We start from the raw sequence: 105,747 nt of genomic DNA, 5'->3' as shown, positions 1-105,747 counted from the left end.
CCATCGGCTACCACCTCCACGCCTGCGCCGTCGACCTCGACGACCAGCACGACGCCTCCGGCAAGTACCCAGAGCACAACTCCTCCGCTTCCGCCGGCTCCCTCTGAGAGCATCCCGCCCGTGAAGCCCTCGGCAAAAGAACCGAACCGTTCCCTTGCCTCTACGGGAGCAACGACGCAGATTGTCCTCGGTGCAGCACTGAGCGCGGCCACAGCTGGCGGTGTCCTGGTAGCTCGCAAGCGTCGCGAGCAAGCCTGAAAGACAGGCGCTTAACTCCTGAAAAGGGTGGGGCCTCCACGCGAAATCGCGTGGAGGCCCCACCCTTATGTTCTTTTATCCCTACCGGACTACATCTACCAGCACAGGAAAAGACGAAAAATCAGTCTTCGCGGGTTGTCACTTCGATGATCTGAACTTCCGCAGAATCGGGAATATCAGCGGCACGCGGAGTTGAGGAAGCTCCAGTGCTCGCTCCGGCCTCGTCAACAACCGTACTGTCAACGACACGAACCCCGGGACGAGGAGCACCATATCCTGCGCGCCCACTCCCCTGAGCACCTCCACGGGTGAGGGCCCGGCGCAGCAAGAAAAGGAAAACGCCGACGATCACCAAGACGGCAACGACGACGAAGATAATGAGGTTGCCCAAGGCAGTAAGTAGTGTGCCAATCATGTCTTCACCCTACACCGCACCCCTGTTGCGTGAGACAATGGAGACCTCAGCTCATAACGAACAAAGCGCAGGCCGCGCCGCCTACTGAAGGCTGACGTTCGCACCGGTTTCAGGCACATAAGGGGTCGATATTTTATGGGGAATAGAGTCGAAACCCAGGACCGCCTCTTGGCCGCAACCCGTCAGATCATCATCAACGAAGGCATCGAAGCGACCTCTCTTGAACACATCTGCTCGGTAGCCGGTTTTACCCGCGGTGCGTTCTACTCGAATTTCTCTTCAAAGGATTCACTGCTGGGAATTCTTGCCGAAGCCGAATACTCCGACCTCATCCAGCGTCTTCGCGAGCGCGTACTCCTGTGGGAAAACGCCCAAACCCCAGCATCTCGAAATGATGATGGAGACCGCCATCTCCTCATGGAGAATCTTCTTTTCGAAGCACTGGACGCGATCCACATCGATCAGGGCCTCTACATCCTCCACTCCGAAATGCTCATGCGCTCCATCCGAGATGCGGAATGGGGAATGCGCCTCCTCGACCTCAACCGCGAGTTCGCTGATCAGCTCGGCTCGGTCCTCCACACGATTCTCACCGCCGCAGGTCGAGAACTCACCGTCCCCATCGGCGCTCTCACCCAAAGCGTGATCGGCGTCGTCATGCGTGCCGCCGGTCTTGCGGGATGGCGTGAAGCAATCCGCGCCTACCGCAGCGAGCACAGCACGCCTACCGATTCGGGGTATCCAGCGCCCGCGCCTCGGGAAAATCATCCACCGGTGCCCGCGGCACACACCGCTTCCCAAGCCAGCCCCGCAACCCGATCGATTCTTGAGGTTGTTTTGGTTCTCCTCTATGCCTGCTCGCGTGAAGCCGAGTAGCCCGGCTCATACTTTTCACCCCGGACAAGCCGCGGCGATACACATCGGTATCACCCACTAAGGCTTTTTATAGAAAACTCTAAGAGTGGCGATATTCCGCCACAAACTCACCCTCTTCCCGTAGCACTGTTCGTACGACCGGCAGAATATGCACCCCTGTATTTGTTCAGCTATGTAGCGGCTTGAACGATGGGCATGATGCATATCGACACCACTGCACCCATCCTTCACTGCGATGAGGTTGACTCAACGAACACTCTTCTCGCCCGTGCTGCACGCGGCGAGCTACCCACTGACGAGGCCTTCGCCCCCCTTTCGGGTCGCGCGGCGGCCTCGGGATGCGCGCTTTGGGCTGACCGACAAATTCACGGGCGCGGACGTGACGGCCGGGTATGGCTTTCCTCCGATGAGGCACTGACTTTTTCTCTTCTCATCGAAGTCAGCGAAGCAGAGATGGAATGGCTCACGGCTCTTGCCGGGGTAGCGCTCCTGCGCACGATCAAGGCCACCCCCGCCCTCCGCCTCGATTCTGAACTTTCATTGAAGTGGCCCAACGACCTTCTTCTTGGAGGACGCAAACTCGCCGGTATCTTGTGCGAGCACGTCGATCTGGCTGCATCTGGCCACCTCGTCATTGTGGGTGTCGGTCTGAATATCGGCGCCCTCCCAGAGGCGGTCAAGGACTTTGCCGCAACTATTGAATGCTCTCTTGATTCTTCCTCTCGCGAAGATTTCATCGATGCTTTCCGAGGCAATCTTGCGGATTGCATCTCGGCTGGTGACCTTGCCGCTTGGCGTGAGTCTTACTCCTCCCTCGTCGCAGTGTTTGGCCGCGAGTGTCCTGTGCACCTGCCCGGCGGAACAGTGCTTTCAGCGACTCCCCTCAGCATCGATGATCATGCCCACCTCGTGTGCCAATCACGAGAAGGCGAAATTTTCACTGTCACAACTGGGGAACTTTCCCCCACCCCACTCGTGGAAGGACACCTATCATGACGAATGCCCTTTCTCCCGTTCTCGTTGCGAACCGAGGTGAAATTGCTGTTCGCGTGATCCGCACGCTGCGCGAACTCGGTCTTGAATCGATTGCCGTTTACGCGGAAGCAGACCGTGACACCCTCGCCTGCGAACTCGCGACATCCGCATATTCCCTGGGCGGACGCAGCGCTGCAGAAACCTATCTCAACCCCGAAGCAATCCTCGAGGTCGCAAAGAAGTCCGGTGCCCGCGCCATTCACCCGGGATATGGATTCCTTTCTGAGAACGCAGACTTCGCTGCCCGCGTGCAAGAAGCGGGACTGATCTGGGTTGGTCCTTCTCCCGAGGCCATCGATGCCTTGGGGGACAAGATCCGCGCGCGAGCCCTTGCGGATTCTTGCAATGTCCCAACCATCGCCGGAAAGTCTCTTGAGGGAACGGAGGCCGAGGACGCCATTGCGCTGGCCAACGAAATTGGCTACCCGGTTCTCATCAAGCGCGCCGATGGCGGCGGCGGACGCGGAATCACGCGTTTTAATTCCGACTCGGAACTGCGCGAGTTCTACACGAATCTTGCAGATCCCCAGACGCTGTCCCTGTGCTTCATGGAGAAGTTCATCGCATGCGGTCGCCACGTCGAAACACAGTGCGCACGCGATTCCTTCGGCACTTTCGCCGTCGTCTCGACCCGTGATTGCTCGGTCCAGCGCCGCAACCAGAAGGTCGTCGAGGAAGCACCGGCTCCCTTCATTTCAGAGGAGCTCCACTCTCGCCTCGAGCGCTTCTCACATGCACTCTTTGACGCCGTGAACTACGTGGGAGTCGGAACCTGTGAGTTCCTCGTCGAAGACGGTCACGCCTACTTCCTGGAAGTTAATCCCCGTCTCCAAGTCGAGCACACCGTCTCTGAAGAAGTCACCGGATTAGACCTTGTCGCCGAACAGCTTCGCATCGCCCACGGCCTTCCCCTCAGCATTATTCCCCCTGTACGAGGCCACGCTATCGAAGTGCGCGTCACCAGCGAAGACCCCGCTAATGAACTTATGCCGGCAACCGGACGTCTCGGGGCAATTCAGTGGCCAGGAGGCCCGGGGGTGCGCATCGATTCTTTCATCCGTCCGGGTGAAGAAATCGGTACCGATTTTGACTCCCTCATTGCCAAGATCACTGTCCATGCACCGACCCGCATCCAGGCGATCATCCGTCTCCAGCGGGCGCTCGATGAGCTGAGCGTCGAGGGACTTCCCACCTCCGCTCCCCTGCTCTCGCACATCCTCGCAACCCCGCAGTTTAGAAGCGAAGAAGGAGATGCCCTGGGTGTCTACACTCAGTGGCTCGAGCGCGAGGGAATCCTCACCGAGGTCGCCGAGAGCGTGCGCGCGCAGGGGACAAACCCCGCCGAGGCCTCGGAAGAAGGACGCGAAGAATGCGCCGTGATGCGTTCCTTCGTCATCGAAGTCGACGGTAAGCGCGTCGCCCTCAAGCTCCCCAGCGATCTCCTGAGCGCAACAAGTGCGGAGGGCGCGGGGCGTCCACGGCCTCGTCAGCCACTGCGACGCGCACTGCGCCAGCGCGCAAACTCAGTCGACGAAGGCCCCAATGTCACCTCGCCCATCCAGGCAACCGTCATTCGTGTTGCCGTTGAAGAAGGCCAAGAGGTTGAAGAAGGCGAACTCGTCGCCGTTATCGAGTCCATGAAGATGGAAAAGACCCTCACCGCAGGCTGCAACGGAACAATCGCAAAGATTCACGTGGCTGCCGGCGACACCGTCAAAGCCGGAGACGTCCTGGTGAGCATTAAGGAGGAAGCATGACTCCGTCAAGCACTCATCGCCTCAAGGAAACCGAAGAACACGAGGCCATCGGTCGTCGTAACTTCTACGATCGCACGCACTCCATCCTGGAAGCAGCAGAAGAACGAGCACGCGAATCACAGCACGCGCGAGGCCGCAAGACCGCACGCGAGCGCCTGGATTTCCTCCTCGACGAGGGTTCTTTCAACGAACTCAACCGCTACGCAGGCGGGGATATCGAGGCCGGAGAACTTGGCTCGGCCGTGATCACCGGTATCGGCACTCTCGATGGGCGTCCGGTCGCCGTCTACGCTCAGGACTTTTCAATCCGCGGTGGCACGCTGGGCAAGGTCGAGGGAGATAAGATCCTCCTCCTCATGGACCGCGCAATTTCGATGCGCATTCCGATCATCGCCCTGCTGGACTCGGGTGGCGCGCGCATTCAAGAAGGCGTGACCGCACTTGCGCAATACGGTCGAATCTTCCGCAAGACCACCGAGGCCTCGGGAGTGGTCCCGCAGATTTCGGTAATCCTCGGTCCCTGTGCGGGAGGCGCGGTCTACGGACCCGCACTGACGGACTTCATCATCATGACGAAGAACTCCTCATACATGTTCGTCACCGGCCCCTCTGTTGTAAAGGCGGCGACCGGCGAGGAAATTTCCTCTGAGGACCTGGGCGGCGGCGACCTGCACAATTCCGTTTCGGGTGTTGCCCACTTCCTGGCTGAGGACGAGGAAGAAGCCCTCGAATACGCGCGCACTCTTTTGTCCTACCTGCCTCAAAACTGCGATAAGAAGCCCCCGCGCTATCTCTTCGAAGACGACGGGACCGAGACTCGCGCCCGCGAGGTCGCCTCTTTGGTTCCTGAATCCCCCAAGCAGGACTACGACATGGTCGAGGTCATCGAGGCCCTGGTGGACCACGGCGAATTCCTTGAGGTTCAGCCGCTCTTCTCTCCGTCGATCGTCGTCGGTTTTGCGTGCTTCGAGGGCCGTCCCGTGGGAATCGTTGCGAACCAGCCCAGCGTGGACGCAGGAACCCTGGACGTGAACGCTTCGGAGAAGGCGGCGCGTTTCGTCCAGTTCCTTGATGCCTTCGGAATCCCGATCATCACCTTGGTCGACGTCCCCGGATATCGCCCCGGTTCCGAACAGGAACGCGCGGGAATCATTCGTCGTGGCGCCAAGCTCATTACCGCCTACGCGACGGCCACGGTTCCCATGATCACCGTCATCATCCGAAAGGCTTTTGGCGGCGCTTACATCGTCATGGGATCGAAGTCACTGGGCGCAGATATGAACTTCTCGTGGCCCGCATCCCAAATTGCCGTGATGGGCTCTGAAGGCGCGGTGGACATTGTCTTCCGCCGTCAGCTGGCCGCGGCAGGCAAGGAAGGACGCAACGTTGCTGAGCAGCGCGCGCACTACCAGGAAATGTACGAACGCCAATCGATGAACCCGAATCTCTCACTGAAAAATGGCGAGCTCGATGCCCTCATCGAGCCATCCATGACCCGCGAATATATCTGCCGTTCACTGGCAGTTCTCCACTTGAAAGACCGTACGGTCACCACCCCTCGTGTCCACGACAACGCCCCTATGTGATGAGGAAAGTAGATCAATCATGACTGCATTTTTTACCGAAATCCCCACTCCCTACGCATTGACTTTTGCGGGACAGGGGTCCGCGTGGCGCCCTGCTCTGACCTCTTCTTTGTCCTTCCCGCCTCACGCGCAAATGCTGCGCACCTACTACGCGCAGGTGCGTGAACTTCTCGCTCCTGTCGCTGCGGATCTGCTCACCAGCGCCCCCGGTTCTTTGGAGCGCCTCAACGGCTTGATGAACGGCGATACCTCCGATCTTCCCTCCGATGCCTCGCCTTCGGTGTCAGTTCCCGGAATTACCTTCGCGCAGCTCGGCGCTCTTGCTGACCTGGACGCAACCCAGCTCGACATTCACACAAGCTCTCCCGTGCTTTTGGGCCACTCCCAGGGCATCTTGGGCGCCGAGGTTGCACGCGCGTGGATTGCCCGCGATAACCTGCGCGTCACCCACGTGCTTGCCCTCGCCGTCCTCATCGGTACTGCTGCGCAGTCGCTGAGCGTTCGCCTCGGCGCCACGAAGCTTGGGGATGCCACCCCGATGCTGTCTGTGCGCGGGCTTCCCTGCTCGATGGTTTCCGAGGCCCTGGGCGCCCAGGCGCTCTCCCTAGCCGTCGTCAATGGCCCGCGCTCCGTCGTCCTTTCGGGTCGCCCCGATGAGCTTCAGGCTTTCCGTCACACACTCGAGTCTCGCGTTGCCGCAGAAAACCGCGCTTTGGAAGAACACCTCAAGGGCGGCACTCCCCTCGAGGCCATTTTCGAATTCCTCCCCGTTGCAGCTCCCTTCCACTCTGAAATGCTCGAAGAGGCCGTCGCACAGGTTGCTGCGTGGACACGGACCTTGGCCGAGGCTGGCCACAGCATCGACGATGCCGAGGCTGAGCGCGTCGCGCGCGCAATCCTTGTTGAGCGCGATGACTGGTCGGCAGCCGTTGCCTCTGCCGTCTGCGAAGGCGTCAAGGTCTTCATCGATCTTGGCCCCTCGAATATGCTCACGCGCCTGACCCAGGATCTCCTGGATGGAACTGGCGCTCAGATCGTCGACGCATCGACGAACGCTCGTCGCACCGAGCTCGATGAGACCGGTTCGCACTATGAGCCGGAAGCCGACTGGTCGCGTTTCGCTCCCAAGGTTGTCGCTCTTCCCGATGGCCGCCACGTCGTCTCAACCGCCTTCACGCGCCTGACGGGTCGCTCTCCCATTGTTCTTCCCGGTATGACCCCGACGACCGTTGGTCCTCGGATCGTCGCAGCGGCAGCTAACGCTGGGCACTGGGCGGAAATGGCCGGTGGCGGACAGTACTCCGAAGAAGTCTTCACCGAGCACCGCTTGGAGCTTCAGAAGCTTCTCGAACCCGGTCGCAGCGCTGGTTTCAACACGATGTTCTTTGACCGCTTCATGTGGAACCTCCAATTCGGCGTCAACCGGATTGTCCCCAAGGCTCGCCGCGCGGGTGCCCCCATCGACGCCGTGACCATCGCTGCGGGCATTCCCGAATTGGACGAGGCCCGCGAGTTGATCGCCCAGCTGCGCGCCGATGGTTTTGAGTACCTGTGCTTGAAGCCCGGAACCGTGGAGCAAATCGAGCAGGTGCTGCGCATTGCCCGCGCGAACCCCGAGCACACGCTGATTATTCAGGTTGAAGACGGCCACTCTGGTGGCCACCACTCGTGGGAAAACCTGGACGATCTGCTCTTGGCGACCTACGGACATATTCGTCGCACTCCCAATGTCGTCCTGGCTGTTGGCGGCGGTATCGGTTCGGCTGCCGATGCGGCCCGTTACATCACCGGCCAGTGGTCCGTGGACCTGGGATCCCCGGCGATGCCCGTCGATGCGGTGCTCGTGGGCACGGCCTCGATGGCGACTTTGGAAGCTGAGACTTCCCCGCAGGTCAAGCAGCTCCTCAAGGACACCCCTGGTGTCGGCGAAGATGGTTGGGTCGGTAGCGGAAAGGTTCGCGGTGGAATGACTTCGGGCCTGTCGCACCTGGGCGCCGACATGCACGAGATCGAGAACTCCTCCGCACGTGCATCGCGACTCATTCACGAGGTTGGCTCCGATCTTGAGGCGATCAGTGCACGCCGCGATGAGCTCATTGAGGCCATGAACAAGACGGCCAAGCCCTACTTCGGCGAATTGTCCGAAATGACCTACGCCGAGTGGGCACGCCGCGTCATCGACCTGTCCTACCCCTGGGCGGATTGGACGTGGACGGATCGCGCTCTGGATCTCTTCCACCGCATCGAGTCTCGTCTCAACCCCGCCGATCACGGCGATATTCCGACTCTCTTTGAGAGCCGCGAGGATCTTGAGGACGGACAGGCTGCTCTGTCTCGCCTTCTTGAGGCCTACCCCCAGGCTGAGACGACTCGCGTTGTCCCCGCCGATGTCGCATGGTTCCCGGTCCTGTGCCGCAAGCACCACAAGCCGATGCCTTTCGTTCCGGTTCTTGATGGCGATCTGGCTCGCTGGTGGGGAACGGATACGCTCTGGCAGTCTCAGGATGCCCGTTTTGATGCCGATGCTGTCCGCATCATTCCCGGCCCGCGTTCGGTCGCTGGTATTGATCGCGTGAACGAGCCCATCGGCGAGATGTTTGCACGTTTCGAGCAGGCAGTTGTCGATGCTCTTGCCCCCTCTCCTGCACAGGTCCCCCACGTGTGGTCGCGTTTCCACGACCTGGAGGACGCGGCCTCGTTCCTGCGGGAAATCTCCCACATCCAGTGGGCGGGCAACCTGGTCGACAACCCCGCATACACCTCGGTGGACGCGACTGAAATTCTCCACGACGAGGCCGGCTACTCGATCCGCATCCACTGCGATTCGATGTGGGACCAGACCCCCAATAGCTCCCACCACTCGGTGGAATACATCGATATCCCGGTTCTTCTGTCCAGCGCGTGCATGACCGGCGCCTACCCGGTTGTTGACATGTCGCGCCTGTCCGTGACCGCTTATGACCTGCTTGCGGGTGCTGCGGGCGTTGGCACAACGACCGTCAATGGCGACCACATCGAGAAGATGCCCGCGGTCATCCCGGGCGAGGGATTTGGTACGGTTCGCGATTCCTTCACCTTCACCGAAAACCTGGGCTTTGCTCACGGAGCGGTAACCGGTGGCGCGCTGTCGACCCAGCTGGCCTCGGGAGTTCCCGATGCACTGGTCGGCCCCTGCTGGCCTGCAATTTACGCAGCGCTGGGTTCGGCAATGTACCAGGGCGTTCCCGTCATCGAGGGCCTGGTCAACGCCGTGCACTTGGATCACTCGATCTTCTTGGACCGCGAACTGCCTCCCTTCGGTTCTCGCGTCGAGGTCGAGGGACGCTGCGCCCAGCTCGCCGAGTCTTCCGCGGGTCGAGTCGTGCGCGTCGAACTGGAGCTCTCCTATGAGGGCGAAGTCTTTGCACGCATGGTTGAGCGCTTCGCGATCCGAGGCCGCATCGCCTCGACCCAGCCGCCGGCCCCCGCTCCCGAGGTCGCTGATTCCTTCGTTGATACTCCGCGTTCTTTCCTGCGTCACGTGCGTGTCCAGGCACCGGAGAATATGACGGCTTTCGCCATTGTTTCTGGCGATTTCAACCCGATCCACACCTCCTATGCGGCCGCGCGTCTGTCTGGTCTGAGTGCACCGCTGGTCCACGGAATGTGGCTCTCCGCAACCGTTCAGCACACGCTGTGTGCGCACTCCACTCAGCCGGTCGATAGCCCCGACACCCTGGGTGTCATTCGTTCGGTTGAGATGCCCGAGGCAGAGATCTCGGCGTGGTCGTACCGCATGTTCGGCATGGTCCAGCTCAACGACATCGTGGATATCACGATTGAGCGCGTCGGCCGCATCGGCGGCGAGCTCGTCCTTGAAGCAACCTGCCGCATTGGCGATGAGGTCGTCTCGATTGCCCGCGCACGTACTCGCGCACCGCGCACCGCCTACGTCTACCCCGGCCAGGGCATTCAGCGCCAGATGATGGGCTTGGAGCACATGTCTGCGACTGCTCGCAGCGTCTGGGCACAAGCGGATGCACACACTCGCAAGGCCCTGGGCTTCTCGATTGAATCGATTGTCCGCACGAACCCGACCGAACTTCGCGTTGGTTCCGAGACCTTCCGCCACCCCAAGGGCGTCCTCAACCTCACGCAATTCACTCAGGTTGCTCTGGCGACTCTCGCCTACGCGCAAACCGAAGAACTGCGCGCCGATGGGGCCTTTGAAGAACACGCCTTCTACGCTGGCCACTCGCTGGGTGAATACACCGCCCTGTCGGCCTACGCGCAGATCTTCCCCCTCGAGCAAGTCCTTGAGATCGTCTTCCAGCGCGGATCGGCCATGCACCACCTGGTCGAACGCGATGCGCAGGGACGCTCGAACTACGCAATGGGAGCTCTGCGTCCCAACCAGTTCGGAATGGGTGACGCCGAGGTCCGCGACTACGTGGCCTCGATCGCCGAAAAGTCCGGCGAGTTCTTGGAGATCGTCAACTACAACCTGGCCGGATCCCAGTACTCCGTTGCCGGAAGCATTGCCGGATTGAAGGCTCTGGAAGCAGATACCGCTGAGCGCGCTCGCGCACACGGCGGCCGCCGAGCCCTCATCATGATTCCGGGAATTGACGTTCCCTTCCACTCTTCGCGACTGCGCGCAGGCGTACCGGCCTTCCGCGACAAGCTCGATTCTTTGCTTCCCGAGAGCATCAACCTTGATGTCCTCCAGGGACGCTACATCCCCAACCTGGTTGCACGTCCCTTCGAGCTGAGCCGGGACTTCGCACAGTCGATCCTCGAGGTTGTTCCTTCCGAGGCGACCCAGAAGCTCGTCGATAATTGGGACGAGGCCGAGGCCAATCCTCAATCGACCGCCCGTACCCTGCTCATCGAGCTTCTCTCCTGGCAATTCGCTTCCCCGGTTCGCTGGATCGAAACTCAGGACCTGCTCTTCAGCGCTCGCCCCAAGGGATTGGGTGTTGAACGCCTCGTTGAAATCGGTCTTGCGTCGTCTCCGACCCTGGCGAATATGGCATCGAAGACCCTGTCCCTGCCCGCTTTCGCACAGGTTCAAGTCGATGTCTTGAACGTTGAACGCGATAGCGCCCGCGCTCGTAACGAGGATGCGGTTGCCGCCCCCGAGCGCGCGCAGGCAGACTCCCCCGCTTCCGCCGACGAGGCCGCACCCGCCGAAAGTGCAGCCCCGGCCTCGGCAGTGGAGACGCCCGCCGTTGAGGTGGCGACCGAGGCCCCCGCAGCGCCCACACCGGCTGCCGCAGCAAGCGGAACCATGCCGGAGCTGCCGCTTTCCGCTTCGGACGCGATCCGTATCCTCTTGGCCTTCTCGAACAAGCTCCTCCCCGAGCAGATCGAAGCCACGGACACGGTTGAAACGCTGACCAATGGCGTCTCCTCGAAGCGTAACCAGCTCCTCATGGACATGGCCGCCGAGCTTTCAGTGTCCACGATTGACGGTGCCGCAGAGGCGTCAATGGGCGATCTCTTCTCGACGATCGATTCGCTGGTGCCCTCATACGCAGCTTTCGGACCGGTCCTGTCTGAAGCGATCAACTCCAAGCTGAGGAAGATCTTCGGATCCGCAGGCCTGCCCGCGACCTTCACCACCGGTTACGTCAAGGACAACTGGGGCCTGTCCGAGCAGTGGGCTGCACGCGTGAACGCAGAAATCCTTCTCGGTACACGCGATGGCGACTCGATTCGTGGTGGTAGCCTCTCGACTCTGCCGGGTTCGGTTTCCTCCGCAAAGGACGCTTCGGCACTCATTGACCAGGCTCTGGCACTGATTGCAGCCCGCGAGGGGCTAACCCTCAGCCGCCCGAATGCGGGTGGCTCGGCCGGTGGCGAGGTCGTTGATTCGGCGGCCCTACGCGATCTGGAATCGCGAATCCTCGGTGATCAGGGAATCCTGGCAACCCAGGCACGCGATATCCTCAAGGCCCTTGGCCTGGCCGATGCTCCCGTCGCCACCGAGATCGAAGATTCTTCCTCCTTGATCGCCGCTGTCGAGGCCGAGCTGGGAGCAAATTGGGAAGCCTCCGTTCGCCCCGCTTTCGACGAGCGTCGCGCGGTTCTCTTGGATGACCGCTGGGCAACCGCACGCGAAGATCTTGCACGCATATTCGCTGGTTCTCTTGAGCCCACCGAGGTCCCCGCCGAACGCTTGCGCGGAGGCGGCCAGTCCTTGAGCGCATTGGCGTCCTGGTATGCCGCTCACACGGCGGATGCGGACTTGAAGGCCTACTTCACGAAGGTTTCCGAGGCCGCCCTTGAGGCAGCCGAAGGCCGTTTCGCTGGAGATGTCGCCGTTGTCACCGGCGCGGCTCCCCACTCGATCGCTGCCGCGGTCGTGGGCGAGCTGCTCGCCGGAGGCGCGACCGTCATCATGACCTCTTCTCGCGTCAACGATGCTCGCCTGGCCTTCGCCAAGGAGCTGTACCGCACCCACGCCAATATGGATGCGGCCCTGTGGGTTGTTCCCGCGAATATGGCCTCCTTCCGCGATGTCGACGCACTGATCTCGTGGGTGGGTAGCGAACAGACCGAAACGCACGGTGCAACGACCGAGGTCGTTAAGCCCGCGCTTCTGCCCGATCTTTTCGTTCCCTTCGCAGCGCCTCGCGTTTCCGGAACCCTTGGTTCGGATCCTCAGGGGGCACTCGCTCAAGAACGACTGCTTTTGTGGAGCGTCGAGCACGCAATCCACCTCCTCGCCGGCCTCGGCGCGGACACTGCTCCCGATCACCGCACGCACATCCTGCTCCCGGGTTCCCCGAACCGCGGAATCTTCGGCGGTGACGGTGCCTACGGCGAAGCGAAGGCCGCTTTCGATGCGATCGCAACCAAGTGGGAGCACGAGTCCGGTTGGCCGACGCGCACAACCATCGCTCACCCGCTCATCGGTTGGGTCCAGGGCACCTCGCTCATGGGTGGCAACGATGTCCTCGTTCCCGCCGCTCAGGCAGCCGGTGTTCACGTCTACACGACCGAAGAAATCGCCGGAGAACTCGCTCAGCTCCTGACTCGCGAGGTCCGCGCCCAGGCACTTTCCGCCCCGGTCCACGCAGATCTCACGGGTGGCCTCGCCGATGCTGGACTCGACCTGCCGGCACTGGCACGCCAAGCACGCGAGCAGGCCGCGGCCTCGGCACAGGAAGCCGCAGAACAGGCCCCGGCAAGCGTTCGCGCACTGCCCAACCCGCATGCTCCGGCTCTGGCTGCTCCGCTCGCGTGGGATACTCCGCGAGCGAGCCTGCGCGATCAGATTGTCATCGTCGGCACCGGCGAGATCGGTACCTGGGGTTCGGGTCGTACCCGCCAAGAAGCTGAGTTCGGTGAGGACTTCGATCTGACCGCAGCCGGTGTGCTGGAAATGGCCTGGATGATGAAGCTCATCACCTGGTCCGAAAGCCCGCAGCCCGGTTGGTATGACGCCTCGGGTACGCAGGTTGACGAGGCCGAGATCTACGATCGTTTCCGCGATGAGGTCGTGGCCCGATCGGGTATCCGCCGCTTCAACGACGATTCGAACATGGTTGATTGCGGTTCGAATGATGTGAGGACGGTCTTCTTGACCTCCGAGCAGACCTTCACCGTGGATACGAAGGCTGAAGCCGAAGACTACGTCTTGGCCGATCCCTCGCACACGACGATCTGGGAAGAAAACGGCACCTGGCACGTCACCAAGTCCGCTGGTTCCCCCGTCCAGGTCCCCGCGCGAGCAACCCTGACCCGCACGGTTGGTGGCCAGATCCCGCAAGACTTCGATCCGGCTCAGTGGGGTATCCCCGCTTCCATGGTCGAGGCCTTGGACCGCATCGCCGTATGGAACCTCGTCACCGCAGTGGATGCCTTCATCTCCTCGGGCTTCTCCCCCGCTGAGCTCCTGCAGGCCGTCCACCCCGCGGATGTGTCCTCGACTCAGGGCACGGGTATTGGTGGCATGGAGTCCTTGCGCCACGTCTTCCTCTCGCGCTTCCTGGGTGAGGATCGCCCGCAGGACATCCTTCAAGAGGCCCTGCCCAATGTTGTCGCCGCACACACCATGCAGTCCTTCATTGGTGGCTACGGCCAGATGATCCACTCGGTGGGCGCTTGCGCGACCGCAGCGGTTTCCATCGAGGAGGCTGTCGACAAGATTCGCCTGGGCAAGTCCGACTTCGTGGTTGCAGGCGGTATCGACGATATTTCCGTCGAATCGTTGACCGGTTTCGGCAACATGAACGCGACCGCTGAGTCCGCCGCTCTTGAGGCCCGTGGAATTACCCCGCGTCACTTCTCTCGCGCTGGAGATCGTCGTCGTGCGGGCTTCCTCGAGGCCGCTGGCGGTGGCACCCTGCTGGTGACCCGCGGTGATATCGCCGCGGATCTGGGCCTGCCGGTCCAGGCGGTTGTCGCCTACGCGCGTTCCTTCGCGGACGGCGCGCACACCTCGATCCCCGCTCCCGGCCTCGGCGCTCTGGCTGCTGCTCGCGGTGGACGCGATTCTGCTCTCGCTCACGCGCTTGCCGACCTCGGACTGAGCGCGGACGATATCGCGGTTGTTTCCAAGCACGACACCTCGACTCGCGCGAATGACCCGAACGAGGCCGAGCTCCACTCGCGCCTGTCGGCGGCCCTGGGACGAAGCGAGGGCAACCCGCTCTACGTTGTCTCCCAGAAGACCCTGACCGGTCACGCGAAGGGTGGCGCTGCGCTCTTCCAGGCAGCGGGCCTCATCGATATCTTCCGCCGCCAGGAAATCCCCGCAAACCGCTCTTTGGATTGCTTGGATCCTGACATGGCGCAGTGGATGCCGCTCCTGTGGCTGCGTAAGCCCCTGGATGTCTCCGCATCCCCGGTTCGCGCGGGCGTGCTGACCTCCCTGGGATTCGGCCACATCGCGGCGATGGTTGTCCTGGCGCACCCGGGTGCCTTCGAGGCCGCTCTGCTGGCCGAACGCGGCGAGGCTGCGCTGGCCCAGTGGCGCGAGCGCGCGCAGGCACGCCTCGAAGAGGGACGTCGTCACCTGGATGAGGCCATGATTGGTCGCGCGGAGCTCTTTGTTCCCATCGAGGGACGCCGCCTGCCCGCCGATCGCACGCACGAGGCCGAGGTTGCGCTGCTCTTGGATCCTTCCGCTCGCTTGGGTGCAGATGGCACCTACGCGGGGGCAGAGAACTGAGCCTGGCGTGACACCCGCGGCAATCGGAGTTGACCTGGTTGATGTTGCATCCTTTGGGGAGCAGCTCCGCCAGGAGGGCTCGGTGTTTCATCGAGTGTTCACTGCTCGGGAGTGGAACGCGGCACTGCGTTTTGCTCCCGAGCAGGGGGCCTCGTCTGCCGGGCAGTCGCCTTCGGGGCCGCTTCAGGAGTCTGCATCGCATCTTCTGCCTGAGTCTTCAGTGCCTGAACTGCCCACACGCGCACTGCACTCCCTCGCTGCACGTTGGGCAGCAAAGGAAGCCTTCATCAAGGCCTGGTCCTCGCTCTACTACGGCAGAGAGGACCCACTGAAGTCCAGCGACATCGATTGGGCCCAAATCGAGGTGGTATGCGACCGCTGGGGACGCCCCGCCTTCCGCTTCCACGGCCGCATTGCCTCCGAACTAGATAAGACGCAAGAAGATCTCAAGGCATCACTTTCTTGGCTTCTTTCTCTCTCACACGACGGTAGCTACGCGATTGCGTGGGTCAGCGTGAACCAGACTGATCTGCGCGAAGCAAAGGAATTCTCATGACTACACAACTGACTTCGCCCGCATCTGTGGGACGTTCCTCTGTTTTGGCCGATCACCTCGGTGCCGATTCTTTGGTGAAAGATGCACTGATGGTTCTTGCGGGAGCCTCCCTCGTGGGCGTGCTCGCGCAGGTTTCGGTTCCGATGTGGCCCGTTCCGATCACCGGCCAAACCCTGGGGGTCCTTCTTGTCGGAGCAATTTTGGGTGCGCGCAGGGGGGCTTTATCCCTGCTGTCCTACATGCTTCTTGGCTTGGCTGGAATGCCCTGGTTTTCCGCTGCGAGCGGCGGTCTTGCTGCCCTCGCAAAGCCTTCTTTCGGCTACATTCTGGGCTTCATTCCCGCAGCGTGGCTGATCGGTAAGCTCTCTGAGCGTGCATGGGATCGCCACTTCTGGCTTTCTCTTGCTGCCTTCGGCGGGGCAACCTTGATTCCCTTCATTGTTGGAATCCCGTACATGTGGGCGGTTCTGCGAATCGGCGGAGTGAGCATGTCTTTGACTGAGGCTCTGAACGCGGGATTTACCCCCTTCATCATCGGCGGTATCGTCAAGGCCGCTGCCGGAGCGGCCGTTGTTGGTGGCCTGTGGAAGGCAATGGGATCAGGCGACGTCTCCCGCTCATAAGCCCAGTTTGCGCACTCGTTTGTGACGAAGGGTGTGGCCCGCGCGTTTCACGCGCGGGCCACACCCTTATCGTTTGTTTGATCCGGATCGTTTTCTCGGATCTCTCGCAGAGCTTGATTACTCCTGAGGTAGCTTCCCGTGCCTCGACGCACGAGTACGCACCACTACCCCAGCGGTTCCCGGAACGAAAGCCGCGGGTTTGCGGGGAAGAACGGGGGCGGGTGCAGGAGCTTCCTGCACTTCCGGCCTCGTCAGGCGTGCGCGGATGGCGGCAATGGCCTCGTCAGGAGAATCGGAGACGCGAGGCTCCTGACGAGTCGCTGCGGCAGGTTCCGGGGCAAGGACGGGCGGTTGCGAGGCGACTACGGCGGACTCCAGCGCGGCGGCGGGTTCTTGTGCAGACACTGTGGCTGACGGGGTCGCCGTTGCCGGGGCCCAACCGCTCAGAGTTTCGATCTCCTCGGCGCGGTGAGCGCGCGGGGGAACTCCAACGAAGGGGTTATCGGGACGGTCGCGGCGGGTTTCGAAGAAGGCACGCAGCTGAACGGTCGCTTCCTTGGCGAGAACGCCGGGAACGACCTCGACCTGATGATTGAGGCGAGAGTCGCGCAAAACGTCGCGCAGTGAGCCTGCAGCGCCGGCTTTTGGGTCCCATGCACCGAAAACAACGCGATCGACTCGTGAAGAGACGGCGGCTCCTGCACACATCGTGCACGGCTCAAGGGTGACGACCAAGGTGCACCCAATGAGGTTCCAACGATTCAATCGCTCTCCGGCTTCGCGGAGGGCCATTATTTCGGCGTGGCCACAGGGATCATGCAAGGCTTCGCGGCAATTCCAACCCCGGCCGATAATGCGTCCCAGAGAGTCAATAACGACTGCGCCCACGGGAACATCCCCCATTTCTCGGGCTTTATTCGCCAAGAAGAGCGCGCGGGCCATCGCTTCTTTGTACTGATCCATTGTTGTCACCCTCAAAGCCTATCGCGTAAAGGGCCCTTCGCGGGTTACTCTTGAACTATGCGCCTTCATATTGCAGATCACCCGCTCATTGCCCACAAGCTCACCGTCCTGCGTGACCGCGACACTCACTCGGCGACTTTCCGCCAGTTGGTTGACGAATTGGTTACGCTTCTTGCCTACGAGGCCACGCGTCACGTGTCAACCACTGAGATCGCAATCAATACTCCCGTTGCGCCCACCGTTGGCAAGCGCATCAGCGAGCCTCGCCCCATCGTTGTCCCCGTTCTTCGCGCCGGACTGGGCATGCTCGAAGGCATGACTCGTCTCCTTCCCACCGCCGAGGTTGGCTTCTTGGGAATGAAGCGCGATGAAAAGACTCTCGAGGTCGAGACCTACGCGAACCGTCTTCCCGAAGATCTCTCGGGTCGCCAGTGCTTCGTTCTTGACCCGATGCTGGCCACCGGCCACACGATGGTCGCAGCAACCAAGTACCTCTTCGACCGTGGAGCCAAGGACGTCACCTGCGTCTGCCTGCTGGCCGCTCCCGAAGGCCTGAAGGTCCTCGAAGAGTTCGTCGGAGACCGCGCCGATGTCACCGTTGTCGTCGCATCCGTTGACGAGCGCCTCAACGAAAAGTCCTACATCGTCCCGGGTCTGGGCGACGCCGGCGACCGCCTCTACGGCATTGTCGACTGAGTCTAACGACTGGTTTTAAACGCTCAAGGTGCCGCGTCCTTTTGGACGCGGCACCTTTATGCGTGTGGAACATGTGTGGGGGCGCGGCTTGGCCGCACCCCCACACATCAAAGTAACGATCAGTTAATCGCGAGACCCCTGATCAGAAGGCCGGAATCACCGAGCCATCCTTCCAAGTGTCTTCGATGTACTTCTTCACCTGGTCGGAGTGCAGGAGCTCATCGAGCTTCTTCACGGCCTCGGCCTTATCGCCCGAAACACTGGTCTTCCACACGAGAACGTTCACCGAGGGGTTGTTCTCGGGGGACTCAACGGCCAGACCATCACGAGAAGGCGCAAGGCCGCCTTCCTGTGCGAAGTTACCGTTGATCACCGAGTAGTCGGTCTCGCCCAGGTTAGAGACCAGAACAGGACCGTCAATTTCCTTGAAGTCGAAGTTCTTCAGCTTCTTGACTGTGTACACGTTGACATCACCGCTGGCGGGGATCTCAACAAAGCCGTTCGCAGCCAAGAGGCGCAGGGCGCGTTCCTGGTTGGTGACATCGGAGATCACGCCAATGATTCCGCCCTTTTCGGGAAGCTCATCCAGCGACTTGTGCTTGGAGGAGTAAATGGCCAGGGGCTCGAGGTGAATGCCCTTACCAGGAGTGAAATCGTAGTTGAACTGCTGCTCAGCCTTCTCCAAGTAGGGAACAGTCTGGTGGTAGGTTGCATCAACTTCACCCTGATCCAGCGCACGGTTGGGCAGATCGTAGTCGGTGAATTCCTTGATGTTGATGTTGATTCCCGCGTCCTTTGCCAGGTTGTCCTGGATGTACTTGAGGATCTTTGCGTGAGGCGAGGGGCTGGCTGCAACGGTGATGGTGGTTGCACCGTTCGAAGATGATGAAGAGCCCGCGGAGCCGCTGGAGCAAGCGGAAAGAACCAGTGCTGCTGCAACGCCAAGACCGGCAAGAGTACGAAGTGAACGAGAGTGACGCATGAGAGTAATTCCTTAGATTGTCTGTTTCCTACAAGCGGGGGGACCTGAGTGGCCCGGGATAATCCCGCGAATGATGACTTAATTACCAAGCAGAGTTCGCGACCCGGCTGGTGGATGCTCAGCGGTGATCCACCAGCCGGCTGAGCATGTCGCCAATCATTTGAATTAACTGAACGATGATGATGATCGCAACGACCGAGCAGATCATTGTGTCTGTCTGGAAGCGGTGGTACCCGTAGTCGATCGCCATCTTTCCGAGGCCACCGGCACCAACGACGCCCGCCATTGCCGAGTAGCCCACCAAGGTGATCGCCAAAACCGTCACGGACTGGATAATGCCAGGCAAGGCCTCGCGAACCAGAATGCTCCACCGGATCCGACGGTTGGAAGCCCCCGCCATGAGCGCGGCCTCGACCTTGCCGTTTTCGACGGAAAGCAGGTTGGTTTCCACCAGGCGGGCAAAGAAAGGAATCGCACCAATAACCAAGGGGAAGGTTGCCCCCTGCCAGGTAATCGCACTGCGCATGACAAGTCTGGTCACCGGAAGCAGCACGATGATGAGGATCAGGAAGGGGAAAGAACGGCCAACATTGACGATCAAACCAACAATTTGATTGATCATCTTGTTAGGAGTCAGGCCCGTCTTCGATGTCTGAACAAGAAGCAGACCGAGAGGTAGACCAACGAGGACGGTAAAGAGCGTGCCGAAGACGACCATGAGCAGGGTCTCCCCGATTGCCGGGAGGAACTGCTGGGTGAGCGCGGGGTTATCGCCCCACGTCGGGTCGCCTTTGCCCAGTGGAAGTAGCGTAAGGACTGTTGACAGAGCCGAAAGCTTCACAGCGAACGCACCTCCACATGTGCGCCCTGGGCGCGAAGTTGGTCAATGATCGAGGACCGCTGGGCGGCGGGAACCGCCAGAGCCAAGCGTCCAACCTGGACAGACCCCATTGATTCAAAAGTTCCTGCGGTCACGTCCGCTCCGACCTTCGCGGCAAGATTGAGCATATTCGAACCGGTTGGGACACCGGGATGCGAGGTGAAGATGACGTCCAGAAGAATATTTCCGTCTTCCGAGGCCTGGGCTGGGGTATCGTCTTCCGCCGAGTCGCTCTGTGCAGCGATTTCACGCTCAGTCAGCTCGCGGTTGAAGTCAGTGACATCGAGTTCGTCGACGCTGGGCGCGGGAACCAATTCCTTTGCCAGAGGTGAACCCGGGTCGGCTAGGACTTCTTCGATTGTTCCACTCTGGACAATTCCGCCATTTTTCAGGAGCGTCACGGAGTCACAGATTTCACGAACAACTGACATCTCGTGGGTGATGATGACGATGGTGACTCCGGTTTCGTCACGAACCTGGCGCAGCAATGACAGGATCGCACGGGTTGATTCGGGGTCAAGGGCTGAGGTCGGCTCGTCACAGAGCAAAACTTGGGGGGTGTCTGAGAGCGCGCGTGCAATACCCACGCGCTGGCGCTGGCCGCCAGAAAGCTCGGAGGGGTAGGCTCCGCCTCGATGTTCAAGGCCGACTAGGGCGAGAAGCTCGCGAACGCGTTCTTTGCGTTCCTCACGGGTGAATTCTTTCTTCGCGGCGACCTTCAGCGGGAATTCAATGTTTTCTCCCGCAGTCTTGGCATCGAAAAGGTTCGCTGCTTGGAAGACCATACCAATCTTGCGTCGTGCTTGGCGCAATTCGCGTCCGCGAAGCTGCGACAGATCAATGTCGTCAACGATGATCGACCCAGAGGTCGGTTTTTCCAGAGCGGTCAGACAGCGAATGAGTGTTGACTTACCAGCACCTGACTGGCCGACGATTCCGTGAATACTGCCTGCTTTAACGTGCAGATTCACGTGATCAAGGGCAACGACATCATCACTTCCCTTCACGGGATAGATCTTCGAGACGTCGATCAGATCAATCACTGGGTCCTCCTTCCATGCAGTCTTAGACTATGAGTCCCCGCCGGAGTGTCCAAATTTTTTGTTACACAACCTCACATAGCGAAACTGACAGCAATGAGGAAACCGGTAACGGCCAACACGCTTGCGCCCAGCCAGACCCCTAGAACAAGGCCTGCAGCACTGCGGTATCGCCGCTCACGAATGAGGGTTACCGCATCAAGCACGGCGGTCGAAAAGGTTGTAAATCCGCCTAAAAACCCCGTTGATACCAGGAAGTACAGTGGCGAAACCGGAGCAAGCGAACCAGCAACCAGCCCCGCGCATAAACAGCCCAGCAGATTGACAAGGCCGATCCCCCACTGGGGTGTTCGCCTTGCACGACACTTTTTGAGATAAAGATCCAGCTGCCAGCGAGAGAGCGCACCCAGGGAGCCGAAAACACACACGAGAAGAAAGAGCAGTGGGGTCATTTCTTTGCCCCCCGAGGGCAAGAGTCCTCATTTGACGTGGGCGAAGAGGCACTTGCAGTGCGTAGAACCTCAGGCATTTCAGATGCTTTCTGATTGTCACCTAATTGAGATGATCCGCCCGCACGTATTCCCAGCGAGTACCCCAAAGCAGCAATCCCAATACCGACTACAAGCAATACAAGGCTTGCAAGCATTCCCTCGATCAGCAGAGGCAAGGAGTACAGCGCCACAGCACTAAACGGAGAAGAGACAGCTCCGGAAAGGTCACTCCCAGCAGCGGGGACCGCTGTCATTGCCTGGACTGCATTATGGATACTTGCCATGACCATGGTGGCGTATGTGGTCAAAGCGCCGGCGAAGCCGCTCCCTGCGACAAGCATGACTTTTCTGCGCACAGCATCCTCGCGGAAGTATCCCTGTGCCCATGCGGTGACAAAACCAAGAAAGAAGGCTCCACAAAGATTTACGGCCACCGTGGACCAAGAAAAAACCACAACTTTCCCGCTGCCCGTAGCAGCGAGATCCAATCCCGCACGAATTGCTGTGCCAAGGAAGGCTCCGAAAGCAACACACAACCACGAAGGAAGACTCGACACCCACGCCATATGCGTATGGGTCACGGCACTGCCCTGGGCGCTTGTTCCCGTGCGCTGTGACGCATCTGTCCCCACGCAGCCTGACGCGTTCGTCCCGCACGCTGAAGAGCTTTCCCCTGCCGCGCCGCGTCCGCGATCTCTTCGTTCTTCCACGTCTTCAAGGTTAGTCTTGGGGTATGGCAACTGCGGCACCTTTTTCTTCCCATCCCAGCAATGGTGCGGAAAACTCCGCCTTTCCCACCCTCGCGAGCACGGCCTCGGCAATGGGAGAAACTGCGTTGCACGCAACTGGCGTGGGACGCTTCGCCCCCTCGCCCAGCGGCGACCTGCACCTGGGAAACCTCCGCACGGCGCTGCTGGCGTGGATGTGGGCGCGCACGACCGGAAGGAAGTTCGTCCTGCGAATCGAGGACATCGATCGCGTGCGCTCGGGCTCCACGCAACGCCAAATCGACGAGCTAACCGCACTGGGAATCGATTGGGATGGCGAGGTTCTGATCCAGTCCTCGCGCGCGCAGGTCCACGACGAGGCCGTCGCGCGCCTCTTCCACGAGGGTTACGCTTTCGAGTGCTTCTGCTCGCGTAAGGACATTCGCGAGGCCTCTTCCGCGCCTCACGTTCCACCGGGACACTACCCCGGCACCTGCCTGCACCTGAGCGAGGCCGAAATCAGCCGAAAGCGTGAAGAATTTGCCGCCGAGGGGCGCCGTCCCGCGTTGCGCTTGAAAGCGCCCGTCGCCGAGTGGACTGTCCATGATGAGTATTTCGGCGATTACACGGGGCCCGTTGACCACTTTGTCATCCAGCGTTCCGATGGAGCACCTGCCTATAACTTGGCAGTCGTTGTCGATGACGCTTTCCAAGGCGTCGATCAGGTCGTTCGCGGAGATGATCTCTTATCTCAGTCCCCCGGCCAAGCTGTGCTTGCACGATTGCTCGGCTATCCGGAGGTCACCTACGTTCACGTTCCGCTGGTGTTGTCTGCCTCGGGGGCACGCCTGGCCAAGCGTGACGGGGCAGTGACCATCGAAGAACTGGCAGAGCAAGGAGTGAGCATCGCCCAGATCGTTGAGGTTCTAGCTCGTTCGATGGGTGTTGAAGGGGTTCACTCGGCCTCGCAGCTTCTTGAATCGATGGACGTCGAGAGACTGCGAGCACTTCCACAAGAGCCGTGGACACCCGACTTGGAGAGGCTCTTTCCCCGCAAATGACACACGAAGTCGGCAAAAGACACAGGCCATAAGCTGTGTCATTTCGCGACTTCGTGTGGAGGGGGCGACAGCGGGCAGACACGGCAGCAGACAAACGTGTGCCAGGAGCAAAGCGGAGGGCACAACCGGAACCGGGGCAGACAAACGGGGGCAGGCAACCGGAGCAGGCGAACGGGAACGGACAAACGGGCAGACACGGCAGCAGACAAACGTGCGCCGGGGGCAAAGGCTCGCGCCTTCACCCCCGGCTACTCTGCGCTACTACGAGCAGCAGCTACCTCTCGCTACTTCAGAGACGAGCTTGCCGCTTCCTGCAAGGAGTTCAAGGTTTCTTCCACACCTGCGCCGTTGAGCCAGGTGGCCTCGATCTGTTCCTGAATCTGATCGGCGATCTTCGGCCAGGCCTCGACGCGCGGAGCCATACGAGCGTAGGTCGTCGCGGTCTTCAGGTACTGCGAGCGGTGCGGAGCATTGAGGTACTCGCTGGAGTCCAGAGCCTTCTGGGTTGCAGGCATGTGACCCGTCGCGATTGCCCAGTCGCCGGTGTGCTCATTGAGGAACTTGGTGAACTCGAAGGCTGCACGGTACTTCTTCGCATCGGGCTTGGCCGAGACGGGAACGGTCCACACGTGGGAGTTCGCCCAGGTTGCCTTGTCCTTGAAGAGCATGAGCGCATCGCTGGTCTCGTACTTGAAGGGAGCTTCAGCGGTGAACTGGTTGACCGACCACACGCCGTTGTACATCACTGCAGACTCGCCACGCAGGAAGGCCTGCACGGAAGCATCGTAATCGTGGTTGACGGTCGTGTAGCCGTCCTTGACCAGGGTGTTGATGAACTCCAGGGAGGTCTTCGCCTCGGGCGAGTTCATGTTTGCCTTGGTACCGTCCGCGGAAATGATGTCCGAGCCCTGCTGCTGGACCAGGGTCATCCACAAGCGCTCACCCATCGGGTCCTTTGACAGGGCGATATCGATGTAGTTCTTTCCGGTCTTTTCCTTCACGGCCTTGGCGTGAGCAAGGAGCTCATCAGGCGAAGTCGGAAGCTTGTAGGTGCCGTCCTCACCGACCAATCCGGCCTGGGACAGGATGTCCATGTTCAGGTGGCTGATGATGGCGTGGGTGTCGAAGGGGACGCCCCACTTCTTGTCCTTGTAGGTCACAGCGTCCAAAGCGGGCTTCGTCGAGCCGGACAGGTCGATACCCACTCCATCGGGCACCTCCATGAGCAGGCCCTTGGCCGCGTAGTCGGGCAGGTTGGAGCCGTGCATGATCGCCACGTCGGGGCGATCCGACGAGGCCAGAGCAGCGTTGAGCGAGTCGTAGTAGCTGTGCCACGAGGCGCCGCCCATACGCTCGACCTTGATGCCCCACTTGTTCTCAGCGTTGAACTTGTTCGTGAGGATCGAGATGGCGGTGCATTCGCTGTTGGCCTTGGACAGGTCGGTGACTCCCTCGGTCTTTTCCTGGCAGTCGCCGAAGAATCGAGCCATGGTGATGGTGGTCCCCTTCAGGTCCTCATCGCTCACGCCGGCAATTGCTGCACCGTCGACGGTCTTGGAGGAGGATGTGGAGGACACTCCGCATCCGGTGAGCACGAAGAGAGCGGTCGTTGCCAGCGCGCATGCGCTGAATCCCGCGTGACGTGCCAGTGCGCGTCCTTGTCGCATTGTCATGCCTTTCAATCTGTGTGGTGAATGGTGTGGTGAGTTTTCCTGTGTATGTAAGATCGCCATTTCCGAGGCCATCGTTGAGAACCCCGGGAAAGCCGATCAGGCGTGTGGCGCAGGTGGCGATAGCCTACTTATCGCCACTGGACAGTGAGATTCCTCTGATCAGATACTTCTGAAGCAGGAGGAAGACAATGAGCAGGGGCGCAGCACCGACGATTCCTCGAGCCATCAGCGAGCCCAATTCTGTCGATTGCGCGAAGGTTCCCTGCAAGGATGCGAGGCCCGTGGTCACCGTGAACATTTCGGGCTTTGTTGCCGAAACCAAGGGCCACAGGTAGTCGTTCCAGGTCTGAACGAAAGAGAAGGTTGCCAGGGCGATCAAAGCCGGTCGCGCCAGCGGAACCATGATGGAGAAGAAGACTCGAATCGGAGAAGCCCCATCAACTTGCGCAGCCTCTTCCATTTCGCTGGGTACCTGAGAGAAGAACTGCGTCATGATGAAAACGCCCAGGGGGAAGGCCACGCGGGGGAAAATCAGCGCAATGTAGGAATTCGCCAGCCCGGCCTCGGAAAACATCATGAACAAGGGGACGAACATTGCCTCCTTTGGAACCATCATTCCCGCCAGGGTCAGCCCGTAGACCACGGTGCGCCCGGGGAAAGGCAGCTTCGCGAAGGCGTATCCGGCGGCCGCGCAGATGAGGACGGTGATGATCGTGGCGGTGATCGAAACAATCATCGAGTTGAGGAACCAGCGCCCCGCGAGTCCAGTTCTAAAAACGTCCACATAGTTCGACAGGGTCGGCTCGGTGGGGACAAGAATCTGCGAGTTCGTCTTCAGTGAGGAGTTCGAGCTCAGGGAAATAACCACCGTCCACAGCAGCGGAATCAGCCACAGCAAGGCAAGTACGAGCATCACTGCGTGGTAGCCGCAGGACTTGAATTTCTCTCGCATCTCAGCGGCTCCTTTGGCGTGAAATGAGGAATTGAATGAGCGAGATGAAGACCATCAGCACGAAGAGCACCAAGGACATTGCCGAGGCGTAGCCAAGCTGGGTATCCCTAAAGCCCGTCTGGTAGATGTAGCGCACGAGGACGTCCGTTGTTCCACCGGGGCCGCCCGCGGTCATGATGTTGACCTGACCGAAGATTTGGAACGAGGCAATGATCTGCGTGACCAGAACCAAGACCGTCGCGTGACGAAGGCCCGGAAGGGTGATGTTGACGAATTTTTGGAAGGAATTCGCGCCGTCCAAGCTTGCGGCCTCGTACAGCGTCGGATCGATGTCTTGAAGGCCCGCACCAAAGAGGATGAGGTTGAAGCCGACCGTCCACCATACGGTTGTTACAACGATTGCGGTCATCGCCCACTGCGGATCCGAAAGCCACGAGATGGTCCCCCACCCCATGTATTCGGTGAAGCGCGCGACGATACCGCGCGAGGGGTTAAGCATGTATCCCCAAATCAGGGTGGCAACCGAGACCGGAAGAACGTAGGGGACGAAGAGCGCCGCGCGATAGAAGGAGCTTGCGCGTCCGCCTCGTTGAAGGAGGAGCGCGTAGATCAGGCCGAGGCCCGCGATGATCGGCGTCGAAACCAGGGTAAATATCGCGGTGTTCTTCATCGCGTTCCAAAAACGCGGGTCAGACCAGGAACCGCCATCACCGGGATGGATTCCCAAGATGATTGCCGCAGCGATCAAGGTGACGATCAAGAGGATGCGCCCCGAGTTCAGATCGCGTTCACGCACCGCCTTGACGGCCACATACACTCCGCACACCAAGCAAAGCAGTCGGACCATCCACATCGAAGTGATATCCCAGACCAGGCCGGTACCGCCGAGCATGTGGGTGTAGTTTTCAAGCCCGATCCATTCGCGGGTGCTGCCCAGTAGGTCCCAGTTGAAGAAGGACATGAGGACAGCCTGGACGACCGGGAAGAGGATGAAGATTCCATAGAAGATCAGGAAGGGGAGCGTGAATGCAAAGTTCACGGCCCATCTGCGCAGGACACGAGGCTTAGGCATTGTGATCACCTTCGAAAGCCAGCGACACGGCACTGCGCTCGTCGGTACCTACCACCGCGCTGGCCTCGACAATTGTGCGAGGCCGGATCTGTCCGCTCTGCTGGGCGGAGCTGGTGACGAAGCCACGAATCACATCCAGCGGGAGCTTCGGAGTGCGGTTTTCGTCGGCGAGGCCGTTTGTTTCTTGGCGGGTGTCGGTCAGCTGCGTGTAGCAGAAGCCCGCTAGGATCGGGGAGGCTTCGAGGGCCTCGAAAAGTCCACTCACGCGTTCTTCGTAGGCCTGGGCGTTGGGGACAACCGCGTAGCCCCATGCGTCTTCCGCGTCCAGCGGCAATGAGATTCCGCCGAATTCTGTGACCATAACGGGACGGTCATCGCTCCATGGCTGGCCCAGAAGGATTTTGCGTCCCTGTGGGCCGACTCCGTTCACCAGCTCTGCAATCGATTCACGGTCGGCGTAGTTGACGCGGAGTTGCTCGCCGTAGACCCCGTAGTCGTGAGTTGTGATGATCGGGGTTTCCAGCTGTTCCCAGCCATCGTTAGCGATGACTGGGCGAGTTCCGTCGAGTGCCTCGGTGAGCGCGACGACCGAGCGAACGAAAGCCTGTTGGCGCGGCGAGGTGACGATGAGGTCTACTCCCCAACTTTCGTTGAAGGGCACCCACACGATGACGCTGGGGTGGTTGCGATCGCGCAGAACAAGATCGTGCCATTCCTGCGTGGTGACGCTGACCGCTCGGTCGCTGAAAGCGTAGGCCGAGGCGGATTCTCCCCAGACCATCATTCCCATACGATCGGCCCATGTCAGGGTTCGTCGATCGGCGCTGCGTTCGTGGATTCGCACGAAGTTGAAGCCCATGTCTCGGGCAAGTTCCAGGTCTGCTTTCAGCGCCTCGGCACTTGGTGCAGTGAAGTAGGAGCTCGGCCAGTAGCCCTGGTCGAGGATGCCACGCAAGTAGGTGGGCTGGTGGTTGATCTCGAGGTAGCGGTGCGAGAGGTGGACATCGCGGATTCCCACGTAGGAGACGACCTCGTCTTCACCCACGCAGATGCGCGCGTTGATGAGGTTGGGGTGGGCGGGCGACCACAGCAGCCGGCCCCATTCCTGACGGTTTGCCAATGCGGGGATTTGTGCGACGAGGCGGAGCTGGCCTGAGTGCGCACGGACCATCGTTGCCGCCAAGGTGGCGCCCGCGAGGTCAAGGGTGAGGCTTGCCTCGATGGCCTCGTGAGTGCCCGTGTTAAGCGGGAGGCCAGCACACTCCACATCGCAGGTCACTTGGGCTTCTTCGATGTCCCATGACCAGGTCAGCGAGCGAACGTAGTTTGCAGGCACGACTTCCATCCACACATCGCGCCAAATTCCGACGACGCAGTGGTACCAAATACCGTGGGGATGTTCTTGCCAGTCTTGCTTGCCACGAGGCTGATCAACCGCGTCAAGGCGATCGTGCGCCCTCACAACGATTTCGAAGCCTGCGTCGAGGTAGTCACTGGGGTCAATCTCAACGGTGAAGGGAGTGTAGCCACCTTCATGATGGACGAGGTGAAGTCCGTTGACCCACACGTCGGTTGCGAAATCGACGGCCTCGAAGTGAATGAGGAGGTGGGGGCGGTGGCCTGCGTCAGCTAGGCCGGCGTCTTTGATTTCTTCAGGCGTGACGCGTCTGCGATACCAGACAACATCGGAGTGCTCTCCACTCCACTGACTGCTGGGGCTTCCGGGAGGGAAAGGAACACAGATTGTGTGCGAGAAGTGAGCACCGGGGAGGTGCCATCCCAAGGTAAGGCCTTCATCGGTAGGATCCGTTGCGAATTCCCATTGGCCGCCTAGGTTCAACCATGATTCACGGCAAAGATCGGGGCGAGGATAGTGCGCGTCGCTCCATGCTTCAAAAGTGTCTACGTTGACCTTCATGGAATTATCATGCAGGATTTTCCAAAAAATTGCAACGTAGCAAATTATCGCAATCTCTCCAGCAGATTCCCTGATTTTTCAGTAGACTAGAGCCTATAGCCCCTGATAACTCACATCCTGCCGCGATTTTATCGGAGACGGACATGAAAGCTTCACGGCCTAATATGCGCGATGTTGCGCAACTTGCCGGCGTCTCACAGCGCACCGTTTCAAACGTAGTAAATAATTTTCCGCACATCTCCCCTGCTACGCGGAAGGCAGTTGAGGACGCAATCCGTCAACTGGGTTACCGACCGAATATTGCTGCGCAGCGCCTTCGACAGGGACAGACCCACACCTTGGCACTGGCAATTCCCAACCTCGCATGGCCCTACTTCGGGGAACTCGCGCACCTGATCCAAGAAGAGGCGCGGCGTAGCGGATATTCGATCATGGTTGTCGAGACTGCCGGTTCGCGCGAACATGAAGTCTCGGTCCTGCGCGACTTCCGCACCAACCTTATCGATGGACTCATCCTCTCCCCCATCGAACTCGACCTCGAAGGCCTCAACCAGCTCGAGTTGGACGCGCCGCTGGTGCTGCTCGGCGAGAGGATCCAGGATGCGGGTATCCCGCACTTTTCAATGGATAACGTCTCCGCGGCCTCGGAAATGGTCCACCATCTCTACGACCAGGGAGCGCGCAGTTTCCTGGTTCTGGGATCGACGCACACGCAGGCGACCTCCAGCGCGGGCGCACTTCGCCAACGCGGGATCGAGAAGGCACTTGCCGAGCTCGGCTTGGACTCGTGGGCATGGCGCAGCGTCGAAGTTTCCCCGTGGACCGCAGGTGGAGCGCAGGAAGCACTCTCGCAGTGGCTGGAGTCCAACAACCTCCCCGATGCGATCTTCACGATGAACGACCTCCTTGGGATTGGCGCACTGCGCGCGCTTGCCGAGGCGAATGTGCGCGTACCCGAGGACGTGCTGGTCTCCACGTGGGACGATACGGTTCTTTCACGCTTCTCAACGCCAACGTTGACCACGATCACGCCCGATACTCATGCAATTGCTCGCGAGGCCGTCCAGGGGCTGATTGCGCTTATTGAGGGGCGCGGGGGTGCGGGTGGAAAGCAGGCGCGCGAAGCGAATGGAAAGCCCAGCAGCGAGGAAGGCGCCGCCTCGCCAGGGGAAGAACCTCAGGGCGTGGCAGACGTAACGGTCTCACACACACTGACGATCCGCCGGTCAACCCTTCGGGCTTAAGCTCCCTCATTCCTGTTTTAGCTCGCACACCTACGGCCTCAGAACAGCAATAGGACAGGAACGAGTGAGCTAAAGCAGGAATATGCGTGCGGGAAAGTACCCGAGACACACGTGTGGGCAGACCCGAAGGCCTGCCCACACGAGAAAACTGCGAAAGAACACTCAGAGGTTCAGCTGGATCTTTCGGCCAGGAACGGCCTCGATCAGCTCGCGAGTGTAATCCTGAACTGGGTTGTCGAAGAGAGCATCGGTCGTATTCGCTTCGACCAAGCGTCCCTTCTCCATGACCACGACATCATCAGCGATCTGGCGAACAACAGCCAGGTCGTGAGTGATGAAGAGGTAGGACAATCCCAGCTGGGCCTGCAAATCGTTCAGCAGGTGCAGAATCTGGTTCTGCACGAGCACGTCCAGAGCAGACACGGCCTCGTCCAGGACAATCACTTCGGGGTTCAGTGCAAGCGCACGCGCAACAGCTACGCGCTGACGCTGACCACCGGAAAGCTCGTTCGGGTAACGACGCATGGCGCTTCGCGGCAGAGCAACCAGATCGAGCAGCTCGGCGACGCGAGCTTCGCGCAGCTTCTTCGGGTTGAGTTTGCGCTTTTCGGCGGCGGTTAGTTCGCGCTTTCCGTCGGAGGCTTCGACGAGCTTCGTCATCCACTCTTCGGGGTCGCGGCCGGTCGCTTGTGCGCGCGCGATCTCCTGCTTGGCGTATGCCAGGGTGCCGTAGCCGTGGATCTTCAGCGGCTCTTCGATGATTCGGTAGATCGAATACATCGGGTCGAGCGAACCGTAGGGGTTCTGGAACACGGCCTGGAGGCGACGACGCAGCGCAAAAAGCTGTGCCTCGCTGTACTCCGAGGTGTCCTCACCGTCGAAGAAGATCTTGCCCGAGGTCGGCTCCAGCAGGTGGAGGATCATGTTCGCGGCAGTTGACTTACCCGAACCAGATTCACCCACGACCGCCAGAGTCTTTCCACGACGCAGCGTGAATGAGACATCATCGACCGCAAGAAGCTTCGCGGCCTCGCCCTTCGCGCCACGGATGTGGAACTCCTTGGTGAGGTGTTCGACGCGAATCATTTCCTCGCTCGAGGCGTTCTTCGCCGAGCCAGTGAGTTCTTCTTCCGTGTGCGTGATGCCGCGCGCGTGAGCGGACTCAATACGTGCCGAGGCCAAGGACGGGGCCGCGGACACCAGGCGCTTCGTGTAGGGGTGCTGCGGGTGCTGGAGGATCTCCAGAGCAGGACCGGATTCCACGATGCGACCGCGGTGCATAACGACGAGCTGTTCGGCGCGCTCAGCGGCAAGACCCAAGTCGTGGGTAATGAAGAGCACTGCCGTGCCCATTTCCTTGGTGAGCGTCTCGAGGTGATCGAGAATGCGACGCTGAACAGTCACGTCCAGTGCGGAGGTCGGCTCGTCAGCAATGAGCAGCTTCGGACGAGAAGCAAGACCGATTGCGATCAACACGCGCTGACGCATACCGCCCGAGAACTCGTGCGGGTACTGCTTTGCGCGGCGCTCGCCGTCGGGAAGGCCGGCCTGTTCGAGCAGCTCGGTGACGCGCTCCCCTGCTTCGGAGCGGGGAACAATATTGTTCGCCAGCAGGGCTTCCTTCACCTGCGTGCCCACGCGAAGAACGGGGTTCAGGTTACTCATCGGGTCCTGGGGAACCAAGCCAATGCCGGATCCACGCAGTTCGATCCATTCCTTGGAACTCATCTTGGTGAGCTCCTTGCCGTCGAACTCGATGGAGCCGCCGGTTACCTTACCGGTGCCCGGAAGCAGGCCGATAACGGCAGCGGCTGTGGTCGACTTACCCGAACCGGACTCGCCGACGATTGCGACGGTCTGACCGGGGTAAATGGTCAGGTTAGCTCCGCGAACGGCGGGAACAACACCGGTCGAGGTCGTGAAGGTGACCTCAAGGTCGGTGATCTTCAGCAAGGGGTTGGCGTCGTCCGGGTGGACTTCGACCTTCTCAGCGCCTTCGAGGATGACCTCGGTGACAGTCTCTTCGAATTGTTCTTCGTTCACTTCTTCGCCTTCGGGTCAAGGGCTTCGCGAACGGCGTCACCCATCGTGATGAAGCTGAGCACGGTCAAGGCCAGTGCCATAGCGGGGTAGAAGAGAACCATCGGTGCCTGCCTCAGGTTATCCTTCGCCTGCGAGATGTCAGCACCCCAAGACACCACCGTCGGGGGAAGACCGATGCCCATGAAGGACAGCGAGGCCTCGGCGACGATGAAGGAACCAAGAGCAACCGTCGCGTAGACGATGATCGGCGCCATGGAGTTCGGGATGATGTGGGAGAGCAGGATCCGCCAGCGAGATGCACCGGTCGCCTTCGCAGCCGTCACGAATTCTTCGTTCTTGGCGCTCATGACCGAACCGCGCGTAATACGTGCGATCTGAGTCCAGCCGAACATCGACAAGACCAAGATGACCATCCAGATGTTGCGGTGCTGCTTGAACATCTGCATGAAGACGATTGCTGCGAGCAGCAGAGGGACTGCGAAGAAGATGTCGGTGACACGTGAGATCACGGCGTCGATCCAACCGCCAAGGTAGCCGGCGATGGAGCCAAGAGTTGCACCAATCAAGACGACGCAAATCGTCGTCAGGACGCCGACGGAAACCGAGGCGCGTGCACCGTAGATGACGCGAGCGTAGATATCGCAGCCCTGGAAGGTGTAGCCGAAGGGGTGTCCGGCCTCGGGCTTGCCCAGAGAGTGCGAGAGTTCGCAGTAGTCGGGCTTAACGCTCGTAAAAAGCTGTGGGAACGCAGAGATCAAAACGGCAATAACGATAATGACCGCAGCGATCCAGAACAGGGGACGCTTGCGCAGATTCTTCCACGCTTCACCCCACATTGAGGCGGGTGCGGACTCATCGGCAACGGCGTCAACTGCGCCCAAACCGGTCTCATCAATATCCGAGACGTAGTGCTCCTGACCGGCGCGAGTACGCGAAATAGCTTGCGAAGGGATGAAATCACTCATAGCGAATCCTCGGATCAAGAACGGCGTACAGCAGGTCAACAAGGAGGTTTGCGGTGATGTAAACCATGACCAGGACTGTCGTGAAGGAGACAACGGTGGCGGGCTCACCGCGGACGATGGACTGCCACAAGGTACCGCCAACGCCGTTGATGTTGAAGATACCTTCGGTGATGATCGCGCCACCCATGAGGCCACCCAAGTCGCCACCGAGGAAGGTTGCGACGGGGATCAGCGAGTTACGCAGAATGTGGCGCGTCATGACGGTGCCTTCTTTCAGGCCCTTGGCGCGAGCGGTACGCACGTAGTCGGCAGAGACGTTTTCGGACACCGATTGGCGCGTGAGTCGGATGACGTATGCGAGAGAGGTTGCGCCTAGCACAATTGCAGGCATCGTCAATGACTTCAATGAAACAGTACTTGCCGTTGGCGGGAAGATACCCCACTTGATGCCGAGGAAGAACTGCATGAGGAAGCCGATAACGAAGGTCGGCACAGAAATGACGACCAGCGAGAGAACCAGGACCGTCGAGTCGAAGATACCGCCGCGACGCACACCCGCAATAACACCGAAGAGAATGCCGAGAATAGCCTCAATCAACAGAGCGTAAATGGCCAAGCGGATGGTGATCGGGAATGCGGTTGCCAGTACCTCGGTCACCGGTCGACCGGAGAAGGTCTTTCCGAAGTCAAGGGTGAAGATGCCCTTGAGGTAGAGCAGGTACTGCAGCCAGAAAGGCTTATCAAGGTTGTACTCTTCGCGGATTCGAGCTGCCGCAGCCTCGGTCAAGCCCTTATCGCCACCGAGGGCCGCGACGGGATCACCTGGCATCAGGTAGACCATCGCAAAGATCAGGAACGTTGCTCCAAAGAAGACCGGGATGGTCTGTAGGAGACGTCGTCCGATGTATCGCAGCATGGACAGGTCCTTTTAATACATGCGTTTACGAATGGTTTTCGCAAACTTGTCGGGGTTCATCAAGATGAACGGGATTTCACATGGGTCGCACACTCTACAAGCCTGAGGCCGAAAGCAGGTACACGACACTACTCATGCGTACTACTGATCATAGTAATGCAAAGAAGTGGTAAATGGTCAATCGTGTGTCTTTAATTACGCGCACACACGTCCATTTCACGAGATGTCATGAACAACTGTGGGGTGGAAGCCTCATGACCTCCACCCCACAGTTTTTCCGCCTATGTTCAGCGGGGAAGAACTATGTTCAGTTCTTGGTAATCGCGAAGTACTGCACAGTCGAGTTCCAGGTGAACTGAACGTTGCTCACCTTGGTGGACCATGCACCGTTGGTGTTCGAGTACCAGGTCGGGATGATCGGCATATCCTCGAAGAGCAGCTCTTCGGCCTTGTACTGAAGGTCAAGTGCCTCGGTAGGCGAAGCGGACAGCGAGTCGCTCAGGTACTTGTCAAACTGACTGCTCTTCCAACCGGAGTAGTTGGAGGAAGCGTTCGAGGAGTAGGTCGGGAAGAGGAAGTTGTAGACCGAGGGGTAGTCAGCCTGCCAGCCCTGACGGAACGCACCCTTGGTGGTGCCGGCCTTCATATCGCCAAGCAGCGACTTGAAGTCTGCGTAGGCATCGCCTTCAGCCTCAATACCCAAGGTGTTCTTGATGGAGTTGCAGGTTGCGTCAACCCACTGCTGGTGGCCACCATCAGAGTTGTAGGAGATGAGGAACTTGCCGCTCCACGGAGAGATGGCGTTGGCCTGCGCCCACAGTTCCTTAGCCTTCTCGGGGTTGTAGTTCAGAACCTCAGAACCCTTCAGGCCTTCCTTATAACCTTCAATTGCGGGGGAAGTGAAGTCCTTGGCGGGGGTGCGGGTGCCAGCGAAGACCGTCTTGACGATCGAGTCACGATCGATAGCCATTGAGATGGCCTTGCGACGCAGCTTGCCTTCTTCACCGGAGAAGTGCTCCAAGCGCTCAGGAATAGTGATGTACTGAATGACAGCTGCGGGCTGGTTAGCAGTACGTCCGGACAGTTCCTGCTGGTAGCTGGAGAAGACCGAGGTCGGGACGCCATCGAGAACGTCGAGGTCGTTGGAGCTCAGGTCAGCGTATGCAGCATCGAGGGACTGGTAGAAGACGATGCGGAGGCCGCCGTTCTTCGCGGTACGAGGACCAGAGTAGTTGGGGTTCACGGCCAGATCGATCTGCTTGGAGTGCTGCCATGCATTCTCGCCGTTCGGCATGTAGGGGCCGTTACCCACGGGGTGCTCGCCACCGTTCTTGGGGTCTGCCAGAGTCGAGTCAGGAAGCGGAGAGTAAGCGGTGTAGCCCAAGCGCTTCATGAAGTCCGACTCAGGGCCCTTCAGCTTGACGACGAAGGTGTAGTCGTCAATGATCTCCAGGCCACCTGCCATATCGCCAGCGCCGTCATCGTCGGTGCCAATAACATCAGCGAAGAAACTTGCGGAACCCAGGTTCTCCTTCGTGGCCATCTTCCATGCCTCGACGAAGTTCTTTGCCAGAACGGGGGTGCCGTCGGAGAACTTACCATCGGCGCGGAGCTTAATGGTCCACTCGGTGTTGTCAGAGTTAGGGGTGATGGACTCTGCAGCGTCCAGCTGGGTCGAGCCGTCAGCCGCGTAGTATGCGGGGGACGAGAAGATGCTGGAGACGATGCGGCCACCACCGGTCTCATTGGTGTTCGCCGGGATCAGCGGGTTCTGGGGTTCAGAACCGTTGACCACGACAATGTTGTCCGTAGAGCCACCGGACGAAGAACCACCATTGGAACCGGTGCTGCCAGAAGAGCAGGCGGTCAGTGTCAGACCAAGGACGGCGGGCACTGCCAGCCAAGACCTCTTGAGGTTCATAAGGATTCCTCCTATTAGGAATGCTGTTCATCAGAAGTGCTGATGACCGAGAGCATAGCCGACTTTCTTCCCAAAAACTTCACGTGTCCATGATTTAAACATTACATTTCGATTACGATTGTCAAGATTTGGTAAAGAAGATTCTTTGAGAATAGTGCTCATTATGTCAACCTATGCCATATATCACAGGGGTATCAATTTTGCTTCCTCGTCAACCATTGATACCCGTTCCGATCAGGCTTATTGCCTAGTCAACAGCCCGCTAAATGGCGCAGAAATATAGCTTTCAGCACGAACTAACCCCTGCCGTAATGAACTGAAACAGACTAATCTAAACAATGCAGGACTCGCCGCCTCGGGGACTGCAGCCGGATATTTGGTCTTGCTTCAGCGGCCCAAATATCCGGTTAGACGTTACGGGGTTGGCGGTTGCGGCTGCTCAGCCGCAACCGCCCGCCTTAACGCATCTCCGTCTTCGCCGCACCAACGGGGGATACCCGCCGGCACATCATCCAAAGCGCCTGAGGAAATCGCTTCAAAAGTACCGTGCGCCATCAATTGCTCGATCTGCGAGAGCGAACGAATAGCAATTCCCGCAACATTGCGCGGAAATTCCCGCGCAAATTCGGCATAAATCTCAGGATCATGCTGTCCGTCATCACCGACTAAAATCCACCGGATATGCGGGAAAGTTCGACGTAAACGACGAAGCTCGCGCCTCTTGTGTTCCATCCCAGAGCGGAACCACCCGGTATTCGAGGGCCCAAAATCCGTCATGAGCAAAGCACCCATTGGATAGTCAGCACGTCGCAAAAACTCACGCAAGCCGGGAACCAAGTTCCACGGTCCCGTCGACAGGTACATGACTGGCAGCTCACGAGGCCGCGCTCCCCCACGTCCACCGGTGTTCTTTCCCCGGGCGAAGATTGGCATCTCTCGACGAGAAAGTTTACGTAAGAAACGGGCCATCCCAGGCACGGCCTCGCGCTGAGAAACACGCTCCATCAGCGCATGCTTTGCAGCTGTGAGAAGTCGCGGAATCATCGAGACAATGATGGTGTCATCGATATCGGAAACCACACCAAACTCTTCATCATTGCCAATCACGCGCAAAGAGACATCAACCGATTTTGCTGCGCGCACTCGCCCCAAAACACGATCATCATCAGCGCTGTGAACGCGGAACAACTCGCCGCCCGCGCTGAGCTCACCTTGGCCAAGCTGAGACAAATGGAAAAGCTTCTCACCCTCTTGCAAACCCAGTTTTGCGACATCACAGGCGTTCAAGGGCTGAATCGAAGCAGTATGCCATCCCGGCGCCAAACCGTGTCCCTCAAGATCAATATCGATGTATCCGCCACGGTCACTGAAAGCAAGAGTTTGTGCCTGACCAAAAGTCACGACAACAGGTTGGCCGGGGACCTGGGCATCGAAAAACTGACGCCAGCCGCGACGCTGGCTGAGCCACGAACGCTCACCACCGCGGTCCTCCATAATGACTCGAGCCATGACGCGAGCCGTTTTTTCGGAGGCATAACCGCCAAAACCCACGATCCCAGGGTAGAAACCCGCCCACCCCAGCAGGCCTGCGAGGCCTCGGGAAGTCGCCTCGTCAAGGGAAGCAGCGACGGAAAGCGCGAGGGATGGGGTTTCGTTATCGATCATCTCAATCCTCATCCAAAACTTCGCGCTGGTGTTCAGCCTCCTCCTGGGCGGATTTGAGGAGAGACTTCTTGAGGGTCGGCAGGCCAACAACCATACCCAGAACCATAAGCCAAGCAAAAATCGCAATCATCACGTAGGCACCGGTGGAACCATAGCGGTCAACTGCCGGTCCAGAGGCGGAAGAACCAAGGGAAACACCCAAGTTAATCGCCGTGCTCAGCCATGCCAAGCCCTCGGTTTGACGATGGCGAGGAACCGACTTCGTGACCATCATGTTGACGTTCGTCATGGTAGGCGCGCAGGCAATGCCACTGATCAACATGATGATCCCCAGCGAGACCAAAGAGTTCGCCAGCAGATATGCAGTCATTCCAATGGCAAGGGCAACAACGCCGACTGCGAAGAGCTTCCACAGGGGGTGGCGCCAGCTTCGCGCGCCATAGAGCAGGGCAGAAATGAAGGAACCGACGGAGAACATGGCCAGCAAAACGCCTGAAAGCGCCGGAACCCCGAGCTCCTTCGTGAATGCGACAACCGCGATATCGTTTGCTCCGAATTGCGCGCCCATTCCCGCGTAAGTCAGCATGAGGACGATCATTGCGGGGAGCAGAAGCAGAGAGCGCTGAGGGGCCGAGGCCGCGGCGCCAGTAGCAGTCCCCTTGCCTCCGTCTTCGGAAGTGGATGCCTCCCCCGCCTCGTCAAGGTGGACGGGCGAACGATGGGATACGGGAACCGGCTCGGAAGAGCGCTGTCCCAAGAAGAGCGCTGCTCCGAGGATAAGGAAGACGATGGAAACGGCAACACCCGTTGTTGGGTGAAGAGCAGTACCCAAAACCGTTGCAACCACGGGGCCAACGATGTAGACAAACTCGTCAACTGCGGCCTCCAATGCGAAGGCACTATTGAGCTGGGCAACGGTGTCAGTCGCGCGAATCCAACGTGCACGAACCAGGGCACCCGGGGAACCCCACGTGGCTCCCGCAATACCTGCCGATACGAAGAGGATCCATGTGGATGCAACCTCTAAGGTTGCAAACAAGAGAACGGTGGTCGCGATAGCAGAAACCGCGAAAACCGGTCCCATGATTTTGAGCTGTCCATAGCGGTCAACCAGTCGTGCCCACATCGGTGCGGTCACCGCCAAAGCGATGATATTGATCGCCGAGACCACACCGGCAAGGGTGTAGTTTCCATATGCCGTTTGAATCGACAAAATAATCGAGATCGGCATGATGGACATGGGTAGACGCAAGATGAACCCAGCAGCCGAAAAACGCCAGGCGCGGTTCAGACGAAGAATTTCCCCATAAGTCGACAGCACTGTGTCAGTTTATGCGCTTCCACGCACCTTTGACACTCTCCACGCGTATGGTGCCGCGCACCCTTCAAAGCGCGTAAACAGCGCTTGGCCTAGACCATTTCCGCGCCGCGTACGCTTCGTCCGTACCGCGCGCCACGGCTTAGTTCGTCACTTCAATCTTTCCGTGAGCCCCGGCCTCGGCAAGGCTCATGATGTGGTTGACGAAGGTGTAGGTCCCCGGCTCCTTGAAAGAAAGCTCAACGAAACCGCCCTGCGCGGGAAGCATGGGGAAGGTCTGAGATCCCCCTCCCCCACGGCTGATGGCATTACCTCCGTCGATGAGCGTGTAGCCACCCTCGTCCCAGACGGTGTCGAATTGTCCACCAACGATGTGGAAGGACATGGCGGTATTTGGGCCCGAATCCATCAGCCAGAAACGCACGCGCTCGCCGACCTTCACTTTGAGGGGGTGCGCATCGTACTGGAAGGGACGGCCATTGAATGCCTGCAGGTCGGGCATCATCGAGGCGATCTTCGTGGCGCTTGCGGTTCCGCCGTTATCCCCCAGATACAGCTCGGTCGCAACCATCGCATACTCGTGGTCGACCGGGCGCAGATCGCTGGGGTCAATAATCACCGCACCGGTCATGCCGTTGGCAATGTGCATGGACATGGGATGCGTCGAGCAGTGGTACATCCAGATACCGGCTGCCTTCGCAGTGAAGGTGTATTCCAGCGTCTGCCCGGGATCGATCGTCTTCATGGCCTCATCCGGCGCAATATCGCCGGCGTGGAAGTCCAGAGAATGCCCCATGGTCCCTTCGTTTTTCAGGGTGATGTGGAAGGTATCGCCGATCTTTCCACGAAGGGTGGGAGCGGGCGTGTTCCCGTTGAAAGTCCAGACCGTCCGGCTGACATCCTCGCTCAGGTTCTGCACGATATCGTCGCGGGCAACCAGGGTGTAGTAGTGGTCTTTTTCTTCCGAGGCCGGTGCAACTTCAGCGGGATAGGGATCGACTTTCGCTGCGTAGGCTCGCAGTTGGTCTGCAGTTGGGATTCCCGTTCCCGTTGCAACCTCGTGGTTGTGGGAGGCGCCGCCAGAGTGTGAGCCCGCTGATGCAGAGCCGCCCGGTGCTCCATCGGCGAGAATGCTCAGCGTCATTCCCATCTCGCGATGCCCCGGCAGTGAACACCAGCCCTCAGTGTTGGCAGTGATCACTCCAGCGTCCAGTTCTGCGCTTGCTCCGGGGGCCAGAGAGCCGGTCGTTTGCCCATTGGCCAGGACCAAATCGTGGCGTTGTTCAGCGGTGTTCGTGAAAGTAATGTGCAGTCGGTTTCCCGCCGGAACGTGGATGACAGAGGGAGTGAAGGACATCCCTTGGACGCCGATTTCCACGTGGGTGGTTTCACCGGTTTCTTTCACCTGCGTTGCCGAGGCCGCGCTTGAGTGTGCCCCCGCAGTTGCGCCCGTCGTGCCCAGGTTTGATCCTCCCGCGAGAACGCTGGCAACCACGAGAGCCACAACTGCGCCAAGGCCAGTGAAGACCATCGCTGCCCGCGAGGGCCCGGTGTTTTCTTCGCTCATTGAACCTGCCTACTTTCACTCAGGGTTTCACTGCGGGCACGGCGCGCCCGCGCTTGAGTAACGCCAGTTTTTGCATAGATAACGACATCGATGACGAATGTTGCGATCACAAGGAACCATCCCGCCATTCGAAGCACGTGAACAGAGGGGGTATCGCCTGCGAAGAACAGAAATAGCTCGAGGATCAGTGCGCTGTTTCGTAGCCCCAAACGCAGGGGAAACTGCCAGTCGATGATTGCGATACCGATTCGAACGATGGAGGGGCCACCGCCGATCACGACCGGCATCAGATAGGACAGAGCGCCTTGGAAGAGCTGAGCAAAACCCGCGATTCCAATGATGGGAAGCCACATGAGGGTGAGCGCACGAAGCTGAGAGGGAGTGGAGACGAACAGCGCCGCCACTCCTAGAGCGCACACTCCCACGCTGATCCACAGCAGACCAAGCAGGAATGACCAGGCGGAATACTCACGCGGACCTTTATTTCGAAGGACTTTCGCGTAAGGGTAGACGATCCCGACAATTGCGCATGCCCCGACCGCAAGGATCCCCGCTCCGACCAGGGGCATCACGCCCAGAAGGGCACCAGCGATTGCAAGAAGCAAGCTCAAACACCAGGGAAGAAGAACCCGCACACCGCCACTGACTGCATCGGGAGACATCCGAGTGCGCAGAATTGTCGGCCCCAAGGTAATGACCGTTCCACCTATCGTGAGACCAACCCATCCCGCAACGCCACTGAGGGCGTGAGCAAGGGTCAGGCGATCGCGCATCGCGACCATGGCCTCGGGAATGGACGGTGAAAACATCGTTACGGTGACAAAGGAAGCCAGCAGCGCGGCAAGAACAAAGAACGAGGCCGAGCACACGTAGTAGCGCACGACGACGACGAAGCGGGAAGCCAAGCGTTCGCGAAGAACCGACAGCATTTCAGCGCCGTGCCACGCGGCGACTGCGGCAATTCCGGTCGCAGCGATCACTGTGCCGACCATCCATCCCAGCCACATTGAGACAAAGAGCGAGGCGAAGAAGGCATTGAAAATCAGGACGCGGATGGTGTTGTGTCGGCGCGCTCGCGGGTCATCAGCGGACAAGCGCGCCAGAGAGCGCGCGAAGAACCACGACCACTGAAAAATCCCATTGCTTAAGACACCCAGGGTCACCAGGTGAATCATGGTCCACAGGGGTTGGGGCATCCGGCTTTTAGCGACCAGCGTGGCAATCGCCATTGCGACCGCGATCATCATCCAGATCGAGGTGAAAGTGTCAGTGCGCTGTCGAGCAGTTTTTGCGGGAGTCAGCGTGGATGCGGAAGGCGAAGCAATCTCAGGCATGAGTGCTCCGCTCGCGCCTCGTGTTCGCAATGGTCACGCTCGCCGTCGTGACGACAAAAAGGAGGAAGGCGCACACGCCCAGCGTTCCCCCAAAGCGCCAGGGAAGCGCAGCCTCGCGCGCACCAGAAAGGAAACGGATCAGCAGGCTCAAGTGGAAAAGAGCCAGGGGAACCCACATCGCAAGGTGATAGGGAACCTCGCGGCGAATCACCGAGGGGATGATGACCGGCGCGTGCGCGATAACCATCGAGACCGCGAAACCCACGGTCAGGGCGTGGACAATCGCATCGTAGCCGTAGCCGGAGAAGGTCGGGGGTGTGGTAATCCACAGAGCGGCCGGGAGCATCGTCCACCCGTATCCCGCGAGCATCGCGACCGCAGAAAGACGCGGAATTCCAGGGATTTTGATCGTTTTGAGAGCGACATCGTGATATCCCATGTCGATCGCAAGGGCTGCGAGGGAGATCCCTAGAAGCGGGTAGGCGACAAGGGGAACAATCAGCGTGAGCGCAAGCGAGATGACCAGTGCCCCGATCCAGACCAGGATTCGTTTCTCGGTTGTTTCACTGAAGGCAAGGCGCGCTAGTTCCAGGCGCTCGCCAACGATAGTGAGGAGCAGGAAGAAGAGCCACCAGGGCATGATGAGGGCGACTTCCAGTCCTCGCATCCATAAGAGAATCCCGCACAGGCCGACGCAGGAAGCGACCAGCTGGATCAGGACTGCGTAGGAGGCCTGGCGTTTTCTCCAGACATGCCGATAGATCATGATCAAGGTGATCATGGAGAGTGTCCACAGCACCGCTGGGAGCATCCGCTGGGATTGGTATCCGGGAAGGGTACGGCTCAGGTAGGCCGGAAGCGGCAATGCAGCAATGAAATTAGCGACCGCGCGGCTTTGAGAGATGACGATGGCCGCAATTCCCGCGAGCGCCGAGGCTGCCGGGGAAAGGTATGCCCAGCGGGAATTAATTGCCACCGCGCGTTCTAAACAGATCGCTGTTCCCAAGAAGCCATAGACCATGAGGATTCCGTGGATTGCACCCAAGTCCGTTGAGCTCACCGGAGCAAGGGCTCCCAGGCGGACAAGAGCTGCGTCAAGCCCCGCTAGAAGGGCAAGTGCCGCCCCCATGAGCAGGATCATTCGAGGCCAGGGAAAAGGCGGGCGTGCAGAGGTTAAGGTATCCGCACCTTCGCGCGTTTTCTCCACCATTTTTACCGGACCTCTCCTGCTTTAATGAGACCCCTTAAAGGTACCGGTCAGCAGGCTCTTTTTCCACCAAGCCGCAAATCCTGAACATGAATAACGAAAGGGGTGCGGGGCCACAACACGACCCCGCACCCCTCACAAAGGTTATGAACGCGAACTCAGCCCTTCAAGGCCTCACTCACCAGTTGCTTTGCCGCTTCCTGAACCTGAGCAAGGTGCTCGGCTCCGCGGAAGGACTCGGCGTAGATCTTGTAGACATCCTCAGTACCCGAGGGACGAGCCGCGAACCACGCGACATCGGTCGTCACCTTCAGGCCACCGATCGCCGCGTCGTTGCCCGGAGCGCGCACGAGCTTAGCGGTGATCGGATCACCGGCCAGTTCGGTTGCAGAGACATCCTCAGGAGACAAAGCGGCAAGCTTTGCCTTTTCTTCACGGTTCGCGGGTGCATCAATTCGTGCATAAGCCGAAGCTCCGAAGCGTTCGACCTGTTCCTCGTGCAGCTGCGAGGGGGTCTTACCGGTAACGGCCAGAATCTCAGAGGCCAGAAGGGCCAGGATGATTCCGTCCTTATCGGTGGACCACACGGTGCCATCCTTGCGAAGGAAGGAGGCTCCTGCGCTTTCTTCACCGCCAAAACCGAGCTCAGCGCTGACCAAACCTGGAACGAAGTACTTGAAGCCGACGGGGACCTCGACCAGTTTGCGGCCGATGGAATCAGCAACGCGGTCGATGAGTGCCGAGGACACCAGGGTCTTACCGACCGCCGCATCCGCGGGCCAGTTCGGGCGGTGCGTGAAGAGATACTCGATCGCAACTGCCAGGTAGTGGTTCGGATTCATCAAACCATCGGGGGTCACGATTCCGTGACGGTCCGAATCGGCGTCATTTCCGGTCGCGATGTCGTAGGGAGTGTTTCCGTTTTCATCCGGAGTCATCGCATTACGCAGCGAGGCCATCGCATAGGGAGAGGAGCAGTCCATGCGGATCTTTCCATCCCAGTCCAGGGTCATGAAAGACCAAGCGGGGTCAACGGTGGGGTTGACCACGGTGAGCTCAAGACCGTAACGCTCGGCGATGGCTCCCCAGTAGTCGACCGACGCACCACCGAGGGGATCGGCGCCAATGCGCACGCCGGCCTCGCGAATCGCATCGATATCGATGACCTGGTCAAGTTGGTCGACGTAGTAGGCAAGATAGTCGAAGCGGTGGATGCAGGGGTGATCCAGCAGGTCCGAGCCCAAAACGCGATCGACGCTGCGCCAACCCTTTTCAAGGATTTCGTTGGCGCGCTTGGCGATCCACGAGGTCGCATCAGAGTCCGCGGGTCCACCGTGAGGCGGGTTGTACTTGAATCCGCCGTCACGAGGCGGGTTGTGGCTGGGGGTGACGACGATACCGTCGGCCAGTCCCTCCCCCGTCGTGCGCAGGTGCTTGGGTGCACCATTTGCACCGAGAATCGCAACAGAAACCGCGGGGGTCGGGGTGAAAGATCCGCGTGCGTCAATGCGGACATCAACCTTATTGGCGGCCAAGACTTCCAGGGCGGTTCGCCATGCGGGTTCGCTCAGTGCGTGGGTGTCGCGACCAATAAAAAGCGGGCCGTTGAAGCCCTGCTCGGCTCGGTAGTCGACGATTGCCTGGGTGATCGCAACGATGTGTGCTTCGTTGAACTTGCCATCGAATGCGCTACCGCGGTGTCCGGAGGTACCAAAAGACACCCGTTGATCGGGGTTTGAGGGATCGGGTTCGATGTCGTAATACGCAGAAATCAGCGCATCAATATCGGTGAGGTCTTCAGGAAGGGCAACAGTGCCAGCTCGATCAAACATGCTTTTAGTCTGCAATGTTTCCCTCAGGCGTGCAAGAGAGTCCACATAGAGCACAATCATGAGTAAATATTCGTTAAGCTCCGACACCTTGGACGCCCTTGGGATAAACTCGGTCAGGATGTCGCTTTCGCAACGACGCTGACAGTGACAGGCATGGACGGCAAAGGAGAACCCCATGGGCTGGTTGGATTCAATCGAGCACAATCGCTGGCTTTCAGCGCAACTTCAAGCACTGATTGCAGAGGCAAAAGTGAGTACAACACCTTCAGGCTTCAGTGAAGGCCCAGAAGGTGAAGAACCCAGCCCGCGCGCTCAGTTCACCCTCAGCGCTCGAATGCTCCACGCCTTTTCTTTAGGGACTCTCTTGGGGCTTCCCGGTTCTCGCCGCTACGCCGACCACGCAACACACACCTTGCGTCGCGTAATTGACGAGCACCTGAAGGGACTGCCCGACCCAAGCGCCGTTGATGAAGAAGAAAACACCGACTCGGAATCTTATAAGGCCGAAGTTCGCGGCGGCGACATTGACTACCAGCTCGATAACGCCCTTTTAATCAGCGCGAGCGCTGCGGCCGCGGTTGCGAATCGCCCCGGCGCACACGAACTCCTATTGGAGGCTCTTCACGAACAGGAACGCCGCTGGCTAGTGCCGAATTCGCTGGTCTACGGCGCAATCGCCTCGGGAAGCACACAGCACAAGGCTCCGATTGTCTCCCTGGGGACCCTGGCCTCGACAACCGAGGCCTACCTTGCCGCCGCTGAAGCGACCGCCGACCCCGTGTGGATCGACCGCGCAGAGGCGATCACCCTTGCGGTCGCGCGCATGGGAAACGAGGCCTCGTGGAGGCTGGGCGAATACATCGATATCGAGACCTCCTCCCCCGTCGCCCAAGGAGAGCAGGGGTGGGCAAAGAAGTGGGAACACTGGTCCTCAACCCCCGTTCTTGAGGGAGTACAGATCGGTACCCTGCTGCGCTGGGCGCGTTTGTCGATCCAGGTCCGCGCTGCGCTGCGTTCCTTGGGAAGGAAACCCGATGATGCCCTTCTCGAGGCCGCGACCGAGTTCTTTGAGCGTGCTCGCGTCGACGGCTGGAGGCAGCTGGGGCATGCCGGCTTTGTCACCTCTGTTGGTTTCGATGACCACGAGAAGCAGATCCTGGATAATCGCCACTACATGTGGGTTGCTTGCGAGGGCGTATGCGCCGCGGTTTCTTTGGCGCGAGCGCTTCGCGATGACGGCGCCAGCGAGGGTGAAGTCGAACACTATGAGCACTGCTATCGTTCATGGCTCGATTTCATCAATGATGAGCTCATTGTCCGTCCGGGACAGTGGCTGCACGTTCTCTCGTTTGACAATCAGGTGACTGAGGAGTCGGTCCCGCGCAGTGGCGATATTGCGTGGGCAATTCAGACCGTATTGATTGGCCGCATTCCAATGTGGCCACCTTTCGCTTCGGCCATTTCACGAGGCCTGTTAGACCATCCGGAAGAGGCTCCAGCTGACCGTCGCTCCTGGGTTCCTTTCCGTCGGCGTCACTGAAGAATATTTGGGGATCTATTACATATTCGGGAAGACGAATGTGCGAATAGTTCAAGATCCGCTATGATTGGCGGGTCTGGAGGGCTGACCGAGTGGCCGAAGGTGACGGTCTTGAAAACCGTTGTGTCAGCAATGGCACCAGGGGTTCGAATCCCTTGCCCTCCGCGGTTCCGACAACAATAGGGTCGCAACGCGTTTCGCGTCCGCGAGGAAAATGCCTTAGAGTAGTCGGCATTGGAGACGTCGCATAGTCCGGTCGAGTGCGCCTCCCTGCTAAGGAGGTAGGGGTTCACGCCCCTCGCGGGTTCAAATCCCGCCGTCTCCGCAGATAGCCCCGAGTTTTCAAGGAAAACTCGGGGTTTTTCTTTGCCTATTTCAGTAGGCTGACACCTTGTTGCGCCGTCATTAACTTGTCTGAGCGTTTTTCGTCACAATGATGAAATACACAAACAATTGCCCGGGTGGCACGCAGAAAGTAAATTAAAGCTTGTATCCCTGTAAATTGTGCGATGAAAGAGATTTCGATGACACACCCTCGACTGCTCAATACGCGTGTGCGTATAGCTGGTGCGGCAAGTATTGCCACACTTTCGCTACTGTTCACGCCGCTCAGCCCCCTATACGGGAGCGTAGCGGCTGACAACAGCAGCGAAACCACTCAGGCAGCCCAAGCCTCGGATACAGGCAGCGAAAACGCCACGACTGAAGAAGCAAGCGGCGCTTCTGCTGAAGAAACCTCTGCTCCGGCAACAAATACCGAAGCCCCCGCAGAGATTTCAGCGCAGGCCGCAGGAGTAAACGCAGACGCGAACACCCCTCGCACGCGCCGCGCCCGCGCGGTCACGGACGACCAGGCGACCCTGGCCCTGAACGTCGTCAACGATGAACCGACCCTGCGCACCCACGACGATCAGATCACGACGATTAACTTCTCCTGCTCCTCGGTCACCACCCCCTGTAAAGGCGCCGAAATTGAGCTGACGCTGCCCGGCCCCATCACGCCGGCCGGCCTCAAGCTCGCAGAGCGCGGCTACACGGTCGTCCCCGTCACCGGCGACAGCGTCACCAAGACGACGAACTCGACGGAAAAGACCCCGGACGGCACCCGCGTGCAGCGCTACATCTTCAAACTGAAAGACCCGCTGCCCGCCGGCACGTCCGACCGAATCCAGGTCACCTGGCACTACGACTACTACGACGCGCCGAACAACTCCACGACGAATCAGACGGTGACCTTCCGGGCGACGAACGCCCAGACGGTTGAGCAGGCGCTCACCACCACGTGGACGGCCACCACTGACGTCGCCATCGAGAAGAGCGGCCCCACGAATCCCTCCAACTACCCCGCGGCCGGCGGCGAGACGACCTATAGGCTGCGCTACGGCTACCAGCAGATCGACCAGACCAACCCCAACAAGGTCGGCATCCGCTGGAATGGCTCCTCGAGGAAGAGCGACAGCCTCAACGGCCTCGGCTTCGTGGGCGTCCAGAACATCAAGGTCGTGGACCCGCTGCCTGCCAAGGCGGTCTTCGTTTCCGCCTCTGACGGCGGCGTCTACGATGCAGCGACCCACACCGTGACGTGGTCCTTCGACAAGTGGTTTTGGCAGAATCCCCTTGAGTCAACCGTCACCGTGAAGTACCCCGCGGGCGCGGTAACGACCGCTGACACGGTCGCCAACAAGGCGACCATTTCCGCCGAGGTCATGAACGACCCGTCGACCATCGTCACGAAGAGTTCCGAGATCACGCACGGCTTCTCCGTGCGCAAGCCGGGCGGCAGGATCGCGAAGGCCGGTAACGACTGGGCGTACCAGACGCGCGGCAGCCTCGCCCAGTGGCGCTTCGGCGGCACGAACTCCGGTAACACGGTCCTGCACTTCCGCTGGGAAGACACGCTCCCCTGCACCTGGTCCACCCAGGACGCCAAGGCTGCCGGCGACTCCTGCGACCAGCCGACCATGGTCGGTCCCTATCGTTTCACCGTCTTCAGCAAGTCCGGATACGAGGACAACGGCGGCTGGACGCTGGAGTACTGGACCAACAAGGGTAACCACGAGACCGTCACCTACACGAAGACGACCGGCCTGACCCTGCCCGAGGGGGAGTGGATCACCCGCTTCACGATCGACACGGACGCCGCCCCGCAGACGAACCCCCAGGCGTGGCTGCACGGCACAATCCCCACGAACTTCCCGAAGACCGAACCCGCAGACTTCGCGTCTCACTACAACCCTGTGTACCCGCCCGAGAGGTACTACAACTACGTAGCCTCCCCGGACTACGTGCGCTTCCAGAACTGCGCGAGCGGCACGGTGACCGACAAGGACAGTGGTAACGTCGTCGCCTCCGACGAGAACCTGTGCTCGTGGATGCGCGTGCGCGACGAGTTCCCCAGCGTCCAGGCCTACAAGTCCGTTCGCACCAACCCCGTGGTCGTTGGCAAGCCCGCCACCTTCTTCATCAACGGCACCGCCAAGACGAAGGCCGACGGTGGCGCCCCCACGCCCTTCACGATCGTGGACCTGCTGCCCGAGGGCTTTGACGTGGACGACGCCTCGGCGATCGTCCCCGAGAAGCGCTCGACGCTGAAGAACCCCGACGGCACGCCCTACGACCTGAGCAAGGTGACGGTCGAGATCGAGAAGGACTTCAACGGAACGGGTCGCACCCTGATCCGATGGAACGTGCCCGACCCGGTCGAAGGCAGCCTCTACTCGACCTTCAACGTCAACGTACTTGCGACCGCTGCCGCCGGCCAGAACACGAACGACGCCATGGCGTTCATGCCCGGCGACGGCGCGAAATCCACGAACGAGGACAAGAGCCTGCGCAACACCAACTACTGCATCGGTAGCCGCGCGGCCGACACCTTCGACGTGAACAAGAACGGCTCGACGAGCGACTACGTGTGTAACGCGGCGGCGAACTTCAACGTCGCGACCACCCCGTCGATGAACATCGCGAAGGAAGTCAAGGGCAACAAGAACGCCGACTTCGTCCCCGCCGGCGAGATCGCCGAAATCGACCCGGGTGCGGACGGCGCCTACCGTTTCACGATCTCCAACGCCGGCAACACCCCGCTGACGAAGGTCGTGGCCTACGACATCCTGCCCTACAAGGGCGACGTGGGTGTCGGTCCCGCGGCCGGCCAGGCTCGAGGCTCCTCTTGGCAGCCCCACCTGAACTCGACCAACTGGACCTTCCAGTCGGTGAAGGAGAAGCCGGGTCGCGCCCCCGAGATCACGCCGGTTCCGGCCTCGGATATCACGGTGGAATACACGACCGTTCAGAACCCATGCCGCGGCGAAGTGATGAGCGCCGGTGGTGCGATGAACTCCGGTCCTTCCGGATGCACCCCCAACGCATGGGGCGCAGCTCCCGCTGATTTGTCGACAATCACCGGTTTCCGCATTGTCATGAACCGCGACATCGAGGTGGGCGAGAAGATCCAGTTCGTGGCGACCATGACCTCCCCGGTCAACGCTAACCTGATCGCCTGGAACTCCGTGGCCATGTCCGGTGGCTCCATGCAGAACGGCAAGGTGTCCTACCTGCTGCCCAACGAGGCCCCCAAGGTCGGCATCAACGTCTCCACCGATGTTGAGCTGAAGAAGACGGTTGCTCGCGCGAAGATGAACGGTAACGAGCCGGTCCGCGACGCGAACGGCGTTATCGAGACGATCGAATCGACCGATCCGATCATGCCGGGTGACTACGTACTGTACCGGGTGAACCTGGCCAACAAGGGTCCGGCCGTCGCCTCGGGCATGAATGTTCTCGACACTCTCCCCGATGGAGTCGAGTATGTCTCGGATGAGACGCGCCTGTGCCAGGACGGTGCCACAAACCCGTGTGCGGGTCCTGTCTACACCGACGCTTCGTACGACGAGTTCAATTCCGAGTGGCGCGCCATGCCGTCGGGACATCTCAACGTGAACCTCAACGTCGGCGGCACGATGACCATGTATATGCTCGTGAAGGTTAAGCCTTCGACCGAGGGGTCGACCATTACGAACACGGCCTCCCTGGGCGAGTTCGATCAGATCGACTCCAACAAGAGCAATAACGAGGCTTCGGCTTCATTCAAGGTTGGTGGCACCATCTCCGGCACCATCTTCAATGACACCGACGCAACATGGACAAATGATCCCGGCATCGACAAGCCCTTTGAGGGAGTCACTGTGCGTCTCCTCGACGCCGATGGCAACCCGGTCAAGGATGCCTCTGGTGCCGATATCACAACAACAACGGATGCTTCCGGTAACTACAGCTTCAACCGCGTACACCTTGGCAGCTACAAGGTTGAGGTCGTTCCCGGAAACGTCACCCTGAACGGTGACACCGTCGCACTGTCCGACTACACGCAGACCCTCGCCTACGGTTCCTCGGCTAGCCGCACGGACGCCGGCAAGGGCAAGCTCACCACCCCCACGGCGATCACCCTGACCGCTGCGGCTCCCACGGCCTCGAAGATCGACTTCGGTTTCGTCAAGCCCGCATCGATCGGTGATTACGTGTGGTTCGACGCCAACAAGGACGGCATCCAGGACGCCGATGAATACGGCGTTGCCGGCGTGCGCGTGACCCTGGTCGACAGCCTCGACAGACCCGTTGTCGATGCCAACGGAAATCCCGTTGCAGCAGTGACCACCGACGCGAACGGTAAGTACACTTTCGAAAACCTTCTGCCGAACCCGGAGCGTATGCTCGCCCAGAATGGTAACGATAGCTACACCGTGCGCTTCACTCCTCCCGCTGGCTACACGGGCACGACCTCGAACGCAGGTACCGACGCGGATACTGATTCCAACGGTCCTACCCCGAAGGTCACCCTGGCTGAGGGTCAGAAGGATATGAGCATCGATTTCGGCCTGATTTCAAACGGCTACATCGGTGACACCATCTTCTGGGATGTCGACAACTCCGGTGGTTTCAACCCCACTGAGCACGACAGGCCCCTGGCTGGCGTAACCGTGACGCTGACCTTCAAGACTCCGGCGGGTGTTGAGAAGACGCTCACGACTACGACCGACGCGAATGGCAAGTACAAGTTCGAGAACCTGGCCCCCGGCGACTACAAGGTCACCGTTGATCAGGCCTCGCTGACGACTGCGTGCCCCGTGTGCACCGCACAGACCCACGCTCCTTCAGGGAATCTGACCGCCTCCGAGAACCAGACGCTCTCCTTGAGCTCGAAGGTCACTCTGAGCCCCGGCAAGATGAGCAATGATTCTCAGGACTGGGCTTTCACCGGTCCCGCGAACACCGCGATCGTCAAGACCATCACGGATCCGGCAGCCGAGCCCGCGGGTGGCTTCACCCCCGGCACGACCGTCACCTACACGATCACCTTGACGAACGAGGGCCCCAACCCTGCAACCGGTGTCATCGCGCAGGATAAGCTCCCGGCGGGCGTGACTTTCGTGAGCTCTACCGGCGACGGTAGCTACGATGCAGCCACCGGCAAGTGGGACCTGAGCGATGAGGTCATCGAGAAGGACGCAACCCGCACGCGCACCATCGTCGTGCGAGTAACTCCCGAGGCCGCAGGTTCGATCGTCACCAACACGGCGACCATCCAACACCAGGATCAGTTCGGCGATAAGACCGCGGACAACACCTCCTCGGTGCCCTTGACCGCCGGTTACACGATCGCTGGCAAGCTCTACAACGATGCCAACGCATCCTTCAGCTCCGATAACGGCGAAAACCCCTACTCGGGCGTTACCGTTGCGCTCCTCAAGAAGGACGGCACTCCCGTCCTCGACAAGGATGGCAACCCGGTAACCACCGTGACCGATGCTGACGGCAAGTACTCCTTCACGGGCCTGCCCCTGGGCGAGTACAAGGTCGACGTTGTCAACCCGACCTCCGGTCCTCTTGCAGGCACCAAGCCTCTCGAGGCCTACACGGGTCGCTACAAGACCAGCGCTGAGGTGACGATCAAGGCTGAAACCGGTTCCGTCATCGACGTGAATTTCGGCTTCGTCAAGCCCGCATCCCTGGGTGACTACACCTGGATGGACGTCAACCGCGATGGCATTCAGGATGCCGACGAACCGGCTCTGCCCGGCGTGACGGTTACCCTGACCTACGCGGACGGCTCCGCCGTGACCGATGCTTCTGGCAACGCGGTGACAGCGAAGACGAGCGACGCGAATGGCAAGTACAAGTTCGAGAACCTGCTGCCCGGCGACTACAAGGTGTCCTTCCAGGCACCTGCAGGCTACGAGGCAACAACCTCGGATGCCGGAAGCGACCGCGCTCTCGATTCCAACGGAGCTACGGCCTCGGTCACCCTGGCTCAGGATCAGACGGATGAAACGATTGACTTCGGTGCCGTGGGTACCGGTGTCATTGGTGATCAACTGTTCCTCGATGTCAACCAGAACGGTGGCAATGCCCCCGACGCTGGCGACAAGGTACTGCCCGGCGTGAAGGTCACTTTGACCTGGACCGGCCCGGGTGGAATCACTCGCACCTACGAGACCACGACCGATGCGGATGGCAAGTACAAGTTCGAGAACCTGCTGCCCGGCGACTACAAGGTGAGTATCGATCCTGAGACTCTCCAGACCGCCGAACCGCTGCTCGACGTTCTCACCCACTCCCCCGCTGGAGATGTTGAGAACAAGACCGTGGTCAGTGATGCAACCAAGGCTGATTCCACCGCCTTCGCAACGGCCATGAAGCTCACGGCTAACCTGACTCTGACGGGCGAGAAGAACCAGAACCTTGATCAGGACTGGGGCTTCGGAATCTCGGCTGACACCGCCATCAAGAAGGCGATCACCGATCCGGACGAGGTCGATCAGGAAACCTTCGAGTTCACCCCCGGTAAGAAGGTCACCTACACCCTGACCCTGTCCAACAATGGTCCGGGTGTGGCAACCGGTGTCACCGTCTCCGACAAGCTCCCGGCGGGCGTTAAGTTCGTCAAGGCTGAAGGCGACGGCACCTACGATGCGACCGCCGGCGTGTGGAACCTCTCCGGAGAGACCATCGCCAAGGGTGATGATCAATCCATCGAAATCACCGTCGAGATCACCGGTGAAGGTGCGGGCGCGCTCGTCACGAACGTCGCGCGTATCTCCCACCAGGATCAGGCGGGCGACAACCCGACGAACAACGAGTCCTCGGCGTCCTTCAAGGGCGGCTACAACCTCGGTGGCACGATCTACCGTGACTCCGATGCAAGCTTCTCCAAGAGCTCGACCGAAGAGCGTTTCGCCGGCGTGACTGTCGCCCTGCTCGATGGCGATGGCAACCCCGTCCTCGATCACAATGGCAACCCCATGACAACCGTGACCGATGCCGATGGCAACTACCAGTTTGTTGGCCTCGGAGTGGGCACCTACCGTGTCTCGATCGTTGATCCGAACACGGGCGTCTTGGCTGGTCTGACCAACACCCAGGCCTACACCGGACGCGGCGCTACCCAGGCACCGGTGACCATCACCGATTCCTCGGTCCAGGGCGTTGACTTTGGCTTCGTCAAGCCGGCAACGATCGGCGACCGCGTGTGGAACGATCAGGATCACAACGGCGTTGACAATGGTGAGCCCGGAGTTCCCGGCGTGACCGTGATCCTCAAGGATGCTTCCGGCACCGAGGTCGCGCGCACGACGACCGACTCCGATGGTCGCTACCGCTTCGAGGGAGTCCTCCCCGGCACCTACACCGTGTCGATCGAGGTTCCTTCCGGTTACGAGGCCGCGTCGACCTCCACTTCCGTCACCCTCACCGAGGGCGAGGTCAACTTGGATATTGACTTCCCGGTCACCTTGATCCCGACGCCTTCGCAGCCTGCGAAGTCGCTCTTGGCAAAGACCGGTGCGGATGCACAGTGGATCGCGATCCTGACGGCCATGTTGCTGACCGCTGGTGTGGGTGCCCTTGGCACCGCTCGCAAGCGTCGCAACTGATCGCATGACGCGAGTGCGGTTCTAACCGCAAAGCTCGGGCCGGGCCTCGACGAAAGTCGGGGCCCGGCCCTTTTGTGTGTTTTATCGTTATGTCTCCAGGGGCGTGCTTTTGCGAGTTCGCTTTGTGCTGCCCAACCTGCGGTCTTAACGGTGCGCGCACCGCGGCTTAGATCGCGCAGTCATGCTTTAGCTCTCCCCTTCCCCCGTTAGCTCTCTCATTCCTGGTTTAGCTCGCTCACCTGCCGCCTTAGAACAGCAATAGACCCGGAATGAATGAGCTAAACCGGCTCTTCAGAGTTGAGTGTGGGTGGAGGCGTCTAAGCCTCCTGCGATGAGGAGCATTCGGAGTTTGTAGTTGGTGGGGTTAGGGAACGCAGCTACCGAGTTCGAGGATAATACGACACGGAGTGACGCAATATTTCGTGATCCGCTTGCATCTGAAGCTCCGGATTCAGACGTGATAACCGCCTGCTGCAAAGCGCTAGCTAGCTTCATCTTTAGCCGCTAACTACTGCACCTTTGTTGTGGCGACTTTAATCTTTATTAAGGTCGCCAATCTTTGTTAAGGTCGCCACAACAGTCACGACAAAAGGAACTACAGTTACAAAAATGGCCGAAAAAGTGAAATACTGGTTCTCCCAAAAGGCGAAGTACGCTAATCGGCTGATTGGAATACATAAAAACAGCATCACGCCAGCTACAATCAAGGCAGGAAGGTTCCGCCTTGATAAGTCTTCTTGTCTGATGCTCATTGCTGCCAGTACCGGGGCTAGGATGAAATACATAAGTACAGGAAACCCGAACTGAATCATGCTTCCTATCGATCTAACAGGGAAATGTAGCAGCCGCATCGGAATCGTTGACACCAGTATAAGAATTATATAAACCAGGCTGGGCCTTAAAGCGATAGGCACCCTTCCGAGGGTTGCTTTGATGCCAATGATGCTGCGTTTAATTAATAAAATCACGTTTTTCTTCCTTCACCTGGCTCCCTTGTCTTTCATTACGAAAGTTTATTGCTTACGGTAGTAGATTTCCGGCTTTTCAGAGTTGGGTGTGGGTGGAGGCGTCTAGGCCTCCTGCGATGAGGAGCATTCGGAGTTTGTAGTTGGTGGGGTTGCGGTAGCCTCTGGCGGTGCGTCTGCCTAGTTCGATAATGTCCGTTGATGGCTTCGGTGGGGCCGTTGCTGGCTCCGCCTGTGTCGAGGTAGGCCAAGAAGGCATCCTTCCACTTGCGTGGGGTCCGGCCTAGGCGAGCGAATTCGGGGATGGGCCACGTTGGTAGGTGTTCAATGAGGTGTGTGGCCAGGCGTCGGCCTTGGGCGGGTGTGGCTTGGTGGAAGACCTCGCGTACTTGCTGGGCGCAGTGGTAGGCGACTTCGACACTGATATGCGCCTCATCTGCCACGAGGGCCTCACGGAGGCGTTCCTTTTGACGTGGGGTGAGTCTGCGGCGCGAGGTGCGCAAAAGAAGCCGGATTTGATAGAGGGGATCACCCTTGCGCCCGCGGTGACCCAGGGTGTCTTGCTGGACGTGGCGGCGTCGGTCCTGGTGGTGCCACACGTGCTCATCGACTCCCAGTACCTGAACCCCTGTGAAACGGGTGGGGTCATCAGATGCGGCTTGCAGACACGGCTTGATATGGGACCACACGGTGTTCCACCTAGTTGCCAGTTGTCGAGCCAATCCTGCAATGGTGGCTCCCTCGAAACGTAACTGACGGATCGCCCAGCAAATCGCCCGCATCCCCAGACGCGCCCGGGGTGCGCACACCCGCTCGTCATGTTCTAGGAATGTCACCGTCTGGCAGGTCTTTTCCAGGCACCGCCAGCGTCGTTTGTGCCACCGGATCCTTGCCGGAATCCCGGCCCAGGGCGCGTCAATCACCTCTACCACCACACGCCCGTAACCTTGCGCGATCACCCCACAACTCGGGCAGCCAACCAGCTGGTTGCATGACTCAATATCGAGCACCAGAGCCTGTGGGGTGCGAGCCACACTCAACTCTGAAGAGCCGCTAAACCAGGAGGGAGGGAGGGAGGGAACGAGGCCGCACCGGGCAACGCGCGCCGACAACCCCGTGCCCTGGGGACCGTACAGGTACGACTGTGCCCCTGGGTGCGGACAGCACCCAGGGGCACACGGCCTTAGCCAAGAAGCGGCGGCATGAGCCGCTGCCTGAAGAAGACCTCAGTCAAGCTGGTCGAAAGAGCGCATCCACGCGGAGTGGATCGGATTGGCATCCGCGACCATGGCTTCGAAACGGTTATCGGCAATCTCGATGACCTCGTTGAGGGTCACACGCATCTCGCGCAAGTCCGAGCTCTCAACGCGACGCCAGCCATCAGCCAAGAGCTGATCCGCCGAATCGATGCGTGAAATACACACGATCATCGGACGATTGAAGCGTTCACGGTAGGCCTTACCCAAGACGCGAAGCTCTTCTTGCTTCACAGGGTCAAAGTCACCCAGCAAGGTGGAACCGGTGTCCACCAAAGCCTGCTCATCGGCCTCGTCGGACAAGAGGAGGTCAACGATATCGGTGTAGGCGGCAATCAGTGATTCCTGTTCCTCGGGGCTTGCCTGAGCAACAGCATCTTGGAAGGCGTAACGCAACTCTGACACGCTTGCAAAAGGCGCGCGGGCCCATGCTCGCTCCAGAGGCCAGGTCACACCCGAGAACATTGGCTCAAACACGCGAACAAACTTCTCTTCACCCAGGCTATTGACTGCGTCCAGGTCCAGCGGACGACCGTCGAGCATCGACACCGCGGGAGCGGGCTTGCGGCCAATGTGGAAGAAGATGATGTTGAGGATGATCGCGCAGATCGAACCGATGGTCACGCCGGATCCGAACAGAATCTGCGCCCACGAAGGCACATATCCTGCAAGGTCCGGCTTCAAGGTCACCAGCAGGCCCAGACCGATCGAGGTCGACACGATCACCGAATTGCGGTTATCACGCATATCAACCGTGGACAGAGTCTGGATACCAACAACCGCAACGGCAGCGAACATCGCCAAGGAAGCGCCACCAATCACTGGCTTGGGAATCGACGCAACGACGGCACCAGCCTTGGGAAGAACGCCCAGGATGATCATGATGACACCGGCCGCGGTGACGACCCAACGGGACTTCACGCGAGTCAGACGCACCAGACCAACGTTTTGAGCGAAGCAGGTGTAGGGGAAGGAATTGAGGACGCCGCCCAGAGCGGTGGAGAGGCCATCGGCACGCAGGGCGTTAGCGATATGGGCGGGGGTAATGCGCTTTCCAACAACCTCACCCGTGGCGAAAACATCGCCCGTGGTTTCGACTGCCGTAATCGCCATGACGATCAGCATTGAGATGATCGCAGCGACAGAGAACTTCGGAATTCCAAAGAAGAAGGGGGTGGTGACACCCACCGGTGCCGCCTCCCCCACAGCCGAGAAGTTTGCGTCTCCAAGGAGCCACGCAACAAGGGTTCCTCCGACCAAGCCCAGAAGGACCGCGATAGTCGCCATGAAGCCGGAGAAAATACGCTGAATAATGACGATGACTGCAAGGGTTCCCAGTGCGTATGCGAGGCCTCGCAAGGTTCCCGGAATGGGGTCCGCGCCAACCTTTGCCGCTGCACTTCCCCAGGCGACAATGTCATTTGCCGCGACCGAGAGAAGGGTTGTACCCATGACGGTCAGCAAAGTACCGGTGACGACTGGCGGGAAGAAACGCAGCAGTTTCGCGAAGAAAGGCGCAGCAAGGAAAGTTGCAATACCGGCAACAATGATGGAGCCATACATTGTCGCAAGGCCTTCAACTCCGCCTCCTGCCGCCAGACCGACAGCAATCAGGGGCGAGACCGCAGTGAAAGTTACTCCTTGAAGGAGCGGCAGGCGGACGCCGATCTTGGGTCCAAGTCCCGCAGATTGAATGATCGAGGCGATACCACAGGTGAAGAGGTCCGCGTTGATCAGGTGAACAGTGGTTGCCGAATCGAGTCCCAGTCCGGTGGCAATAACCAGCGGAACGACAACTGCCCCGGCATAAAACGCCAGGACATGCTGAAAACCAAGGATTGTGAGCTTGGGGAATGAAGGGACCGCATTGACAGGGTCGATGTGGATGGTGGACATTTTTGGCTGGCTATTTGCCATGGCTGTGCTCCTGCACGTCACTCAAAAATGGACCTCTTCATTTTTACTCATTTTGACGAGCAAATGAAAGTTCCCTCCATTCGCGTTGCTATTTCTTTAGTTGACGAGGCTGCACCTCCTTCCGTGATATCGCGCGGTAATTCCGCGGCATGGTCAAGCAGAAAACCGATGGATGTGATTGATGACGCATTTATGAGTTTGCTTGTCAGAGCAGCTTGTGCCTAAACTATTTCACGGCCAATCAATCGGCTTTGCGCTCGTAGCTCAATGGATAGAGCATCTGACTACGGATCAGAAGGTTGGGGGTTCGAGTCCCTTCGAGCGCGCAAGCGGCCCCGCTCGGTGCGTCCCACCGGTCGGGGCTTTGCTTTACCCACTTTCGGGCGCGATGATGCGCTTTAAACCAGAATCATAGGACGCAACGCGTTGCTGGCGAGGTGACTTTTCGGGTTATAGGACACTACGTGTTGCTGGAGTGTTGACTTTTCGGCCTGATGGTATGGGAAAGCAGGGAGAAACCAGGGTCCCCACCGAGTTCCCTTACTGGCACCGTTCCAAAACCGATGTCATTGCTTTCTTCTCTGCCCGGGTCACCCCCAATCCCCATGAAGCTTTCACTGCAATCTGCCTCTGGACGTAGGCGCATTGGTATGCACTGTTGGACGGCAACCACTGATCAGCGCTGCTTGCGCCTTTGTCTTGATTCGCGGCCCCATCAACAGCCAGCAGGTTGAAAGGATCGTTGGCGAAGTCTTGACGCCGCGCCGCATCCCACTGCCATGCCCCGCTCTTCCAGGCGTTCGCAAGGGCAACAACGTGATCAATCTGGACGGCCTCGGAGGAATCCTCGCCTCGTTGGAATTCGATCTGGCGCCCGGTATAGGGATCGTTTAAAACCCCCGACACAACAACGCACTGCGGTGAGCTTCGCTTCATCTGAAGATCACGCAGGTCCCGCTTCAATACGTCGTTTCTGGTGTCGCAACCATTGCGGTCCACGTCAGCCCAGCGCTGACCGAATTGATCCCGAGAATACTGTGGGACCGATTCTGAGCCTTTCTCAATGACGCGCAGTTCTTCAAGCGCGCGGCGACTATCATCAGCGCTACCCAAGGTCACATCCGCCGGCCCCGTTGCATGTGTGGGCCCCGAGGCGCGCCACCAGAATCCCACCAACAGCGCGAGAGCCGCAAGGAAGACACTGAACACAATGACCAGATGCCCTCTGTGGATTCTTTTCATCTTCCTCACCTCCCGGCTTTCCTGAGAACTACCGACACCCTAAGGGACCAATATCCATGCCTCCCTCACACTATGCCGCAGGAAGTCATCATTAACCACGACAGCATCCGAATCTGTGGAAAACGCCGAAAGGCCCTACACCCTGTGGATAAAAAGAAACCCGCCTCCCCGGAAGGAGACGGGCTTCCCAGTACAGTTACGCAGCTTTCCGCTCACGCAGCTTCTCACCCACGAAGTAGATACACACCAAAAGCAGCGTCAGCGAACCCATCGCAAGCAGCTGCGCACGTCCCGAAGCGTTAAAGAGCATCAGGACAATGAGCGCGAAGAGGCCAAGCAGCGACAGCCTCGGAACCCAGGGCCATCCCGGAACGCGCAGCGACAAAGCTCCCTGCGCTTCCAAAGACGGGTGCAGGCGGATCTGCGCAATGACGATCATGATCCACACGATGAGCAAGACCATTCCAACCGCATTGAGCAGAATCTGCAAAATCACGGCAGGCAAGAGCCAGTTGAGTGCGACCGAGATCAGGGACAACACAACCGAGACCGCAACCGCGTTCCGGGGAGTGCGACCATGCTCAATATCGCCGTGTAGAGCAGCAACTTCAATGGCACCTTCGTCAGTGTGCGTGGCTTCTTCCACCTTCGAGCCCAGAAGCCAACGCGGACCCATGCCACGAGAAGCAAGGGAGTAGGCGATACGGGAAGAAGCGTAGATATTTGCCGAGAAGGCACTGACCAGCGCAGTGAAGATGATGATATCCATGATGACGCCGACCCCCGGGAAGTGCGCCATTTCGAGGACGGCCGCGAAGGGGCGCTTGCTCATTTCCACGGAGTTCCACGGAAGCAGGCAGATCAGGAGGGTCACTGAACCAACGTAGAAGACCAGAATGCGCCAAATGACGGAACGGATTGCCTTCGACATCGCGCGCCGTGCGTCATCGGCCTCGGCAGCGGCAATGGTGACGATTTCGAGGCCGCCAAAGGAGGTGATGATCGCAAGGAGCCCGACGGCGATTCCGGAAATGCCCGCAGGCGCAAAGCCCCCGTTCCCAACGAAGGCCTCGTGCAAACCCTGCGTACGCCCCGGAATGAAACCGATGAGCATAAACAGACCGATAGCCAAGAAGGCAATAATCGCCAGGACCTTCAAGGCCGCAAGACCCGCCTCGACAGCACCGAAGTGTCCGGCAGCCAGCAGGTTAATCCCGCCCAGGACAATGACAATCACCAAGGTCACGACCCACTGAGCAACGCCCGGGAACCAGTGAGTGAAAATCTGCGCAGCGCCGGTCATTTCCAATCCCAGCACCATGATGAGCATGACCCAGTAGAGCCAGCCGGAAGTGAAACCAGCCCAGCGTCCAATCCCAGCTTCCGCGTAGGTTGAGAACGAACCAGAGGAAGGGATCGCTGCAGCGAGCTCGGCGAGGGAATACATCACGGCAACAACGATCAGCGCAGCAAGGATATAGGAGATCAGCACTGCGGGACCGGCCTCGGCAACGGCAACGCCAGTGCCCACAAAGAACCCGGCGCCGATCGCGCTACCCAGCGCCATCATCTGCAGGTGGAAGGACTTAAACTTCTTCGAGCCGGACTTGTTTCCGCCAAGAACCGGCGCTTGGCCCTGTGCAGTTGTGGCTGCTGCCTGTGTATTTGTTATCGATGTACGTGCCTCATTGCTCATTGATCCGAACGTTCCTCAATAATTTTCTGTGCATCTTCATGATCGACGGAACGCAAGCGTAACAATGCACGAAGCTGCGTTGCCGTCATTGTCAGTGTCCAGTCATTATGCGACGGAAGCTGCCATTTTCTCCAATGTGCAAGAACCGTGAAACTTGATCCCACGATTGTCGCAATCAACATGCCGATCTGTTCCAGACCCGACTGCCCGAAAGCGGCCATGATCGCGGCAGAGACGAAGGCCGGTGTTGCATAGAGATTGTTCCCGCCAAAGACCTGCGGAACCATTCCAGCCGAGATATCGCGGATCATTCCGCCGCCCACAGCAGTCATGATTCCCAGCAAAATTGCCGGTCCGACACCGAGCCCAGCATTGATCGTCTTCAGTGCACCCGTAGCTGCCCAGCACCCCAAAACCGTGCCATCAGCCAGGACCAGGGCGATCCGCCAAAAACGCGAGTCCAGGCGCCAGAGCATGGCGACAAGCGCACCGACAAGCGCGGTTCCCAAGTAGAAGGGATCGGTCAGGGCAACGGGCGGGCCTTGATCGAGCATGATGTCACGGAGCATGCCTCCCGCGAGCGCGCACATGATTGCAAGAACCATGAAGCCCACGGCATCAAAGCGCTTGATACGCGCAATGCGTCCGCCGAGAATCCCATTGAGCAGCACGCCAAGGAGGTCGATGACGCGGAAGAGATCCGGCAGGGTCTGATTGAGGGTATCGAGCACGGTCCCTATTGTCATCCACTTCTCAACAGATTCCAAGGAGCGACGGGGACGATCTCAGAACCCAAGATTGAGTGCCGAGGCCGAACTCAGTGTCCCGGACATGCTCAGTTCCGCTCACCCCAAGTCAAGCCCCTCAGGCCACGCTCGTCTCAAAAAGCAATCCAAGGGCGAAAGTCGCACCAGCCGCGCCAAAACCGATGAGAAGTTGGCGCAGTGCTCGAGGAGCGGGCGGCCGCCCCGAAAGAACCCCGACGATTCCACCGGTGAACATGAGCGCAAAGCCGACAAGCCCAACCGCAACCCCTGCTGCGAGCATTCCGTTCAGGCCGAGAATGTACGGGATGAGCGGCAAGAGAGCGCCGGTCGCGAAACAAATAAACGACGAGGCCGCAGCCCGAATGGGGGTTCCGACTTCTTCGCTTGCTCCCGCGCCCTCCTCATTTTGCGAGGCGAAAATCGGGCGACGGATAGCACGAACGTCCCCGGCCTCTTCACCCACGCGCCCCTCGGCCTCGGCAAGCTGACGGAAAACCTCAGCGGCATGCGCATCAGCGTGCTCCGCATCCTCACCACGCGCGCGGAACAAAAGAGCCAGCTCGTTCGCGTCGACGTCAAGGGAAGGAAGGGAACGGTCGGCCTCGGGATCGGGAATGGAGGCGTCAAGGAGTTCACGCTGCGAGCGCACGCTCACCCACTCGCCGGCTGCCATCGAGAGCGCGCCTGCAAGAAGTCCCGCAATACCGGTTGTCAAAATATTCGAGGTACTCATACCCGCGCCGACAACGCCCAAAATCAAGGCAAGGTTGGAGACCAGACCGTCGTTGATGCCAAAGACTGCCGCGCGGAAGGTTCCCGCCAGAGTTTGGCGCGAACGCTCAGCCAGCGAGCGCACAACTTCACCGTGAATTCGTTCATCGGCTGCCATTTGTGCGGGAGCATCATCGTCGTCCTCATAGGAGGATCGCTGTTCGGTGCGCTGGGCCATGGCCAGGACGAAAATCGTTCCAAACATGTAGGCGAGCATTGCCGAAATGCGAGTACGCAGCGGCGGGTGAGGCGCGGGAAGCGCGTGTTCGCCGAGCAAAGAGAGCCAGTATTCTTCGTGGCGTCCTTCTGCCTCGGCGAGGCCCAAAAGCACTTGGCGTTCCTCGCCGGTTCGCTGTTCCGCGAGCGCGCGATAGGTGCGTGCTTCCATGCGTTCTTCGGCCAGATAGCGCCTCCAGCGACGGATTTGTGCGCGCGTGGGCTCAGTTGCTGTGTTGAGGGATTGAGTCATTGTTCGACAGTGTGTTTTTGCTCAGTCCGCGTAGGTCGGCAGGTCTTCGTCATCTTCCGAAGCCTGGGCCGGCATCCGGAAGAGGCGTTCCTTGACGGCATCGGCGACCTTATCGGTAACCTTCTCTCCCTGGGTGCGCACGAGGGAGGAGACCTTTTCACCGGCTGCGTCTAGCGGACGCGCAACCACGGGAAAACGACGCACTTTCGCGGCGAAATGGCAGATTCTTTCGTATTGTTCGCGGCCTGCTCGAGTTCCTAGGACGTAGCCGATACCGAAACCGACGGCGATTCCCATTTTCGTTCCCACGAGACGCCTTTCTTTCAACGCAGGCGCTGAGATGCGCCGTCGTGCGATGTGAGTCTGGAATAGAAACCAGCCTAGTGGGTGGCGAAAGCTATTCGCTACTTGTTTACCTTTTCGCACGTTGTGAGATGGGGTATTTCGCATCCGAGAAGAAACCGATACGGTGGAGTCATGAGCGAAGTACGTATGAACACTCCCCGCGGGATCACTCTGTCGGGAACTTTCGTTCAACCTGTAGATTCTCGGGACGCCGTTGTCCTGTTTTCTCACTCTTTCCTTGCTGACCGTCATTCCGGTGGGCACTTTGACGATCTCGCGCGCGCCTATCGCAAGGCGGGATACGCGACTTTGCAATTCGATTATTCGGGGCACGGTCTTTCTGATGATGAGGTGATTTCTCGCGAGTCCCAGATCGAAGACCTCCAGGCCGCGTCGGGCTGGCTTGCGGATCAGGGCTTCACTAACCAGCTCATTCACGGCCACTCTTTCGGCTCGGTGACCGCACTTGCGGCGCGCCTGAGCCACGCGACCGCGCTCTTCTTGTCGGCGCCTGTCTTGGGTCCACTTTCCTACGATTGGAGCGCGATTTTCTCCAGCAATCAGCTGGACGAATTGGAGCACACGGGTCGCACGTGGATCCCCGATGACTCTGAGGGTCCCCGCGAGTCCTTCGTCATTTCCAAGCAAACACTTGCGGACCTGTCGATGGTTGACCCGGGCATCATCGATCCTTCGGGAGCCCCCGTCCTGATCCTCCACGACGCCGACGATATCGAGTTGGACCTCGTGGACCTTACTCGTGATGCCTTCCCTCGCCTTCCCGATGGCTCGCGCGTGGAGTTGATCCACGAAACCTCCTTTGGCGCGGGCGAGCATCCCGAAATTCTTCGCGAGGCCGCGCTGGAGTGGGCGCAGCTGTGGGCTGAGCCCAGCGGAGAATTTCGCCAGTAACGCACACACCCAGCTGGCCTAGTCGTTCTTCGATACTCTGAAGGGGTGTCCTCTTCCCAGCAGCCCAGACGTCGGCGCTCTCACTCACGCAGGGGCCGCCAGGCTCATGCGCCCGCGCCTTTTCGTCCTTTCACGCCCGAACAGCTTGCTGCTCGGGCCGCTGCGCTTCCGGTCATTTCTTTCCCGGATCTTCCCGTCAGTGCCAGGCGCGAGGAAATCGCCCAAGCCATCCGCGAGCATCAGGTTGTCATCATTTCGGGTGAAACCGGTTCGGGCAAGACGACGCAGATCCCCAAGATTTGCTTGGAATTGGGCCGAGGAATCGCCGGGATGATCGGCCACACCCAGCCTAGGCGTATCGCCGCGCGCTCCGTCGCGGAAAGAATCGCCTCGGAACTGGGGCAAAAGGTCGGTAAACAGATCGGCGAGGTCGTTGGCTATCAGGTGCGTTTCACCGACGAGGTCGGCCCCACGACCCTCATCAAGCTGATGACGGACGGCATCCTTTTGGCGGAAATCCAGTCAGATCCGATGCTGCGCCGCTACGATACCTTGATCATTGACGAGGCCCACGAACGCAGCCTGAACATTGACTTTATCTTGGGTTACCTTGCGCGGCTGCTGCCTATGCGCCCTGATCTCAAGGTCATCATCACCTCGGCAACTATTGATTCAGATCGCTTCGCCCAACACTTTGGCTCCTGGGATGGTCCGATCGGAGAAGGTACTCTGCTCCAGGCAGCGCCGGTCATCGAGGTTTCGGGACGCACCTTCCCTGTTGAGATTCGCTACCGCCCGCTCGCCGCTGATACGCCATCGTCGTACTCCTCAACTTCCGGGAAGGATACTGACGCGCTCCTCTCCCCCACGGCCTCGGCAACTGGGGAAGAAATGCTGGCCGGCAGCGGCGTCGAGCAACTGGTTTTAGAAGACGCGGATGATCCTCTCGCTGTGGAGGGCTACGGCGCGGGAGTAGAGATCGACCTCGAGACGGCGATCTGCCACGCGGTTGATGAACTGTGCAGCGAAGGCCCTGGGGATATCTTGGTTTTCCTCCCCGGTGAGCGCGATATCCGCGATGTTGAGCAGGCCCTTCACGATCACCTCGGCAACCGTGCGCCGCGTGATATTTCGCGGTCGAAGAATCCGGCGGATATCGAGATTCTTCCCCTCTTTGCACGCCTGAGTTCCGCAGAGCAGCACCGGATTTTCGAGGCGCACTCTCACCGCCGCGTCGTCTTGGCGACGAACGTTGCTGAAACCTCGCTGACGGTTCCGGGAATCCGTTACGTCATTGATCCGGGTTTGGCGCGTATTTCGCGCTATTCCAATAAGACGAAGGTGCAGCGTCTCCCCATTGAAGAGGTCTCGCAAGCAAGCGCAAACCAGCGTTCGGGACGGTGTGGGCGCGTGGCAGATGGCATCGCAATTCGCCTATATTCCGCGGAAAACTACGCGTCGAGGCCGCCTTTCACCGAGCCTGAAATCCTGCGTACTTCGCTTGCGTCCGTCATTTTGCAGATGAGTGCTTTGGGCTTGGGCGATGTGGCTTCTTTCCCCTTCGTCGATGCTCCTGATTCGCGTGCTATTCGCGACGGCATCAATCTGCTCGTCGAAATTGGGGCACTTCGCGCCTTGGAGAATTCTTCGAGCTCGCAAAGCGGTTTTGAGCTCACGCCTATCGGCCGCGATCTTGCTCGTCTTCCTATCGACCCGCGTCTTGGGCGCATGTTGCTTGCCGGCAAGGATGCGGGCTGCGCCTCGGAAATTCTCATCATTGTCGCGGCTCTATCGATTCAAGACGTTCGCGAACGGCCTCTGGACCACCAGGAGTCTGCCGACACCGCACACGCGCGTTTCACCGATCCACACTCGGACTTCCTCACTTACCTCAACCTCTGGCGCTACCTCCACATCCAACAGCGTGACTTGTCGGGCACGGCCTTTAGGCGCATGTGCCGCGCCGAGTTCATTCACTACCTACGTTTCCGCGAGTGGCGCGACATTGCCCACCAACTACGCGATATGGCCCGCACCATCGGTATCCACACCGAGCCCCTCGGCATCCCTTCGGCCGGGGATGTTGTTGACGAGGCCTCGCGTGCGGGAATCGCCGACGCAGCCGCACGTGCCGCTGTTGCCTACACACGATCGACAAGCGCGGTTGATACGGATGACATTCACCGCTCGATTCTTGTCGGGCTTTTATCCAGCCTCGGAGCCTGGGACCCGGTGACTCGCGATTACACGGGGAGTCGCGGGACCCACTTCACGATCTGGCCGGGCTCTGGAATCACCGGTCACCCCGATTGGGTGATGACGGCCGAACTCGTCGAAACCTCACGACTTTTCGCGCGAACGGTCGCGCGGATTCGCCCCGAATGGGTCGAGCCCCTTGCCAAGGATCTCCTCACGCGCGTCTATTCCGAGCCGACCTGGAATTCCTCGCGAGGCGCAGCCTACGTCCAAGAAAAAGTCATGCTCTACGGCTTGACCTTGATCGCAGACCGTCCGGTTCTTCTTGGACGTCTGGGGGCCACTCCCCTGGGTTCAATTCGTGGCGCAATGCCCAGCGACTCACCCTTCGCAGCGGCCCTCAGCACCCCTGTCACTGCGGCCGAGCTTGCCCGTGAGATGTTCATTCGCCACGCTCTTGTTCAGGGTCAGTGGCGTGAGCGCCACGCCTTCCAGCGACGCAACGACGAGGCGATCGAGCGCGCACGCGAAACGGAGCGCAGGAGCCGCACCCACGGCCTCGTCGCCGATGAAATGGCGCTTGAGAGCTTTTTTGATGACATTCTTCCGGCGTCGATCATTTCCACCGGGCACTTCAACCGCTGGTGGAAGGATAAGAAACGCACGGATCCCAAGCTTTTGGACTACCCGCCCGAACTTCTTCTTCCCCGAGGCCTCGGCCAAAGCGGCGCGGGCTTCCCCGATCACTGGGTGCAGGGCGAGCTGCGTCTTCCCCTGTCCTACGAGTTCCACCCGGGTTCCCCGCGTGATGGAGTCTCCATGTCCATCCCGATCGAGGCCTTGGGGCGCGTGAGCGATGAGGGGACCGACTGGTTGGTGCCCGGAATGCGCGAAGAGCTCATCACCGAGGCGATCCGCGCGCTCCCCAAAGCAAAGCGTCGCTTGCTTGCTCCGGCTCCCGAGGTCGCAAAGATCGTGGCGACGTGGGTCGAGGACGTGCGTCATGGCCGCATTGACCTCAGTGCCCCTGCGCCGAAGAAAGCGCAGGCCACACAACAGCAGGCTCAAGAGGAAGACCCCGCGTCTTTGAGCGCAGCTTTGGGTCGTTTAGCTGCGTGGGGCGAGCGAACCGGTCAGGCGCGAAGCACGCGCAAGAGTGCGGGGACTGTGCAAACTCCTGCGAAGGGCTCTCCTGAATTGGCAGTTCCAAGCGACACTGCCAAAGCCGAGGCCACTTCTTCCGAGCAAGGTAGCGCACGTACTGCCGAATCGGCCTCGTTCAACGAACTATTCACGCGGGCGCTGCGAGAATTGCGCGGAGTTGACCTCAGTGATTCGGATCTGCGCGCGATGGAGGATTCTCTTCCCGATCATTTGCGGATGACTTTCGTCGTTCACGATCACGACGGCCGCGAGTTGGGCAGTGGTAAGGACCTTGGCTACCTCAAGCGCACTCTTGCTGGAGCAACCGATCGCGCCTTGCGCACCGCTGTTCGCCAAGCCTTGAGCGAGGCCCAGAAACGCTCCGCTCGGGCAGCTCAGACTCAGGGGGAGCCGCAGGCAGGCGAGGTGTCCACCGAAGCAGACGCCTCCACCACTGCTCATTCGCCTGCACCCAACGCAGACTCGAAAGCGCCCGCAGCCGTGGCCTCGGCAATGGAAAGCGGCGAACAGGAACTCTTCGCGGACAATCTTGAGGCCTTCCCCAGCGCGCCGCTTCCACAATCAGTTGAATCGCGCGCGCAGGGCTTGCTCATCCGCGCATTCCCGGCGCTTGTCCCCCAGGGGGATCGCGATAATCCGCTAGCTGGAGTACGGGTGATGGCGAATGCCTCTCAGGCGCGAAGCGAACACCGCCTCGGTATTGCGAACCTTGTCCTGCGCGCGATTCGTCTGTCCACAAAGCGCGTATCGACGCGCTGGACGGGTCGTGAGGCCCTCATGCTCACTTCCACGCCGTACCCGAGCACCGAGGCGCTCATCGCCGATGCGCAATTGGCAAGCGTGCGCGCTCTGAGTGACACCCTTGCGGGCGAGCGCGGGCTGTGGGCGATCCGCGATGCCTCGGCATTCGAGGATCTTTGCACGCGCATTCGCGACCGCCACGAGGACCAGGTCTACTCGATCATCGAAGTAGTTGTCCGCGCGATGGAATCTTGGGCACAGCTGCAAGATCGCCTCGCCGAGGCCAGCGGCCCCGCGTATGCGAGCCTGCGCGATGACGTTCAGGCGATCGCGTCCTCACTGGTTTTTGACGGTTTCATTGCCGCAACGCCGCTGGAGCGAGTGCTGAACCTTCCTCGCTACATTCAGGCGCAATCCGTGCGGCTGCGCAAGGCTCTGCGCTCACCCGCGGATGTTTCTCGCGACGAGAAATCGCGCGCGGCCTTGTCCCAGATCGACGAGGAAGTTGAGGAGTTGCGCGAGCTCATGGATACGCGTCCCTTCGAGGGGCGCCACGAGGCCGCATTCGAAGAACTCCTATGGATGCGCGAGGAATTGCGCGTGTCCCTCTTCGCTCAAGAACTTGGAACCGCACGCAAGATTTCCCCGCAGCGCATGCTCGCCGCGATCGATCGCCTTCACGAGGCCATCTAGGGGGCGGCGTGAAGCGTGAAGACGCGCAGCAGATGGCGCGCGAACTGATGAACCAGCACGGTTTGAGTGAGTGGTCTTTCCGTTTCGATCGTGCGCGCAGGCGAGCAGGTTTGTGCGTCCATTCCCGCAAAGAAATCACCCTTTCTGGGCCGCTGACCGCCCTATATGATGCGCCAACAGTTCGCGGAGTGATCCTCCACGAGATCGCCCACGCCCTTGTGGGATCCAGTCACAATCACGACGAGGTGTGGCAGGCGAAAGCCCGCGAGTTAGGTTCCCCCGATCGCGCGCGTCTTTCAGGAGGCTTGCCTGCACCTCGGCCCGCGTGGAGGGGAGTGTGTCCCGTGTGTGGGGCTTTTCGGGAGTTGTATTCCATGCCCCGCAGGGTCACTTCCTGTGGCGCATGTTCGCGCACTTTCGATCCCTCGCGGATTTTCCAGTGGTCCTTTAAGGGGCAGGCGCGTGAGCCGGGTGGGCAGTACGCTCGCCAGCTACGTGCGCTTAAGAAGCGCACGCGTTAACATATGTCCATTCACCCGATCTTTTTGATCCCATTCAAAGGACTCATCGCATGACTGCTTCCACCCCCTTCGACGACGGCGCAACTACCAATACCGGTGAGAACCGCGAAAACCTGAGCTGGCAACAGTTTGGCAATGCTTCGCGCGAACTTGCCCAGCAGATCGTCAATTCCGGGTGGATGCCCGACCTCATCGTTGCAATCGCGCGCGGCGGCCTGATTCCGGCCGGCGCGCTTTCCTATGCACTGGGTGTGAAGGCAATCGGCACCATGAACCTGGAGTTCTACACGGGTCTGGGCGAAACCTTGGATGAGCCGCAGGTTCTTCCCCCGCTGATGGATGTCTCCGCGATGGATGGCAAGAAGGTCCTTGTCGTCGATGATGTTGCTGATTCGGGTAAGACCCTCAAGAAGGTCATGGAGCTTATTGAAAAGCGCGGTTTGAGCTTGGATGGTCAGGCGCACGCAAAGGTCGAAGCACGCTCCGCGGTGATCTACAAGAAGCCGGTGTCAATCATCGATCCCGACTACGTGTGGCACTACACCGATTTGTGGATTAACTTCCCCTGGTCTGTTCTGCCTGTCGTTCAGGCACAGTAGTCGTTTGAGCTGAGGCTCTACGACACACAATGACGGGACTGCGCGCTACTCGCAGTCCCGTGATTATTTTGCCGGCCCTCAACGCCTCAGTTACAAGGCAACTAGAGAGGCGTAGTGCTCGCGCTGGTGGTGTACGACCTCAGTGCCTTGAATATCCCCATTCCGGTTGATCACCCGCAGGTTCCTGGGACCCCCAACGGTTGCAAACAGGTGCGCTGCCGCGCCGCACGCCCAACGGCTGTCTGCGTTTGAGCGTTGAACAACGGCCGGAGCAACAACCCCCGTTGAGGCAAAAGAGAAGAGTTCGTCTTCGAAGAGGATAGCCCAGTCCGAGGCGAGGATTCGCACCCCGCTTCCATCAAGGACAATGTGTTCCTTTTGCGTAATGTAGCTGAGTCCTTGCAAGAAAACCGCAAGGTTGCGGGCGAATTCCATGACAACTCGCCGGCAGACGAAGTCGCCGGTGCGTGCCATGGTGATGAGTTCTTCTATGTCACGCGGCCTGGCGTCTTTCCCTTCGTCGAGGCGTGCGCCTCTTGCACGAGCGAGAACAGCTGAGGGAATCAGCGCACCGCTGGCACATCCCATGTGTCCCAGTGAGCACACAGCATTACTCCCCGCGATGGGGAGGTGGAGGACTCGTTGGTATTTCCCCGTGGGATCTGTGATGAGCCTTCCGCCCTCGACCTCAACGAAAGCTACATTCTCTGCGATTTGAACGACGAGGAATTCATCCATCCTCCGCCCAACCCCATAGGTGATTTCGTAGGTCGCCAGGCCTTCAAGGTTTGTAATGATCGATAGAGGAAGCCGCGCATCAACGTTGATGTGTTGAAGGAGTGGGAAGTGGTCCCAGTCCAAAGCTTCCAGAACACAAGTTCGCTGACGGGTCACTCTCCCGTTGATGCTCAGGCCAATTCCCCTGATTGCCCCATATGGTTCAGCGCTTTGGACAAGTTCTTCACCCAGTCTATTAATGGTGGTGACGACTTTGTCGGAGTCAGTGGTGATCGCGCGGGAGCGTTCTTCACGCACGCGACCCGAGCGATCCATGACAACTGCATGGATTCGTCCCGGTAATAATGCGATCCCAACCGCGCATTCATCAAAGAGTTCATAGCCCGGAGGCTTCGTTTTGACCTGCGGCGGATCCGCTGTTCTTTTATGAATATCATACGGTTCCATGACGAGCCCCTTTGCAACAACGTTGTCGCACGAACACGGGCGTGCTCAGCAGAATCAGTGTATACCCGTGCTACCTATCATTGCTTGAGTTGCAACATTATTGTGGAAACCAGGCTCGCATGTATGCGTAAACGTTTGCGTTCCCATAAACAGAGCAGTCATCCCCGCGTCCCTTTAACGCACCCCTATTAGGCACATAAGGCGTGTAGTTATACATACTCGCAGTTGCTCGGTTAGCAGGAGTGATCTCCGTCGTGGTGCACTCTTGCGCTGGTGCATAGCGCGCCTCAACCCGCCGCCCTGCCTGGAATCGATAACGCTCGGGCTTAATCCGGTAGATCGCAAATTGCCGCGCCGCATAGTAGACCTGTCGTTGAAAACCCGCGTAATCGGGATCGCAGGTGCTGTTATCGGGACAGGCGTAGCCCATCGCACTGGGGTAGCTAAACCACTGGAAATCCCCGCCCGAGGCGTAAATTAAGCCCTGTTCTTTTTGGAGGGTCACCAGAAGAACCTGCGGGTTCACTCCACATGAACGCGCGGCTTGCCCAATGATCTGCGCTGCGCTTTCTTCCTCACCACCCTGGTATCCCCATGGACAGTACTCATCGCCCGCGTAGCTCTCGGTGACGACCGAGAAATCCTTTAAGCAAGGGATATCTTGATCATTCGCACGCCCCGCATGGCACCCTTCGCCTTTTTCTGCAATGAAGGCCGCGATCTGCGCGTCCGTCATCGTCTTTGAATCGTCCAGCACCTGGTCTGAAATGAAGTTTTCCGGGTCAAACCCCGTGTAGTCGAGCGGGATTCCGCGGGGCGCTTCCGACGTGGGCGTTTGTGCTGCCTCGGGTTCTGCTTGCCCGCAGCCTCCTATCCCCATTGCCGAGGCCACCGCCAGGCACGCCGTGACAAGCGCGCGCGTGCGCGTGAATCGTTTCGTCACCGATTCAAGCTCCCCACGGCATACTCGAGGATCGCGGGAGTGCACTTTTCGATGGTCGCGCGCGTGGCCTCGAAATCGGAATAATCACCGTACCAGGGGTCGGGCACATCACGACTGCCCCCGCGAGCGGACTCTCCCGCGGACTCTTCGAAATCACGGAACATGCGGATCTTCGGATCCGGGCCACCCGCAAGCCCTTCAAGCGCGCGAAGATGAGAGGAGGTCATCGCAAGGATCAGGTCCCAGCGCTTGAGTTCCCCCGCCTGAACCTGGCGAGCACGATGCGAGGGCACGCGATACCCGCCCTCACGCAGGGCACGCGCAGCCCGAGAATCGATGCCATGCCCGTGTTCTTCATCGCTGATGCCCGCGGAATCAACACAAATGTCAATCCCGCTATCGGCAGCCGCCTCGCGAAGGATTTGCTCGGCCATCACGGAGCGGCAAATGTTGCCGGTGCAGACCATCAGGACTGAGAAAGACATGGCATCATCTCTCAGGCGCAAAAGAGCGGGAGGTATGCGCGCACGGCCTCGAAAGAGTGGTATGCGGCAGTCTCACCGTTCATGTGGAAGTCCTCATCGGCGCCTTCCCCGGTCAGGTCCGAGATGGCGCGCAGACAAATCCAGTCGATGCCGTTGGACCAGCACACCTGTGCCATTCCGCAGGTTTCCATGTCGACCGCGAGCGCGTCGGGGAATCCGGCGCGAATTCGGGCAACAACCTTTTCGGAGGCAAAGGAATCGCCGGTGACGATGCGGCCCGTGCGCACGGTGTGGGGCTGCGCCTCGCCGAGCTTGGCAAGGGCGTCGATCGCACGCTGCGAGGAATGGTAGTCCACGGGCATACGCGGGATCTGGCCAAGTTCGTAGCCGAAAACGGTGGCATCGGCATCGTTGTAGATCGTGGAGATGGCGCCTGCGACGTCACCGACCTTGATTCCACCTTCGAGGCCGCCCGCGGTGCCGCCCGCGATGACGATCTTCGGGGTGGCCATGGTCAGGCCTCGTGCGACGGCTGCCGCAGCGTTTGCGATGCCCACGCCGGAGGTGATGACGAGGACGGTGCGGCCCGCAAACTGGCCAAGGGCATAGCTCTGCTGGTGGTGACCTTCCGCGCCGACGTTGAGGGTCTCGACCGCATCGTCACCGGGGAGGGGCGCAAGGGCGTCAAGGAAGGGCTGTGCTTCCATGACCATCGCACACTGAATGAAGGCGTCGACCGCGGGAAGTTCGCGCGAGGGGGTCAGGGTCAGGGACATGAGTGGCCTCTCTGGGAAAGATCGTCAGTTGTCGGTTGAAGAAAGCGGCACACGCCTCAGCACGAGGCCGCATCGTCCTGAGTGACGACAAGCCACTCGTCGCGGTGCGCGAGGAATTCGCGGACGGCGTCCTGCGCGGCGGACAGGGAGTGGTTCGCGCCCCAGCCGCACTGGACCTCGTTCGCGGCGGGAACTTCGGTTGCGTTGAGGATGTCTTCGAAGGTTGCCTGCAAGATGGGAAGGAATTCTTCGGTTTCCACGCCCAGGAGCAGCGCGTAGAAGCCAGTCTGGCAGCCCATGGGGCCGAAGTCGATGAGCTTGGTGGTGTGGTTACGCATGAGCTCTGCGCTCAGGTGTTCGATGGAGTGAACGGCAGGCATTTCCAGGTGAGCCTTGTTCGGCTGCGTGAAGCGGACATCGTACTTGATGAGGACGTCACCACCGGGGAGAGTCTTGCGGTCGGCAACGCGAACGTAGGGGGCAAGGACAGTGCGGTGGTCGAGGTTAAAGGATTCGACATTCATGCGTTCAGTCATGACATCAAGTTTATAGAGATTCGCCCAAAGTGCGCGGGGCAGTCTCGCATGGCGCAAGAGAGTTCTCTCCTGAGTACCTGGTGCCCCTCTTTTCCACTTCACGGGGCTTTTTCGGGCACAATAGAACCCATGGATCTTCAGCCGCCGATTGACGTCACCACACAGGACGAATACAGCGCAGATACGCCTACTCCCGCCGCAATCGTCGCCGGCGAGGTCCCCGCAAGTTCAGCTGCTCGCCCGCTTTCAGTTTTCGACATGTTCTCGGTCGGCATTGGTCCTTCTTCTTCGCACACGGTGGGTCCCATGCGCGCGGGCTTGGCTTTTTCGACGGAGCTGTGTGCGCTTCCAGAGTATTCGCGGCTCTCCCACGTGTGCGTCGAGCTTTTTGGTTCTCTTGGTGCCACCGGCCGAGGCCACAACACCGATCGTGCAGTTCTGCTGGGTTTGGCGGGCTATGACCCAGAAACTGTTTCTATCGATACTGTCGAGAGCGTCATTCCTTCGATCGCCTCGAGCGGGATGCTTCCTTTTGCGGGTGGGCGTGAGATTCCCTTTGATATCGAGGCGGATATTCGTTTTCTTCCGCGGAGAGTCCTGCCCTACCACGTCAATGCTTTGACGATCAGTGCTTACGGTGAGGCTTCGTCGACGGCGGGCGTTTCTCGAGGCCAAGACAGCATCGCCCCTGATGGCCAGGGTTGGGCGACGTCTTCCGAAGTAGTCGAGCATCCGGGTGAATTGTTGTTGCAGCGCACCTATTATTCGGTGGGCGGCGGCTTCGTCATGGCGCAAACGAATGACGATAGCGAGCATCCCGAGATCGCTTCGCTTGCTTCAGCGCAGGAAACGACGGGAATGTGCACTCCCGCTCCCCTCCCCTTCTCGACGGGCGCCGAGCTTTTGGAACAGTGCACGCGCTCTGGGCTCTCGGTCGCCGAGCTCGTGCGTGCCAATGAGCTTTCCGCGCGTCCCGCTGCTGCACTCACCGAATACCTCGATCACATTGCGCATACGATGTTCGGCGCGATCGACGCGGGTATCGCTTCAACGGGTATTTTGCCGGGTGGTTTGGATGTGCCCAGGCGCGCAAATGCCCTGGCAGCGCAGTTGCGTGCCCGCGCAGAGAAGGCATTTTGCTTGGAAAAGCGCCATGGCTGGGCCGGTGCTATGCAAGATCCTTTGCGTGCCATGGACTGGGTTAACCTCTACGCTCTTGCGGTGAACGAGGAGAACGCGGCGGGTCACCGCATTGTCACTGCGCCGACGAATGGCGCTGCTGGCGTGATCCCCGCTGTTCTTGGTTACCTTGTTTCTTTCTGCCCCGAGGCCGGTGCCGAGTTCCCGAATTGCTCTCCCGCGCAGATGGCTGGGATCTCTAAGCTTCCTCTGGGCGGGGAATCGGAGTGCGCACGCGCTCGCCAAGAGTGCATTCACGAGTTCTTGCTCGCGGCGACTGCGATTGGCGCTCTCATTAAGACAAATGCGTCGATTGCCGGCGCGGAGGTCGGCTGCCAGGGTGAGGTCGGTTCGGCCTCGGCAATGGCCGCTGCGGGGCTTGCACAGGCTTTGGGTGGCACTCCCGAGCAGGTGGAGAATGCTGCCGAGATCGCGATGGAGCACTCTTTGGGGCTGACCTGTGATCCGGTTGGTGGCTTGGTTCAGATCCCGTGTATTGAGCGCAATGCGATTGCTGCTGTGAAGGCGATTAATGCGGCTCGAATGGCCCTGTGGGGCGATGGCCGGCACACCGTGTCTTTGGATGTCGCGATCGAGACGATGCGTCAAACGGGAAATGACATGCTCTCGAAATATAAGGAGACCTCGGCTGGCGGTTTGGCCGTGAACGTTGTCGAGTGTTAAGTGCCGTTGTGCGTGAAGCTCAGTGCCCCACCTTGGTTTCCCAAGGTGGGGCACTGAGTGTGAACAACGTATTGTACGAGCTCTACTCGCCAGCTTCAGAAGCGTCAGTGGTCCGGTCGTTACCGCTTTCGAGGTTCTGTGCAGTGTCGCCTTCGGCTTCGAGTGCGCCACTTTCTGCCGCTGCGAGCTGCGCTGCTTCACGCTTCTTGCGGTTCTTGTGGGCGAGGAACCACAGGACTGCGGTCGTGATGAGGACGATGATAATGCCGACGACAACGGCAATCATCCAGGTCTGAACGACTGCGGGTTCAACATTGGCCGATTCTTCTGCAACCTGCGCGTCATCCATGGGGACGCGTTCACCGGTGACCAGGAGACGGTGAGTATTGATGCCGTAGGGCGTACAGGTGATCAGGGTTGCGAGGTCTTTTCCTGCGACCTTGTTCAAGGTTTCCGTTTCGTTCGGGAGAACGGTGCGGATGTCGGTGACCTTGTACTTGAGGTGGCGCCCGAGGACTTCGATGTAGAAGACATCGCCGAGTTCAACGCGGTTGAGGTGGTCGAACATAGTTGCGCTTCCCAGTCCCGAGTGGCCGGTGAGAACCGTGTGGGTTCCTTCGCCGCCAACGGGGAGCGCGGTACCGAAGAGGTGTCCGACACCCTTTTCAAGAGTGGAGGTATCAGTGCCGTGGTAGACGGGGAGGCTGATATCGGCCTTCGGGACCTTGACGGTCGCCATGACGGGGTTGACGTTCAGTTGTGAGAGGTAATCGGAATATTGGGGGGTGTTGGGCCGCTGGGATTCCAACCAGGGGTCAAGAATGGGTGCTTCGGCTGCTTGACGGTTATATTCGTCAGCTCGTGCCAGTTCGTCTTTAACGACATCTCGGCCGACGTTGGTTTGTTCGGCGCTGAATGCTTTCGCGATGCGCTGTTGTTCGACGTTGTTTTGGTAGGTCGAGATGACGGGGTAGAGAAGGACTAAGATTCCGAGGACCAGCAGGATCGGGGGGAGGATGGTGAAGAGGCGACGGCGACGTTTTGCCTTGCGAAGTCTATGCTCGCGTTCTTCCGCGGTTTCGGGTGTGTTGTCCTGAACCTGGGTGTTTGTGAGGCTGTCGTCTGCGTGGATGTCGTTCTCGCTCATGAGTCGCCTTTTGGATGGGGTGATGGGGGTTGGTGTTGATTGTATAGAAACGGGTGCGGGAAGACCTGTGGGCCTTCCCGCACCCGGCTAAATCTCAGTTAGAGATCAGGCGTTTTCCTTGCGACGCTTGTTCGCAATGGTGATGGCGCCAGCGCCAGCAACAAGTGCCGAGCCAGCTGCGATCAGCACGCCCACACCGGCAGCACCGGTGACGGGCAGGCGGAATCCACCGTTGTGAGGAGCATCCTTGACCGTGGTCTCCAGGGTGTACTGGTTGTCGGCCTTGGAGTTGGACTGGAGGATCTGGAAGGCGATCGGGCGGGTCTGGAGCTCGAAGCCTGCAGGAGCCTTGGTTTCAACGAGGCAGTACCAACCGGGGTTGTCGACCTGCTTGTTGTTCTCCCAGTCGTTGTTGCGCAGGGAGTCGATCTCCACGACGCCGTCGGCGTCGGTGGTGAAGGTGTCCTTGCCATTAACGGTGATCTTGTCACCGAGCGTTGCGTTGTTGGAAACGAAGTTGTCGGTGCCGGAGGTCAGTCCGGTGGGGGTGCACTTGTAGACCGAGAACTCGGCGTCCTTGAGCTTGGCGGTCGGATCAGCTGCGGAGACCTTGGTGATCTTGACCTTGCCGAACTTGGAGACGACCTCAGAGTGCGGGTACTCCGGGGGAGGAGTGGTGCCCGACTCCGGATCCCACGGGTTGGCCGGGGTGTTCGGGATCAGGGTGACCTTGTTGGGAACCAGGCCGTTTCCGGAGAGCGGGCCGGTGACGGTGCCCTTGAGCTTCATGACGACCTTGGTGGCGTCGGTTCCTGCTGCACGGGCGGCAGCAATCTTGTCACGGCCGGCTTCGGTGAAGACAGCGGTGATGAACTTGTAGCTGTCTGTACCAGCAGCAACGGTGCCGGTAGCGGTCTTGAGATCGTAGTCGGTGCCGGCCACAAGAGCGGTGCCGTTGGACAGCGCCAGGGTGACATCGGCGGCATCGATGGTGACGCGCTTGTCGTACTGGTCGACGACCATGTAGGTCTTCAGCTTGTCGCCAGCGGGGAGGCTGGGGATGTCGGAGTTAATGGTGTAGTTGATCTCGGAGCCAACCGCAGGAGTGGTGTCGTCCTTGACCTGCTTGTCAACGCCAGCCTTGGAGTTCTTGGGGTAGACGTGCAGATCGTAGTTCCAGACGTTCTTCTGGGTGGGGTGCGTCATCGGGACGGTGATGATGAAGGGCTTAGAGCCGATGTAGCCTGCGGGGGTCTCGGTTTCGGTGACGACGTAGGCGCCGAGGGGGAGGCTATCGAACTTGGCCTTGCCGTCGGCACCGGTGGTCTTCTCGACCGCGGCGTCAACGCCGTCAGCCTTCGCGGTGTCAACGTTGCCGTTGTAGGCCACGAGCTTTTCCCAGCCGGCCTGAGTGGTCAGGTCGACGTTGGTCAGGCGCTCGACGGTGAACTTTGCGCCAGCGAGGGGGGTGCCGGCGACGGTGGTGTCCTCAAGGCCGGTGCCTTCGGTGGTGCCGTTGGTGTCATCCTTCACCAGCTTGTGGATGGTGATGGAGCCGGTCTTGTTGACATCCAGGTCGACCAGCGAGGGGAGCTGGGGAGCGGTTGCAACGACGCCGAATGCGGATGCGGTCGGGGCTGCCGTAGCAATACCCGGAACCGCAGCAGCGCCAGCAGCAACTGCGATGACGGCGAGGAGGCTGATGCCTCGACGGGTCTTAAGAGTTGTCATTTGTGTTCTCCTGTTGTACGGGATCTTTGAACAGATCGAGTGATGGTGATTTGAACTAGTCATCAACTAGGGTCAGCGTTTCAGGCGAAGTTCTCCGCCTTGCGACGCTGTTTCATGGTGACCAGAGAGATCACCATCGCCCCGCCCATAAGCGCCATTGCGACACCGATGTACGGGTAGATTCCGAGGCTGCCCGAGACGGGCAGGTGTCCTACCTCCGTGTCCTTGACCAAGATGGTGGCCTTGCGTGCGCCGCCCACAACGAAGCCCTGATCGCTCTGGGGCAGTGTTGCGTTTGTGACGGAGGCGTAGGCCTGGACGGCCGAGTTGGCCCACTTGGTCTGATCGCGCACCTCCGCGCCCAGGGTGACAACGGTGCCGTTGCCATCCGTGGTCAGGCGGAAGGGGATCGGACGAGGCAGGAGGCTGTGTCCAGCCGGTGCCTTGGTCTCAACCAACCAGTAGTCGGTGTTGAGTTCAAGGCCGGTGACTGACCAGTAGTAGACGTCCGTCGTGGTTCCTGCGGACAGGGTCTTGACGAGGGTCGCGGAGGTCGAGTTCTGCGGGTTGCCGCCGCTGTAGATCGCGAACTCTGCACCACTGAGCGGGTAGAGCGCCGATCCGTCTCCGGAGGTGTACTGGTTGGTCGGGTCTGTGAAGGTCTTACCAGTGTTCTGGGTACCGGCCTTCACGACGACGATCTCGTGAGGAACGTTGGGACCACAGGCCTTGTTGTTATCAATGCCGTCGTGATCCTTACCGTTCTCGGCGTAGACCTGGTTGAAGAGGCCGAAACCGGGAACCGGGAGGTTCTTCTGATCGAGGTGGCAGGCGAGGTTGGTTTCGCTGTAGCCGGCGGCAGCGGCGTTGCGCTTGACGTGGAAGCGGATCCAGAACTCGGCGGTAGTGCCGGGCTGGAGGGTGACTCCGTTGGTCAGCGTGTAGACACCGTTAGCTGCGGTTGCGTTTGCAGCACCAGCGAGGCCGGCCTGCGTGGTCGCGATCTTTGCGGACTGGATCTCAAGACCCTTAGCAAACTCCGGCTTATCCGTGAGCTTGCCGGTGGTGGTTGCGATCTGTCCGTCGTTGGTCGCGACGATCTTGTAATCGACATCGAATTCGGCTGCACCGGTGGCGCCACCGTTTGCTTCGATGCTCTTTTCAACGCGGACCTTTGCGGGCACGTAGGGGCCGCAGGCCTTGTTGTTGTCGATACCGTCATGGTCCTTGCCCGTCTGAGCGTTGACCTGGTTGAAGAGGCCAAAGCCGGCGGTGGGGATTCCCTTGGCGTCGAGCTTACATTCGAGAGCGGTCTCGTCGTAGCCAGCTGCTGCGGAGTTGAACTTGACGTGGAAGCGGATCCAGAACTCAGCGGTCTTGCCGGGCTCAACCTCGACACCGTTTGTCAGAGTGTAGGTGCCGTTTGCAGCGGTTGCGTTGGAGGCAGCAGCGAGGCCTGCCTGGGTCGTGGCGACCTTGGCGGACTGGATCTCAAGACCCTTAGCGAACTCGGGCTTATCCGTGAGGATTCCGGTCGAGGTCTTCAGATTTCCGTCGTTGGTTGCAACGATCTTATAGTCGACATCAAACTCGGTTGCGCCGGTGTTCGCGCCGCCATTTGCTTCGATGCTCTTCTGAACACGAATCTTGGTGACGGGAACCGGGCCACAGGCCTTGTTGTTGTCTTCGCCGTCGTGGTCCTTACCGCTCTCGGCGACGACCTGGTTGAAGAGGCCATAGCCGGCGGTCGGGATGCCGTTGGCGTCGAGCTTACATTCGAGGTTCTTGACGTCGTAGCCAGTGGCCGACTCGTTGCGCTTGACCTGGAAGCGGATCCAGAACTCAGCGGTCTTACCGGGATCGAGTTCCACTCCGTTGGTCAGGGTGTACACGCCGTTAGCGGGAGTGACAACGGCTGCGCCGGTGAGGCCGGCCTGGGTCGTGGCGACCTTGGCGGACTGGATTTCGAGGCCCTTGGCAAAGTCGGGCTTATCCGTGAGCTTGCCGGTCGAGGCCTTGGTGTTGCCGTCGTTGGTTGCGACGATCTTGTAGTCGACGATGAAGTCGGTGGCGCCCGTGGTTGCACCGTTTACCTGGATGCTCTTTTCGACGCGCATCTTGGTAACGGGAACCGGGCCACAGGCCTTGTTGTTGTCTTCGCCGTCAGAGTCCTTGCCGTTTTCGGCAACGACCTGGTTGAAGAGACCGAAGCCAGGGGTCGGAACGTTGTTTCCGGTGACCTTACATTCGAGGTTCTTGACGTCGTAGCCAGTGGCCGACTCGTTGCGCTTCACGTGGAAGCGGATCCAGAACTCGGCGGTCTTGCCCGGATCGAGGTTGACTCCGTTGGTCAGGGTGTAGACGCCGCCACTTGCGGTTGCGTTAGCGGCACCAGCGAGGCCGGCCTGGGTCGTGGCGACCTTAGCGGACTGGATTTCGAGGCCCTTGGCAAAGTCGGGCTTGTCCGTCAGCTTGCCGGTGTTACCGGCGCCGTTTCCGTCGTTGGTTGCAACGATCTTGTAATCGACATCGAACTCGGTCGCGCCGGTGACGCCACCGTTGTTTTCGATGCTCTTTTGAACGCGCAGCTTCGGAACCTTCGGAGCTTCGTATTCGTTGACGAAGGTACAGGTAATGGGAGCTGCCGCATCGCTCTTCGCACCGCCAACGTTCTTGAAGTTAATGCCGCGTCCGGTCTTGGTGACGGCGACGTCTTCGCCGATACCGTTGACACACTTGATGTCTTTCAGCTTCCACTGCGGATCAGCAATCTGATTTTCTGAAATGGTGAAGTCAGAGTTGCCAACTTCGAAGGGAATGAAGTTTGAATCGTACGTCGCGTTTGCCTCACCAAAACCGGTCGGAGTGAGCGTCGCGGCCGGGTCAGCTGCGGAGATGAACGACGTCTTGGCCTGAGCGGAGGAAGCCGTGGGCTTCGAGACGGTCACCGTGCCGGTGGTCTCCGGGGTACGGCTCGTATTGTCCGCCCAGGCGGAACCCGTGGTCACTGCGAAGTTAGCAGCCGGGATCGTCGGGTTCGCATTGTCCGGATCCTCAACAGACTTCGCGATACGTACGGTGCGTTCTTCCGTAATGACGCCGTAGAGGCAGGCGTAGTTCACCGAAAGTTCCTGCGTTACGAAGTAGTCAGTACGCTTGGCATCCGCCGCGGGCGTCGCCGGGCAGTTCGCCGTCGGGATGGAGTTGAAGTTCTCCGGGGTCAAGAAGTTCGTCGCGTTCGTCGCGGGGACAAAGCCCCACAGCTGCAGACGGTAGGTGCGGCCGTTCTTCGTGAAGGTACGATCCGAGACGGTCTTCTCCAGCTTGACGGTGTCGGAGACGTAGGGGTTCTCGTTGACGTTGCCCTTCGCGCCAGGCCAATAGCGAGGCGTGACCTGTTCCTTCACGAGCTGGTTGTGAGGCTGCTCTGCACCGCCGTTGTAGTACTGGCTGTACAGGTCGTAGTCGCCGTTGCCCTCGCCCACGTACTTGACGCAGTACATGCGTCCGGAGCGAGACTCGGGCTTGTTAACGTAACCCTGCGAGCGATCCGCCGCATTCACCGGGTCCGGCTCATAGGCGGGACCGATGAAAGCGCCGGAGGGCGTGTATCCCGGACGACCGTAGGTACCATCGAGGACCAGGTCACGGACCCGCTTTCCACCGATCAGCTGATTCACGTCCCAGCCAGTAGTACCGAAACTGGTAGAACAGGTACCCGTACCAGCCTCGCCCGGTGTCTTCACGTAGGCGCCGCCCTTGCGGTAAATGATCGTCGAGGCCAGGGTGTTGAAAGTCTCGTGGTTGACGAAGGGGAAAGCTTCTCTCTGCTGACCTGCGGGGAATAGTCCAGCAAATTCCAGGTTGATGTTGGCCTGAAGGTAAGGCTGCCCCAATTTGTGCGGCGCATCAGCCTGCCCAATGGGCAGGTTATTATGGCGGATCGCGCCAAGAAGGAAGGTCTGACCCGGCTCGACCTCACCAGGTTTGTTCGGCTTGAAGCCGATGGCACTCTGTCCATTCACCCAGATCTTCTTGGGGTCGGCAGCCCACTGGTCATAGTGCGACTGCATCCAGGCTTTGCTGGCAGCAGTATCGCCATAGTCGGCGGTCTGGTTATCCCACTTCCACGGCACACCTCGAGCAATGTATGCCCACGCATCCTTACTCTGAGCGGTGGTACCACTCAGCCACGCATCTACGGGCTGATCACCCGTGCGCAGGCGATTCTGCGACATTCCGGTAACAACACCGTACCTGATGCTGTCATTCAGGTGCGCACCACCCTCGGTTTCGCTCGTGTAGCCACCGTTAATCCATGCGGAAACCTCGCCGACATCAATCTTGCCGGCTGCGGGCTCTTGCGCTGCATACGCAGCCTGAGGAGCAACGATCTGGCTTCCAACCAGTGCACTACCCGCGGTCGCCGCAACGGCTAATGCCGCCACAAAGCGCGTCGCCGCAGTTCTACGCTTCGAAGTAGCTTGGCTTTTCGCATTCGTCATGCTGAGCGTGCTCCTCATGTTGTGGTGGGATTTACTGACAGCTTACTGACAATCAACCAATAAATGTAGCGTTAGCAACAGTTTTGGTGTCATCCACTGTCTACGGAGATCAGAACGTCTAAACCCTAGAAGAAAGCCCTTCGATTTACAACTGAATCGTTCAGACTTTTCTCAGCTTCAGATTAATCCTGATTCATTTCTGAATGGAATCTGTACGCGTATCACCCTTCTCATATGCGTCCTGACCTGCACACACGCACACTTCCTTTGGACTTCATGCAAGTTTTCAGAGCTTATACGTGATGTCGCTCACATCTATAAGGTTTTGTGCATTACTTATTCAGCATCTGCGCACTTTGTTTTTAAGTTGGTTTTACCCTTTTTAATTGCCGACGCCCGACACGCCGAACTCGCACAGAAATTCATCGAAATTTTCGTGTCCTTACCCACAGCACTCCTCCCTTCTGTGGACACCACACGCAGCTGTATCCACAGCCTCGAAAACCCGAAACTCCACGAATTACACCGATGTAAGCAAGGTTCATCCACACCCCTTCCACAGGAGCACACACCCCCATCCACAATTAGTGCCCACCCATACCCCAGACACAACATATTGGGCCTGCTTGCGAATAGACACACAAGGTGTAGTGTTGACCCATGTTCCGCTCCCCCGGGTCAATAAGCGGAAAAACGAACACTTACCCACAACACTGAAAGGTCAGACCATGTCCATCACCGTCTACTCCAAGCCCATGTGTGTCCAGTGCGATGCGACCTACCGCGCACTCGATAAGCAGGGACTGGACTACACGAAGGTCGACCTCACCGAAGACCCCTCAGCCCTCGAATTCATCAAGGGCCTCGGCTACCAGCAAGCACCCGTCGTCATCGCCGGCGATGACCACTGGAGCGGCTACCGCCCCGACCTCATCAAGGCCGCAGCGCAGGCCTCGTCCATGGAATCGGGACGCGTCGTCAACGCCTAAAAGCAACCCGCCCGGTCCCCAGGCCACTGTCTCAGGGGGCCGGGCAACTTTTTGCTCCCAAGCAGAGCAGGCCTCGTGAAAGGAAAAGACCACATGGTCAACGTCGTCTACTTTTCGTCGGCGACGGGCAATACCCGCCGTTTCGTGGAAAAACTCGGCTTCCCGGCACAGCGAATTCCACTCCTCCCCCGCGACGGCCTCCTCCACGTTGAGCAACCCTACGTCCTCATCGTTCCCACCTACGGCGGCGGCAACATCAAGGGCGCAGTACCCAAGCAAGTCATCAAGTTCCTCAACGACGAACACAACCGCTCGCTCTGCGTCGGCGTGATCTCCTCGGGGAACACCAACTTCGGCACGGCCTACTGCCTGGCCGGAGACATCATCTCCGCAAAATTACACATCCCCCACATGTACAAATTTGAGCTCCTCGGCACCGCCGAAGACGTCTCACGAGTTCGCGAAGGATTGAGCGAGTTTTGGCAGAAAACCTCACTGACACAGGAGTAGAACCAGCCCCCTCCCCCGAGCTGGATTACCACGCGCTCAACGCGCAACTCAACCTCTACGATGCGGATGGCAACATCCAATTCGAGGCCGACCGACAGGCAGCACGCCAGTACTTCCTCCAGCACGTCAACCAAAACACCGTGTTCTTCCACGACCTGGAAGAGAAGATGGAATACCTGGTCGAGCAGGGCTACTACGAGAAGCACGTCCTGGACCAATATGACTTCCAGGACATCAAGGACCTCCACAAGCAGGCCTACGCACACAAGTTCCGCTTCCCCACCTTCCTGGGCGCCTTCAAGTACTACACCTCGTACACGCTCAAGACTTTCGATGGAACCCGCTACTTGGAGCGCTTCGAAGACCGCGTCGTCATGGTCGCGCTCTACCTGGCACAGGGCAACATCGAGATGGCACGCCACCTGGTCGACGAGATGATGACCGGGCGCTTCCAGCCCGCAACCCCAACCTTCCTCAACGCTGGCAAGGCCGCGCGAGGCGAACTGGTCTCCTGCTTCCTTCTGCGTATCGAAGACAACATGGAGTCCATCGCCCGCGGCATCAACTCCGCACTGCAGTTGTCCAAGCGCGGCGGCGGCGTGGCCCTGCAGCTCACCAACCTTCGCGAGGCCGGCGCCCCGATCAAGAAGATTCAGAACCAATCCAGTGGCGTGGTTCCCGTCATGAAGCTGCTCGAGGACTCCTTCTCCTACGCGAACCAGCTGGGCGCACGTCAGGGCGCGGGTGCTGTCTACCTGCACGCACACCACCCGGACATCATGCAGTTCCTGGACACCAAGCGCGAGAACGCGGATGAGAAGATCCGTATTAAGACCCTCTCCTTGGGCGTCGTCATCCCCGATATCACCTTCGAGCTGGCCCGCAAGAACGAGGACATGTACCTCTTCAGCCCCTACGACGTCGAACGCGTCTACGGAGTGCCCTTCTCGGAAATCTCGGTTACCGAGAAGTACCACGAGATGGTTGACGATGGCCGTATCCACAAGAAGAAGATCAACGCACGTCGTTTCTTCCAGACCATCGCTGAAATCCAGTTCGAGTCCGGCTACCCCTACATCGTCTTCGAAGACACGGTCAACGCTGCGAACCCCATTAAGGGCCGCATCACCATGTCGAACCTGTGCTCGGAGATCCTTCAGGTGTCTGAGGCCTCGACCTACAACGATGACCTCTCTTACTCGCACATTGGTAAGGACATCTCCTGCAACCTGGGTTCGCTCAACATTGCGAAGACCATGGATTCCCCGGACTTCTCCAAGACCATCGAGACCGCAATCCGCGGCCTGACCGCCGTCTCCGATCTGTCGGATATCCAATCGGTGCCCTCGATCGCCCGCGGTAACGCCATGAGCCACGCCATCGGCCTAGGTCAGATGAACCTCCATGGCTACCTCGCCCGCGAGCACATCTACTACGGCAGCGAAGAAGCTCTGGACTTCACGAATATGTACTTCATGGCCGTCGCCTACGAGGCCATCAAGGCCTCGTGCACAATCGCCCGCGAGCGCGGCGTGAGCTTCGAAGGCTTCGAAGAGTCCAAGTACGCCTCGGGCGAGTACTTCCGCAAGTACATCGACCAGGTCTGGGAGCCGCAAACTGAGCGTTGCCGCGAACTTCTTGCGGCCTCGACAATCCACCTGCCCACGCAGGAAGATTGGGCGGCCCTGGCGGCCGACGTCGCCCAGTACGGTATGTACAACCAGAACCTGCAGGCGGTCCCGCCGACCGGTTCGATCTCGTACATCAACGGCTCGACCTCGTCGATCCACCCGATCGTCTCGCGCATCGAAATCCGCAAGGAAGGCAAGATCGGTCGCGTCTACTACCCGGCGCCCTACATGACGAACGAAAACCTGGAGTACTACCAGGATGCGTACGAAATCGGCCCCGAGAAGATCATCGACACCTACGCGGTAGCGACCCAGCACGTCGACCAAGGCCTGTCGCTCACGCTGTTCTACCCCGATACGGTGACCACGCGTGACCTCAACAAGTCGTACATCTACGCATGGAGGAAGGGCATCAAGACCCTGTACTACATGCGACTGCGTCAGATGGCACTGGAAGGCACCGAAGTTTCGGGCTGCGTGTCCTGCATGCTGTGACGTTGGGCCACTTCGGCGCTTCGATCCGCGCCGGATGGGGTCCAAAACCAGCAAGTCGGCCAGAACATACGTAAAAGCGTGTGATTCTGGCCGACTTTGTCATCTGGGCTTCGGCATGACACACGGGTGCACGCACCGCCTCGGAAAGACACAGGAAGGGCGCGCACCGCCTCGGAAAGACACACGAAGTCGGGAAATGACACAGGGCATAACCTGTGACAAACACCGACTTCATGTAGAGCAAGTAGACGCAAGTGGAAGCAAGCTTGGCGCAAGCAGGAGCAGGCATGGCCGGACAGGCAGGAGCAGGCTTGGAACGCGCCTGTACCTCGTGCCATTGCCTATGATGGAGACATGACGCAACCAGATCCTCAAGCGCCCAATGTATTCCAGCCGCCGAACATGCCGACGCCTCGGGCGCCGCAGGATTCAGCAGGGTCACAACCAAGCGCCCCGTTGAGCGCGCAACAGAGCGATCCGATCAACGCGCAGCCAAGCACGCCCATGGGCTCACAAACGACACCCGAGGCCACGCCGCAGACTCCTGTTGGTACCCCCTGGGGCACACCCGAGAGCGATCGCTTCAGCATGCCGCACGCTTCCCAGCAGAGCTCATCCGCGCCTCTCGCTGCCTCGGCAACCAGCGTCTTCGCCCCTCAAGCACCCATCGGCGCCCCGGAGTTCACCTACAACCCCACCTCGCCGAGCATGCAGGCCGAGAGCATCCCCAGCACGGGCCCAATGGTTTTCGCAGTCCTCGGCCTGTTCCTTATCGGTCTTTTCGGCACGATTCCCGCATGGGTCTGGTCAAACACGGCAATCAGGCGCGCACGCGCCGCTCAGATCCCCGAAAGCGCCTACCAGCAGGCACTGATTGCGCGCACTCTCGGCGTGATCGGCACCGTCATCCACATCTGCCTGGCCGGTTACCTGATCTACTACGCGGTGACAACCATCTCCGCAGCGGTCGGCTGATCACCCATGTCACCTCGCGATTCTTCACCTTCAGCGCGAATTCCCGGACAGAGTTCGACCGCCGAGTACCGCAAGCACACCGGAAGCGACCGCGATCTCATTCGCGCACTTCACCAACTCGACGGGCGTTCCTACCCGGGATACAAATCGGTCCTCGGAATGTGGGATTACGGCAGTTTTTCCCTGTCTATCGACCGCATCCAGGCCGATCCTTACGCTCCGCCTTCGAAGGTGCGCGCAATCTCGACGCCGCAGGAAATGGGGCTCCCTCAGGCTGCGATTTCTTCTTCCGAGGCGCGCCTGGCCTGCGCGGACTACCTCCTTCGCGCCTTTAATCGTTCGCTTCGCGAGAGGCGCCTCAGTGACCTTCAGGTCATGTCGCCCAGCGTCGAGATCCTCGAGCGCAGCGCCTGCACGGTCAAACCCGACCGCGTCGAGCTCCGCTTCGAGGTGCGTATGCCCGCGCGCGGTCGCACGATTTTGGGCCGCCGCGCCGCGCAGATTTTCGACCTCGATATTCCTGATGCTGTCCAAGACACTTTCGACTACCTCAGCGATATTCCCGAAGTTGAGCGCGAACGCCAGGACCTTCTGCACCACATCGAGGTCTACGAGGACTACTGCGCACTCCAGTCCATCCTGAGCGAGTACGGCTGGGTGTCCTTCGTCGCCAACGGCTCTATCCTTGCGCGCCGCAGCGGGGTCTCCCAATTCCCCCTCGCGGACGCTATCCCCTTCTCTTCCCCCTCCACTCTCGAGGCCGAGGTCGAGCTCCCCCATGCGGGCGCCCTCCGCGGGATGGCTATTGAGCCGGGCGTTACGGTGATCGTGGGCGGCGGTTATCACGGTAAGTCCACGCTGCTAGGTGCCATCCAACGCGGTGTCTATGCGCATATCCCAGGGGACGGCCGCGAGTATGTGGCCACTGCACCGAATGCAATGAAGGTCCGTGCTGCTGATGGCCGCGCCGTCACGGGAGTGGATGTTTCTCCCTTTATTACGCATCTGCCCGGAAACGCTGATACCTCGCGTTTCTCGACGGAAAACGCTTCGGGATCGACGTCTCAGGCTGCTTCATTGGTCGAGGCAATTGAGCTGGGTTCTCCCCTGCTATTGATCGATGAGGATACAAGCGCAACGAACCTCATGATCCGCGATGGGCGTATGCGCGAGCTTGTCCAGGCAGAGAAGGAACCAATCACGCCCTTGGTTGATCGCATTTCCTCTCTTCACCGCGACCTTGGTGTCTCGACGATTTTGGTCATGGGGGGTTCTGGCGATTACCTCGATCACGCTGATCGCGTGCTCATGATGGACCACTATCGATGCGTCGATGTCACCGATCGTGCGCGCGAGGTTGTCTCACGCTTGCCCCGTCCCCATGAGGACCTGCCCATGAGCGCTCCCACCGAGCCTCGTTTCCCCATTCGCTTGCGCGCACCCGAGCGCGCAAAGACAAAGGCTGCAGGCCTGTCCTCGATCACTTTGGACAAGGTGCACCTTGACTTGGGCGACGTGGAGCAGATTGTTGACCCGGGACAGACCGAGGCGATTGCGTGGATGGTGCGCGGGTTGCTCTTCTCGTACGCGGATGGGAAGTTGGATATCAACCAGCTCTTAGCTCGCCTTGAGCGTGCGATGAATTCTGAGGGCTTGGACGTTGTTGCCAAGTTCGGTGCGCATTCTTTGCCGGGGCACCTTGCCCGCCCACGCCTCGTCGATGTCGCAGCAGCGGTGAATCGATTCAGGGGACTGCGGCTGGGGGATAGCGCGAACAGTTAGGCTGAAGCTCGGAGGAGTGCAGCCGCGCATCAACACTGCGACCTCGGGGTCACCACCGGGGAAAATCAGGGGACACCCGGGGCATCCCCCCATAGTGGGGAGCACACCCCTGCGCGCAAGATAGAGGACATGAATACTTTTCCATCTTCAACCCCGGTTGTTCGCCTCTCCCACGTGTCCAAAATCTACGGATCAGGCGATACCCAGGTCAGCGCGCTCAACAATGTCAGTGTCGATTTCTACTCGGGCGAATTCACCGCAATCATGGGCCCCTCAGGTTCAGGTAAGTCAACGATGATGCACATCCTGGCCGGACTTGATTCGCTCACCTCAGGAACCGTATTCATTGAAAATACCGATATCACGGCACTTAAAGACAGCCAATTGACGAAGCTTCGACGCGATCGGATCGGCTTCGTTTTCCAGAGCTTCAACCTCATCCCCACCCTGGACGCACAGGCAAACATCCTGCTCCCCCTAGAGCTCGCCGGGCAGAAAGTCGACGAGGACTGGTTCAAGCTCATCGTTTCCTCGCTGGGACTGGAACAACGCCTGAACCACAGGCCCTCCGAGCTCTCGGGTGGCCAACAGCAGCGCGTCGCCGTTGCCCGCGCACTCATGAGCCGCCCCGCAGTCATCGTCGCAGACGAACCGACCGGTAACCTCGATTCGCACTCCTCCAAGGAAGTTCTTGGCCTTCTGCGCCGAGCAGTCAACGAACTCGACCAGTCCGTCATCATGGTGACCCACGACGTCCACGCAGCCTCCTATGCCGACCGCGTCCTGGTTGTCCGCGACGGCGCAATCGTTTCAGACCTTCGCGAGGCCAGCGAAGACGAACTCAACGCTGCACTGAGGTGACACCGGTGAGTTCAACATCCACTCTGCTTCGAGCAAACCTGCGCACCCACGGTCGCCGCTATTTCTCAACCGGCCTGGCCGTCGCAATTTCCACCGCCTTCATCATCGTGACCTTGCTCTTCACGAACACGACGACCTCGGCGCTCACCCGAAGCATTCGCGAGGCCTACCGAGGCACGACAGCACTTGTCACCATCGACCCCTCCCGCGACGACAACGCCGAGGAGCCTACCCCCGAAAGCGTTACCCAGCAATTCGCCTCGGTGACCTCTCAGATCGAGAAGATTCCGGGAGTCACAGCCGTCGGCATCTCCACGCAATACCCCCTCATGGGCAAGGCTCACGACGAGCGAGAGGCCTTCTTCCTCTCTCCCCTCCTCCCAGATCCCTTCCTCTCACTGAAGTACACGCAGGGGAAAGCCCCGGCCACGGCCTCGGAAATCACGATCCCCTCCACTTCGGCGACAGAACTGGGCCTGCAGGTGGGTGAAACCCTCACGCTGACTTCCCAAGGGACAGAAAGCGCACACGATTTCACGGTCAGCGGGATCTACGACTCGGGGTCAAATATCACCGCAACTTCGTATGTGACCACCGAGGGGTACACCTCGGCAGTTGGCATGGGACCGACCGGTCAGATCCGCGTGGCAACGAACCTGTCCGGGGACAAGTACGGGAACCCGAGTGCAGCCGAGCAGGACACCTGGGTGAAGACTCTCGAGTCGAATCTCAGCACCGTTAAGGGAGTGAAGGTCCAAAGCGCCGCATCGGAAATTGAGCAACAGCTCAAGACGATTCAAGTGTCGGGGGCCCTCCTGACCGCGATCGCGTTGATCTTCCCCGCGATTGCCATTCTTGTCGCATCGGTTGTCGTCTCCTCGACGTTTAAAGTCATTCTTCAGCAACGCCGCCGCGAGTTGGCGCTCCTGCGTGCACTCGGCGCGGACGTTCAGCAGGTGCGTTCACTTGTTCGGCGAGAAACCTACGCAATTGGCGCGATCTCGGCGTTCATCGGCGTGATCTTGGGAATATTGGTTGGCGGTTTCGGCCTGGGACATATGGTCGAGGGAGAGAATTTCCTCTCGATCGTCGCGTCCCTATCCATCCCCTACGCGATCGGCGTGTGGGCATTCGGAACGCTCCTCACCGTCTTCGTCGGACGCAAGCCCGCCCGCGAGGTCTCTCAAGTTCCGCCGATCGCCGCCCTTTCTCCCGTGAACGAGGCCGACGCCTCTTCTCGCGCGGCGCGCCGCCTCACCCTGGTCGTCGGTCTTTTCCTGGCCGTTGTCGGTGGAGGATGCCTCCTCGCGGCTTTGAAGATCAGCAGCGCCACGCAGAAGTTCGCCCTGTCCTTCTGTATGTCCATGGCATGCCTCATTGGTATTCTGCTGATCTGCACGGTTATTGTTCCCACTCTCACCAAACTCTTTGGTCGCCTGTGGCCGGGAATGCTCGCTCGTATGGCACGCGAGAACGCTGTCCGTAACCCCGGACGTACCTCCGCAACCGGAACTTCAATCGTCATTGGCGTAACCCTGGTTGTCACCATGATGGTCGGTGCGTCTTCGATGCGAGACTCCCTCATCAACGAGGTCAATGAGCGCCGCCCATTCGATCTTTCCGTCAGCACGATCACGGCTGGGGAACTCAGCAGTGATATTCAGGCGCGCGTCGCATCAACCGAGGGCGTTGCTGCAAGCATTCCCGCCCACTCAATCTACGGCACCGTAAAGCTTGAAGGAGAGGCGCCCGCAGGTAATGGCGATGGCGATGCCGACGAACAGAGTCAGATTTTCGGGGAGCCGGACTATTCGACGGTCGCCCACTCGAAAGTCGAGCAGATCGATGACTCAACTGTCTTGGTCGGTATGGAAGCCTGGAACGGCAAAGACCTCAAAGTCTGCTCGAATGAGGGGAAATGCCTGACCCTGAAAGGCAAATACACCAAGAACTTCAATGGCACCTACGAAATAAGCGAAGCAAACCTACTTAAGCTCAATCCGAAAGCGCCCGTGACGGACATGATCGTCAAGCTGAAGGACGGAGTATCGGCGGCAAGCGTTCAGAAGGACCTCGCAAAAATCGATAGTTCCTTAATCGTCAACGGGTCAGCGCTTGAGCGCGAAATGTACTCCAAGATGATCGATCAGATGCTGCTCATCGTCGTTGGCCTCTTGGGAGTATCGGTTCTGGTCGCTCTTGTCGGTGTTGCCAACACTCTTTCGCTCTCCGTTGCCGAACGTACTCGGGAGAACGGGCTGCTCCGCGCTCTTGGCCTCACCAAGCGTCAGATGAAAACCATGCTCGCCTTGGAGGCAGTCTTCATTTCGGTAACCGGAGCGATCATCGGCTCGGCACTCGGAATCTTCTTCGGGGCCGTCGGCATCCTGGCACTCCCCTTGGAAGGACTCACCATTTTCATCACTATCCCGTGGATCCAAATCGCAGCGGTTATAGGGATTGCGGTGCTTGCCTCCCTTGTTGCTTCGTGGCTGCCGGGACGTCGAGCGGCAAAAGTCAGTCCTTCGGCGGCTCTTGCAACCGAATAGGGGACACCGAATGGGTGTGGGGCCGAGCGGATTCCGCTCGGCCCCACACCCATGAGCTCAGGGTTTACAGGCCTAAGAAGGCCTCCCACCTGGGAAGATCTGCGCGTGCACGAGCAACACCCGCATCGTAGGCATCCTCCAAGCGATCAACATTCATCTCCATCTTGTCGATGCCCAGGTCTCCTGGGGTCACGATGAGTGCTCGCCCTTGTTCTTCCAATTGGAAAAGCTTGCGGCGAGCAGCGTTGTAAGCGACAGTGCGACGGGCCACGGCCTCGGCAATGGAAGGAAGACGCGGGAAAGCCAGGCGCAGGGCGGAGCACACACCGGGTTTCGTCGGGGTTTTAACGAAGTCGCGCGGGCGGGTGAGGACGACGAAGAACTTGCGGTAGCCGTCACGCATCGGCGCGTCCAAGGGGATTCCTCCGTTGGGGCCAAGAGCGCCGTCAACGTAGGTGTCGCCGTCAATTGTGACCGTGGGCATGATGATGGGAAGAGTCGACGAGGCACGCACGCAGCGTCCGACTTCTTCCACCGTGCGCATATCGTCCTTCGTGAACCACACTTCTTCGCCTCGAGTGGCGTTGAAGGCGCCGATCCGGACCTCAGCTGGGTTGGCAAGGAAGGTATCGAGGTCCAAGGGGGCGTCGCCGTCAGGCTGGGCGATCTCGTCGTAGAGGTAATCGACGTTAAACATGCCGCGGCCTTCGATCCAGTGACGGAAGCCCCCAAAATCGGGGCTGTCTGCGACAGTGGTGAAGGTGTCGTGTGCGCGCTTGGCATCTCGAGACACGTAGTTCACGGTGTTCGACGAACCCGCAGAAATCCCGGAAACGTGCGGGAAGTCAATTCCCTCTTCGATCAGAGTGGCGACAATTCCAGCGGTGAAGGCGCCGCGCATACCACCGCCCTCAAAAACAAGTGCGGTGTCATCAATGTGCTTCAGATTCGTCGATTTCACCTTTCGACTCTACGTCCGAGGCGGGACTCCTGCGAAGGGAGGACGGCGCTTTTATGGCGAAAATTACCCGGCTACTCACGGGGGGTACGGAAGGCGTGCGGCTTTGGGGGCGAGGCCTCGTCGATGCTTACTTCGTTGAATTTCCGGTGAAAACGACGTAGTGATAGAAGACGAAACGGAATGCCGTTCCCAGAGCAAAGCCCACGACGTAGGCGGAAATATTGTCGGCCAGCGGCGAGGTCAATCCCAGAATGTGGTGACTAAATAGCAGGCAGAATTGCGTGATTCCGATGCCGCAGAGGTTGGCGAAGAAGAAGAGGAAGGCCTCGCGTCCGGCGTTTTCTTGGGTGCGTCCGCGGTAGGTCCACACTCGGTTCATGATCCACGAGTAGATGGTCGCGATACTGGCGGCCACGGCGTTGGCGGTGTTCGCGTGGCCGGCAAGGACGGCGAGCGGGCCGTGTTGGAGCAGGTTGAAGAGCCCCATGTCGATCACGAATGCGGTTGCGCCGACCAGACCGAATTGGAGGAATTCCTTGATCCATGCGCGCAGTGTTTCCGCGAGGCCTTGGGGGGCGGGGGATTTGGATGCGCTTGCGGGGGTGGCTGGGTGTGAGGGTGCGCTTGCGGGGGCCGGCTGTTCGACGCTTGCCGAGGCCGTGGAGGGCGTCACTTGTTCTGTTTCCTGTGTGGGCACGGTAAAGATTTTAACGTTTATTTCGTCGAGCGTTTGGGAAGGCTCAGCTCAAGTGCGCTCCAGATGCCGGTGTGCTCCCTTAGAGTATGAACATGACTGAAGAGACCGCTCCTGTTGCCCCGCAGCGTTTTGGGACGCGCGTTCGTTCCATTCACGGGGACCATTTTGATGATCCGTGGGATTGGTTGCGTCAGCGTGACAACCCGGATGTCATTGCCCATGTCCATGCGGAAAATCAATGGGCGGAACAGGTCTGCAAGCCTGCGCAGAAGCTGGCTGAGAACCTCGTTTCGGAGTTTGATTCTTTCACCGCGCCGGTTGTGTATTCAGCTCCCCAGCGCGTTGGGGACTGGTGGTATTTCCAACGCCAGTATCACGAAGACTCCTATGCAAAGCACTACCGCGTGTCGGCCTCGCACTACCCGAACACTCCGGTGCTGGCAGATAGCGAAACACTGGAAGGCGAGCAGCTTCTTCTCGACGAAAACCTCTGCGCCCAAGATGAAGAGTTCTTCAAGGTCGGGGAATTGGTGCCGACCTCGGATGGGCGTTTGATCGCTTGGTCTCAAGATACCGAAGGCGACGAACGCTGGACGTGGATCATTCAAGACGCGTCCAGCGGCGACATCATTGATCAGCGTGTCAGCGACGCAGGCTATGGGTTTGCGTGGGCCGCGGATTCTCAGTCCTTCATCTACACGCGAGTCGATGACGCGTGGAGGCAATTCCAGCTCATGCATCACCGCGTGGGTGCGGATGCCGATGGTGACTCCCTGCTGTTGGAAGAACCTGACGAGGCCTTTGACCTGTGGTTCTCCGCATCGAACGACCCCTGGCACGTTGTTGTTCATTCGACCTCAACAACCAGTGGCGGCGCATGGCTGTGGGATCCTTATGCTCCCAGCGTTCCGCCGCGGCATATTGTTGCTAAACGCGATGATGTCCAGGTCAATGTTGAGCCCGCAGGCGATCACCTGCTTGTCATCCACACAGCACTTTCGCGCGAAGGAAGCTTGGCGTGTATTCCTTTACCTCAAGAAGGCGCCGCAGATTCGGTCGTGGACCCCGACCGCTGGGTGACGCTCTACACCGCCGGCGACGGGGAGCGCCTGAGCGATCTCGAGGCCTATCGCGATTTCTTCACGCTGTCCTACAGGCGTGACGCACTCCCCCAAGCACGCTACTATCGGCGCACGCGCCCCCTCGAAGTTGCCGACGGAAAGCCGGTTCCGGCCTCGGATTGCAGTGATCTGTGGGCGCTCGGGGAAGAACTCAACAAGGAAGGCACGATCCGTAGCCTCTATCCCCTCAGCTCTGGGCGATTTGAAGACTGCCTTGTTCGAGTGGGATACCAGAGCGTCCTGACCTCGCCCACCGTGGAAGAACTCGATCTGCGAACTGGGAAGTCGCGGATCCTCAAGGTCACTCAGGTTCCCAACTGGGATCCGTCTGATTTCACGGAAGAGCGAGTGTGGGTGACCGCGCGGGATGGGCACACACAGATTCCCGTGACCTTGGTTCACCGCCGCGATGCCCAGCCCGACGGTACTCACGCGGGGTGGATCCACGGCTACGGTTCCTACGAGGTTTCCTTCGACCCCGAGTTCGACATCCTGCGTCTTCCCGCACTCAAGCGAGGCGTCATTCACGTGATCGCGCACATTCGCGGTGGTGGCGAAATGGGACGCTCATGGTACGAAGACGGTAAGAAACTGGTGAAAACACACACCTTCACCGATTTCTTGGATGTCGCAAACCATCTGGTCGATTCCGGCTGGGTTCACCCCGAACGCTTGATCGCCGAAGGTCGCAGCGCGGGTGGTCTCCTCATGGGTGCGGTCACGAACGCGCAGCCTGATCGTTTTGCTGCGGTGATCGCAGGAGTCCCTTTCGTTGACGCGCTAACAACCATCTTGGATCCCTCACTCCCCTTGACCGTGGGCGAGTGGGAGGAATGGGGTAACCCCATTGAAGATCCTGAAATTTACGCGCTCATGCGCTCCTACACACCCTACGAAAATGTTCGCCAGGGCGTGCGTTACCCCGCGATCATGGCGACCACCTCGATCAATGACACGCGCGTCTTCTACGTTGAACCCCATAAGTGGGTCCAGCGCCTTCGACAGGCCACCGCACAGGTTCCCGACCAGCCTCCTATCGTGATCCGCACCGAAATGGTCGCAGGACACGCGGGAGCTTCTGGGCGCAAGGGACGTTGGCAGGCTCGGGCTCAAGAATTTGCCTTCGCGCTCCACCAGGTCGGAATCACCAAGTAGAGGAACTTCCTATGACGATTACAGCCGCAGTGGATGGTTCTTCTCTGGGTAATCCGGGGCCTGCTGGATGGGCCTGGGTGGTCTCAGAGGATTGTTGGGATGCGGGTGGGTGGCCCAGCGGTACCAACAATCTGGGCGAATTGAATGCTGTCCTTGAACTCCTTAAGGCCACTGCTCAGGCCGGTCTTGCCGACGAAGAACTCCACATCCTCGCGGACTCTCAGTACGCGATCAATGTGATCTCCAAGTGGTCACCGGGGTGGAAGAAACGCGGGTGGGTGAAGGCCGATAAGAAACCCATTAAAAACCTGGAGCTTATTCAAGAGATTGACCGCGCCATGCAGGGGCGCATCGTGACCTTCGAGTGGGTGAAGGGCCATGCGGGGCATCCTCTCAACGAGCGCGCCGATGATGCCGCGCGCTCGTGCGCGGAAGCTTATCGCGATGGCCGCGATATTCCCACGGGCCCGGGCTTTGCTTCGACTGAAAGCACCGAATCTGGCGCTGGGGTATCCGCTACCACCGCGGAAGCGTCGAGTGCGGCCGGTACTGCGGCAAGCACGGCGACGGAATTGGGGACCGCCACACTCAAGGCTGATGCGGCCTCGACAGGCAGGGAAAGTCAGGGAAACGCAACGGGGACGGAAGCTCCGGAAGTGATGCTTGAGCGCCAATTCCTTGACGCGTGGCTTCAGGCAGATTCTCGCACGCTTAAGGCGCTCGAGGCACCCGGGTGCATTCGGATCTGGCACAACGGTTCTCTCACGCAGGGTTTGGAAGGGCGCGCACCCGAGCACGTGGAGGCCTCAAATTTCCAAGTGATCCCCGTGAATAAACTGACTGAAGACAGCGCTGTTCTGAGCGATTCTGCGGCGATAACCCGCTGCGAAGGACAAGCATCACTGCCCAATCACACCAGTTCAGACACTGTTTCACGTGCAACACCAAGTGTCGATTGGGTCATCACCTACATTCTGGAATGGTCAGGTGGTCGCCTACGCGAAAGCAGCACCTGGGTTGTGGGGAAGGAGGGGCCTCGAATTCTCATGCACCAGTCCTCACCAATTTCGGCTCGGTGATTCGTGTTACTGAAGCTCTTCGATCTCCCGAGTTAACCGATACATTCTGTTTCAATTCCTGAACACCGCATGCACGCCCTGTTCCGGCAGTCAAAATAGAAGAATGTCATCCTCAACCCGCACGGAAATCCTCACCGGAATCCGTATGACCGCACCCATCGCGGCGGGTTACATTCCTCTGGGGATTGCATACGGCATCTTGGTCATGCAGCTGGGGATGCCGTGGTGGATGGCCCCGGCACTGTCAATAGCAGCTTTCTCGGGATCTGCTGAGCTACTCGTCATCACTCTGGCGGCCTCTTACACTCCGATCGCCGTCATCGCTGTGACGATGCTACTTGTGAACTTCCGGCATCTTTTCTACGCGTTTTCCTTCCCCCTCCACTTGGTCGAGGGCAGGTTCGCGCGTTTATTCTCCATGTATGCCCTGGTCGATGAGGCCTACGCGATCACCGCAGCGCGACCCGAAGGCTGGACGAAGCCTCGTCTGCTTGCCATGCAAGTCACCTATCACGCGACGTGGGTGACCTCTGGTCTGGTTGGCGTTCTTGCAGGGTCTTTCATTCCCGCTCAGATCCAGGGCTTGGATTTCGCGCTCACGGCGCTGTTTATCACCCTCACCGTCGACTCGATTCGCTCCCTCAAGGACATTCCCTCGGTTGTTTTGGCGGCTGGATCGTTCCTCATCGCGATGCTCATCTGGCCTAAACAAAGGCTTTTGCTTGCACTGCTGCTATACGTCGGCGCCCTTGTGGTGCGCCATATGCTTGTAAAAAGAAGCGAAGGCGCTTCCAGCCCCAGCGCTGATTCAGACCACCAGCTGTACGCACCACACACCGGCGAGGAGGCCTGATGTCTCACTCGCTCCCCTACCTCTTCGGAATTCTCCTGGTCGTCTTCGTCATCGACTTCACCTTGCGCGCGCTCCCCTTCAAGATCCTCGAGCCCCTGCGCGAGTCCAGCTTCGTTCGGAATATGGCCGTATGGATGCCTCCGGGGATTTTGCTGATCCTCGTCTTGGCGACGCTCAGCGATAACGCGGGCTCTGCAGGCTCCCAATGGTGGGCGGCGATTGTCGCGACCATCATCACTGTTGTTGTCCATCTGGCAACGAAACGGCGCCTCCTGTGGAGCGTCGGCCTTGGAACCCTCAGCTACATCCTCATGTTGAACTTGCTCTAGAAGCCTTACTTCCGCTGCCCGCCTCGCCCCTCCACACGAAGTCGACAAAAGACACAGCTCGTTCCCTGCGACATTCACCGACTTCATGTGACATTTGGGCAGTAGCAGGCAAATCCTCGGGCCCCGCACACCGCGCACACCCCCGCCACACACCCCGCCGCGCTACCCTTGTCCCATGCGTACGAACTCCTACATCCACCACGCTCACACCGTTTACGAGCACCGCCTCGACGTCCCCCTCGATCACACGCATCCCCTCGGCGCAGATAACCCCACCATCGAGATCTTCGCGCGCGAGGTCGTGCGTCCGGGCAAGGAAAACGCGCCCTACGCCGTCTTCCTCCAAGGCGGACCCGGCTATCCCAGTCCTCGTTTCGGCACCTTTGACAGCGGGTGGATGAACCGCCTACTTCAGGATTACCGCGTGGTCCTCCTCGATCAACGAGGCACCGGCCAGTCCACCCGCATGGATGCGCAATCCCTTTCCTTCCTTCCAACCCCGCAGGAAAAGGCAGATTACCTGCGCTATTTCCGCCAAGACCAGATCGTCTACGATGCCGAGGCCTTCCGCCACGAGCTCGCGGGAGACGAACCATGGACGACTCTCGGCCAGTCCTACGGCGGCTTCATCACGACTTCGTACCTCTCGCTTGCGCCCCAGGGCCTCAAAGCCAGCCTCATCACGGGAGGCCTGCCGGGCCTCGTCCATGTCGACGAGATCTACCGCCTGACCTACCAGCGCACAGCAGCGCGCAACCGCACCTACTTCCAGCGTCACCCCGAGGACGAGGCGACGATCCGCCAGATCGCCGCACACCTTCGCGACACTGAGGAACTCCTTCCGACGGGCGAGCGCCTGAGCAGCGCGCGCTTCCGTCAGATCGGCATGATGCTGGGCGGGCAGGGACGCACGGACCAACTCCACTACCTGCTCGAGGGCCCGTGGGTGACCATCAACGGCCAGCGCCGCCTGTCCACACAATTCTTGGAAGCAATCGGTGACGCGACGAATGTTGCGCCGATCTACGGCGTGTTCCAGGAATTCATCTACGCTTGCGCAACGCCCGAATTGCACGGAACCGCAACGAATTGGGCGGCAGACCGCCTGGCCGAAGAAGTTCCCGGTTTCGCGAAGGACGCTGATCCCCTAGATACTTCCGAGCCCTACTACCTCACCGGCGAGCACTTCATGCACCGCGTTTTCGACGAGGACCCGGGACTCGCTCCCTTGGCAGAAGTCGCACAGATCCTTGCTGAAACGACGGATGCGACTCCTGTCTATTTCCCCGAGGCCTTGGCTGAGAATTCCGTTCCCGTCGCCGCCGCGGTGTACTACGACGACATGTTTGTCCCGCGCGAGCTCTCCCTTCAGACCGGTGAGCTTATGGGAGCGCATCACTACATCACGAACGAGTACCAGCACGATGGATCGCTCTACTCCGGCGGCAAGGTTCTTGATCACCTGCTCAAGCTTTTGGCGGACTAGCTCCTAGCCTCGTCATTTTCATGATTCATTCGATCAGAGGCAGATTTCAACCGACGAAGACGGTAGTCTTTAAAACTATCAGGCCCGCTTCCTATCCCGGATCGCGCCGCATGAAACACTCGTGTCAGGAGGACGCGTGAGCGTAACGCCCGTTTTTGAAGCCATTAACTGGAACCGCATCGAAGACGACAAAGACCTCGAGGTCTGGGATCGTCTGACCGGTAATTTCTGGCTCCCCGAAAAGGTGCCCTTGAGCAACGACTTGGCATCGTGGAAGACGCTCACCGCCGAAGAACAGCGCATGACGAACCGCGTCTTCACCGGCCTGACCCTGCTCGACACTCTCCAGGGAACCATCGGCGCGGTCTCGCTGATTCCGGACGCCCGGACCCCCCACGAAGAAGCGGTTTACACGAATATCGCCTTCATGGAGTCCGTGCACGCGAAGTCGTACTCTTCGATCTTCTCCACGCTTTTGTCCACCGAGGAGATCAACGAGTCCTTCCGCTGGTCGAACGAAAACGAGGCCCTGCAGCGCAAGGCGGAGATCGTGAAGTCCTACTACCAGGGCGACGATCCTGAAAAGCGCAAGGTCGCTTCAACCATGCTTGAGTCCTTCCTGTTCTACTCGGGCTTCTACGCGCCCATGTACTGGAGCGCTCACGCAAAGCTCACGAACACCGCTGACTTGATCCGTCTGATCATTCGCGATGAGGCTGTGCACGGTTACTACATTGGCTACAAGTACCAGCTGGCCGTGAACGAGTCCGACGAGGCTCGTCGCCAGGAGCTCAAGGACTACACCTTCTCCCTGCTCTTCGAGCTGTACGAAAACGAGGAAGAGTACACCGAGGATCTCTATGACCCGCTCGGCCTGACCGAGGACGTCAAGAAGTTCCTGCGTTACAACGCCAACAAGGCCCTGATGAACCTGGGCTACGAGGCCCTCTTCCCCGCCGATGCGACGAACGTGAACCCGGCGATTCTTGCGGCGCTGAGCCCGAACGCGGATGAGAACCATGACTTCTTCTCGGGCTCTGGTTCTTCCTACGTCATGGGTGAAGTTGTCGATACCGAAGATGAGGACTGGGACTTCTAAGTTCTTTGCCCAACTCACCTGACTGAGCGTTAAAGGAGGGGGAGCCCGCCAAACGGCGAGCTCCCCCTCCTTCATCTATTTCTTAGGCTTCAAGTCCTTCGCGTCCTTTCATCCACACGATGCCACCGGCGGCAACCATCAGTACGACACCCGCTCCAAGGTAGGGGTAGATGCCTGTGGACCCGGCTACTGGTAGATGCCCGACCTGAGTATCTACCACGCGAATACCCGGCAGAGCCGCATCTCCAGTGCCGGCCTTCGCGGGCAAAACTCGCACGGAGGAGAAACCATCATCGGGACCAAAATCGGTGGTGATCACGGTCGATGCAGCGGCGTCGGTTCCTACACTGATGTGGAAGGGAATGGGACGGGGTAGCAGAACGTGTCCTGCAGGTGCGCGGGTCTCAACCAGCCAGTAGGTCTTCCCTGTTTCAAGTGAGGGGCTGACGAAACTGGATCCGCCGTCAAGAACGCTGATCGGGGTACCCGTGAGTGCCTGGTTGTCATAGATCGCGAAAGCCGCGCCATTGAGCGGATAGGTTCCATCATCGTTTTGAGTTCCGACCGGTTGGGTGCCGGCCTTCTCGATGCGGATCGGTCGCGGGCGGGCCGGGGCGCAGGCCTCGTTATTGGATTCACCATCGTGGTCGTAGTCTCCGCTGACGCGGTTATACAGGCCATTCTTTGGAGTAAGGCGATTATTCTGGGTCGCACACTCGAGCGCGACCTCGCTGTAACCCGCCGCAGTCTTATCTCGGCTCACACGCATGCGGATGTACCACGTGGCTGACTGACCGGGCTCAAGATCCGTGCCTTCGGTAAGGACATACGAGGCGGCGGCCGGCTGTGTTGCAGCGCTTGCGAGCCCTTCAAGAGTGGTCGCGACCGCAGCCGAGCGGACATTCAATCCGGGTGCGAAGTCCGGGGTGTCGGTCAAACGACCTGTTGTTCCCTTGAGAGAGCCGTCGTTGGTGGCGCTGATGCGATAGGTCACTGTAATGTCATCGGTCGTTGCGCCCTCAACGCTTTCCAGGTCCTTCTGGATGCGGAGCTTGGGTACTTTTTCTTCATTCGTGAAGGTGCAGGTGATGGGAAGCGCTGCTACCGAAGCGGCAGGCGCGACCTTCGAAAAATCAACGCCACCTGTATCGGCATCACGTGAGACATTCACACGCTCGCCCACACCGTTGACACAGGAAACATCCTTCTGCGTCCACAACGCAGAATTCGCATCGTCACTGACCTTCCACGGGCCAAAGTAGCCCGCTTCACCGTACTTTGGAGTTCTCTTCCCTGCGATGGTCGGAGCACCTTCGGCGATAACGAATTGTGAATACCCCGGAATGAACGCCTTGTAGCCGCTCATCACCGTTCCGCCTTGGCCGTAGGCCGTGGGCGTCAAGGGCTGATCCGCAAACGATGACCAATCGACGAAACCGTCGGCTTGGGCGTGCGTAGAGAGTGGCGTACCGGAAGGAGAGGCCCAATCTCCAATACCCAAAGTGGTGAAGTTGAATGACGGAATCGCATCACCAACAGCTGCGGAATCTTCGGTTACGGTCTTTGCAATTCGCACGTAGCGCTCTTGACTAAAGGAGCCGTACAGACATCCGAAGGAACTCTTATTTTCCTTCGTCGTAAAGCTTGAGACCGGGGTAGCACCAGCAGGAGGCGTTGCCGGGCACGAACCGTCGGCGCTGGGAACGAAGCCAAAGAGCACCAGGCGATAGGGAATGCCGTTGACGGTAATCGTTTGATCCGAGGTGGTCTTGGTGATGGTCAAGACGTCGTCAGAGGCCGGTGTTTGATCGGGGGTGCCTGCAGATCCGGGATAGTGCTGCGGGGAATTCGTGTAGATATCCCGATTGCCGTTGCCCTCGCCCACATACTTGTAGCAGTACCAGGTCCCGCCGTTTCCGCGGCTTAACGCGTAGTAGGGGGCGTCCGAGGGACACGTGCGCGGAGCCGAGGCGCGATAGGCGACCTTGTATGGCCCACCCTTGCGCGAGACGGCGGTCGTATCTGTGTCGTTGTCTGTCTCGTGCTGGTCAAAAGGGAAGGATTCTTCAAGGTCACCGATACGGATATCGAAAGACGAGTGCACCCAGTGAATCTGGGAGTAGATCGGGAAGTTGTTGTGCCGGACCGCGCCAATGAGGAAGGTACTGTTGAGGGAGACCGTTCCGGGGTTGTTCGGCTTGTACCCCAGGGCGCTCGTCGTCGAGGTTGAAATTGCGTTCGGCGTGTAGTCCCCGTAGTACGGGTAGCGGTAGTAGGCGGCCATGTGGTAGTCCCAGGCCACGCCTCGAGTGACGTAGGACCAGTAGTCACCGGTATTCGCGACATTCGCGTCAAGCCAGTCTTGGGAGTACCCCGCGCGATAAGCGACGGAGCGCTGGTTCGGGTCCGAGGAATCATAGTTGGTCATTCCTCGCACGACGCCGAAGTAGGAGTTGTCTGCGACGACGGTGCTCCGGTCGGTTCCCGAGTCATTGAGGACAGCCTTGCCGATTCGGCCTTCAGAGCGATTGAAAGTAATGGTGTCGGCACCGGGTGTTTCAAGTGGGGCATCTGCCCGGGCAGGTGATTGAAAATTACTCACTCCGGGAAGGGCAATAAGGGCTGCAAGGATGCACGAAATCACCGCATAGCGCGCAGACTTTCGACGTTCAGGACGACGCTGTGCATGCTGCGGTCGGGGGGCAATGCTGAACCGATTCATATGTCTCCGTATCAGGGATCTCACATGATATTAACAGTATTAATTGACATTGCAAACATGTGACCTGCGTCATCAATAGAGCTCCTTAATGGACCCACTCAGACAGCCTTCACCCCACCCAATTTGGGACGAAAATGTAAAATACTGTCAGTAGGCCTGTCGAAACCTTCGGGTTAGGGCCTACGCGCAAGGGTTAGATACCGAACAAGGAACAGGCTGCATGAGTATTTTCGACCGTTTTGAAAGCGCCGTGGAGCGCGGTGTAAACGGCGCCTTCTCGCGTGTTTTCCGTTCGGGAATCAAGGCAGTTGACATCACCTCGGCGCTCAAGCGCTCCATGGAAGACCACGTCCAAGAGCTCTCCACCGACCGCGCAATTGCCCCCAACCACTTCCTCATTCGCATGGCCCCCTCTGATATGGATGCATTGGGTGACCTCGACATCCTCGCCGGCGAATTCGCCCAACAGGTAACCGATCACGCAGCCTCCCAGGGATACGCCCTTCTCGGCCCAATCTCCATTGATTTCACGCGCGACTCGGAAGAATTCACCGGTCAGCTCCAAGTGGAAGCACGCAACGAACGAGGCGCTGCCGCCCCGGCCACGGCCTCGTCACCCTCCCCCGAGCACCCCATCCTCGACATCGACGGCCAGAAGTGGCTCCTCACCGAACCTGTCACTGTCATTGGCCGCGGAGCCGAGGCCGACATCACCGTTGCAGACTCGGGAGTTTCGCGCCGTCACCTGGAACTTCGTATCACTCCGACCGGCGTGATTGCTACCGATTTGGGTTCAACAAATGGTACTTTCGTTGAGGGCCACCGCATTGATGCAGCGACCCTTTTG

The 105,747-nt window shown here is 59.5% G+C and carries 72 protein-coding genes and 3 tRNA genes (1 of these 75 only partly in view); 35 read left to right on the top strand and 40 right to left on the bottom strand.

Annotation, left to right across the window (positions count from 1 at the left end; translation table 11 throughout):
* Nucleotides 1–258, top strand: a 258-nt coding sequence (locus ACWNMW_RS05560; protein ID WP_449490306.1) for an LPXTG cell wall anchor domain-containing protein, incomplete at its 5' end; no start/stop codon positions are given.
* A gap of 121 nt (nt 259–379) precedes the next feature.
* On the opposite strand, the gene ACWNMW_RS05555 is transcribed toward ACWNMW_RS05560, so the two are convergent.
* Complete coding sequence (locus tag ACWNMW_RS05555) at nt 380–673, bottom strand: hypothetical protein (RefSeq protein WP_448751288.1); 294 nt, start codon at nt 671–673, stop codon at nt 380–382.
* Between the two features lie 135 nt (nt 674–808).
* Here ACWNMW_RS05555 and ACWNMW_RS05550 point away from each other — a divergent pair, with 135 nt between their 5' ends.
* The 7 genes from ACWNMW_RS05550 (at nt 809) to ACWNMW_RS05520 (ending at nt 16,266) form a co-directional block, all read left to right on the top strand.
* On the top strand, nt 809–1,549 hold the full coding sequence (locus tag ACWNMW_RS05550; protein ID WP_034500778.1) for a TetR/AcrR family transcriptional regulator: 741 nt from the start codon (nt 809–811) through the stop codon (nt 1,547–1,549).
* A 195-nt stretch (nt 1,550–1,744) separates the two neighbouring features.
* Entirely contained in the window at nt 1,745–2,545 is an 801-nt protein-coding gene (locus tag ACWNMW_RS05545; RefSeq protein ID WP_449490305.1) for a biotin--[acetyl-CoA-carboxylase] ligase, read from the top strand.
* The gene (locus tag ACWNMW_RS05540; RefSeq protein ID WP_449490304.1) at nt 2,542–4,341 is read left to right on the top strand and encodes an ATP-binding protein; all 1,800 of its coding nucleotides are present in this window, start codon (nt 2,542–2,544) and stop codon (nt 4,339–4,341) included. Before ACWNMW_RS05545 ends, ACWNMW_RS05540 begins: the two co-directional genes overlap by 4 nt.
* Nucleotides 4,338–5,927 carry an acyl-CoA carboxylase subunit beta gene (locus tag ACWNMW_RS05535; RefSeq protein WP_295894323.1) on the top strand — a complete coding sequence of 530 codons (1,590 nt, stop codon included), beginning with the start codon at nt 4,338–4,340 and terminating at the stop codon, nt 5,925–5,927. Before ACWNMW_RS05540 ends, ACWNMW_RS05535 begins: the two co-directional genes overlap by 4 nt.
* 19 nt (nt 5,928–5,946) lie before the next feature.
* A complete protein-coding gene (locus ACWNMW_RS05530; RefSeq protein ID WP_449490303.1) occupies nt 5,947–15,087 on the top strand; it encodes a fatty acid synthase subunit beta domain-containing protein in 9,141 nt (3,046 codons plus the stop codon).
* A 7-nt stretch (nt 15,088–15,094) separates the two neighbouring features.
* Complete coding sequence (locus ACWNMW_RS05525) at nt 15,095–15,643, top strand: 4'-phosphopantetheinyl transferase superfamily protein (RefSeq protein ID WP_449490302.1); 549 nt, start codon at nt 15,095–15,097, stop codon at nt 15,641–15,643.
* Complete coding sequence (locus tag ACWNMW_RS05520) at nt 15,640–16,266, top strand: biotin transporter BioY (protein WP_295894235.1); 627 nt, start codon at nt 15,640–15,642, stop codon at nt 16,264–16,266. Before ACWNMW_RS05525 ends, ACWNMW_RS05520 begins: the two co-directional genes overlap by 4 nt.
* A 117-nt stretch (nt 16,267–16,383) precedes the next feature.
* On the opposite strand, the gene tadA is transcribed toward ACWNMW_RS05520, so the two are convergent.
* On the bottom strand, nt 16,384–17,229 hold the full coding sequence (gene tadA, locus ACWNMW_RS05515; RefSeq protein WP_449490313.1) for a tRNA adenosine(34) deaminase TadA: 846 nt from the start codon (nt 17,227–17,229) through the stop codon (nt 16,384–16,386).
* A 57-nt stretch (nt 17,230–17,286) separates the two neighbouring features.
* On the opposite strand from tadA, the gene upp reads away from it, so the two are divergent.
* Nucleotides 17,287–17,925, top strand: a complete 639-nt coding sequence (upp, locus tag ACWNMW_RS05510) for a uracil phosphoribosyltransferase (protein ID WP_034500793.1) — start codon at nt 17,287–17,289, stop codon at nt 17,923–17,925.
* A gap of 142 nt (nt 17,926–18,067) precedes the next feature.
* On the opposite strand, the gene ACWNMW_RS05505 is transcribed toward upp, so the two are convergent.
* From ACWNMW_RS05505 to ACWNMW_RS05485, 5 genes are all read right to left on the bottom strand, one after another.
* Nucleotides 18,068–18,907 carry a MetQ/NlpA family ABC transporter substrate-binding protein gene (locus ACWNMW_RS05505; RefSeq protein WP_034500794.1) on the bottom strand — a complete coding sequence of 280 codons (840 nt, stop codon included), beginning with the start codon at nt 18,905–18,907 and terminating at the stop codon, nt 18,068–18,070.
* 118 nt (nt 18,908–19,025) lie between these two features.
* The gene (locus ACWNMW_RS05500) at nt 19,026–19,748 is read right to left on the bottom strand and encodes a methionine ABC transporter permease (protein WP_034500795.1); all 723 of its coding nucleotides are present in this window, start codon (nt 19,746–19,748) and stop codon (nt 19,026–19,028) included.
* Nucleotides 19,745–20,830, bottom strand: a complete 1,086-nt coding sequence (locus ACWNMW_RS05495) for a methionine ABC transporter ATP-binding protein (protein ID WP_449490301.1) — start codon at nt 20,828–20,830, stop codon at nt 19,745–19,747. Before ACWNMW_RS05495 ends, ACWNMW_RS05500 begins: the two co-directional genes overlap by 4 nt.
* Before the next feature lie 71 nt (nt 20,831–20,901).
* Nucleotides 20,902–21,279, bottom strand: coding sequence for a fluoride efflux transporter FluC (locus ACWNMW_RS05490; protein WP_449490300.1), 378 nt, complete (start codon nt 21,277–21,279; stop codon nt 20,902–20,904).
* Complete coding sequence (locus tag ACWNMW_RS05485) at nt 21,276–22,028, bottom strand: fluoride efflux transporter FluC (RefSeq protein ID WP_449490299.1); 753 nt, start codon at nt 22,026–22,028, stop codon at nt 21,276–21,278. Before ACWNMW_RS05485 ends, ACWNMW_RS05490 begins: the two co-directional genes overlap by 4 nt.
* A gap of 110 nt (nt 22,029–22,138) precedes the next feature.
* Here ACWNMW_RS05485 and gluQRS point away from each other — a divergent pair, with 110 nt between their 5' ends.
* Nucleotides 22,139–23,086, top strand: coding sequence for a tRNA glutamyl-Q(34) synthetase GluQRS (gluQRS, locus tag ACWNMW_RS05480; RefSeq protein ID WP_449490312.1), 948 nt, complete (start codon nt 22,139–22,141; stop codon nt 23,084–23,086).
* Nucleotides 23,087–23,370: 284 nt separating this feature from the next.
* On the opposite strand, the gene ACWNMW_RS05475 is transcribed toward gluQRS, so the two are convergent.
* The 4 genes from ACWNMW_RS05475 to ACWNMW_RS05460 form a co-directional block, all read right to left on the bottom strand.
* On the bottom strand, nt 23,371–24,759 hold the full coding sequence (locus ACWNMW_RS05475; RefSeq protein ID WP_449490298.1) for an extracellular solute-binding protein: 1,389 nt from the start codon (nt 24,757–24,759) through the stop codon (nt 23,371–23,373).
* A 124-nt stretch (nt 24,760–24,883) separates the two neighbouring features.
* Nucleotides 24,884–25,711 (bottom strand): carbohydrate ABC transporter permease, encoded by an 828-nt coding sequence (locus ACWNMW_RS05470; protein WP_034500803.1) that lies wholly within the window; start codon nt 25,709–25,711, stop codon nt 24,884–24,886.
* Between the two features lies 1 nt (nt 25,712).
* On the bottom strand, nt 25,713–26,783 hold the full coding sequence (locus ACWNMW_RS05465) for a carbohydrate ABC transporter permease (RefSeq protein WP_449490297.1): 1,071 nt from the start codon (nt 26,781–26,783) through the stop codon (nt 25,713–25,715).
* Complete coding sequence (locus ACWNMW_RS05460; protein ID WP_449490296.1) at nt 26,776–28,701, bottom strand: glycoside hydrolase family 2 protein; 1,926 nt, start codon at nt 28,699–28,701, stop codon at nt 26,776–26,778. The genes ACWNMW_RS05465 and ACWNMW_RS05460 overlap by 8 nt, the downstream gene beginning before the upstream one ends.
* A gap of 143 nt (nt 28,702–28,844) precedes the next feature.
* Between ACWNMW_RS05460 and ACWNMW_RS05455 the strand changes: the two genes are divergently transcribed.
* A complete protein-coding gene (locus ACWNMW_RS05455) occupies nt 28,845–29,945 on the top strand; it encodes a LacI family DNA-binding transcriptional regulator (protein WP_449490295.1) in 1,101 nt (366 codons plus the stop codon).
* Between the two features lie 162 nt (nt 29,946–30,107).
* Here the strand turns inward: ACWNMW_RS05455 and ACWNMW_RS05450 are convergent, their stop codons facing one another.
* The 10 genes from ACWNMW_RS05450 to pgm all read right to left on the bottom strand — a co-directional run bounded on the left by ACWNMW_RS05450 (nt 30,108) and on the right by pgm (nt 44,713).
* Nucleotides 30,108–31,949 carry a dipeptide ABC transporter ATP-binding protein gene (locus ACWNMW_RS05450; RefSeq protein ID WP_449490311.1) on the bottom strand — a complete coding sequence of 614 codons (1,842 nt, stop codon included), beginning with the start codon at nt 31,947–31,949 and terminating at the stop codon, nt 30,108–30,110.
* A gap of 35 nt (nt 31,950–31,984) precedes the next feature.
* Complete coding sequence (locus tag ACWNMW_RS05445; RefSeq protein ID WP_448750921.1) at nt 31,985–32,953, bottom strand: ABC transporter permease; 969 nt, start codon at nt 32,951–32,953, stop codon at nt 31,985–31,987.
* Nucleotides 32,946–33,869, bottom strand: coding sequence for an ABC transporter permease (locus tag ACWNMW_RS05440; protein WP_072457231.1), 924 nt, complete (start codon nt 33,867–33,869; stop codon nt 32,946–32,948). The genes ACWNMW_RS05445 and ACWNMW_RS05440 overlap by 8 nt, the downstream gene beginning before the upstream one ends.
* A gap of 307 nt (nt 33,870–34,176) precedes the next feature.
* The gene (locus ACWNMW_RS05435; RefSeq protein ID WP_449490294.1) at nt 34,177–35,790 is read right to left on the bottom strand and encodes a peptide ABC transporter substrate-binding protein; all 1,614 of its coding nucleotides are present in this window, start codon (nt 35,788–35,790) and stop codon (nt 34,177–34,179) included.
* Between the two features lie 414 nt (nt 35,791–36,204).
* Nucleotides 36,205–37,455, bottom strand: a complete 1,251-nt coding sequence (locus ACWNMW_RS05430) for an App1 family protein (protein WP_449490293.1) — start codon at nt 37,453–37,455, stop codon at nt 36,205–36,207.
* Nucleotide 37,456: 1 nt separating this feature from the next.
* Complete coding sequence (locus tag ACWNMW_RS05425; protein ID WP_449490292.1) at nt 37,457–38,776, bottom strand: MFS transporter; 1,320 nt, start codon at nt 38,774–38,776, stop codon at nt 37,457–37,459.
* A gap of 139 nt (nt 38,777–38,915) precedes the next feature.
* Entirely contained in the window at nt 38,916–40,340 is a 1,425-nt protein-coding gene (locus ACWNMW_RS05420) for a multicopper oxidase domain-containing protein (protein WP_449490291.1), read from the bottom strand.
* Entirely contained in the window at nt 40,337–41,674 is a 1,338-nt protein-coding gene (locus tag ACWNMW_RS05415; RefSeq protein WP_449490290.1) for a hypothetical protein, read from the bottom strand. Before ACWNMW_RS05415 ends, ACWNMW_RS05420 begins: the two co-directional genes overlap by 4 nt.
* Complete coding sequence (locus ACWNMW_RS05410; protein WP_449490289.1) at nt 41,667–42,884, bottom strand: hypothetical protein; 1,218 nt, start codon at nt 42,882–42,884, stop codon at nt 41,667–41,669. The genes ACWNMW_RS05415 and ACWNMW_RS05410 overlap by 8 nt, the downstream gene beginning before the upstream one ends.
* A gap of 155 nt (nt 42,885–43,039) precedes the next feature.
* Nucleotides 43,040–44,713, bottom strand: a complete 1,674-nt coding sequence (pgm, locus tag ACWNMW_RS05405; RefSeq protein WP_449490288.1) for a phosphoglucomutase (alpha-D-glucose-1,6-bisphosphate-dependent) — start codon at nt 44,711–44,713, stop codon at nt 43,040–43,042.
* A gap of 175 nt (nt 44,714–44,888) precedes the next feature.
* On the opposite strand from pgm, the gene ACWNMW_RS05400 reads away from it, so the two are divergent.
* The 4 genes from ACWNMW_RS05400 (at nt 44,889) to ACWNMW_RS05385 (ending at nt 54,181) form a co-directional block, all read left to right on the top strand.
* Nucleotides 44,889–46,253: an AGE family epimerase/isomerase gene (locus tag ACWNMW_RS05400; RefSeq protein WP_449490287.1), complete on the top strand. Its 1,365-nt coding sequence runs from the start codon at nt 44,889–44,891 to the stop codon at nt 46,251–46,253.
* Nucleotides 46,254–46,331: 78 nt separating this feature from the next.
* Nucleotides 46,332–46,418, top strand: a tRNA-Ser gene (locus ACWNMW_RS05395).
* A 71-nt stretch (nt 46,419–46,489) separates the two neighbouring features.
* Nucleotides 46,490–46,578: transfer RNA gene (locus ACWNMW_RS05390), tRNA-Ser, on the top strand.
* A gap of 199 nt (nt 46,579–46,777) precedes the next feature.
* The gene (locus tag ACWNMW_RS05385; protein WP_449490286.1) at nt 46,778–54,181 is read left to right on the top strand and encodes an SdrD B-like domain-containing protein; all 7,404 of its coding nucleotides are present in this window, start codon (nt 46,778–46,780) and stop codon (nt 54,179–54,181) included.
* A gap of 533 nt (nt 54,182–54,714) precedes the next feature.
* On the opposite strand, the gene ACWNMW_RS05380 is transcribed toward ACWNMW_RS05385, so the two are convergent.
* The 3 genes from ACWNMW_RS05380 to ACWNMW_RS05370 form a co-directional block, all read right to left on the bottom strand.
* Nucleotides 54,715–55,149, bottom strand: coding sequence for a hypothetical protein (locus ACWNMW_RS05380; RefSeq protein ID WP_449490285.1), 435 nt, complete (start codon nt 55,147–55,149; stop codon nt 54,715–54,717).
* A gap of 35 nt (nt 55,150–55,184) precedes the next feature.
* The gene (locus ACWNMW_RS05375) at nt 55,185–55,928 is read right to left on the bottom strand and encodes an ISL3 family transposase (protein WP_449490310.1); all 744 of its coding nucleotides are present in this window, start codon (nt 55,926–55,928) and stop codon (nt 55,185–55,187) included.
* Between the two features lie 444 nt (nt 55,929–56,372).
* Nucleotides 56,373–58,319 (bottom strand): solute carrier family 23 protein, encoded by a 1,947-nt coding sequence (locus tag ACWNMW_RS05370; RefSeq protein ID WP_449490284.1) that lies wholly within the window; start codon nt 58,317–58,319, stop codon nt 56,373–56,375.
* Nucleotides 58,320–58,572: 253 nt separating this feature from the next.
* On the opposite strand from ACWNMW_RS05370, the gene ACWNMW_RS05365 reads away from it, so the two are divergent.
* A tRNA-Arg gene (locus ACWNMW_RS05365) sits at nt 58,573–58,645 on the top strand.
* 214 nt (nt 58,646–58,859) lie between these two features.
* Here the strand turns inward: ACWNMW_RS05365 and ACWNMW_RS05360 are convergent.
* The 5 genes from ACWNMW_RS05360 to ACWNMW_RS05340 form a co-directional block, all read right to left on the bottom strand.
* Nucleotides 58,860–59,561: an HNH endonuclease family protein gene (locus tag ACWNMW_RS05360; protein ID WP_449490283.1), complete on the bottom strand. Its 702-nt coding sequence runs from the start codon at nt 59,559–59,561 to the stop codon at nt 58,860–58,862.
* Nucleotides 59,562–59,757: 196 nt separating this feature from the next.
* On the bottom strand, nt 59,758–61,131 hold the full coding sequence (locus ACWNMW_RS05355; RefSeq protein WP_449490309.1) for an amino acid permease: 1,374 nt from the start codon (nt 61,129–61,131) through the stop codon (nt 59,758–59,760).
* A 122-nt stretch (nt 61,132–61,253) separates the two neighbouring features.
* Nucleotides 61,254–62,003 (bottom strand): trimeric intracellular cation channel family protein, encoded by a 750-nt coding sequence (locus ACWNMW_RS05350; protein WP_052040796.1) that lies wholly within the window; start codon nt 62,001–62,003, stop codon nt 61,254–61,256.
* A gap of 118 nt (nt 62,004–62,121) precedes the next feature.
* Nucleotides 62,122–63,264 (bottom strand): VIT1/CCC1 transporter family protein, encoded by a 1,143-nt coding sequence (locus ACWNMW_RS05345; RefSeq protein ID WP_449490282.1) that lies wholly within the window; start codon nt 63,262–63,264, stop codon nt 62,122–62,124.
* Nucleotides 63,265–63,285: 21 nt separating this feature from the next.
* A complete protein-coding gene (locus ACWNMW_RS05340; protein WP_034500833.1) occupies nt 63,286–63,573 on the bottom strand; it encodes a hypothetical protein in 288 nt (95 codons plus the stop codon).
* 168 nt (nt 63,574–63,741) lie between these two features.
* Between ACWNMW_RS05340 and ACWNMW_RS05335 the strand changes: the two genes are divergently transcribed.
* From ACWNMW_RS05335 to ACWNMW_RS05320, 4 genes are read left to right on the top strand one after another with little or no spacing between them, the layout of a single operon-like run.
* Entirely contained in the window at nt 63,742–64,521 is a 780-nt protein-coding gene (locus ACWNMW_RS05335; protein WP_034500834.1) for an alpha/beta hydrolase, read from the top strand.
* Nucleotides 64,522–64,566: 45 nt separating this feature from the next.
* Nucleotides 64,567–69,315, top strand: coding sequence for a DUF3418 domain-containing protein (locus ACWNMW_RS05330; protein ID WP_449490281.1), 4,749 nt, complete (start codon nt 64,567–64,569; stop codon nt 69,313–69,315).
* A gap of 8 nt (nt 69,316–69,323) precedes the next feature.
* Nucleotides 69,324–69,836 (top strand): SprT-like domain-containing protein, encoded by a 513-nt coding sequence (locus ACWNMW_RS05325; protein WP_449490280.1) that lies wholly within the window; start codon nt 69,324–69,326, stop codon nt 69,834–69,836.
* Nucleotides 69,837–69,886: 50 nt separating this feature from the next.
* Nucleotides 69,887–70,435, top strand: coding sequence for a phosphoribosyltransferase (locus tag ACWNMW_RS05320; protein ID WP_449490279.1), 549 nt, complete (start codon nt 69,887–69,889; stop codon nt 70,433–70,435).
* 90 nt (nt 70,436–70,525) lie between these two features.
* Here ACWNMW_RS05320 and ACWNMW_RS05315 read toward each other — a convergent pair whose 3' ends face one another.
* The 5 genes from ACWNMW_RS05315 to ACWNMW_RS05295 all read right to left on the bottom strand — a co-directional run bounded on the left by ACWNMW_RS05315 (nt 70,526) and on the right by ACWNMW_RS05295 (nt 74,360).
* The gene (locus ACWNMW_RS05315) at nt 70,526–71,620 is read right to left on the bottom strand and encodes an ROK family protein (protein ID WP_449490278.1); all 1,095 of its coding nucleotides are present in this window, start codon (nt 71,618–71,620) and stop codon (nt 70,526–70,528) included.
* Nucleotides 71,621–71,717: 97 nt separating this feature from the next.
* Complete coding sequence (locus ACWNMW_RS05310; RefSeq protein ID WP_449490277.1) at nt 71,718–72,563, bottom strand: hypothetical protein; 846 nt, start codon at nt 72,561–72,563, stop codon at nt 71,718–71,720.
* Nucleotides 72,560–73,048 carry a low molecular weight protein-tyrosine-phosphatase gene (locus ACWNMW_RS05305; RefSeq protein ID WP_449490276.1) on the bottom strand — a complete coding sequence of 163 codons (489 nt, stop codon included), beginning with the start codon at nt 73,046–73,048 and terminating at the stop codon, nt 72,560–72,562. The genes ACWNMW_RS05310 and ACWNMW_RS05305 overlap by 4 nt, the downstream gene beginning before the upstream one ends.
* A gap of 11 nt (nt 73,049–73,059) precedes the next feature.
* Nucleotides 73,060–73,824: a 5'-methylthioadenosine/S-adenosylhomocysteine nucleosidase gene (gene mtnN / locus ACWNMW_RS05300; RefSeq protein WP_449490275.1), complete on the bottom strand. Its 765-nt coding sequence runs from the start codon at nt 73,822–73,824 to the stop codon at nt 73,060–73,062.
* 56 nt (nt 73,825–73,880) lie between these two features.
* Complete coding sequence (locus ACWNMW_RS05295; RefSeq protein ID WP_295892160.1) at nt 73,881–74,360, bottom strand: S-ribosylhomocysteine lyase; 480 nt, start codon at nt 74,358–74,360, stop codon at nt 73,881–73,883.
* 129 nt (nt 74,361–74,489) lie between these two features.
* Between ACWNMW_RS05295 and ACWNMW_RS05290 the strand changes: the two genes are divergently transcribed.
* Nucleotides 74,490–76,223: an L-serine ammonia-lyase, iron-sulfur-dependent, subunit alpha gene (locus tag ACWNMW_RS05290; RefSeq protein ID WP_449490274.1), complete on the top strand. Its 1,734-nt coding sequence runs from the start codon at nt 74,490–74,492 to the stop codon at nt 76,221–76,223.
* 82 nt (nt 76,224–76,305) lie between these two features.
* On the opposite strand, the gene ACWNMW_RS05285 is transcribed toward ACWNMW_RS05290, so the two are convergent.
* The 3 genes from ACWNMW_RS05285 to ACWNMW_RS05275 all read right to left on the bottom strand — a co-directional run bounded on the left by ACWNMW_RS05285 (nt 76,306) and on the right by ACWNMW_RS05275 (nt 83,606).
* Entirely contained in the window at nt 76,306–77,370 is a 1,065-nt protein-coding gene (locus ACWNMW_RS05285; protein WP_449490273.1) for a class C sortase, read from the bottom strand.
* Nucleotides 77,371–77,475: 105 nt separating this feature from the next.
* A complete protein-coding gene (locus ACWNMW_RS05280; RefSeq protein WP_449490272.1) occupies nt 77,476–79,101 on the bottom strand; it encodes a SpaH/EbpB family LPXTG-anchored major pilin in 1,626 nt (541 codons plus the stop codon).
* An 80-nt stretch (nt 79,102–79,181) separates the two neighbouring features.
* On the bottom strand, nt 79,182–83,606 hold the full coding sequence (locus ACWNMW_RS05275) for a SpaA isopeptide-forming pilin-related protein (RefSeq protein ID WP_449490271.1): 4,425 nt from the start codon (nt 83,604–83,606) through the stop codon (nt 79,182–79,184).
* Nucleotides 83,607–84,334: 728 nt separating this feature from the next.
* Between ACWNMW_RS05275 and nrdH the strand changes: the two genes are divergently transcribed.
* From nrdH to ACWNMW_RS05240, 7 genes are all read left to right on the top strand, one after another.
* The gene (gene nrdH, locus ACWNMW_RS05270) at nt 84,335–84,595 is read left to right on the top strand and encodes a glutaredoxin-like protein NrdH (protein ID WP_034500849.1); all 261 of its coding nucleotides are present in this window, start codon (nt 84,335–84,337) and stop codon (nt 84,593–84,595) included.
* A gap of 93 nt (nt 84,596–84,688) precedes the next feature.
* The gene (nrdI, locus tag ACWNMW_RS05265) at nt 84,689–85,105 is read left to right on the top strand and encodes a class Ib ribonucleoside-diphosphate reductase assembly flavoprotein NrdI (protein ID WP_449490270.1); all 417 of its coding nucleotides are present in this window, start codon (nt 84,689–84,691) and stop codon (nt 85,103–85,105) included.
* A complete protein-coding gene (gene nrdE / locus ACWNMW_RS05260) occupies nt 85,075–87,231 on the top strand; it encodes a class 1b ribonucleoside-diphosphate reductase subunit alpha (RefSeq protein ID WP_449490269.1) in 2,157 nt (718 codons plus the stop codon). Before nrdI ends, nrdE begins: the two co-directional genes overlap by 31 nt.
* Before the next feature lie 354 nt (nt 87,232–87,585).
* Nucleotides 87,586–88,206: a hypothetical protein gene (locus ACWNMW_RS05255; RefSeq protein WP_449490268.1), complete on the top strand. Its 621-nt coding sequence runs from the start codon at nt 87,586–87,588 to the stop codon at nt 88,204–88,206.
* A gap of 6 nt (nt 88,207–88,212) precedes the next feature.
* On the top strand, nt 88,213–89,988 hold the full coding sequence (locus ACWNMW_RS05250) for an ABC-ATPase domain-containing protein (RefSeq protein WP_449490267.1): 1,776 nt from the start codon (nt 88,213–88,215) through the stop codon (nt 89,986–89,988).
* A 129-nt stretch (nt 89,989–90,117) separates the two neighbouring features.
* Nucleotides 90,118–90,849: an ABC transporter ATP-binding protein gene (locus ACWNMW_RS05245; protein ID WP_449490266.1), complete on the top strand. Its 732-nt coding sequence runs from the start codon at nt 90,118–90,120 to the stop codon at nt 90,847–90,849.
* Nucleotides 90,850–90,854: 5 nt separating this feature from the next.
* Entirely contained in the window at nt 90,855–93,398 is a 2,544-nt protein-coding gene (locus ACWNMW_RS05240; RefSeq protein ID WP_449490265.1) for an ABC transporter permease, read from the top strand.
* 64 nt (nt 93,399–93,462) lie between these two features.
* Here ACWNMW_RS05240 and ACWNMW_RS05235 read toward each other — a convergent pair whose 3' ends face one another.
* Nucleotides 93,463–94,359, bottom strand: a complete 897-nt coding sequence (locus ACWNMW_RS05235; RefSeq protein ID WP_449490264.1) for a patatin-like phospholipase family protein — start codon at nt 94,357–94,359, stop codon at nt 93,463–93,465.
* Between the two features lie 127 nt (nt 94,360–94,486).
* Nucleotides 94,487–94,912, bottom strand: coding sequence for a GtrA family protein (locus tag ACWNMW_RS05230; RefSeq protein ID WP_449490308.1), 426 nt, complete (start codon nt 94,910–94,912; stop codon nt 94,487–94,489).
* A 236-nt stretch (nt 94,913–95,148) separates the two neighbouring features.
* Between ACWNMW_RS05230 and ACWNMW_RS05225 the strand changes: the two genes are divergently transcribed.
* The 6 genes from ACWNMW_RS05225 (at nt 95,149) to nrdF (ending at nt 102,178) form a co-directional block, all read left to right on the top strand.
* Entirely contained in the window at nt 95,149–97,332 is a 2,184-nt protein-coding gene (locus ACWNMW_RS05225) for a S9 family peptidase (protein ID WP_449490263.1), read from the top strand.
* A gap of 11 nt (nt 97,333–97,343) precedes the next feature.
* Nucleotides 97,344–98,411 (top strand): ribonuclease H family protein, encoded by a 1,068-nt coding sequence (locus ACWNMW_RS05220; protein WP_449490262.1) that lies wholly within the window; start codon nt 97,344–97,346, stop codon nt 98,409–98,411.
* 103 nt (nt 98,412–98,514) lie between these two features.
* On the top strand, nt 98,515–99,264 hold the full coding sequence (locus tag ACWNMW_RS05215) for an AzlC family ABC transporter permease (protein WP_449490261.1): 750 nt from the start codon (nt 98,515–98,517) through the stop codon (nt 99,262–99,264).
* Nucleotides 99,264–99,593: a branched-chain amino acid transporter permease gene (locus ACWNMW_RS05210; RefSeq protein ID WP_449490260.1), complete on the top strand. Its 330-nt coding sequence runs from the start codon at nt 99,264–99,266 to the stop codon at nt 99,591–99,593. The genes ACWNMW_RS05215 and ACWNMW_RS05210 overlap by 1 nt, the downstream gene beginning before the upstream one ends.
* Before the next feature lie 175 nt (nt 99,594–99,768).
* Nucleotides 99,769–101,079, top strand: a complete 1,311-nt coding sequence (locus ACWNMW_RS05205) for an alpha/beta fold hydrolase (RefSeq protein WP_449490259.1) — start codon at nt 99,769–99,771, stop codon at nt 101,077–101,079.
* A gap of 136 nt (nt 101,080–101,215) precedes the next feature.
* Nucleotides 101,216–102,178: a class 1b ribonucleoside-diphosphate reductase subunit beta gene (gene nrdF, locus ACWNMW_RS05200; RefSeq protein WP_034500868.1), complete on the top strand. Its 963-nt coding sequence runs from the start codon at nt 101,216–101,218 to the stop codon at nt 102,176–102,178.
* A gap of 82 nt (nt 102,179–102,260) precedes the next feature.
* Here the strand turns inward: nrdF and ACWNMW_RS05195 are convergent, their stop codons facing one another.
* Nucleotides 102,261–104,900 carry a prealbumin-like fold domain-containing protein gene (locus ACWNMW_RS05195; protein WP_449490258.1) on the bottom strand — a complete coding sequence of 880 codons (2,640 nt, stop codon included), beginning with the start codon at nt 104,898–104,900 and terminating at the stop codon, nt 102,261–102,263.
* A 220-nt stretch (nt 104,901–105,120) separates the two neighbouring features.
* Here ACWNMW_RS05195 and ACWNMW_RS05190 point away from each other — a divergent pair, with 220 nt between their 5' ends.
* On the top strand, nt 105,121–105,747 hold the 5' portion of the coding sequence (locus ACWNMW_RS05190) for an FhaA domain-containing protein (protein WP_034500872.1). It continues 75 nt past the right edge of the window; the window shows 627 of its 702 coding nt (coding positions 1–627); the start codon lies at nt 105,121–105,123; the stop codon falls past the right edge of the window.

It is taken from the genome of Actinomyces sp. Marseille-QA0893 (assembly GCF_976954355.1).
Note: the sequence above shows the minus strand (reverse complement) of the source record. Positions and strands in the feature narration are given on the sequence as shown.

Bases quoted from the DNA above. Each gene is read 5' to 3' on its own strand.
- ACWNMW_RS05220 (WP_449490262.1), top strand. From the start codon at position 97,344: ATGACGATTACAGCCGCAGTGGATGGTTCTTCTCTGGGTAATCCGGGG.
- ACWNMW_RS05285 (WP_449490273.1), bottom strand. From the start codon at position 77,370: ATGAGCGAGAACGACATCCACGCAGACGACAGCCTCACAAACACCCAG.
- ACWNMW_RS05350 (WP_052040796.1), bottom strand. From the start codon at position 62,003: ATGACAATAGGGACCGTGCTCGATACCCTCAATCAGACCCTGCCGGAT.
- ACWNMW_RS05255 (WP_449490268.1), top strand. From the start codon at position 87,586: ATGACGCAACCAGATCCTCAAGCGCCCAATGTATTCCAGCCGCCGAAC.
- gluQRS (WP_449490312.1), top strand. From the start codon at position 22,139: ATGGGAGAAACTGCGTTGCACGCAACTGGCGTGGGACGCTTCGCCCCC.
- ACWNMW_RS05320 (WP_449490279.1), top strand. From the start codon at position 69,887: ATGACTGCTTCCACCCCCTTCGACGACGGCGCAACTACCAATACCGGT.
- ACWNMW_RS05370 (WP_449490284.1), bottom strand. From the start codon at position 58,319: ATGGCAAATAGCCAGCCAAAAATGTCCACCATCCACATCGACCCTGTC.
- ACWNMW_RS05465 (WP_449490297.1), bottom strand. From the start codon at position 26,783: ATGCCTAAGCCTCGTGTCCTGCGCAGATGGGCCGTGAACTTTGCATTC.
- ACWNMW_RS05295 (WP_295892160.1), bottom strand. From the start codon at position 74,360: ATGACTGAACGCATGAATGTCGAATCCTTTAACCTCGACCACCGCACT.
- ACWNMW_RS05490 (WP_449490300.1), bottom strand. From the start codon at position 21,279: ATGACCCCACTGCTCTTTCTTCTCGTGTGTGTTTTCGGCTCCCTGGGT.
- ACWNMW_RS05470 (WP_034500803.1), bottom strand. From the start codon at position 25,711: ATGCGAGAGAAATTCAAGTCCTGCGGCTACCACGCAGTGATGCTCGTA.
- ACWNMW_RS05550 (WP_034500778.1), top strand. From the start codon at position 809: ATGGGGAATAGAGTCGAAACCCAGGACCGCCTCTTGGCCGCAACCCGT.
- pgm (WP_449490288.1), bottom strand. From the start codon at position 44,713: ATGTTTGATCGAGCTGGCACTGTTGCCCTTCCTGAAGACCTCACCGAT.
- ACWNMW_RS05440 (WP_072457231.1), bottom strand. From the start codon at position 33,869: ATGCTGCGATACATCGGACGACGTCTCCTACAGACCATCCCGGTCTTC.
- ACWNMW_RS05360 (WP_449490283.1), bottom strand. From the start codon at position 59,561: ATGAAAAGAATCCACAGAGGGCATCTGGTCATTGTGTTCAGTGTCTTC.
- ACWNMW_RS05280 (WP_449490272.1), bottom strand. From the start codon at position 79,101: ATGACAACTCTTAAGACCCGTCGAGGCATCAGCCTCCTCGCCGTCATC.
- mtnN (WP_449490275.1), bottom strand. From the start codon at position 73,824: ATGTCCCTGACCCTGACCCCCTCGCGCGAACTTCCCGCGGTCGACGCC.
- tadA (WP_449490313.1), bottom strand. From the start codon at position 17,229: ATGGATCAGTACAAAGAAGCGATGGCCCGCGCGCTCTTCTTGGCGAAT.
- ACWNMW_RS05530 (WP_449490303.1), top strand. From the start codon at position 5,947: ATGACTGCATTTTTTACCGAAATCCCCACTCCCTACGCATTGACTTTT.
- ACWNMW_RS05400 (WP_449490287.1), top strand. From the start codon at position 44,889: ATGGGCTGGTTGGATTCAATCGAGCACAATCGCTGGCTTTCAGCGCAA.
- ACWNMW_RS05210 (WP_449490260.1), top strand. From the start codon at position 99,264: ATGTCTCACTCGCTCCCCTACCTCTTCGGAATTCTCCTGGTCGTCTTC.
- ACWNMW_RS05420 (WP_449490291.1), bottom strand. From the start codon at position 40,340: ATGAGCGAAGAAAACACCGGGCCCTCGCGGGCAGCGATGGTCTTCACT.
- ACWNMW_RS05540 (WP_449490304.1), top strand. From the start codon at position 2,542: ATGACGAATGCCCTTTCTCCCGTTCTCGTTGCGAACCGAGGTGAAATT.
- ACWNMW_RS05475 (WP_449490298.1), bottom strand. From the start codon at position 24,759: ATGACAATGCGACAAGGACGCGCACTGGCACGTCACGCGGGATTCAGC.
- ACWNMW_RS05545 (WP_449490305.1), top strand. From the start codon at position 1,745: ATGATGCATATCGACACCACTGCACCCATCCTTCACTGCGATGAGGTT.
- ACWNMW_RS05335 (WP_034500834.1), top strand. From the start codon at position 63,742: ATGAGCGAAGTACGTATGAACACTCCCCGCGGGATCACTCTGTCGGGA.
- ACWNMW_RS05215 (WP_449490261.1), top strand. From the start codon at position 98,515: ATGTCATCCTCAACCCGCACGGAAATCCTCACCGGAATCCGTATGACC.
- nrdI (WP_449490270.1), top strand. From the start codon at position 84,689: ATGGTCAACGTCGTCTACTTTTCGTCGGCGACGGGCAATACCCGCCGT.
- ACWNMW_RS05245 (WP_449490266.1), top strand. From the start codon at position 90,118: ATGAATACTTTTCCATCTTCAACCCCGGTTGTTCGCCTCTCCCACGTG.
- ACWNMW_RS05445 (WP_448750921.1), bottom strand. From the start codon at position 32,953: ATGAGTGATTTCATCCCTTCGCAAGCTATTTCGCGTACTCGCGCCGGT.
- ACWNMW_RS05290 (WP_449490274.1), top strand. From the start codon at position 74,490: ATGGATCTTCAGCCGCCGATTGACGTCACCACACAGGACGAATACAGC.
- ACWNMW_RS05455 (WP_449490295.1), top strand. From the start codon at position 28,845: ATGAAAGCTTCACGGCCTAATATGCGCGATGTTGCGCAACTTGCCGGC.
- ACWNMW_RS05250 (WP_449490267.1), top strand. From the start codon at position 88,213: ATGTCACCTCGCGATTCTTCACCTTCAGCGCGAATTCCCGGACAGAGT.
- ACWNMW_RS05555 (WP_448751288.1), bottom strand. From the start codon at position 673: ATGATTGGCACACTACTTACTGCCTTGGGCAACCTCATTATCTTCGTC.
- ACWNMW_RS05315 (WP_449490278.1), bottom strand. From the start codon at position 71,620: ATGGAACCGTATGATATTCATAAAAGAACAGCGGATCCGCCGCAGGTC.
- ACWNMW_RS05430 (WP_449490293.1), bottom strand. From the start codon at position 37,455: ATGATCGATAACGAAACCCCATCCCTCGCGCTTTCCGTCGCTGCTTCC.
- ACWNMW_RS05195 (WP_449490258.1), bottom strand. From the start codon at position 104,900: ATGAATCGGTTCAGCATTGCCCCCCGACCGCAGCATGCACAGCGTCGT.
- ACWNMW_RS05275 (WP_449490271.1), bottom strand. From the start codon at position 83,606: ATGACGAATGCGAAAAGCCAAGCTACTTCGAAGCGTAGAACTGCGGCG.
- ACWNMW_RS05345 (WP_449490282.1), bottom strand. From the start codon at position 63,264: ATGACTCAATCCCTCAACACAGCAACTGAGCCCACGCGCGCACAAATC.
- ACWNMW_RS05505 (WP_034500794.1), bottom strand. From the start codon at position 18,907: ATGCGTCACTCTCGTTCACTTCGTACTCTTGCCGGTCTTGGCGTTGCA.
- ACWNMW_RS05410 (WP_449490289.1), bottom strand. From the start codon at position 42,884: ATGGTGGAGAAAACGCGCGAAGGTGCGGATACCTTAACCTCTGCACGC.
- upp (WP_034500793.1), top strand. From the start codon at position 17,287: ATGCGCCTTCATATTGCAGATCACCCGCTCATTGCCCACAAGCTCACC.
- ACWNMW_RS05375 (WP_449490310.1), bottom strand. From the start codon at position 55,928: ATGCGGGCGATTTGCTGGGCGATCCGTCAGTTACGTTTCGAGGGAGCC.
- ACWNMW_RS05225 (WP_449490263.1), top strand. From the start codon at position 95,149: ATGACTGAAGAGACCGCTCCTGTTGCCCCGCAGCGTTTTGGGACGCGC.
- ACWNMW_RS05355 (WP_449490309.1), bottom strand. From the start codon at position 61,131: ATGATGGCGCTGGGTAGCGCGATCGGCGCCGGGTTCTTTGTGGGCACT.
- ACWNMW_RS05520 (WP_295894235.1), top strand. From the start codon at position 15,640: ATGACTACACAACTGACTTCGCCCGCATCTGTGGGACGTTCCTCTGTT.
- ACWNMW_RS05415 (WP_449490290.1), bottom strand. From the start codon at position 41,674: ATGCCTGAGATTGCTTCGCCTTCCGCATCCACGCTGACTCCCGCAAAA.
- ACWNMW_RS05305 (WP_449490276.1), bottom strand. From the start codon at position 73,048: ATGTCTTTCTCAGTCCTGATGGTCTGCACCGGCAACATTTGCCGCTCC.
- nrdH (WP_034500849.1), top strand. From the start codon at position 84,335: ATGTCCATCACCGTCTACTCCAAGCCCATGTGTGTCCAGTGCGATGCG.
- ACWNMW_RS05435 (WP_449490294.1), bottom strand. From the start codon at position 35,790: ATGAACCTCAAGAGGTCTTGGCTGGCAGTGCCCGCCGTCCTTGGTCTG.
- ACWNMW_RS05205 (WP_449490259.1), top strand. From the start codon at position 99,769: ATGCGTACGAACTCCTACATCCACCACGCTCACACCGTTTACGAGCAC.
- ACWNMW_RS05535 (WP_295894323.1), top strand. From the start codon at position 4,338: ATGACTCCGTCAAGCACTCATCGCCTCAAGGAAACCGAAGAACACGAG.
- ACWNMW_RS05460 (WP_449490296.1), bottom strand. From the start codon at position 28,701: ATGAAGGTCAACGTAGACACTTTTGAAGCATGGAGCGACGCGCACTAT.
- ACWNMW_RS05385 (WP_449490286.1), top strand. From the start codon at position 46,778: ATGACACACCCTCGACTGCTCAATACGCGTGTGCGTATAGCTGGTGCG.